111 protein-coding genes, 6 tRNA genes and 3 pseudogenes (1 of these 120 cut by a window edge) are annotated in these 111,151 nt (G+C 69.5%); 68 read left to right on the top strand and 52 right to left on the bottom strand.

What is annotated here, in order from left to right:
- On the bottom strand, window positions 1-445 hold the start of the coding sequence (locus tag Aco03nite_RS41890; RefSeq protein WP_203806656.1) for an MDR family MFS transporter. Its footprint begins 1,022 nt before the window's first position; the window shows 445 of its 1,467 coding nt (coding positions 1-445); its start codon is at window positions 443-445; its stop codon lies beyond the left edge, outside the window.
- 81 nt (window positions 446-526) lie between these two features.
- On the opposite strand from Aco03nite_RS41890, the gene Aco03nite_RS41885 reads away from it, so the two are divergent.
- From Aco03nite_RS41885 to Aco03nite_RS41870, 4 genes are all read left to right on the top strand, one after another.
- Window positions 527-1,108: a TetR family transcriptional regulator gene (locus Aco03nite_RS41885; RefSeq protein ID WP_239145887.1), complete on the top strand. Its 582-nt coding sequence runs from the start codon at window positions 527-529 to the stop codon at window positions 1,106-1,108.
- Between the two features lie 123 nt (window positions 1,109-1,231).
- Window positions 1,232-2,092: an RNA polymerase sigma-70 factor gene (locus tag Aco03nite_RS41880; RefSeq protein WP_203806652.1), complete on the top strand. Its 861-nt coding sequence runs from the start codon at window positions 1,232-1,234 to the stop codon at window positions 2,090-2,092.
- 2 nt (window positions 2,093-2,094) lie between these two features.
- The gene (locus Aco03nite_RS41875; protein ID WP_203806650.1) at window positions 2,095-2,421 is read left to right on the top strand and encodes a sigma-70 family RNA polymerase sigma factor family protein; all 327 of its coding nucleotides are present in this window, start codon (window positions 2,095-2,097) and stop codon (window positions 2,419-2,421) included.
- A 62-nt stretch (window positions 2,422-2,483) separates the two neighbouring features.
- Window positions 2,484-3,227, top strand: coding sequence for an SDR family oxidoreductase (locus Aco03nite_RS41870; RefSeq protein WP_203806648.1), 744 nt, complete (start codon window positions 2,484-2,486; stop codon window positions 3,225-3,227).
- Window positions 3,228-3,541: 314 nt separating this feature from the next.
- On the opposite strand, the gene Aco03nite_RS41865 is transcribed toward Aco03nite_RS41870, so the two are convergent.
- The 4 genes from Aco03nite_RS41865 to Aco03nite_RS41850 form a co-directional block, all read right to left on the bottom strand.
- Complete coding sequence (locus Aco03nite_RS41865) at window positions 3,542-4,426, bottom strand: TolB family protein (protein WP_203806646.1); 885 nt, start codon at window positions 4,424-4,426, stop codon at window positions 3,542-3,544.
- A 230-nt stretch (window positions 4,427-4,656) separates the two neighbouring features.
- Window positions 4,657-5,547, bottom strand: a complete 891-nt coding sequence (locus tag Aco03nite_RS41860; protein ID WP_203806644.1) for a sugar phosphate isomerase/epimerase family protein — start codon at window positions 5,545-5,547, stop codon at window positions 4,657-4,659.
- 130 nt (window positions 5,548-5,677) lie between these two features.
- Complete coding sequence (locus Aco03nite_RS41855) at window positions 5,678-6,598, bottom strand: sugar phosphate isomerase/epimerase family protein (protein WP_203806642.1); 921 nt, start codon at window positions 6,596-6,598, stop codon at window positions 5,678-5,680.
- On the bottom strand, window positions 6,598-7,671 hold the full coding sequence (locus Aco03nite_RS41850; protein ID WP_203806640.1) for a Gfo/Idh/MocA family protein: 1,074 nt from the start codon (window positions 7,669-7,671) through the stop codon (window positions 6,598-6,600). The genes Aco03nite_RS41855 and Aco03nite_RS41850 overlap by 1 nt, the downstream gene beginning before the upstream one ends.
- A 115-nt stretch (window positions 7,672-7,786) precedes the next feature.
- Between Aco03nite_RS41850 and Aco03nite_RS41845 the strand changes: the two genes are divergently transcribed.
- Window positions 7,787-9,028 (top strand): ROK family protein, encoded by a 1,242-nt coding sequence (locus Aco03nite_RS41845; protein WP_203806638.1) that lies wholly within the window; start codon window positions 7,787-7,789, stop codon window positions 9,026-9,028.
- 49 nt (window positions 9,029-9,077) lie between these two features.
- Here the strand turns inward: Aco03nite_RS41845 and Aco03nite_RS41840 are convergent, their stop codons facing one another.
- Window positions 9,078-9,293, bottom strand: coding sequence for a DUF397 domain-containing protein (locus tag Aco03nite_RS41840; protein WP_203806636.1), 216 nt, complete (start codon window positions 9,291-9,293; stop codon window positions 9,078-9,080).
- A gap of 19 nt (window positions 9,294-9,312) precedes the next feature.
- Window positions 9,313-10,149 (bottom strand): helix-turn-helix domain-containing protein, encoded by an 837-nt coding sequence (locus Aco03nite_RS41835; RefSeq protein WP_203806634.1) that lies wholly within the window; start codon window positions 10,147-10,149, stop codon window positions 9,313-9,315.
- Between the two features lie 264 nt (window positions 10,150-10,413).
- Between Aco03nite_RS41835 and Aco03nite_RS41830 the strand changes: the two genes are divergently transcribed.
- Entirely contained in the window at window positions 10,414-10,638 is a 225-nt protein-coding gene (locus Aco03nite_RS41830) for a hypothetical protein (RefSeq protein ID WP_203806632.1), read from the top strand.
- A gap of 41 nt (window positions 10,639-10,679) precedes the next feature.
- On the opposite strand, the gene Aco03nite_RS41825 is transcribed toward Aco03nite_RS41830, so the two are convergent.
- Complete coding sequence (locus Aco03nite_RS41825) at window positions 10,680-11,288, bottom strand: DUF5753 domain-containing protein (RefSeq protein WP_203806630.1); 609 nt, start codon at window positions 11,286-11,288, stop codon at window positions 10,680-10,682.
- 192 nt (window positions 11,289-11,480) lie between these two features.
- Between Aco03nite_RS41825 and Aco03nite_RS41820 the strand changes: the two genes are divergently transcribed.
- From Aco03nite_RS41820 to Aco03nite_RS41810, 3 genes are all read left to right on the top strand, one after another.
- Window positions 11,481-12,047 carry a TetR family transcriptional regulator gene (locus tag Aco03nite_RS41820; RefSeq protein ID WP_203806628.1) on the top strand — a complete coding sequence of 189 codons (567 nt, stop codon included), beginning with the start codon at window positions 11,481-11,483 and terminating at the stop codon, window positions 12,045-12,047.
- On the top strand, window positions 12,044-13,078 hold the full coding sequence (locus tag Aco03nite_RS41815) for an LLM class flavin-dependent oxidoreductase (RefSeq protein ID WP_203806625.1): 1,035 nt from the start codon (window positions 12,044-12,046) through the stop codon (window positions 13,076-13,078). The genes Aco03nite_RS41820 and Aco03nite_RS41815 overlap by 4 nt, the downstream gene beginning before the upstream one ends.
- 210 nt (window positions 13,079-13,288) lie before the next feature.
- Window positions 13,289-13,942, top strand: coding sequence for an RICIN domain-containing protein (locus Aco03nite_RS41810; protein WP_203806623.1), 654 nt, complete (start codon window positions 13,289-13,291; stop codon window positions 13,940-13,942).
- Window positions 13,943-14,085: 143 nt separating this feature from the next.
- Here Aco03nite_RS41810 and Aco03nite_RS41805 read toward each other — a convergent pair whose 3' ends face one another.
- The 9 genes from Aco03nite_RS41805 to Aco03nite_RS41765 form a co-directional block, all read right to left on the bottom strand.
- The gene (locus tag Aco03nite_RS41805; RefSeq protein WP_203806621.1) at window positions 14,086-15,090 is read right to left on the bottom strand and encodes an IS256 family transposase; all 1,005 of its coding nucleotides are present in this window, start codon (window positions 15,088-15,090) and stop codon (window positions 14,086-14,088) included.
- Window positions 15,091-15,293: 203 nt separating this feature from the next.
- Window positions 15,294-15,365 (bottom strand) — tRNA-Val (locus Aco03nite_RS41800).
- Window positions 15,366-15,378: 13 nt separating this feature from the next.
- Window positions 15,379-15,453: transfer RNA gene (locus tag Aco03nite_RS41795), tRNA-Glu, on the bottom strand.
- A 14-nt stretch (window positions 15,454-15,467) separates the two neighbouring features.
- Window positions 15,468-15,541, bottom strand: a tRNA-Val gene (locus Aco03nite_RS41790).
- Between the two features lie 10 nt (window positions 15,542-15,551).
- A tRNA-Ser gene (locus Aco03nite_RS41785) sits at window positions 15,552-15,636 on the bottom strand.
- Between the two features lie 16 nt (window positions 15,637-15,652).
- A tRNA-Gln gene (locus tag Aco03nite_RS41780) sits at window positions 15,653-15,725 on the bottom strand.
- Window positions 15,726-15,735: 10 nt separating this feature from the next.
- Window positions 15,736-15,807, bottom strand: a tRNA-Glu gene (locus Aco03nite_RS41775).
- A 194-nt stretch (window positions 15,808-16,001) separates the two neighbouring features.
- Window positions 16,002-16,430: a GNAT family N-acetyltransferase gene (locus tag Aco03nite_RS41770; protein WP_239145885.1), complete on the bottom strand. Its 429-nt coding sequence runs from the start codon at window positions 16,428-16,430 to the stop codon at window positions 16,002-16,004.
- Entirely contained in the window at window positions 16,406-17,158 is a 753-nt protein-coding gene (locus Aco03nite_RS41765; protein WP_203806619.1) for a phosphotransferase enzyme family protein, read from the bottom strand. Before Aco03nite_RS41765 ends, Aco03nite_RS41770 begins: the two co-directional genes overlap by 25 nt.
- Before the next feature lie 52 nt (window positions 17,159-17,210).
- On the opposite strand from Aco03nite_RS41765, the gene Aco03nite_RS41760 reads away from it, so the two are divergent.
- Window positions 17,211-17,669: a peroxiredoxin gene (locus Aco03nite_RS41760; protein ID WP_203806617.1), complete on the top strand. Its 459-nt coding sequence runs from the start codon at window positions 17,211-17,213 to the stop codon at window positions 17,667-17,669.
- A gap of 24 nt (window positions 17,670-17,693) precedes the next feature.
- Here Aco03nite_RS41760 and Aco03nite_RS41755 read toward each other — a convergent pair whose 3' ends face one another.
- A complete protein-coding gene (locus Aco03nite_RS41755) occupies window positions 17,694-19,748 on the bottom strand; it encodes a beta-galactosidase (RefSeq protein ID WP_203806615.1) in 2,055 nt (684 codons plus the stop codon).
- Window positions 19,749-19,868: 120 nt separating this feature from the next.
- Here Aco03nite_RS41755 and Aco03nite_RS41750 point away from each other — a divergent pair, with 120 nt between their 5' ends.
- Entirely contained in the window at window positions 19,869-20,276 is a 408-nt protein-coding gene (locus tag Aco03nite_RS41750; protein ID WP_203806613.1) for a RidA family protein, read from the top strand.
- Here the strand turns inward: Aco03nite_RS41750 and Aco03nite_RS41745 are convergent.
- Window positions 20,273-20,659: a winged helix-turn-helix transcriptional regulator gene (locus Aco03nite_RS41745; RefSeq protein WP_203806611.1), complete on the bottom strand. Its 387-nt coding sequence runs from the start codon at window positions 20,657-20,659 to the stop codon at window positions 20,273-20,275. The two genes, Aco03nite_RS41750 and Aco03nite_RS41745, sit on opposite strands and share 4 nt — an antisense overlap.
- Window positions 20,660-20,787: 128 nt before the next feature.
- On the opposite strand from Aco03nite_RS41745, the gene Aco03nite_RS41740 reads away from it, so the two are divergent.
- Window positions 20,788-23,001: a rhamnogalacturonan lyase family protein gene (locus Aco03nite_RS41740; protein ID WP_203806609.1), complete on the top strand. Its 2,214-nt coding sequence runs from the start codon at window positions 20,788-20,790 to the stop codon at window positions 22,999-23,001.
- On the opposite strand, the gene Aco03nite_RS41735 is transcribed toward Aco03nite_RS41740, so the two are convergent.
- The gene (locus tag Aco03nite_RS41735; RefSeq protein ID WP_203806607.1) at window positions 22,991-23,743 is read right to left on the bottom strand and encodes an NAD(P)H-binding protein; all 753 of its coding nucleotides are present in this window, start codon (window positions 23,741-23,743) and stop codon (window positions 22,991-22,993) included. The two genes, Aco03nite_RS41740 and Aco03nite_RS41735, sit on opposite strands and share 11 nt — an antisense overlap.
- 77 nt (window positions 23,744-23,820) lie before the next feature.
- On the opposite strand from Aco03nite_RS41735, the gene Aco03nite_RS41730 reads away from it, so the two are divergent.
- The 3 genes from Aco03nite_RS41730 to Aco03nite_RS41720 are packed head-to-tail and all read left to right on the top strand — an operon-like array spanning window position 23,821 to window position 25,704.
- Window positions 23,821-24,207 (top strand): winged helix-turn-helix transcriptional regulator, encoded by a 387-nt coding sequence (locus tag Aco03nite_RS41730; protein WP_307837676.1) that lies wholly within the window; start codon window positions 23,821-23,823, stop codon window positions 24,205-24,207.
- Between the two features lie 40 nt (window positions 24,208-24,247).
- The gene (locus tag Aco03nite_RS41725) at window positions 24,248-24,661 is read left to right on the top strand and encodes a DUF1761 family protein (RefSeq protein WP_203806605.1); all 414 of its coding nucleotides are present in this window, start codon (window positions 24,248-24,250) and stop codon (window positions 24,659-24,661) included.
- On the top strand, window positions 24,661-25,704 hold the full coding sequence (locus tag Aco03nite_RS41720; protein WP_203806603.1) for an aldo/keto reductase: 1,044 nt from the start codon (window positions 24,661-24,663) through the stop codon (window positions 25,702-25,704). The genes Aco03nite_RS41725 and Aco03nite_RS41720 overlap by 1 nt, the downstream gene beginning before the upstream one ends.
- Window positions 25,705-25,780: 76 nt before the next feature.
- On the opposite strand, the gene Aco03nite_RS54600 is transcribed toward Aco03nite_RS41720, so the two are convergent.
- The 3 genes from Aco03nite_RS54600 to Aco03nite_RS41705 form a co-directional block, all read right to left on the bottom strand.
- Window positions 25,781-25,921, bottom strand: a complete 141-nt coding sequence (locus Aco03nite_RS54600; protein WP_307837675.1) for a hypothetical protein — start codon at window positions 25,919-25,921, stop codon at window positions 25,781-25,783.
- 85 nt (window positions 25,922-26,006) lie between these two features.
- Window positions 26,007-26,899 (bottom strand): IS5 family transposase gene (locus Aco03nite_RS41710; RefSeq protein ID WP_373872677.1). Its coding sequence is split into 2 segments (ribosomal slippage): window positions 26,007-26,566 and window positions 26,566-26,899, totalling 894 coding nucleotides; the frame shifts between segments, so codons are not numbered across the junction.
- Window positions 26,900-26,953: 54 nt separating this feature from the next.
- Window positions 26,954-27,376 (bottom strand): YfbO family protein, encoded by a 423-nt coding sequence (locus tag Aco03nite_RS41705; protein WP_203806601.1) that lies wholly within the window; start codon window positions 27,374-27,376, stop codon window positions 26,954-26,956.
- 74 nt (window positions 27,377-27,450) lie between these two features.
- Here Aco03nite_RS41705 and Aco03nite_RS41700 point away from each other — a divergent pair, with 74 nt between their 5' ends.
- Window positions 27,451-28,149, top strand: coding sequence for a class I SAM-dependent methyltransferase (locus Aco03nite_RS41700; RefSeq protein ID WP_203806599.1), 699 nt, complete (start codon window positions 27,451-27,453; stop codon window positions 28,147-28,149).
- Here Aco03nite_RS41700 and Aco03nite_RS41695 read toward each other — a convergent pair.
- From Aco03nite_RS41695 to Aco03nite_RS41685, 3 genes are read right to left on the bottom strand one after another with little or no spacing between them, the layout of a single operon-like run.
- Window positions 28,140-28,739, bottom strand: a complete 600-nt coding sequence (locus Aco03nite_RS41695) for a hypothetical protein (protein ID WP_203806597.1) — start codon at window positions 28,737-28,739, stop codon at window positions 28,140-28,142. The genes Aco03nite_RS41700 and Aco03nite_RS41695 overlap by 10 nt on opposite strands.
- Before the next feature lie 22 nt (window positions 28,740-28,761).
- Complete coding sequence (locus tag Aco03nite_RS41690; RefSeq protein ID WP_203806595.1) at window positions 28,762-29,685, bottom strand: helix-turn-helix domain-containing protein; 924 nt, start codon at window positions 29,683-29,685, stop codon at window positions 28,762-28,764.
- An 18-nt stretch (window positions 29,686-29,703) separates the two neighbouring features.
- A complete protein-coding gene (locus Aco03nite_RS41685; RefSeq protein ID WP_203806593.1) occupies window positions 29,704-30,270 on the bottom strand; it encodes a hypothetical protein in 567 nt (188 codons plus the stop codon).
- 211 nt (window positions 30,271-30,481) lie between these two features.
- Between Aco03nite_RS41685 and Aco03nite_RS41680 the strand changes: the two genes are divergently transcribed.
- A complete protein-coding gene (locus Aco03nite_RS41680; protein ID WP_203806591.1) occupies window positions 30,482-31,126 on the top strand; it encodes a DUF4232 domain-containing protein in 645 nt (214 codons plus the stop codon).
- A gap of 5 nt (window positions 31,127-31,131) precedes the next feature.
- Here Aco03nite_RS41680 and Aco03nite_RS41675 read toward each other — a convergent pair whose 3' ends face one another.
- Window positions 31,132-32,118: a GlxA family transcriptional regulator gene (locus Aco03nite_RS41675; protein WP_203806589.1), complete on the bottom strand. Its 987-nt coding sequence runs from the start codon at window positions 32,116-32,118 to the stop codon at window positions 31,132-31,134.
- Window positions 32,119-32,168: 50 nt separating this feature from the next.
- Between Aco03nite_RS41675 and Aco03nite_RS41670 the strand changes: the two genes are divergently transcribed.
- Genes Aco03nite_RS41670 through Aco03nite_RS41660 form a run of 3 tightly spaced genes read left to right on the top strand, consistent with a single transcriptional unit; the run spans window position 32,169 to window position 34,558 of the window.
- The gene (locus Aco03nite_RS41670) at window positions 32,169-33,137 is read left to right on the top strand and encodes an NADP-dependent oxidoreductase (protein WP_239145884.1); all 969 of its coding nucleotides are present in this window, start codon (window positions 32,169-32,171) and stop codon (window positions 33,135-33,137) included.
- Between the two features lie 36 nt (window positions 33,138-33,173).
- On the top strand, window positions 33,174-33,770 hold the full coding sequence (locus tag Aco03nite_RS41665; RefSeq protein ID WP_203806587.1) for a TetR/AcrR family transcriptional regulator: 597 nt from the start codon (window positions 33,174-33,176) through the stop codon (window positions 33,768-33,770).
- Window positions 33,767-34,558, top strand: coding sequence for an NAD(P)H-dependent oxidoreductase (locus Aco03nite_RS41660; RefSeq protein WP_203806585.1), 792 nt, complete (start codon window positions 33,767-33,769; stop codon window positions 34,556-34,558). Before Aco03nite_RS41665 ends, Aco03nite_RS41660 begins: the two co-directional genes overlap by 4 nt.
- Window position 34,559: 1 nt before the next feature.
- Here Aco03nite_RS41660 and Aco03nite_RS53640 read toward each other — a convergent pair.
- Window positions 34,560-34,673, bottom strand: a pseudogene (locus Aco03nite_RS53640) (NUDIX domain-containing protein); the annotation flags it as partial.
- Window positions 34,674-34,843: 170 nt separating this feature from the next.
- Here Aco03nite_RS53640 and Aco03nite_RS41650 point away from each other — a divergent pair.
- Window positions 34,844-35,338, top strand: a complete 495-nt coding sequence (locus tag Aco03nite_RS41650) for an NUDIX hydrolase (protein ID WP_239145883.1) — start codon at window positions 34,844-34,846, stop codon at window positions 35,336-35,338.
- Here the strand turns inward: Aco03nite_RS41650 and Aco03nite_RS41645 are convergent.
- Window positions 35,335-36,468: a helix-turn-helix domain-containing protein gene (locus tag Aco03nite_RS41645; protein WP_203806583.1), complete on the bottom strand. Its 1,134-nt coding sequence runs from the start codon at window positions 36,466-36,468 to the stop codon at window positions 35,335-35,337. The genes Aco03nite_RS41650 and Aco03nite_RS41645 overlap by 4 nt on opposite strands.
- A 461-nt stretch (window positions 36,469-36,929) precedes the next feature.
- Between Aco03nite_RS41645 and Aco03nite_RS41640 the strand changes: the two genes are divergently transcribed.
- The 5 genes from Aco03nite_RS41640 (at window position 36,930) to Aco03nite_RS41620 (ending at window position 40,172) form a co-directional block, all read left to right on the top strand.
- Entirely contained in the window at window positions 36,930-37,346 is a 417-nt protein-coding gene (locus Aco03nite_RS41640; RefSeq protein ID WP_203806581.1) for a hypothetical protein, read from the top strand.
- 89 nt (window positions 37,347-37,435) lie between these two features.
- A complete protein-coding gene (locus Aco03nite_RS41635; protein ID WP_203806579.1) occupies window positions 37,436-38,335 on the top strand; it encodes a hypothetical protein in 900 nt (299 codons plus the stop codon).
- 114 nt (window positions 38,336-38,449) lie between these two features.
- Window positions 38,450-39,070 carry a YitT family protein gene (locus Aco03nite_RS41630; protein ID WP_203806577.1) on the top strand — a complete coding sequence of 207 codons (621 nt, stop codon included), beginning with the start codon at window positions 38,450-38,452 and terminating at the stop codon, window positions 39,068-39,070.
- Between the two features lie 86 nt (window positions 39,071-39,156).
- Window positions 39,157-39,843 carry an energy-coupling factor ABC transporter permease gene (locus Aco03nite_RS41625; RefSeq protein ID WP_203806575.1) on the top strand — a complete coding sequence of 229 codons (687 nt, stop codon included), beginning with the start codon at window positions 39,157-39,159 and terminating at the stop codon, window positions 39,841-39,843.
- Complete coding sequence (locus Aco03nite_RS41620; protein WP_203806573.1) at window positions 39,840-40,172, top strand: PDGLE domain-containing protein; 333 nt, start codon at window positions 39,840-39,842, stop codon at window positions 40,170-40,172. Before Aco03nite_RS41625 ends, Aco03nite_RS41620 begins: the two co-directional genes overlap by 4 nt.
- A 40-nt stretch (window positions 40,173-40,212) precedes the next feature.
- On the opposite strand, the gene Aco03nite_RS41615 is transcribed toward Aco03nite_RS41620, so the two are convergent.
- The 4 genes from Aco03nite_RS41615 to Aco03nite_RS41600 form a co-directional block, all read right to left on the bottom strand.
- A complete protein-coding gene (locus Aco03nite_RS41615; RefSeq protein ID WP_203806571.1) occupies window positions 40,213-41,040 on the bottom strand; it encodes an aldo/keto reductase in 828 nt (275 codons plus the stop codon).
- Between the two features lie 106 nt (window positions 41,041-41,146).
- Window positions 41,147-42,325: a sigma-70 family RNA polymerase sigma factor gene (locus Aco03nite_RS41610; RefSeq protein WP_203806569.1), complete on the bottom strand. Its 1,179-nt coding sequence runs from the start codon at window positions 42,323-42,325 to the stop codon at window positions 41,147-41,149.
- 121 nt (window positions 42,326-42,446) lie between these two features.
- Window positions 42,447-43,241: a cytochrome c oxidase assembly protein gene (locus Aco03nite_RS41605; protein WP_203806567.1), complete on the bottom strand. Its 795-nt coding sequence runs from the start codon at window positions 43,239-43,241 to the stop codon at window positions 42,447-42,449.
- Between the two features lies 1 nt (window position 43,242).
- Window positions 43,243-43,689: a DUF2243 domain-containing protein gene (locus Aco03nite_RS41600; protein WP_239145882.1), complete on the bottom strand. Its 447-nt coding sequence runs from the start codon at window positions 43,687-43,689 to the stop codon at window positions 43,243-43,245.
- Window positions 43,690-43,770: 81 nt separating this feature from the next.
- On the opposite strand from Aco03nite_RS41600, the gene def reads away from it, so the two are divergent.
- A complete protein-coding gene (gene def, locus Aco03nite_RS41595; protein WP_203806565.1) occupies window positions 43,771-44,274 on the top strand; it encodes a peptide deformylase in 504 nt (167 codons plus the stop codon).
- Window positions 44,275-44,278: 4 nt separating this feature from the next.
- Here the strand turns inward: def and Aco03nite_RS41590 are convergent, their stop codons facing one another.
- Window positions 44,279-44,974 (bottom strand): class I SAM-dependent methyltransferase, encoded by a 696-nt coding sequence (locus Aco03nite_RS41590; protein ID WP_203806563.1) that lies wholly within the window; start codon window positions 44,972-44,974, stop codon window positions 44,279-44,281.
- A 172-nt stretch (window positions 44,975-45,146) separates the two neighbouring features.
- Here Aco03nite_RS41590 and Aco03nite_RS41585 point away from each other — a divergent pair, with 172 nt between their 5' ends.
- Together Aco03nite_RS41585 and Aco03nite_RS41580 are read left to right on the top strand one after the other, a co-directional pair.
- The gene (locus tag Aco03nite_RS41585; protein ID WP_203806561.1) at window positions 45,147-45,707 is read left to right on the top strand and encodes a hypothetical protein; all 561 of its coding nucleotides are present in this window, start codon (window positions 45,147-45,149) and stop codon (window positions 45,705-45,707) included.
- Between the two features lie 6 nt (window positions 45,708-45,713).
- Entirely contained in the window at window positions 45,714-45,887 is a 174-nt protein-coding gene (locus Aco03nite_RS41580) for a hypothetical protein (RefSeq protein ID WP_203806559.1), read from the top strand.
- Here the strand turns inward: Aco03nite_RS41580 and Aco03nite_RS41575 are convergent.
- The 5 genes and pseudogenes from Aco03nite_RS41575 to Aco03nite_RS41555 all read right to left on the bottom strand — a co-directional run bounded on the left by Aco03nite_RS41575 (window position 45,859) and on the right by Aco03nite_RS41555 (window position 48,584).
- Window positions 45,859-46,146 carry a DUF1048 domain-containing protein gene (locus Aco03nite_RS41575; RefSeq protein WP_203806557.1) on the bottom strand — a complete coding sequence of 96 codons (288 nt, stop codon included), beginning with the start codon at window positions 46,144-46,146 and terminating at the stop codon, window positions 45,859-45,861. The genes Aco03nite_RS41580 and Aco03nite_RS41575 overlap by 29 nt on opposite strands.
- Before the next feature lies 1 nt (window position 46,147).
- Window positions 46,148-46,468, bottom strand: a pseudogene (locus tag Aco03nite_RS41570) (DUF1048 domain-containing protein); the annotation flags it as partial.
- 32 nt (window positions 46,469-46,500) lie between these two features.
- Window positions 46,501-46,827: a PadR family transcriptional regulator gene (locus tag Aco03nite_RS41565; protein WP_203806555.1), complete on the bottom strand. Its 327-nt coding sequence runs from the start codon at window positions 46,825-46,827 to the stop codon at window positions 46,501-46,503.
- 87 nt (window positions 46,828-46,914) lie between these two features.
- Entirely contained in the window at window positions 46,915-47,400 is a 486-nt protein-coding gene (locus Aco03nite_RS41560) for an acyl-CoA thioesterase (protein ID WP_203806553.1), read from the bottom strand.
- 110 nt (window positions 47,401-47,510) lie between these two features.
- Window positions 47,511-48,584 carry an alpha/beta hydrolase family protein gene (locus Aco03nite_RS41555; protein WP_203806551.1) on the bottom strand — a complete coding sequence of 358 codons (1,074 nt, stop codon included), beginning with the start codon at window positions 48,582-48,584 and terminating at the stop codon, window positions 47,511-47,513.
- Between the two features lie 117 nt (window positions 48,585-48,701).
- Between Aco03nite_RS41555 and Aco03nite_RS41550 the strand changes: the two genes are divergently transcribed.
- Window positions 48,702-50,894 (top strand): ATP-binding protein, encoded by a 2,193-nt coding sequence (locus tag Aco03nite_RS41550; protein WP_203806549.1) that lies wholly within the window; start codon window positions 48,702-48,704, stop codon window positions 50,892-50,894.
- A 115-nt stretch (window positions 50,895-51,009) separates the two neighbouring features.
- Here Aco03nite_RS41550 and Aco03nite_RS41545 read toward each other — a convergent pair whose 3' ends face one another.
- A complete protein-coding gene (locus Aco03nite_RS41545) occupies window positions 51,010-52,005 on the bottom strand; it encodes a hypothetical protein (protein ID WP_203806547.1) in 996 nt (331 codons plus the stop codon).
- A 641-nt stretch (window positions 52,006-52,646) separates the two neighbouring features.
- Here Aco03nite_RS41545 and Aco03nite_RS41540 point away from each other — a divergent pair.
- Window positions 52,647-53,498, top strand: coding sequence for an alpha/beta fold hydrolase (locus tag Aco03nite_RS41540; protein WP_239145881.1), 852 nt, complete (start codon window positions 52,647-52,649; stop codon window positions 53,496-53,498).
- 274 nt (window positions 53,499-53,772) lie between these two features.
- Window positions 53,773-54,540 carry a hypothetical protein gene (locus Aco03nite_RS41535; protein ID WP_203806543.1) on the top strand — a complete coding sequence of 256 codons (768 nt, stop codon included), beginning with the start codon at window positions 53,773-53,775 and terminating at the stop codon, window positions 54,538-54,540.
- 587 nt (window positions 54,541-55,127) lie between these two features.
- Here the strand turns inward: Aco03nite_RS41535 and Aco03nite_RS41530 are convergent.
- Genes Aco03nite_RS41530 through Aco03nite_RS41520 form a run of 3 tightly spaced genes read right to left on the bottom strand, consistent with a single transcriptional unit; the run spans window position 55,128 to window position 57,895 of the window.
- A complete protein-coding gene (locus tag Aco03nite_RS41530) occupies window positions 55,128-55,892 on the bottom strand; it encodes an ABC transporter ATP-binding protein (protein ID WP_203806541.1) in 765 nt (254 codons plus the stop codon).
- On the bottom strand, window positions 55,889-56,830 hold the full coding sequence (locus Aco03nite_RS41525) for an ABC transporter substrate-binding protein (protein ID WP_203806539.1): 942 nt from the start codon (window positions 56,828-56,830) through the stop codon (window positions 55,889-55,891). Before Aco03nite_RS41525 ends, Aco03nite_RS41530 begins: the two co-directional genes overlap by 4 nt.
- Window positions 56,831-56,839: 9 nt before the next feature.
- The gene (locus tag Aco03nite_RS41520) at window positions 56,840-57,895 is read right to left on the bottom strand and encodes a FecCD family ABC transporter permease (RefSeq protein ID WP_203806537.1); all 1,056 of its coding nucleotides are present in this window, start codon (window positions 57,893-57,895) and stop codon (window positions 56,840-56,842) included.
- A gap of 81 nt (window positions 57,896-57,976) precedes the next feature.
- Here Aco03nite_RS41520 and Aco03nite_RS41515 point away from each other — a divergent pair, with 81 nt between their 5' ends.
- From Aco03nite_RS41515 to Aco03nite_RS41505, 3 genes are read left to right on the top strand one after another with little or no spacing between them, the layout of a single operon-like run.
- Window positions 57,977-59,659 carry an ABC transporter ATP-binding protein gene (locus Aco03nite_RS41515; RefSeq protein WP_203806535.1) on the top strand — a complete coding sequence of 561 codons (1,683 nt, stop codon included), beginning with the start codon at window positions 57,977-57,979 and terminating at the stop codon, window positions 59,657-59,659.
- Window positions 59,656-61,398: an ABC transporter ATP-binding protein gene (locus Aco03nite_RS41510; protein ID WP_203806533.1), complete on the top strand. Its 1,743-nt coding sequence runs from the start codon at window positions 59,656-59,658 to the stop codon at window positions 61,396-61,398. Before Aco03nite_RS41515 ends, Aco03nite_RS41510 begins: the two co-directional genes overlap by 4 nt.
- Before the next feature lie 2 nt (window positions 61,399-61,400).
- Complete coding sequence (locus tag Aco03nite_RS41505) at window positions 61,401-62,354, top strand: phosphotransferase family protein (RefSeq protein ID WP_203806531.1); 954 nt, start codon at window positions 61,401-61,403, stop codon at window positions 62,352-62,354.
- Here the strand turns inward: Aco03nite_RS41505 and Aco03nite_RS41500 are convergent.
- On the bottom strand, window positions 62,333-62,806 hold the full coding sequence (locus Aco03nite_RS41500; RefSeq protein WP_203806529.1) for a hypothetical protein: 474 nt from the start codon (window positions 62,804-62,806) through the stop codon (window positions 62,333-62,335). The two genes, Aco03nite_RS41505 and Aco03nite_RS41500, sit on opposite strands and share 22 nt — an antisense overlap.
- 50 nt (window positions 62,807-62,856) lie before the next feature.
- Window positions 62,857-63,930: a hypothetical protein gene (locus Aco03nite_RS41495; RefSeq protein ID WP_203806527.1), complete on the bottom strand. Its 1,074-nt coding sequence runs from the start codon at window positions 63,928-63,930 to the stop codon at window positions 62,857-62,859.
- A gap of 98 nt (window positions 63,931-64,028) precedes the next feature.
- Here Aco03nite_RS41495 and Aco03nite_RS41490 point away from each other — a divergent pair, with 98 nt between their 5' ends.
- The 3 genes from Aco03nite_RS41490 (at window position 64,029) to Aco03nite_RS41480 (ending at window position 67,566) form a co-directional block, all read left to right on the top strand.
- Window positions 64,029-64,595, top strand: coding sequence for a TetR/AcrR family transcriptional regulator (locus Aco03nite_RS41490; RefSeq protein WP_203806525.1), 567 nt, complete (start codon window positions 64,029-64,031; stop codon window positions 64,593-64,595).
- Window positions 64,596-64,795: 200 nt separating this feature from the next.
- Window positions 64,796-65,974 carry an ROK family transcriptional regulator gene (locus tag Aco03nite_RS41485; RefSeq protein ID WP_239145880.1) on the top strand — a complete coding sequence of 393 codons (1,179 nt, stop codon included), beginning with the start codon at window positions 64,796-64,798 and terminating at the stop codon, window positions 65,972-65,974.
- Between the two features lie 29 nt (window positions 65,975-66,003).
- A complete protein-coding gene (locus Aco03nite_RS41480; protein ID WP_203806742.1) occupies window positions 66,004-67,566 on the top strand; it encodes a sugar ABC transporter ATP-binding protein in 1,563 nt (520 codons plus the stop codon).
- Between the two features lie 14 nt (window positions 67,567-67,580).
- Here Aco03nite_RS41480 and Aco03nite_RS41475 read toward each other — a convergent pair whose 3' ends face one another.
- Window positions 67,581-68,792 (bottom strand): RNA-guided endonuclease InsQ/TnpB family protein, encoded by a 1,212-nt coding sequence (locus tag Aco03nite_RS41475; protein WP_203806523.1) that lies wholly within the window; start codon window positions 68,790-68,792, stop codon window positions 67,581-67,583.
- Between the two features lie 151 nt (window positions 68,793-68,943).
- On the opposite strand from Aco03nite_RS41475, the gene Aco03nite_RS41470 reads away from it, so the two are divergent.
- The 19 genes and pseudogenes from Aco03nite_RS41470 (at window position 68,944) to Aco03nite_RS41380 (ending at window position 93,378) form a co-directional block, all read left to right on the top strand.
- Complete coding sequence (locus Aco03nite_RS41470) at window positions 68,944-70,038, top strand: ABC transporter permease (RefSeq protein WP_373872676.1); 1,095 nt, start codon at window positions 68,944-68,946, stop codon at window positions 70,036-70,038.
- A gap of 84 nt (window positions 70,039-70,122) precedes the next feature.
- Complete coding sequence (locus tag Aco03nite_RS41465; protein WP_203806519.1) at window positions 70,123-71,184, top strand: substrate-binding domain-containing protein; 1,062 nt, start codon at window positions 70,123-70,125, stop codon at window positions 71,182-71,184.
- Between the two features lie 55 nt (window positions 71,185-71,239).
- The gene (locus Aco03nite_RS41460) at window positions 71,240-72,373 is read left to right on the top strand and encodes a Gfo/Idh/MocA family protein (RefSeq protein ID WP_203806740.1); all 1,134 of its coding nucleotides are present in this window, start codon (window positions 71,240-71,242) and stop codon (window positions 72,371-72,373) included.
- A gap of 37 nt (window positions 72,374-72,410) precedes the next feature.
- Window positions 72,411-73,559, top strand: coding sequence for an inositol-3-phosphate synthase (locus Aco03nite_RS41455; RefSeq protein WP_203806517.1), 1,149 nt, complete (start codon window positions 72,411-72,413; stop codon window positions 73,557-73,559).
- On the top strand, window positions 73,556-74,500 hold the full coding sequence (locus Aco03nite_RS41450) for an SCO3242 family prenyltransferase (protein ID WP_307837674.1): 945 nt from the start codon (window positions 73,556-73,558) through the stop codon (window positions 74,498-74,500). Before Aco03nite_RS41455 ends, Aco03nite_RS41450 begins: the two co-directional genes overlap by 4 nt.
- Complete coding sequence (locus Aco03nite_RS41445) at window positions 74,497-75,339, top strand: sugar phosphate isomerase/epimerase family protein (protein ID WP_203806516.1); 843 nt, start codon at window positions 74,497-74,499, stop codon at window positions 75,337-75,339. The genes Aco03nite_RS41450 and Aco03nite_RS41445 overlap by 4 nt, the downstream gene beginning before the upstream one ends.
- Before the next feature lie 13 nt (window positions 75,340-75,352).
- On the top strand, window positions 75,353-75,922 hold the full coding sequence (locus Aco03nite_RS41440) for an EboA domain-containing protein (RefSeq protein ID WP_203806514.1): 570 nt from the start codon (window positions 75,353-75,355) through the stop codon (window positions 75,920-75,922).
- Window positions 75,922-76,773 (top strand): TatD family hydrolase, encoded by an 852-nt coding sequence (locus Aco03nite_RS41435; RefSeq protein WP_203806512.1) that lies wholly within the window; start codon window positions 75,922-75,924, stop codon window positions 76,771-76,773. Before Aco03nite_RS41440 ends, Aco03nite_RS41435 begins: the two co-directional genes overlap by 1 nt.
- On the top strand, window positions 76,773-77,888 hold the full coding sequence (eboE, locus tag Aco03nite_RS41430) for a metabolite traffic protein EboE (protein ID WP_203806510.1): 1,116 nt from the start codon (window positions 76,773-76,775) through the stop codon (window positions 77,886-77,888). Before Aco03nite_RS41435 ends, eboE begins: the two co-directional genes overlap by 1 nt.
- Window positions 77,885-79,246, top strand: a complete 1,362-nt coding sequence (locus Aco03nite_RS41425; RefSeq protein WP_203806507.1) for an alkaline phosphatase family protein — start codon at window positions 77,885-77,887, stop codon at window positions 79,244-79,246. The genes eboE and Aco03nite_RS41425 overlap by 4 nt, the downstream gene beginning before the upstream one ends.
- Window positions 79,243-80,295, top strand: a complete 1,053-nt coding sequence (locus Aco03nite_RS41420) for a polyprenyl synthetase family protein (protein WP_203806505.1) — start codon at window positions 79,243-79,245, stop codon at window positions 80,293-80,295. Before Aco03nite_RS41425 ends, Aco03nite_RS41420 begins: the two co-directional genes overlap by 4 nt.
- 61 nt (window positions 80,296-80,356) lie before the next feature.
- Window positions 80,357-81,607: pseudogene (locus Aco03nite_RS41415) on the top strand (ThuA domain-containing protein); the annotation flags it as partial.
- A gap of 16 nt (window positions 81,608-81,623) precedes the next feature.
- Window positions 81,624-82,631 (top strand): sugar phosphate isomerase/epimerase family protein, encoded by a 1,008-nt coding sequence (locus Aco03nite_RS41410; RefSeq protein ID WP_203806503.1) that lies wholly within the window; start codon window positions 81,624-81,626, stop codon window positions 82,629-82,631.
- Window positions 82,632-82,806: 175 nt separating this feature from the next.
- Window positions 82,807-83,715 carry a sugar phosphate isomerase/epimerase family protein gene (locus tag Aco03nite_RS41405; protein WP_203806501.1) on the top strand — a complete coding sequence of 303 codons (909 nt, stop codon included), beginning with the start codon at window positions 82,807-82,809 and terminating at the stop codon, window positions 83,713-83,715.
- 4 nt (window positions 83,716-83,719) lie between these two features.
- Window positions 83,720-85,777 carry a PQQ-dependent sugar dehydrogenase gene (locus tag Aco03nite_RS41400; RefSeq protein ID WP_203806499.1) on the top strand — a complete coding sequence of 686 codons (2,058 nt, stop codon included), beginning with the start codon at window positions 83,720-83,722 and terminating at the stop codon, window positions 85,775-85,777.
- Between the two features lie 209 nt (window positions 85,778-85,986).
- Window positions 85,987-86,994, top strand: a complete 1,008-nt coding sequence (locus Aco03nite_RS41395; protein ID WP_203806497.1) for a multicopper oxidase domain-containing protein — start codon at window positions 85,987-85,989, stop codon at window positions 86,992-86,994.
- Window positions 86,991-90,893, top strand: a complete 3,903-nt coding sequence (locus tag Aco03nite_RS41390; RefSeq protein WP_203806495.1) for a ThuA domain-containing protein — start codon at window positions 86,991-86,993, stop codon at window positions 90,891-90,893. The genes Aco03nite_RS41395 and Aco03nite_RS41390 overlap by 4 nt, the downstream gene beginning before the upstream one ends.
- Complete coding sequence (locus Aco03nite_RS41385; protein WP_203806493.1) at window positions 90,890-92,371, top strand: OmpL47-type beta-barrel domain-containing protein; 1,482 nt, start codon at window positions 90,890-90,892, stop codon at window positions 92,369-92,371. The genes Aco03nite_RS41390 and Aco03nite_RS41385 overlap by 4 nt, the downstream gene beginning before the upstream one ends.
- 32 nt (window positions 92,372-92,403) lie before the next feature.
- On the top strand, window positions 92,404-93,378 hold the full coding sequence (locus Aco03nite_RS41380) for a hypothetical protein (protein WP_203806491.1): 975 nt from the start codon (window positions 92,404-92,406) through the stop codon (window positions 93,376-93,378).
- Between the two features lie 45 nt (window positions 93,379-93,423).
- Here the strand turns inward: Aco03nite_RS41380 and Aco03nite_RS41375 are convergent, their stop codons facing one another.
- Complete coding sequence (locus tag Aco03nite_RS41375; protein WP_203806489.1) at window positions 93,424-93,735, bottom strand: hypothetical protein; 312 nt, start codon at window positions 93,733-93,735, stop codon at window positions 93,424-93,426.
- A gap of 50 nt (window positions 93,736-93,785) precedes the next feature.
- On the opposite strand from Aco03nite_RS41375, the gene Aco03nite_RS41370 reads away from it, so the two are divergent.
- Window positions 93,786-94,460 (top strand): HEAT repeat domain-containing protein, encoded by a 675-nt coding sequence (locus tag Aco03nite_RS41370; protein ID WP_203806487.1) that lies wholly within the window; start codon window positions 93,786-93,788, stop codon window positions 94,458-94,460.
- An 80-nt stretch (window positions 94,461-94,540) separates the two neighbouring features.
- Window positions 94,541-95,485: a hypothetical protein gene (locus Aco03nite_RS41365; RefSeq protein ID WP_203806485.1), complete on the top strand. Its 945-nt coding sequence runs from the start codon at window positions 94,541-94,543 to the stop codon at window positions 95,483-95,485.
- Between the two features lie 40 nt (window positions 95,486-95,525).
- Here the strand turns inward: Aco03nite_RS41365 and Aco03nite_RS41360 are convergent, their stop codons facing one another.
- From Aco03nite_RS41360 to Aco03nite_RS41350, 3 genes are all read right to left on the bottom strand, one after another.
- Window positions 95,526-95,804 carry a hypothetical protein gene (locus Aco03nite_RS41360; RefSeq protein ID WP_203806483.1) on the bottom strand — a complete coding sequence of 93 codons (279 nt, stop codon included), beginning with the start codon at window positions 95,802-95,804 and terminating at the stop codon, window positions 95,526-95,528.
- A 68-nt stretch (window positions 95,805-95,872) separates the two neighbouring features.
- The gene (locus Aco03nite_RS41355; RefSeq protein ID WP_203806481.1) at window positions 95,873-98,833 is read right to left on the bottom strand and encodes a 3-keto-alpha-glucoside-1,2-lyase-like domain-containing protein; all 2,961 of its coding nucleotides are present in this window, start codon (window positions 98,831-98,833) and stop codon (window positions 95,873-95,875) included.
- A 120-nt stretch (window positions 98,834-98,953) separates the two neighbouring features.
- Window positions 98,954-99,694, bottom strand: a complete 741-nt coding sequence (locus Aco03nite_RS41350) for an MmyB family transcriptional regulator (RefSeq protein ID WP_203806479.1) — start codon at window positions 99,692-99,694, stop codon at window positions 98,954-98,956.
- Window positions 99,695-99,781: 87 nt separating this feature from the next.
- On the opposite strand from Aco03nite_RS41350, the gene Aco03nite_RS41345 reads away from it, so the two are divergent.
- Window positions 99,782-100,762, top strand: a complete 981-nt coding sequence (locus Aco03nite_RS41345; protein ID WP_203806477.1) for an LLM class flavin-dependent oxidoreductase — start codon at window positions 99,782-99,784, stop codon at window positions 100,760-100,762.
- Here the strand turns inward: Aco03nite_RS41345 and Aco03nite_RS41340 are convergent.
- Window positions 100,736-101,311: a TetR/AcrR family transcriptional regulator gene (locus Aco03nite_RS41340; protein ID WP_203806475.1), complete on the bottom strand. Its 576-nt coding sequence runs from the start codon at window positions 101,309-101,311 to the stop codon at window positions 100,736-100,738. The two genes, Aco03nite_RS41345 and Aco03nite_RS41340, sit on opposite strands and share 27 nt — an antisense overlap.
- A gap of 76 nt (window positions 101,312-101,387) precedes the next feature.
- Between Aco03nite_RS41340 and Aco03nite_RS41335 the strand changes: the two genes are divergently transcribed.
- Window positions 101,388-102,074, top strand: a complete 687-nt coding sequence (locus Aco03nite_RS41335; protein ID WP_203806473.1) for an SDR family oxidoreductase — start codon at window positions 101,388-101,390, stop codon at window positions 102,072-102,074.
- Window positions 102,075-102,077: 3 nt separating this feature from the next.
- Here the strand turns inward: Aco03nite_RS41335 and Aco03nite_RS41330 are convergent, their stop codons facing one another.
- On the bottom strand, window positions 102,078-102,929 hold the full coding sequence (locus tag Aco03nite_RS41330; RefSeq protein WP_203806471.1) for a helix-turn-helix domain-containing protein: 852 nt from the start codon (window positions 102,927-102,929) through the stop codon (window positions 102,078-102,080).
- A gap of 103 nt (window positions 102,930-103,032) precedes the next feature.
- Between Aco03nite_RS41330 and Aco03nite_RS41325 the strand changes: the two genes are divergently transcribed.
- The 7 genes from Aco03nite_RS41325 (at window position 103,033) to Aco03nite_RS41295 (ending at window position 110,964) form a co-directional block, all read left to right on the top strand.
- Window positions 103,033-103,938, top strand: a complete 906-nt coding sequence (locus Aco03nite_RS41325) for an MBL fold metallo-hydrolase (RefSeq protein ID WP_239145878.1) — start codon at window positions 103,033-103,035, stop codon at window positions 103,936-103,938.
- On the top strand, window positions 103,935-105,680 hold the full coding sequence (locus tag Aco03nite_RS41320; RefSeq protein ID WP_203806469.1) for a carboxylesterase family protein: 1,746 nt from the start codon (window positions 103,935-103,937) through the stop codon (window positions 105,678-105,680). Before Aco03nite_RS41325 ends, Aco03nite_RS41320 begins: the two co-directional genes overlap by 4 nt.
- A 91-nt stretch (window positions 105,681-105,771) precedes the next feature.
- Window positions 105,772-106,722: an MFS transporter gene (locus Aco03nite_RS41315; protein WP_203806467.1), complete on the top strand. Its 951-nt coding sequence runs from the start codon at window positions 105,772-105,774 to the stop codon at window positions 106,720-106,722.
- 67 nt (window positions 106,723-106,789) lie between these two features.
- On the top strand, window positions 106,790-108,652 hold the full coding sequence (locus tag Aco03nite_RS41310) for a tetratricopeptide repeat protein (RefSeq protein WP_203806465.1): 1,863 nt from the start codon (window positions 106,790-106,792) through the stop codon (window positions 108,650-108,652).
- A gap of 48 nt (window positions 108,653-108,700) precedes the next feature.
- Window positions 108,701-109,429 carry an alpha/beta fold hydrolase gene (locus Aco03nite_RS41305; protein WP_239145877.1) on the top strand — a complete coding sequence of 243 codons (729 nt, stop codon included), beginning with the start codon at window positions 108,701-108,703 and terminating at the stop codon, window positions 109,427-109,429.
- Window positions 109,430-109,594: 165 nt separating this feature from the next.
- Entirely contained in the window at window positions 109,595-109,924 is a 330-nt protein-coding gene (locus Aco03nite_RS54900; RefSeq protein WP_203806463.1) for an ATP-binding protein, read from the top strand.
- Window positions 109,843-110,964 carry an AAA family ATPase gene (locus Aco03nite_RS41295; protein WP_239145876.1) on the top strand — a complete coding sequence of 374 codons (1,122 nt, stop codon included), beginning with the start codon at window positions 109,843-109,845 and terminating at the stop codon, window positions 110,962-110,964. The genes Aco03nite_RS54900 and Aco03nite_RS41295 overlap by 82 nt, the downstream gene beginning before the upstream one ends.
- The last annotated feature ends 187 nt before the right edge of the window (window positions 110,965-111,151 follow it).

Raw genomic sequence — 111,151 nt, 5'->3', positions numbered from 1 at the left:
TGATCCGGCCGCGTGAGCTGGCCGGGACCAGGGTCATCGCGGTGGTCATGACCAGCGGCATCATCACGCCGGTGCCGGCGGCCTGCACGATCCGGCCGAGCAGCAGCAGTTCGAAACCGGGGGCGACGGCGGCGATGGCCGTGCCGAGGCTGAACAGGCCCATCGCGGCGATGAAGATCTGCCGGAGGCTGAAGCGTTCCATGATGAAGCCGGTCGCCGGGATGACGACGGCCATCACCAGCAGGAAGCCGGTGGTCAGCCACTGCGCGGTGGCAGCGGAGATGTTCAGGTCCGCCATCAGCCGGGGCAGTGCCAGCGACATGACCGTCTCGTTGAAGATCACGACGAAGGCGGAGAACACCAGCAGGCCGATGAGGCTGCGGTCGGCACCGCTCAATCGTGCCGGAGCGGTGTACGGCTCGATTTTTTCAGGTGTGGTGGTCAACGTGAGACTCCCCGTTATTGATTGGCAGCACCCACCCTAGTGGCAGTGACTGCCATGTTGGCAAGCGGTAGCATGTTGCCCGTGACTGACACCACCGATCTGCGGGAGCGGCGCCGCCTGGCCACCCGGGCCGACATCGAGACCGCCGCGCTCGACCTGTTCACCCGTCAGGGGTCGGATCGCACCACCGTCGACGAGATCGCCGCGGCCGCCGGGGTGTCCCCACGCACGTTCTTCCGCTACTTCCCGACGAAGGAGGACGCGGCACTCGGCACCAACCGCGCGTTCGACACGGCCATTGCGACCCGGGTCCGCGGCCCGGTCACCCTGCCGGAGATCGTCGACGCGGTCGCGGCGACCCTGGGCGAGTTCGACGGCGCCCCGATCGACCGGCTGCTGCAGGTCCGCTGCCTGCTCAACCACGACGACAACCTGCGCCGCGCCGCGCTGCGGATGGAGGCCGAGCGGTGCTGGGAGGTGCACGGCGACCTGCGCACCCGGGTGATGAACGAGACGGTCAACGTCGCGATGCGCGCCGCCCTCGACGAGTGGGCCACCCACCGGGCCGCCGGGGAGGACGCCGACCTGGTCGAGATCTTCCGAGAGGTGTGCGCGATCCAGAGCCGGATGTTCGACGGCTTCCTGATGAAGAGAGCTTCCTGAAGGAGCCGGCGAAGGGGAGAGGCCGGCAAAGGGAAAGGAGAGAACAAGCCAGGAGTAGAGACCGCGCACCCCTCGTCTCTGTGACAATCGACCGGTTGGAACAGTTGCCGGAAACCGTCCAGGATGGTCGGCGTGACCGAGGATCTGGCGGTATTCGAGCAGGTCCGGGGGCGGTTGTTCGGCATCGCCTACCGGATGTTGGCCAGCGCGAGCGAGGCCGAGGACCTGGTGCAGGAGACGTGGCTGCGCTGGCAGGCCGCCGACCGCGCCGAGGTGCGTAACCCGGGCGCGTTCCTGGCGACCACCACGACCCGGCTGGCGATCAACGCGCTGCAGTCGGCCCCGGCGCGCCGCGAGACCTACATCGGGCCGTGGCTGCCGGAGCCGATCGACACCAGCGCCGACCCCTACCTGGGGGCCGAGCGCGGGGAGGCGCTGCAGTTCGCGGTGCTGCTGCTGATGGAGAAGCTCACCCCCAACGAGCGGGCGGCGTACGTGTTACGCGAGGCCTTCGACTACTCCTACGCCGAGATCGCCGCGATCCTGAGGTCGACCGAACCGGCGGTCCGTCAACTGGTCAGCCGGGCGCGTAAACACATCGACGGCCGCCGCAAGGCCACCGTCGACGCGGACGCGCAGCGGGCTCTGCTGGCGAGCTTCATCGCCGCCGCCCGCTCCGGCGACATGACGGCTCTGGAGCAGTTGTTCACCCCGGACGTCACCAGCATGTCCGACGGCAACGGCGCCCACCAGGTGGCCCGCCGACCGATCGTCGGCCCGGTGCGGGTCGCGCGGTTCTTCGCCACCATCGCGTCCTGGTTCTGGGAGGGTGTCGACGTCGCCCTGGTCACCACGAACGGCGAGACGTCCGCGGTGCTCAGCAAGAACGGCGCCACCTACAGCGTGATCACGGTTCTCGGCACCGCGCAGGGCATCGAGACGATCCTCTGGCAGGTCAACCCCGACAAGATCAACAGCTTCTAGCGGTGGTACGCCTATTCGCGGCCGCCTGCGCCCGGGGCGACGTCGCGGCGGCCGAGGCGCTGCTGCTCCCGACGGCGGCCGCGGTCTGTGACGGCTTCCCGATCCCGGTCGGTTTCGGGCCCGGCGAGGTGGCCCGGCTGGCGATCTTCCTGCTCTCCGGCCAGCCGGACTCCACCCTGACCGTGGAACAGGTCAACGGCACGCCCGGTCTGGTGCTGCGCCGGGGCGGCCGGGTCGTCACGATAGCCGCCGTGACCTGCGCCGACGACCGGATCGCGGCCCTGTGGTTCGTACTGGCGCAGGAGAAGTTGAAGTTCTGGAACGCGTAGCTGTCACAGATCGAGGGGCCGTCCTGTCTTGATTGGTGAAGCAGATACGAGGAGGCAACACCATGAAGGTAGTGGTCATCGGCGGCACCGGCCTGATCGGTTCGAAGCTCGTCGCCCGGCTCGGCGAGCACGGCCACGAGGCGGTCGCCGCCTCACCCGGCACCGGCGTCGACACGCTCACCGGCCAAGGCCTGGCCGAGGCGCTCACCGGCGCGGACGTGGTCGTCGACGTCTCCAACTCGCCGTCGTTCGCCGACGACGCGGTGCTGAAGTTCTTCGAGACGTCCACCCGCAACATCCTGCAGGCCGCGACGGCCGCCGGGGTGGGGCACTACGTGGCGCTGTCGGTGGTCGGCACCGACCGGCTGCAGCAGAGCGGCTATTTCCGGGCCAAGGCCGCCCAGGAGAAACTGATCGCCGCGGGTGGCATCCCGTGGTCGATCGTGCACGCCACCCAGTTCTTCGAGTTCGCGAAGGCGATGGTCGACGCCGCCACCGACGGCGACAAGGTCGGCTTCGCCCCGGTCCTGTTCCAGCCGATCGCCGGCGACGACGTGGCCAAGACGGTCGGCCGCACCGCGGTCGGCGCCCCGCAGAACGGGATCGTCGAGGTGGCCGGCCCGGAGCAGTTCCGGATGGACGAGTTCTTCCGCACCGGTCTGGCCCGGATCGGCGACCCCCGAGAGGTGCTGACCGACCCGTCAGCGAAGTATTTCGGCGCCGACCTGACCGAGCGCACCCTCGTCCCCGCCGACGGCGCTCTCCTCGGCGAGACCACCTACGCGGCGTTCAAAGCCGCCGCCTGACCGCCATGCCGGTCCTGCCGGGCTGCGGCCCCGGCAGGACCGACGCGGGCGCAGGGCGCGGGCGCAGGGCGCGGGCGCAGGGCGCGGGCGCAGGGCGCGGGCGCAGGGCGCGGGCGCGGGGCACCGGCTCGGGCGCGAGGCTCGGGCGCGGGGCATCGGCGCGGGCGCGAGGCGCGGGCTCGGGCATCGGCCTGGCCTGGTCGTCGGCGATCATCACGTTGATCGAGAGCCGCCCGTCAGCGCGTCGGGGTCGAGGAGTGCCCGGCCGGCGGCAGCCGCTTCCGGTTCACCATTCCGAGAAGGGTGACCGCGGTTCACCATTCCGAGAGGGCGTCCGCTGGGGTGAGGTAGTCGACGTAGGCGAAGTGGCGGCCGTCGGGGGACCAGCTGTTGACGTTGATGGTGCCCTGGCCGCCGGTCAGGAAGACGGCGGGCTGGGCTGACTTCCACTCGCCGTCGGTCACCAGGCGTAACTCGACGGGCAGGTCCGCCGGGTGGCCTTCGGTGCCGGGCGGGTAGCTCAGGTACACCGCGTGGTCTCCCACCGGGGACGGGTGCGGGAACCAGTTCACCCGGTCGTCGAAGGTCAGTTGTTCCATTCCGCCGCCGTTCGGGCGGATCCGCGCGATCTGCGCCTCACCGGAGAACCGTTCGGTGTTGAAATAGATCCACGTGCCGTCGGCGGAGTATTCCGGGCCGTCGTCGGGGCCGTCTCCGGTGGTCAGCGGGGTGCTTTTCCCGCCGTCCGCGCCGATGGTCCACAGGGTGCCGCTGTCCCACTGCTCGTTGACGATGCCGACATAGGCCAGCGTCGACCCGTCGGGGCTGATGCCGTGCAGGAAGTGCATGCGGTCGTCGGTGGTGATGCGGGTTACCGGGCCGCCGCTGAGACGCCCGCGATAAAGGTGGCCGTCGTTGGCGGACAGGTAGATCGACGACGAATCCGGTGCGAGCACGTGGTCGTTGTTGAGTTCCGGCAGCCCGATGAACGGGACGGCCCGGGGCGGGGACGATCCGTCGGCGGCCATCGTCCAGAGCAGGCCGTCGCCGTTGAGGACGAGCTGCCCGTCGCGGGTCCAGTTCGGCGCCTCGAACAGGACGGCGCTGCTGGTGTGCACGACGGTCGAGGTGCGTTCCACGATGTCGTACGTCGATACCCGGCACTGTTGCCCGTCGGCGAGTTTCCGTGCATACGCCACGCCAGCGCCTCCTGAGAAGTCGGGAGTGCATCCGCCCCGGAATCGGAGCGGATGCACCAGCAAAGCAGGTCAGTCGAGTTCGGGGAAGTGCCGGCGAACCCGATCGACGACGTTACGGGCCTGCTCCCACGGATCGCCGAGGATTCCCTCCCATTCCACCCCGAAAGGCCCCGCATATCCTGATTCCCGAACGATGCTCAGCGCCCGAATGAGGTCCAGCAGCGGCGGCGCTATCGCCGCAAGCCGTAGAACGGCTGGGCGGTGATCCAGCCGAACGACGCCCGGGTGCTCTCCACCGGGGTCGGCAGGTGCGGCACGTCGACTTCGAGGATCGTCCAGCCGGACCAGTCCTCGGGCAGCGCGGCGAACACGGCGGCGAAGTCGATCGAGCCACGGCCCGGTTCGGTCCACACGTGGTGCCCACCGGTGGCGACCATGTAGTCGGCGCCGGTCGACAGGGCCTTCTCCCGGCCGTTCAGGTTCACGTCTTTGACGTGCAGGGCGATCACCCGGTCGGCGTAGTCGGCGATCACCTTCTCCGGGGTGGCGCCGGCCCAGCGCAGGTGGCCGGTGTCCGGGCCGAAACCGAGCACGCTGCCTCGGGTGCGGTCCAGGACGGCCCGGGTCTCCGACTCGGTCTCGACGAGGGAGCCGACGTGCGGGTGCAGGCCGTACCGTACGCCCAGTTGAGCGGCCGCCTCCGCCGCGGCCGCCATGCCGTCCGCGATGATCGCACTGATTCGCGGGTCCTCCCCGGCACCGACCGCGGGGGTGGCGATGCGCTGCGGGATCAGGTCGTCGGCGATGAACGCGGTGTCGACACCCAGTTCCAGGTGCGCCTCGGCGTGCCGGCGGATCCCGTCGATCGCCGCCTCATGCTGCGCCGGGTCGTGGAACGCGGCGGAGAAGTAGCCCGGCGCGAAACCGATGCCCGCCTGGTCGAACAGCGCCCGGTACTCGGCGGTGCCCATCTCGGCCGGGATCTCGATGGTCATCGACCGGAAGCCGACGGCGTGCGCGTCCCGCAGGGCGGTCCGGATCACGTCGGCGTTCAGGTGGTAGCCCATGTCGCCGAGAATCCACGGCAGCGGGTTGAGTCCGAATCTGTCAATGGTTGCCATGGTGCTGCTTCCTGGCTCAGAACGGTGATCGGCTCAGAACGGTGATCGGCCCAAAACGGTGATCGGCCCAAAACGGTGATCGGTCCGGAACGGTGATCGGTCCGGAACGGTGATCGGTCCGGAATGACGGTCAGGCGACGATCAGGGGGCGCAGGGTGCGGTGGGCGATCTCCAGGCCGGTCTCGACCTTGGCCTCGGTGCCGCCCCAGAGCGGGTCCTCGTGCTCAACGCTGAGGACACCGGCGAAACCGCCCTCGTAGAGCGCGTCGACGACCCGGACCCAGTCGACCTGGCCCAGGCCGGGCACCCGGTAGCGCCACCAGCCGGTGTCCCACGGGTCGTCGCGGACGACGGCCTTGCCCGGCCAGCCGTAGTGGTCGCGCTTGTCCGGGAAGACCTGGATGTCCTTGGCCTGGGCGTGCGCGATCTTGTCGACGTACGGCTGGAGGGCCTTGACCGGGTCGATGCCCATCCACACCAGGTGCGAGGGGTCGTAGTTGAGGTAGAGACCGATACTGAACATCCACTCCCAGAGCTCGGGGGAGTAGGCGAGGTTGCCGGGGTACCCGTCCGGGTGCCAGCCCTCCATCACACAGTTCTCGATCACGATCTTGACGCCGAGTTCACCGGCCCGGTCCACGATCGGCGCGAAGACCTTCTCGGCGATCACCAGATTCTCGCGTACGGACAACGAGGGATCCCGCCCCACGAACGTCCCCACCGTCGGTGTCCCCAGCAGTGCCGCCGCTTCGACGAGCCGCAGCAGATGCCCGTTGACCGCCGTACGCTCAGCGGTGTCGGGGTGAAGGTTGTTGTCGTAGAAGGCCAGCGACGACAGCGTGATCCCGGCCGTGTCGAACTGCTCGCGGACGGCGTCCGCCTTCGCCGGTGTCAGCGTCTCCACGTCGATGTGGGTGGCGGTGAACGGCCGGTCCCCGAGATCGGGCCAGGCCGCGACTTCGAGGGCTTCGTACCCGTGCGCGCCGGCCCAGCCGAGGATGTCGGTGAGCGACCGGTCGGGCAGGCAGGCGGTCAGAAAGCCGAGTTTCATCAGGGGACCTCCACCCAGTTGCTGGTTTTCGCGGCGTCCAGGACCGCGTTGGTGATGGTGGCGGCGCGCAGGCCGTCGGTGAATGTGGGCAGGCCGTCGACGGACTCGCCGCGGATCGCGCGGTACACGTCGCCGGTGAATGCGGTGAAGCAGTCCTGGTAGCCCATCGGGTGGCCGACCGGGATCGGGTTGTACGGGGCCGCGTCCGGGTGCGACGCCTCGGCGCCGCGGGGAATCACCTGGTTACCGGCCCGGGCACCGATCCACAGCGCGTCGGGGTTCTCCTGGTCGAACTGTACCGAGGAGGTCTCGCCCTCGACGGAGAACCAGAGACGGTTCTTGCGGCCGGGAGACACCTGGCTGATCACCGCGGATCCGATGACGCCGGCGTCGGTCTCGAACATCAGGGTGCCGCCGTCCTCGGTCAGCACCGGGCCACCGGGGCGGTCGATGGTGAACAGGCGGGCGGACAGCCGGGTGATGCGCTGGCCGGTGACGAATTCGATCAGGTCGCACCAGTGCACGCCGATGTCGCCGAACGCGCGGGACGCCCCGCTGGTGGCCGGGTCGACACGCCAGTTGGTGTCCTCCGGGCGGGACAGCCAGTCCTGCAGGTACGTGCCGTGGATCAGGCGTATCGCGCCGGTCTCGCCGCTGGTGATCCTGGCCTTGGCGTCACGGACCGTCCCGTAGAACCGGTAGACGAACGGCACGGCGGCGACCAGCCCGGCGGCGTCCGCCTGGTTCTTCAGAAGAAGAGAGGAGGTCGGGTCCATTGCGAGGGGCTTCTCACAGATCACGTGTTTGCCGGCGGTGAGTGCGGCGGCGGCGATCTCGGCGTGCAGGTGGTTGGGGGTGCAGACGTGGATGACGTCGACCGCCGGGTCGTCGAGCAGGTCGTGCCAGTCGGCGGTGCCCCGGTCGGCGGCCAGGCGCTCGGCCGTGGTCCCGGCGGTGGTGCTGTCGTTGGTGGCCACGGCGACCACGTCACCGCCGGCGGCGCGGACCGCGCGGGCGTGGATCGTGCCGATCATGCCGGCGCCGACGATCGCGGAACCTAGTCGTCGTTTCATGGCGCTCCCAGATGTGTTTCGCGGGGGTTAAGTGCCGGTGCGCAAAACTTTAGTTCCAAAAATCCAAAAGTCAATGCTCTGAGAACTCAGGATCGGAGCAGGGGAGAATGTCAAGGTGCCCAGCGACCTGCCCGACGTCTCCGCCCTGCTCGATCTGCGCGTCACCGCGCTCTCCGTGGTCCTTGACCTGGTCCGCAGTGGACGGGCCGCCACCCGCCCGGAGATAGAGCGCCACACCGGGCTCGGCCGCAAACTGATCGCCCAGCGCGTCGACGAACTCCTTGCCGCCGGCCTGCTCTCCGAGGGCTCCTTCGGCCCCTCCACCGGCGGCCGCGCCCCACGGCAGCTCCAGTTCGTCGCCGATGCCGGGCACCTGCTCGTCGCGCACTACGGCGCCACCCGGATGGGCGTCGGCCTGGCCGACCTCACCGGCCGGGTCCTCGACCTGGTCGACCGCGAGCACCCGGTCGCCGACGGCCCCGAACCCGCGCTGGAAGCGGCCTTCGACATCTGGGACAAGCTGCTGCGCCGCCGCACCGGGGAACGCCCCCTCTGGGCCGCCGGCATCGGCGTGCCCGGCCCGGTCGAGTTCTCCACCGCCCGGCTCGTCTCGCCGCCGATCATGCCCGGCTGGCACGGCTTCGGGATCCGGGAGAAGATCCAGCAGCGGTACGGGGTACCGGTCTGGGTCGACAACGACGTCAACGCGATGGCCCTGGGTGAACTACGGGCCGGCGAGGCACAGGGCGCCGGCGACTTCCTCTACGTGAAGATCGGCTCGGGCATCGGGGCCGGCCTGGTGTCCCGGGGCGCCCTGCACCGCGGCGCCCAGGGTGTCGCCGGCGACGTCGGGCACACCGCCACCCGCGAGCCGTGGGGTGTCACCTGCCGCTGCGGCAAGACCGACTGTCTGGAGGCCGTCGCCGGTGGGGCGGCCCTGGTCACCGAGGCCGCCGCCGCGGCCGCCCGGGGCGACAGTGCAGTCCTGGCCGAGCGCGGAAAGCTGACCGTCGAGGACCTGCGCTACGCCGCCGAGCGTGGCGACCGGATCACCATCGAACTGCTCAGCCGCTCCGGCCGCCTGGTCGGCGAGATGCTCGCCAGTGTCGTCAACCTCTTCAACCCGTCCCTGATCATCATCGGCGGGCACGTGGCCGAGGCCGGCGACAGCGTGCTGGCCGCCGTCCGCCAGGCGATCTACGAACAGTCGCTGCCGCTGGCCACCCGCGACCTGCGCATCGTCCGCTCGATGCGCAGCGACATGGTCGGCGTCACCGGTTCGGCCTTCACCGCGATCGACGAGCTGTTCCGCCCGTCCTACCTGGGCGGCTGGATCGACCACGGCTCCCCGGCGTGACGAACGGGCGGCAACCGTCGCCGGTCGCCGCCCGTTCCGCCTGTCTCACTCAGCCCAGGAGATCGTCGAACTCGCCCTTCTTCGCTCCGTCCAGGAAGGCCGCGAATTCGGGCTGCGTGTAAAGAATGATCTCGCCGTCCGGGCGCTTGGAGTTCCGGAAGGCGATCAGGTCGTCGCTTTTCGCGATCTCCACACAGTTACCGCCTCCGCTGCGTGTGGCGATGCGCCAGTGCAGCGAGTTACGGTCGATCTTCGGTTCGGTCATGGTCTGGTCCTTGGCTTTTCTAGGTTAGGGCGCGGATTCGTTCATCGATCAAATTCAGCGATTCTTCCGGGGTGAGCGCGGCGGCGGTCAATGCGGTGAAAGCCTGCCGGACACGCCCGACCACGCGCGGGTCGTCCTCGAACAATTGCCCCAGCTGTCCCTCGCTGTGGACCACCGGCGGCATCAACTCCTCGGCGAAGTTCATGATCGAGAACGGTCCGTTGGTCCCGTCGTTGATCCCGGCCGAGAACGGGAGGACCTGAACGGTCACATTGGGGAGGGCTGCGGCCTTCCTCAGATGGATCAGCTGATCCCGCAGAATCCGCCGGGTTCCGACGCTCCGGTGCAGAACGGATTCGTCGATGACCGGATGGAAGATCAGCGGGTTCTCCCCGGTGAGGATCCGCCCACGCTGGATCCGTGACTCCAGCGTCTCGGTCAGCTGCTCGGCCGACAGATGCGACCGCAGGAGCTGGATCACCTCGGAGGCGTATTCCCGGGTCTGGAGCAGGCCGGGCGCGATCCAGCTCTCGAAAGTGTCGATCGAGAGTGCCGCGGTCTCCAGGTCCAGATAGGTAGCGGTCGGTTCCTCCAGATCGAACCGTTGCCACCAGCCCGGCTGGGAACCCTCGCGGGCGAGCTGGACGAGTCGTTCCGTCGTCGGCGCGTCCAGGCCGTAGAAGCTGCAGAGGGCGCGGACGTTGGCGGCGCCGGAACGCGGTGACGTCCGGGACGCGGTCTCCAGGCGGCTGATGACCGCGGGGGACAGGCCCACATCCTTGGCGACCTGGGCGGCGGTGAGCCCCTTGGCCTCGCGAAACCCTTTCAGGAGCGCGCCGAGCTCACGGTTGCGCACCGTCGGGCTGCTCCGCCTGGCCACTCTGCCACCTCCTGCTGACGCACCCCGATCCTACGTCCAGCAGTGCTGTCAACGGGTGCGGCTGGCAAAACGTAGTCTGCCAACCCTCGTTTTGGCAATTGCCAACTAGACGTGTTGACACTCAGACTGTCCGTAAGGGTGAACGAGCCCTCAATGCGATGGGCACCCCCGGCTGCAACCGGAGGCGCCCATGAATCGCTTGTCCCCCAACCGGTCACACGGAAAGAAAGGACGAAGCTCGTGGAAAGTGTAGTCGTCGCGCTGTCCACAGAACAGCCGCCAGGTCACGGTGCCTCAACCGTTATGATCCTCGGCGCCGCGATCCTGATCATTCTGGCGCTCCGGTCGCTCGCCCGTTCGTTGCGACCATTCGCCGAAGTGCTCAGGGCCGCGGCGGCCATGGGAATGACTGTTCTGTTCGCCGTCGGCGCCCTGATTCTCCTGGTCGTCTCGCAAGTGCGCTGACCATCCTCCCGCGGCGGCGATGACGCCGCCGCGGAAGTCCGTCATCCGCCGTGGGAATCGATCGGCACGGCGAGATCCATCAGTGATCCGAACCGGTCCGCGAACTGTCGTACCGCCTCCGGCCCGGTCCGGATCACGTCGCCTTTCGGATCCTCCAGATAGACCAGGCCCTCCGGTTCCGGATCGTCGAATTCCAGGACGACGAGCGGGCCCTTGATGCCCTCGTGCAGGCCGGCCCGCAACGGCACGATCCGCACGTCCACCCGGGGGTGGCGGGCCGCGTCCCGGAGCCGGTCGATCTGTTCCCGCATGATCGCCGGGCCGGGGCCGGACGCCCCCGCCCAGCGGTGCAGCGCCGATTCGTCGATCAGGAAACGCATCGACGGGCCGTCGGTGGAGTCCAGCAGGGACTGCCGGGCCAGGCGGGCGGCCACGTGCTGGTCCAGGACCTCCGGCGGGGCGAAGAAACCCAGGACGATCTCCGCGTACGCCCGGGTCTGCAGTAGGCCGGGGATGACCATCGGTTCGAAGGTGTCGATGCGGCAGGCGCGTTTCTCGAACTCCACCAGGAGACGGGTCTCGGGGCTGAGCGGGTCGCCGGGATCGAGGGTGATGCCGAGACGCTGCCACAGAGCGGGACGGGGGTCCATCAGACCAACTCCTTCTGGGTATCCGAAGCTGGGGTCGTTGTCCTCGCCGTTGAGTCCGGAAAGGGGAGTGCCAGGTGGCTCTATGCTACCTGGCAGATTGACCGAGCGCTGCTCAGCGCATTGATCGGATTCATTCCCGGATATCGCCGGGGGCTATCGTGCACTCAGTGCACGATGAGTTAGGGTGGCGACGTGCGACAGCGAAGCCCACAGACGTGGCGCCTGATCCGTGACTCGGCGGTCGGGCTGATGGCCGATCGGGGCTTCGACGCGGTGTCCGTCGACGACATCACCGCCGCCGCCGGCATCTCGCGGCGCACCTACTTCAACTACTTCGCCGCCAAGGAGTCGGTGCTGTTCGACCCGGACCCGGACGATCCGCGGCTCTGGGCCGAGCTCACCGCCGCCCGGCCCGCCGGCGAGCCCCTCTGGACCGCCCTGCACCAGCTGATCCTGGCCTACACCGCGGCTGCCGGTGCGGAGATCGTCAGGCAGTGCCGGGTCATCGCCGCCAGCCCGTCGCTCGCGGTCTGCTCCCGCGAGACGTGCGACAGGTTCTGGGACTGCGCCCGCGCCTGGGCCGCCGGCCGGGACACCGCCGCCACCGATCTGCAGCTCGACCTGCTGATCAACACGGCCCGGGCCGCCTTCAGCACGGTCTCCGCCCGCTGGGACGTCGACACCGGCATCCCCGGCCTGCACGCGCTCATCGACGAGGCGTTCACCCTCGTGATCTCTCCCGAATGGAAAAAGCTATGACCCGCGTACCGCTCTCCGTTCTGGAACTGGCCGTCGTCCGCGAGGGCCACACCAGCGGCGACGCCCTGCACGGCGCGATCGGCACCGCCAGGGCCGCCGACGAGCTGGGCTACTCCCGGTTCTGGGTGGCCGAGCACCACAACACCCCGGCCGTCGCGTCCACCGCGCCCGCGGTGCTGATGGCCGCCGCCGCTGCCAACACGACCCGGATCAAGGTCGGCTCGGGCGGCGTGATGCTGCCCAACCACATGCCGTTCGTGGTCGCCGAACAGTTCGCGATCCTCGAAGCGCTCTACCCCGGCCGGGTCGACCTGGGCATCGGGCGGGCGCCCGGCACCGACCAGGTGACCGCGGCGGCTCTGCGCGGGGTCTCGCCCTACCTGACCGTGGAGCAGTTCCCCGAGCACCTGCGGATGCTGATGGGCCTGCTCGGCGACGACCGGCAGGCCACCCGCGCCGGGCGGTTGAAGGCCACGCCCGCCCCGGCGACGTACCCGGAGATCTGGATCCTGGGGTCCTCGACCTATGGCGCGCAGATGGCGGCGGCGCTCGGGCTGCCGTTCTGCTACGCCTACCACTTCCCGACCGCGTCCGGCCTGGAGGAGGCCCTGGACCTGTACCGGACCGGGTTCCAGCCGTCGCCGCGTTTCCCGCGGCCGCACGTGATGGTCAGCGCGTCGGTGATCGCCGCCGAGACCGCGGAGCAGGCACAGTTCCAGGCCGGCCCGTCCCGGGTGATGATGCTGAACCTGCGCACCGGCGGTTTCCAGCCGATGATCTCCCCGGAAGCGGCCGCCGCCCGGTCGTTCTCGGACCTGGACCGGCAGATGATGGAGGCGCTGTCCGGAGCCCAGTACGTCGGCACCGCCGACGAGGTGGTGGCGAGCCTGGACGCCCTGGTGAAGCACACCGAGGCCGACGAGCTGATCCTGGCCGGCATGCTCTACGACCCGGCCACCCAGCAGGACTCCCTGGCCCGCATCGCTTCCGCGTGGGGCCTCTCGCCGGAATCCGTGACTCACGGCGGGTGAGAATGGCATTACCGAGTGATAGTCTTCGATTCACGCGGGCCGTCGAGGTTCGACACGGGGGAAATATCGTGGGCGTTCACTTGAAATTCATTTGATTGATTGTACGCATTTACCAGCGCCTATTGTACGTGTTCGATGTGACCCCTTCTTGTCATCGGTCCCGCAATCCTGGATCCCGTTCGGGATCGGAAGAATCGACTGAGGAGTGGTATGTCCAACACGCGCAGGCGTGCCATCGGGGCGGCCGTCGTGTCCGTTCTCGCGGTGCTCGCCGTCGGACTGTCCGGCCCGGCACAGGCCGCCGAGCCGGTGACGGCCCCGGCGGCCACCGGGGCCCAGCCGGTCGTGCTACCGCCGGGTGCCGACCCGGAGACCTACGTCACCGCAGCCGGGGAGACCGGTGCGCTGGCCGCCCGCCTCGGGCCGTTCCACCTCTGGAACGTCAACAGCGGCCGGTGCATCGCGATCCAGAACGCGAGCACCGCCCAGAACGCGTTCGCGCTCCAGTTCACGTGCGACAACACCGAGCCGCACAACGACGACTGGTATTTCGACGAGGTGACCGCCGGTGGCATCTACTACCACCTGGTCAACCGGCACAGCGGGAAATGTCTCGCCGTGCAGAATGCCGGAACCGCGGACAATGCCCGCATCCTGCAGTTCACCTGTGACAACACCGCGCCGCACAACGACGACTGGTACCTGACGAGCCCGTTCGTCAATTCTTCCGAGGTGCACATCGTCAACCGGCACAGCGGACGATGCCTGACCGTGCAGAACGCGAGCCTGAACAACAACGCGCCGATCCTGCAATTCGGCTGCGAATCGAACGCGCCCTACAACGAGTCGTGGCTCCTCCTCTGACCGCCGCCTGAACCCGGCCGGGCCGGCCCCGCTTCGGCGGGCCCGGCCCACCCCGGCGAAGACCTGCCGCGTCGGGGTCGTGCGGCGAGCAGGCGCGGATCGTTGGGCCTGTAAAGAGAACGGCTGATCTGAGTTGTGGTGGGTCAGTGGATGGCCGGGTCGGGCCGGCCTTCGAAGGCGGTTTGGAAGGCGTTCAGGGGTGCTTTCCAGCGCATGGTCCGGCGGCGGCGGCCGGCGCCGGTCGGGTCGAGGCTCATCAACGCCATGTATACACATTTGAGGGCGGCGGTCTCGTTCGGGAAGTGACCGCGGGCCCGGACGGCCTTGCGGATGCGGGCGTTCACGGACTCGATGGCGTTCGTGGTGCAGATGACCTTGCGGATCTCTACGTCGAAGGCGAGGAACGGCACGCACTCCGACCAGGCGTTCTCCCACAACCTCACGAGCGCCGGACACTTGCCGCCCCAGGTCTCGCTGAACTCGAGGAAGCGTTCGGTGGCGGCGTCCTCGGTCGCCGCGGTGTAGACCGGTTTCAACGCCCGGGCGATCTTCTCGTAGTCCTGACGCGCCGAGTACTTGAACGAGTTCCGCAGAAGGTGAACCACGCAGGTTTGCACGACGGTCTTGGGCCAGACCGTCTCGACCGCGTCAGGCAGGCCCTTGAGCCCGTCGCAGACAAGCATGAGCACGTCCTGCACACCGCGGTTCTGCCACTCGGCCATCCCGTCCATCACCTTGTCGGTGATCGTGGAGATCGTCTGCTTCGAAACTTCGGTGCCATGCACCTCGCTCAGGTGAGCAGCGATCTCCCCATGCGTGAGGCCTTTGGCCGACAACGGCAGGACGAGCTCGTCGACGCCGGTCAGCCGGCGTTGCCGCTTGCGCACGATCTGCGGCTCGAACGAGCCGGCCACATCGCGGGGCACCCGGATCTCGACCGGCCCGACGCCGGTGATCACCGTCTTGGACCGGTGACCGTTACGGGTGTTCTCCCGCTTGTTCGCGGCCTTGTCATGCTTGTCGAACCCGACGTGATCGGTGATCTCGCCTTCGAGCGCGGACTCCAGGATCCGCTTGGTGAGCTGTTGCAACAGCCCACCCTCGCCGGTCAGCTTCAGGTCGTCACCCCGAGCTCGGTCCACCAGCATCACGACGAGCTGATCATCCGAGATATCTGCCGGCGGGATGCCAGCCACTTCCCGGTCAACCTCTTCGGTCGTTTTCCGAGCGTCTCCCTAGATATCGAGATCCGCCGATAAATTTACCGTCCCGGATCGTTTTCCGGAACTGCGGCCGGGGCCTGCCGGTCATCAAGGTGGCGGGGTTGTTGAAAGTGCTCCGGTGGACGACGTGCCCGGTGACGGATTTGAACCGCCGGCCGTCTCGGTGTAGGCGAGATGCTCTGCCGCTGAGCTAACCGGGCTTGGCTTCGTGCGTAGCGCAGGCGGGGTTCGAACCCGCAAGTGTCCGGTTTGAAAGACCGGCGGCTCTACCTTTTCGCCCACTGCGCCCTGTTCAATTGTCGTGTCCGGCGCTGGATTCGAACCAGCGTCCTCCACCGTGTCGGGATGGCGCTCTACCAGGCTGAGCCAGCCGGACGTGAACTGCGCGGATGGGGCGAGAGTCGAACTCGCACGGGTGTTACCCCCAACGGTTTTCGGGACCGCGGCCGGCGCCCATCGGCTGGCCCATCCATTTCTTTTTCCTGCGCTCCGAGACGAGGACTCGAACCTCGAACCTCCCGATCCAGAATCGGGCGTGCTGCCGGTTGCACCATCTCGGAATGTGTTTCGTAGACCCGACCGGGATCGAACCGGCGTCTCCAGCTTGAGAGGCTGACGAGCGTTCCACTGCTCCACGAGTCCATTAAAAAAGCCGCCCACCCGATTTCCGGGAGGCGGCTTCGAAAAGCTGCGGGCGTCAGTCGCCCCTCCCGGACTCGAGCTGCTGTTCGGATTCCTGCACGACTGACGACGACATCGGAGGTCTCCTTTCCTTCAGCTCGGTGCGGCCTGTTGAGACAAACCCTAGTAGCACCCCGCGGACCCCGCCAACCTATTTATCCGGCTTCCCAGATCAGCATCTGCCGGTGGTGGACGAAGCCGTTGCGCAGGTAGAAGTCGACCGCCCGCCGGCCGGAGTGGACGGTCACGTGCAGCAGGCCCCGGCTGCGGGCCTCGGCCAGGATCGCCTCGATCAGGGCTGCGCCGATGCCCCGGCCGCGGTACTCCTCGCGGACCATCACCGACTGCACGTCGCCGTACCAGCGGTCCAGTTTGCCGTTGCCGGGTACCCGTTCGGCGACGTGCAGCCAGGCGTTGCCGACCACCTGACCGTCGAGCTCCGCCACGAAGGGCAGGTGCGACTCGCGGTGAGCGGCCACCCATCCCTCGTACGCGGAAAGGTCGGTGTCTCTCATCTCGGCGAGGACGGGCAGGTCGGAGCGGACCGCGAGCCGCACGGTCAGGCCAGCAATGCCTTGGTCCACAGGTCGGTGTTCCTCTCGGTGTAGTCGGCGTCGGCGCGCCACGCGTCGCCGTGGCCGGTGCGCCAATGGGTGGTCCAGGGCTCGGTGCCGAGGGCGGCCTGGTCGCGCAGGAAGTCGTGCATGGCCCGGGTCCGGGTGGCCAGCATCGGCGCCAGCGCGCGCCGGTCCGTCTCGTCCAGGCCGTAGGCGTCGATCAGCTCCCGCAGCCGTTCGCCGGCGTCGTCCCGGCGTAGTTCCGGGTTCGGGGACATCGGGACAAAACCGTGCACCGCGTACGCGAGATCCCACAACCGTGAGCCCGGCGCCGCCCCGTCCCAGTCGATGAACGCCATGCCCGAGCCGGCGACCAGGTTCCACGGCGCCAGGTCGTGGTGCACGATCTGCTCGTCCCGGTCGGCCGGGATCAGGGCGTTCCACCGCGCGTCCGGCGGCGGGACGAAGCTCGCACACGCGTCGTGCAGATCGCGGATCAACCGCCCGACCGGCACGAGCGAGTCCAACGGATCGGGCCACGGAACCGTACCGGGGATGAACGTCAGCACCTCCCGCCCGGCCGCGTCGAACCCGAGCGGCCGGGGCGCACCCCGGAACCCGGCCGACCACAGGTGGTCGAGCAACGCGTGCACCGCCGGCGTCCAGAAGCCGGCCGGACGGCGCACGGTGTCACCGATCCGGACCACGCCTGCCGACACGTTGCCGCCGGTGAGCGGGATCTCTTCGTAGGACACGTCTCACCATGGCACGGATGCGAAGTCTTTTCACTCCCGTATCGTCGTGCGGGTGAGCATCGGCAAGGGCGACATCGCGCCCGACTTCGAACTTCCCGACCAGGACGGCACCCCGCGCAAGCTGACCGAGCTGCTGGCGGACGGCCCTGTGGTCCTCTTCTTCTACCCCGCCGCGATGACCAAGGGCTGCACCGCGGAAGCCTGCCATTTCCGTGATCTGGCGGCCGAGTTCCGCGACGCCGGGGTGCAGCGGGTCGGCATCAGCAAGGACCCGGTGGCGAAGCAGAAGGAGTTCGCCGACCTGCACAAGTTCGACTACCCGTTGCTGTCCGACCCGGAGATGACGGCCGCGGCGGCGTACGGGGTGAAGCGCAAGCTGGCGCTCGGCCCGCTGAGCACCAAGCGGATGACGTTCGTGATCGGCACCGACCAGAAGATCATCGACGTGATCCACAGCGAGCTGGACATGAACCAGCACGCCGCGGACGCGCTGAAGGCCGCCAAGGGCTGAGCCCCCGGCGGCCCGCAACACACGTCAGAGCACCAGCACCCGCACGTCCCACGGTCCCAGCGCGATCGGCTCGCCGGCCTCGAAAGATGCGTCGGCGAGCACGTCCGAGCAGGCCACCGGGACGGTGAAGGTCTGCTCGTCCCACGACCAGTTGTGCACGAACCGCAGCTGACGGCCGTCCCGGTTGACGGCCGAGGTGACGGTCAGCTCCGGGATCGACGGCGTCCAGGGCCCGGCGGTGCCGGCGAACAGTTCGCGGGCGAACGCCGGGTCGGGAACCGTACCGACGGTGGTGATCCGGCCCGTGCCGTGTTCTTTGGTGGTGACCGCCGCCCACTGCTGGAAGTGCGGGTGCTCGTAGGACGCGAGAACCTCGGCGGTGGTCGGGACGAGACCGTCGATCCAGCGGGTGGCGTGGCCGTAACCGGTCACCGTGATCGGCTCGTCGATGTTGCTGAACTCGTCGTAGACGACACCGGCGGCCTCGTACAGCCGGGCCGGGTGCTGCTCGTTGCGCGCCCGCGCCTCGTGGTCGGCGTACCCGGTGCGCGGCCCGAGGATCAGGTGCCCGCCGGCCTCGGCGTAGGCGAGCAGCCAGTCCAGGTCGGCGTCGGTGGTGATGTAGAGCGCCGCGGCGACCAGCACCGGATGCTCCCGGGCCACGTCCGCCGCCGGCCGGGCGGTCAGATGCGCGGCGTGCCACACCCGGCTCTGCAGTTTCGCGTCGAAAGAGCCACGATAGAAGGCGTCATTGATTTCCGTGTACGTCCGGAGATCAGGTTCGCCGGACCCCGTGGCCAGGGACGGCTGGAACTCCAGGGCCCGTTTGCTCTCGGTCGAGTAGACGAACGCGACGTCGGCCCCCGGCGTCAGCCCGGTCACCGTCGCGCCGGCCCGGTCGAGCTCGGCGCCGATCCGGGCGATCTCCCGGTAGACCCGCCCCGGGCGCCCGCTGTGCGGCAGCACGCCACCCCAGTAGGTCTCGGTGCCGAAGTGCAGGGTGTGCCAGTGCCAGTACTCGATCGCCTCCGCGCCCCGGGAGATCAGGGCCCATGCCACCTGACGCCACTGGCCGTCGTACGCCGGGCGGTTGACGTAGGAATGCCCGATCGCCTGGGCGTCGGTCTCGGTGACCAGGAACGGCTCCTGGCGCGCCGAGAACATCCGGTCCGCGCTCTGGTACAGCGCCCACGTGCCGCGGGTGGTCCAGTCCTGCGGGCGGGCCCGCTCGTCCGGGAGCCGGAGCGCGTCCTGCATGTCGTAGTACGGGTTGCCGGAGGTGACGTCGAGGACCCCGGCCAGGGTCCGGTCGTCGACGGCGGCCCGGTCGAAGGCGATGCAGGTGGTGACGAACTGGTCCGGGCGGGCGTACTCCCGGGCGATGTCGGCCTGCCAGCCGATGTACTCGGTGGCCTGCTGGTTCTGGAAGACCCGCCAGGCCAGGTCGTACTGCGGTTGCGCGTTGCCGTCCGGGCGCCACAGGTCCGACCAGTCCGACAGCCGGTGCGACCAGTAGACCAGGCCCCACTCGCGGTTCAGGGTCTGCACGTCGCCGTACCTGGCGCGCAGCCAGTCCACGAACCGCTGGCACACGCCCTCGTTGTGCAGCAGCACGTTGCCGGGCTCGTTGTCGACCTGGAACCCGATGACCGCGGGGTGCGAGGCGTACCGTTCCAGGATGCGGCGGCTGACCCGCTCGGCGTGGAACCGGAACGCCGGATGGGTGTAGTCGGCCTCCTGCCGCGCACCCCACGCGTTGCGCTGCCCGGTGGCGTGCTCCCCGGCGATCTCCGGGTAGAGCCGGGCCAGCCATGGCGGAACCGCATAGGTCGGCGTGCCGAGGATGACCCCGATGCCACGCTCGTGCGCCCCGTCGAGAACCGGCTGCAGCCAGTCGAGCTCGAACTCACCGTTACGCGGTTCCCAGGTCGACCACACCGATTCGCCGACCCGGATGACCGAGAACTTGGCCTCCGCCATCTGATCAAGATCGGTCTTGAGCCGCTCGGTGGGCTGGTACTCGTGGTAGTACGCCGCACCGAAACGAACCCGGTCCGGACGCTGATACTTGTTGCTCACCAGCGCATTCTCTACCGGATGCGGTTACCTGAAGGTGACCGGGTTCCGAATTAGTGCCTTCTTCACAGGTCAGTTTCGGTCTCTTACGGTTACTGAGTAACCGAGAGAGAGGCACCACCCATGGCCGTAACGCTGATCAACCCGCCCGGACTGCCCGTCGTACCCGTCTACCACCAGGTGTCGGTGGCTACCGGGTCGAAGCTGGTGCACGTCGCCGGGCAGGTCGCCTGGCAGGCGGACGGCACCACGGTCGGTATCGGCGATCTGGCCGCCCAGGTCGAGCAGTGCTACGTGAACGTGGCCGCCGCGCTGGCCGGCGTGGGCGCAAGCTTCGACGACGTGGTGAAGCTGACCGTGCACGTCGTGGACTGGCAGCCGGAGAAGATGGGCGCCCTGGTCGAGGGCATGCAGCGGGCGGCGGCCCGGCTGGGCATCACCGCGTCCCCGCCGGCGTCGCTGTTCGGCATCGTCACCCTGGACGTGCCCGAGCACCTGGTCGAGCTGGAGGTGACGGCGGCCCTGGACTAGGACGGGCCGAAGTCGCGGCGGGCGGCCTCGATGTGCGGCAGGTACTCCTGGGTCCAGCCGCACATCCCGTCCACCACCGTGCGCAGTGCCTGACCGGCTTCGGTCAGCGAGTACTCCACCTTGGGCGGGATCGTCGCGTAGACGGTGCGGGTGATCAGGCCGTTGCGTTCCAGGGTCCGCAGGTTCTGGGTGAGCATCTTGTGGCTGATGCCGCCGATGGCGTCGCGCAGCTCGCTGAAGCGCATCGTGCGCTGCCCGACGAACTCGATGATCAGCAGGGCCCACTTGTTGGCGATGTCGGTGAAGATCTCCCGCGCCAGTGAGTCGGCCCGGGCCAGATCGGCGTCCGGCGGTATCGCGCTGATCTCCTGCCTGGTTCCCACCGGCACACTCTCCAACAGTGACCGGGTAACCGCAAGTTAACCGCTTCACCGCATTGCATCGAGCATCTTTGATGCTTAACCTCGGGGAAACATTGAAAGCGGTTTAACCCCATCCCCCGGGAGCTCACATGCACCGAGCCCTGAAGGCCGCGATCATCCCCGTCACGGTCCTTCTCCTGTCCACCGGCGGCGTCGTCGCGGCCCAGAACGCGAGCGCCGCCACCGTCCGCCACGAAGCCGAGACGGCGCCCGCCACCTGCGACGGCGTGATCGCCACCACCTACTCCGGGTACTCCGGCAGCGGGTTCTGCGACGGCAACAGCGGTGCCGGCACCGCCGCGCAGTTCACCGTCACCGCCGCAACGGCCGGAAACGCCACCCTCACCATCCGGTACGCCAACGGCAACGCCGTCGACCGCACCGCCGCGATCAGCGTGAACGGCACCGTCGTGCAGGCCACGTCCCCGTTCGCCACCACCGGCGGCTGGAACCGCTGGACCAGTGTCACGCTCACCGCCGCGCTGCGGGCCGGCAGCAACACGGTCCGGATCGCCGCGACCAGCGCCGGCGGCCTCGCCAACATCGACTACCTGGACGTGGACGTGGCGAACACCGCCGCCGCCCGCCGGATGGAGACCCTGGGCCGCGGTGTCGTCGCGGTCCGGGCGAGCGCGAGCAGCGTCCTGGTCGCGTGGCGGCTGCTCGGTCTCGACCCGGACGGCATCGGATTCAACGTCTACCGGTCCACGGCCGGCGCCACCGAGGTCAAGCTCAACAGCGCGGTGCTGACCGGCGGCACCAACCTGACCGACACCACCGCCGACCTGACCAAGGTCAACACCTATCGGGTCCGCCCGGTGGTCAACGGCACCGAGCAGGCCCCCAGCAGCGCTTTCACCCTCACCGCCAACCACGCGACCGAGCCTGTCGTACGTCTACCGCTGCGCGCCGGCGGCCCGGTCAAGTTCGCGTGGACCGGGGATCTGGACGGTGACGGCGAGTTCGACTTCGTCATCGACCGCCAGACGTCACCACAGAGCATCGAGGCGTACCGCGGCGACGGTACCTTCCTGTGGACTGTCGACCTGGGCCCGAACAGCACCAACCAGGACAACATCGAGGGCGGCTCGTCGGTGATCGACGTCGGCCACAACGACGGCGTGACCGTCTACGACCTGGACGGCGACGGCCGGGCCGAGGTCGCCCTGCGGATCGCGAACGGTGTCCGTTTCGGAAACGGCGTCACCTTCACCAACGCCGACAACAACCGTCAGTTCATCGCGATCCTGGACGGGCGCACCGGCGCGCTGCGGGCCTCCGCCGCGGTGCCCACCGACTACCTGGCCGACGGTCCGCTGATGGCCCGGTTCGGGGTCGGGCATCTGGACGGCGTCAACCCGAGCCTGGTGGCGTACATGAAGAACCGGGTCGGCAGTGGCGCCTTCAACCTGATGTTCACCGCCTGGCGGTTCACCGGCAGCGCCGTCACCATGCAGTGGAAGTGGCTGCGCGGCAACCAGGACGCACCCGACGGCCACAACACCCGCATCATCGACGTGGACGGTGACGGGCGCGACGAGATCGCCGAGATCGGGTTCGTGCTCAACGGCAACGGCACCCTGCGGTACACCCTCGGCCCGCAGGGCGTGGTGCACGGCGACCGGTTCCACATCGCCAAGATGGACCCGTCCCGCCCCGGGCTGCAGGGGTACGCGGTGCAGCAGGACAACCCGAGCGGGCTGCGCGAGTACTACTACGACGCCGCGTCCGGGCAGATCATCTGGAAGCACGTCGAATCCGGTGTCGGGGACGTCGGCCGTGGCATGGCCGGTGACATCGATCCGCGTACGCCGGGAATGGAGGTGTGGTCCTTCTCCGGCCTTTACAACGCTCCCACGAACCAGCTCGCCGAACCGAACACGTCCCTGCGCCCGTGGCCGCACCTGGGCCTGTGGTGGGACGGCGACACCACGATGGAACTGCTCAACGACGGCAAGTTCGAGAAGTGGAACCCGGCCGCGCCGACCGCCACCGGGAGCGTGCCCCGGCTGCTGGCCAACTGGACGTACGGCGCGGTCAACGCCTACGGCGGCCCCAACCCGCTGCTGGTCGGCGACATCCTCGGGGACTGGCGCGAGGAGGTCGTCTACACCAACGCCGCCGCCAGCGAGCTGATCATTTTCACCACCAACATCCCGTCGAGTACGCGTCTCTACACGCTCACCCACAACCCGGCGTACCGCAACGCGATGACCTTGAAGGGTTATGTCCAGTCCCACCACGTCGACTACTTCCTCGGCGCGAACATGAGCACCCCGCCCCGGCCGAACATCACCTACTGAGGTAGACGCCGGCCCGCACCGCCTGCCCGAGCGCAACAAGCGCCTCGGCCAGGGCGGCCGGTGCGCCGGTGCCGAGCAAATGGTCCCGGTACTCCTGATCGTCCAGGAGCACCGGGATCACCTCTCGTCCCAGCCGCTGCCCGAACAGTTCCGCCACCGCGACCGCGTCCCACGCTCTCGGGCCGTGCACCTCGACCACCCCTCGCGCCTCGCCGAGCAGCGTTGCCGCGGCCACTTCCGCACAGCGGTCCCGGTCGACGTAGGACACGGCGCCGGTACCGTGGTTGCTGACGTACCGGCCGGTGGTGGCCTGTCGCTCGTCGAGCCCTTCGAAGTAGAGGTTGTTGCGCAGCGCCGTCCACGGCACCCCGGTGCCGCGCAGCGCCGCCTCCGAGTCCCGGTGTGCCGCGTTGAGCAGATCCGGCGGCCCGTCACAGCCGACCAGCGACGTGTAGACCAGGTGTTTCACCCCGGCGGCCGCTGCCGCGGTGAAAGCCGCCGCGTGCTGGGCCGCCTTCTTCCGGCCGTCCCGCTCGTCGGTGCTCACCACCAGCACCGCGTCGGCGCCGGCGAACGCCGCCGGTTCGATGCTGTCGAAATCGGCACGGCGCACTTCCCGATCCTGTGGTACGACATCCGGGCGTCGCGTCACGACGATCACGTCGGCCCGGTCCCGCAGTCTCTGGACGACCGCCGCCCCGAGCGCCCCGGCGCCACCTGTCACCGCAATTCGTTTGATCACGCCACCCATCGTCGGCGACCATCCGCAGCGACCGGAAGACGGCACTTCGAACCGCCTCAGGCACACGGGAGTAACCATTGGACCTCGACCTGCTGCTTCCGCCGGGTATGACGGTGACCCCGGCGATGAAGGAACAGTGCCCGCTGCGTGACACCCTGGACCGCATCGGCGATCGCTGGACGGTGATCGTCGTGGTGCTGCTGCTGCCAGGGCCGCGCCGGTTCACCGAGCTGATGCGTGCCGCCGAAGGTGTCAGCCAGCGCATGCTCACCCACACGCTGCGGAATCTGGAACGCGACGGGCTGCTCACCCGGACGGTGCACGCGTGTGTGCCGCCGAAGGTCGAGTACGAGCTGACCGATTCCGGTCGGTCCCTGGCCGGCCCGCTGACCGGGCTGCTGCACTGGTCGGTGCGTCATCAGGAGGCGGTACGGGAGGCCCGTTCCCGATACGACTCCGAGTAGCGGACACACCCTGTCCTCTACCGCTGCGAACCTCGACACCATGTTCGACGTTCTCGGAAACCTCAACTGGCTCGGCATCCTGGCCGGTTTCATCGTCCTGACCCTGCTCGGCGGCCTCTGGTTCGCGGCGCTGTTCCCGGCGGCGTACAACCGCTCCCTGGGCCGTGACGTGGGCGCCAAGTCCCCGACCACCCCGCTGTTCCTGGCCGGGCCGCCGATCACCGGTCTGATCATCACGCTCACCAGCGCGTTCCTGATCGCCGTCCTGGACATCACCGCGTACGGCGACGCCCTGATCTTCGGTCTGATCGTCGGTGTCGGCTATCTGGCCACCAACACCGTCACCATCGCGATCAACCCCAACTTCCCCCACCCTCTGCGGTACGCGGTCATCTCCGGTGGCTACCACGTGCTCGGCAGCCTGCTGGTCAGCACGATCCTGGTCGCCGTCTGATGCGCACCCGCCCGCTCGGCCGCACCGGCATCCAGGTCAGCCCCTACTGTCTCGGCACCATGATGTTCGGCCCGTACGGCAATCCCGACCCCGGCGACTGTGCCCGGATCATCCACCGGGCCCTGGACGCCGGCATCAACTTCATCGACACCGCCGACGTCTACGGCGGCGACGGCGAGACCGAGCGCATCGTCGGCAGAGCCCTGAAAGGGCGTCGTGACGATGTCGTGCTCGCCACCAAGTTCAACGGCCCGATGGGCGACGACCCGAACCGGCGCGGCAACTCGCGCCGCTGGATCGTCGCCGCGTGCGAGGACTCGCTGCGCCGTCTCGGTGTCGACCACATCGACCTCTACCAGGTCCACCATCCCGAACCCGGCACCGACATCGAGGAGACCCTCGCCGCCCTGACCGACCTGATGCGGGCCGGTAAGGTCCGCGCGATCGGGCACTCCAACCTGCCGGCCGCGGAGATCGTCGAGGCCCAGTGGACGTCGGAGCGGCGGGGCCTGGCCCGGTTCCGCACCGAACAGCCGACCTATTCGATCCTGAACCGCGGCATCGAACGCGACGTCCTGCCGGTCTGCGAACGCTACGGCCTCGGCGTCCTGGCCTGGAGCCCGCTGGCGTCCGGCCTGCTGACCGGCCGTTTCCGCCCCGGCGGCGAACAGCCGTCGGCGGGCCGGATGCGCTGGGTTCCCCGGCACATGACCGACCCGCGCAACCACGAGGCGGTCGAACGCCTGGCCCCGATAGCCGACGACGCCGGCCTGTCACTGACCCACCTGGCGCTGGCGTTCGCAGTGAACCATCCCGCCGTCAGCGCGGCGATCATTGGCCCGCGCACCATGGCCCAGCTCGACGACCTGCTCGCCGGTGCCGACGCCGCCCTGGACGACGGCGTCCTCGACCGGATCGACGAGGTCGTGGCGCCTGGGACGAACCCGGGCGCCCTCGACATCGCGTATCAACCGCCCGCTCTGACCCGGCCTGACCTGCGCCGCCGAGTGAGGTTGACGACGTCAACCCCAGGGAGCCGATGATGGGTCCGGGTCTGATCGCCGGCGGGCATGCGGGCCAGGCTGACGGCTATAGTCACGGCCGAGGTGCCGAGGATTACTAGTAGCGAGAACCAGATCGAGATCTCGGGGGCCAGTGGAAGCCGTTGCCGCCGTTGATGAACGAGACGTCGTTGGTGCGCAAAGCCTCCGGGAACAACTTCACGCCGATGAAGGCCAGAACGACGGCCAGGCTGATCAACGCGGCATTTTAGCCATCCCTGGATCAGCGCATCATTTCTTCGGCCGAACAGCGCCGATCGCAGAACGGATCTCCTACAGGAGGACTAGGTTCTGTCTCGCGGATCTTTGTGGTCGGGGACGGCGCGTAGCCAGTCCAGCATTTCGATCAGGTCGAGGGTGGCTTGGTAGTTGGCCCCGTTCTTGTCGTAGCGGGTGGCGACGCCGCGCCAGTGTTTGCGCCGGTTGAAGCCCCGTTCGACCTGGTTGCGGCGGCGGTAGGCGATCGGATCGAAGGCCGGTGGCCGACCGCCGAGCGAGCCACGGCGTTTCCGGTTGGCGATCTGGTCGTTGGGTTCGGGGATCGTCGCGCGGATCCGTCTGGTCCGGAGGGCTTCGCGGTTGGCCCGGGACGAGTACGCCTTGTCGGCGGTCACCGATTCCGGCCGGGTCCGGGGCCGGCCGGCACCGCCGGGCCGAGGCACGCGCACCAGGGCGAGCAGCGGGATCAACTGGCGCGTATCGGCTGCCTGACCCGGGGTGATGAGCGTGGCCAGGGATCGACCGCGGCCGTCGGCCAGGGTGTGGACCTTCGTGGTCAGCCCGCCACGGGACCGGCCGATACTCTCGCGTGCCTGCGTCTCGGTGACGGTCAGCCCCCTTTTACCGCCCCGGCTGCATGCTGGTGGACGCGCACGATCGTGGCATCGGCCTGAGCGTCCCACTCCACGCCGTCATCAAGCTCGGCAAGAGCGACGACCTGAGCTTTCAGCCGGGCCCAGGTGCCGTCCGCCGCCCACCGGGTGAACCGTCGGTGGGCGGTCTTGCACGGACCGTACCGCTCGGGCATGTCACGCCACGGCGAGCCGGTCCGTTTCACCCAGCAGATCCCGTTGACGACCTGCCGATGATCTCGCCACTGCCCACCACGAGCCGCCTGTACCGGCAGTAGAGGGGCCAATACAGCCCACTCGTCATTACTCAGATCACCACGCGCCACATACACCTAACGATCGACGTACATGATCACCACGCATGATCCGCGAGACAGAACCTAATCCCACCAGAGGGTCATGAGTTGATGTCCGCTGGGGACCGGGATGTCGATTGCCGGTGGGGTGCCGTTCCACCAGTCGGATCCCATCTCCGGCTCGGGCTGGAGCCGGGCGGTGCGGCGCAGCACCTCGGTTGCGGAGGCGCTGGTGACGATGTAGACGTGGTTGCTGAAGGGCCATTCGTCGTCGCCCATGACTTCACTGATGCCCACCCGGACGTCCACGACGTCCGGGTGGGCCCGCAGCGCGCGCAGGACGGCGTAGAACTCGGGGATGCCGGGATGGTCGATCAGGTTGCAGCCGATCGATCCGAGGTCGTTGTTGCCCTCGAAGAACAGTTCCAGGCTCACCACCGGTTCCGGGCCGGTGCCCGAATCGTTGCCACCCTGTCGACCTATCTCCGACAACACGTCCGCCAGCATCACCGTCTCCCGTCCCGTAAGTAGGTTCTACCAGGCGGTTTGCGGTGGGAACGGCGTATCGGCAGGCTGGTTCGATGTCTGCGGCTCATGCTTATCACGATCATGCTGGTGACCACTTTGCGGCTCATGCCGCGGATGGGGCGCACAACGCCTACACCGATCGGCCGGCCATGCTGGCGCTTGCCGGGGACGTCGACGGGCTCCGGGTTCTGGATGCCGGGTGTGGGGGCGGGCACTACGCGGCCGAGTTGGTCGCCCGTGGTGCCGACGTCGTCGCTGTCGACGGGAGTGACAGTCTGGTCGCGCATGCTCGGGGGCTGCTCGGGGACACCGCCGAGGTGCGGCGGCACGACCTGGACACGCCACTTGCGTTCGCGGGGGACGCCTCGTTCGACGGGGTGGTGTGTGCGCTGGTGCTGCATCATCTGACCGACCGGGCCGGCTTCCTGGGCGAGGTGCGGCGGGTGCTGCGCCCGGGCGGCTGGTTCCTGCTGTCCACCACACATCCGGTGTCGGACTGGCGGTTCTTCGGTGGGTCGTACTTCGATGAGAGCTGGGTCGAGTTCCCGATCGCGGACGGGATCACCATGCGGTTCCAGCGGATGACCCTGGAAACGGTGGTCACCGAGGTGCTCGCCGCCGGGTTCACACTGGAACGCCTGGTCGAACCGCGGGCGGTCGAGGCGCTCCGGGAGGTGAACCCGGACCGTTACGAACGGCTGACGGAACGGCCCAGTTTTGTGGCGCTGCGCCTGCGCCGGGCTCATTCCTGACGACGGCGCCGGCCGGTCAGCACCTGGTGACCGGCCTCTGACTGGTAGCTGAGGGCCACCACGCCCGGGCCCGCGTACAGCAGCGTGCCGTGTTCCGGGAACGACGCGGGGGACAGCGGCACCCGGGTCAGGCCGGTCAGCAACTCGTCGCGTTCGGCCCGGGTGACCTCCTCGTGGGTGGCGTACGGCGCTGACATAACCGCTTCGACCAGGGCGAACTGGAGCAGCACCCCACTGAGGGGTTCCGGGTCGGGTTCGCCGTCGTCGTACACCTCGGGGTCCTCGTCGTCCGGGTCGATCACCTTGGCCCAGGCGCCCTGGTTCTCGGCGGCGAAGACGACACCACCCTCGTCCTCGTCGTACTCCAACTCGTGCGGCGGGTACACGCTGTTGTGCACCCCGAAGATCACCGGTTTGCGGGTGGCCCGCTCGTAGAAGGCCGTCAGCGCGGCGGGCAGCGGCACCGGGCTGTCGATCTCCGTGGGGTCGGCTGTGGGGACGTCGGCGTACCAGACGTCGAGGAATCCGCGCATCGCCGCGACCTTGTCGTGCGGGACCGCGGCGAGCCAGTCCATTCCAGATCCGATCACCGGACGATCATAGGAACCGATGTCACATCGGCCGGACGTCGGTCGGGGTGGTGCCGTAGCGCTGCCGGAAGGCCCGGCTCAGGTGGGCGCCGTCGCTGAACTGCCAGCGGGCGGCGATCTCCGAGACGGTCAGGTGGGCGGCCGGGTCGGTGAGGTCCCGGTGGGCCCGGTCCAGGCGGCGTCGGCGGATGTACGAGGTCACCGATTCGCCGGTGCCGGCGAACGCGCGTTGCAGGGTGCGGACCGAGACGTGCAGGGCGGCCGCCAGGGTGGCCGGGCCCAGGCCGGCGTCGGTCAGGTGGGATTCGGCCAGGTTCTTCGCCGCCTCGACCAGGGCGGGCGCGGTCAGCGGGTCGGTGCTGTCGGCGGCGCCGCGGACCACGCCGGCGGTCAGTTCGGCCAAGGCCTCGCGGGCCGCCCGGGCACCGGCCGGGCTGAGGTCCGGGGCGGTCCGGCGCAGCAGGTCGGCGTAGCCGGTGAGCAGCCGCATCTCCGCCGAGTCGGCCGGACCGTGCACCACCCGGTCGCCGAGCAGCGGGGCCACGGCGGCACCGGGCAGGGTGAGGGACATGCCGGCCGTGCACGGGCCGTTGGTGAACGACACCGGGCGGTCCAGGCGGCGCACCAGATAGCTGCCGGCCGGGATGTCGTGGGTGCCGACCGTCGCGGATCCCCGGTTGACGAGGATCAGCGAAACGGCGCCGTCCACACCTGAGGGCTTTCCCGCTCGTACGGCGGAAAAGCCCTCATGGGTGTGAATCAGCGCGTCGTCGACGCGGACCTGCTGGAAACGGACCCGCAGATCGGCCATCGTGGCGGGCTCGTAGACCGGGGCCGAACGGTCGCCGAGAAACTTCTGCCATCGGCGCAGGGATCCGGCCAGACCATTCGTGCCGACTTTACGAGTGTCCAGAGCGAATCGGGTGTCCGGAGCGAATGTCGTCACCCGCCCCCTGTACCCAAGTTATTCGATCGGGCCACGGTCCACGAAGCTGTACGTGCCGCGGCTTCCGCCGTCACCGACCTGCTGCAGGTAGAGGGCCGAACCGTCGTTCTTCACCTGCAGGGTGCCGTGCTCCTCGCTGGTGATGCGGTGGGTCGGGCGGCCCTTGTCGTCCTGCTCGCCGGTCGCGGTGATCGAGAACAGGGTGTTCGCGTTCTCGGTGCAGGCGCCGGTGGCGATGCTGGTGGGCTCGTCGCGGGTGTCGGCGGTGGCGCACCAGCGGCCGCCTTCCTCCCGCGGGCGCAGCGCCTCGATCAGGTACTGGTCGCCGGCGGCCGGGACGAGCCGGAACAGCGCGCCGTCGTCGGTGCCGTCCCCGATGGCGATCGGGCCCTCGTACGTCGCGCTCCAGTCCTTGTCGTCCTCGGCGATGTGGATCAGCGCTTTCCGTTCGCCGGTGAAGATGTCCTCGGGGCCGGCCACGGTCGCGGCGACCGGGGTCGGGGTGACCGCCTCGGAGGCGCCGGTGCAGGCCTGCATCGAAAGGGTCAGTCCGGCGAGAGCGGTGAGGGTTGCGGTCACACGCATGGCGAATGTCTCCTTCGGATTCGGTAATGGCTCGTTCGTGGCCTACCCGCCCCCGATCGGGGCACAAACGTTTCTGTCGCGCACGTTCTGACGAGGTGTCGCGCACATTCAAGACGCGATTTCGTAAGGGTGGAAAACGGTTGGCCGAATGCTCACCGGGGCATGGGGCGAGGTGGCACGGGAAAGTCCACACAGGCGAAGGAGTTGCACGATGCGTATCCGGACCATGCGATTCGCTCTGCTCGGCGTGATGACCGCGGGTGTGGTGCTCACCCAGCAGGCCTGCGCGAATGGCACGGCGGTGGAGCCGGTTTCGGCGCCGGCGGCCTCGGAGGCGGCGACCACGGAAGCGGAGCCGGCGGCGACGGGATCCGAGGCGCCGGAGAGCCCCGATCCGGACGAGGGCGCGGTCCCGGCCTGCAAGACCGGCGACCTGGAGGCGAACATCACGCTGCAGCCGGACGGCAAGGGCGACACCCGGATGGGCCTGGTCACGCTGACCAACAAGTCCGACACCGAGTGCGGTGTGCACGGCCACGCCACGATCGCCCTGAAGAACCCGGCCGACGAGGTCGTCAACGTGCCGACCGAGAACGTCAAGGAGCCCGGCGAGTCGATCCGGACCGCGCTGAAGTCCGGTTCCAGCGTCTACCAGGGCATCAAGTGGACCGTCTGCGACAAGGGCGACTCGACCTGCGGCGCGGGCAACACCCTGGTCTTCAGCCTGGACGGCGGCAAGGACGGCAAACCGGCGAAGCTGTCGAACTTCCCGGCGCCGGAGAAGAACGACATCACCATGAAGTCGCTGAAGATCGGCACCATCCAGCCCGACCGTCAGGGTGTCGTGGCCTGGTAAAGCGCTCAGACCGGGGCGCGGAACGTGCGGCGGTAGGCGGTCGGCGGCAGTCCCAGGGTGGTCTGCAGGTGTTTGCGCAGCAGCGTGGCGCTGCCGAAACCGACCGCCGCCGCGACCCGGTCCACCGGCAGGTCACTGGTCTCCAGCAGGTGCCGGGCGTGGTCGACACGCTGCTGGATCAGCCACTGGTTGGGGCTGCTGCCGGTCTCCGCGGCGAACCGGCGGCTGAACGTGCGCACGCTCATGTTGGCGTGTGACGCCAGGTCGATCAAGGTCAACGGCTCGCCGAGCCGGGACAGGGCCCATGCGCGGGTACGCGTGGTCGAGGTGTCCGTGACCTGCGGCACCGAGCGTTCGATGAACTGGGCCTGGCCCCCGTCGCGCCAGGGTGCGATCACGCAGCGCCGGGCGGCCGCGGCGGCGATCGCGGCACCGTGGTCACGCCGGATCAGGTGCAGGCACAGGTCGATCCCGGCGGCCGCTCCGGCACTGGTCAGGATCCGGCCGTTGTCGACGAACAGCACACTCGGGTCCAGGTCGACGTGCGGGAACAACCTGGCGAACTCGTCGGCGAGCGCCCAGTGGGTGGTGGCGCGGAGCCCGTCGAGCAGCCCGGCGGCGGCCAGGATGAACGAGGACGTGCACAGACTGACGATCCGGGTGTCCGGGCCGATCCGGGCCAGGGCGGCGCTGACCGCGGGTGGCAGGGTGCCGGAGCGCAGCATCTGGGTGGTCGGTTCCTGGGTGGCGACGACGACGGTGTCCGCGTTGCTCAGCGCCGTCTCGTCGTGCTGGACGCCGATCGTGTACCCGGAGCCGGTGGTGACCGGGGCGCCACCGATCGAGCAGGTGATCACCTCGTACAGGCGATGGCCGTTGTCGTTTGTCGCCTCGTTGAAGACCCGGGACGGGATGCCGAGATCGAACGGGATCACGTCGTCGAGGGCCAGGACCGCGACCCGATGCGGGTTGGCCGGATTTTTGCGCACCATGTCATCCTAGCCACTCGTTGATCATCCGGAACGCGCCGACGATGGTCCGCATGACTTCTTCCACCATGCGTGCCGTGACCCAGCAGACCTTCGGCGGACCCGAGGTCCTCCAGATTCGCGAGGTGCCCAAGCCCTCGCCACTGCCCACCGAGATCCTGGTCCGGGTGACCGCCGCCGGCATCAACCCGGTCGACTGGAAGACCCGCGAGGGCACCGGGATGGCCGGGGTCCTCGGCGAGCCGCCGTTCATCCTTGGCTGGGACGTCGCCGGCGTCGTCGAGGAGATCGGCTTCGGGGTGACCACGTTCGCCGTCGGCGACGAGGTGTACGGGATGCCGTGGTTCCCGCGCGCCGCCGGTGGTTACGCCGAGTACGTGACCGCGCCGGCCCGGCAGTTCGCCCGCAAGCCCTCGTCGGCCACGTTCGAGCAGGCCGCGGCGGTTCCGCTGGCCGCACTGACGGCCTGGCAGGCGCTGTTCGACACGGCCGCCGTCACCGCCGGTCAGCGGGTGCTGATCACCGCGGCGGCCGGTGGGGTCGGGCACCTGGCGGTCCAGTTCGCCCGCGCCCACGGGGCCGAGGTGATCGCCACCGCCAGCGCCCGCAACGCCGAGTGGCTGACCGGGCTCGGTGCGCACCGGGTGATCGACTACACGAGCGTCCGGTTCGAGGACGAGATCAGCGACGTCGACGTGGTGATCGACCTGGTCGGCGACCACGACGACACCAGCCTGCGGTCCCTTCGTGTGCTCCGGCCCGGCGGTCTGCTGATCGCCGTGCCGTCCGGCGTCTCGCCCGATCTGGCGACCGCGGCGGCGGCCCAGGGCAAGCGGGTCTCGCCGTTCCTGGTCGAGCCGGACGGCCCGGCCCTGACCCGGATCGCCGCCCTGATCGACGCGGGTGAGGTGCACGTCGAGGTCGACCAGGTGGTCCCGCTGGACGCGGTCGCCAAGGCGCACGAGGTCCTGGCCGCCGGCCACACCCGCGGCAAGATCGTGCTGCAGGTCGCCGAGCGGTAGTTACCAGTAGTAAGTTACTTGTGGTAACTTGGCCGGGTGAGTGAGACCGGGAATCAACCGCGCCGCCGGCTGTCCAAAGCCGAACGGCACACCCAGCTGCTGGACGTGGCCCGGGAGCTGATCCGCGACGCGGGCACCGACGAGCTGACCCTCGGGCGGCTCGCCGAGCGGGCCGGGGTGACCAAACCGCTGGTCTACGACCACTTCGGCGACCGGGCCGGGCTACTCACCGAGCTGTACCGGGCGTTCGAGGACCGGCAACGCGACACCCTGCGCACGGCCCTCGACGAGGTGGCGCACGATCTGCCGGCGGTGGCCGGGGTGGTCGCGGCGGCGTACATCGACTGCTGCCTCGCCGAGGGGCGGGAGTTGGCCGATGTCGTCGCCGCGCTCGCCGGATCGTCCGAGCTCAGCCGGGTGCGCCAGGAAGCCGAGGAGGTCTACCTAGCCACCTGCCGCACAGCGCTGGAACCGTTCTGCGGGCCGCTCGACGCGGCGGCGCTGCACGCGTTCGTCGGCGCCGGCGACGCCCTGGCCCGCAACGTGCTCGCCGGCCGGATCGCCGCCGACCGCGCCCGCCGGGTGCTCGCCCGGGTCATCACCGCCATCACGACAGAGGGGACAACGTCATGACGATCGCGCATCCGCCGCGGCCCGGCGCCGCCCACTGGGTCTACGCGCATCCACGCTCCGGCTCCTTCAACGACCGGCTGTTCCGGGCCGGGGTCGAGGAGCTGTCACAGCGCTACCGGGTGGCGACATCCGATCTGAACGCGCAAGGCTTCGATCCGGTGCTCGGCGAGGGTGATCTCGGAGACCTGGCCGGGACGGCCGGCAACCTCGCCGAACAGGCCGGGACGGCCTACACCAAAGGTCAACTGCCTGCTGATGTACGCCGTGAGCAGGCCGAGTTGGCCGCCGCCGAACTCCTCGTGCTGCAGTTCCCACTGTGGTGGTACGGGCCGCCGGCGATCCTGAAGGGCTGGTTCGACCGGGTGCTGACCAGCGGTTTCGCCTACGGTGACATGGACCCGGACCTGGGCGTGCCCCGCCGTTACGGCGACGGCGGCCTGACCGGTCGCCGCGCACTGGTCGTGGTGACGGCGGGGGAGGACGCCCGCTCGATCGGCCCCCGCGGCATCAGCGGCGACCTGGAGTCCCTGTTGTTCCCGCTGACCCACGGCACCCTGTGGTACGTGGGCATCGAAACCCTGGACCTGCATGTGATCCACGACGCCGACGGCCTGGACGCCGCAGCCGTCGACCACGAGGTGCACCGCCTGAAGTCCCGCCTACGCACCATCGACGACGAGAAGCCCCGCCAGTTCCGCCGCCTACGCGACGGCGACTACCAGGGCACCCGCTCCCTACGAGCAGACCTGCTTCCGGGCCGCACCGACCTGGGCATCCACCTCGCCTGACCGGCCGACGGCCGGTCTCCTCCTCGACCTCACGGGCCGCGCAGGACAGCGGTTCCTCACCGTGGTCGAGGTAGCCGCCGGGCAGTTCCCAGACCCAGCGGTCGAGAACGAAGCGGTCGGTTTCGGCTTCGCGCTCATCAGCGCACCGTAGCCAAGGGCAGGACCTTCGGGTCCGAGGCGGCCCGATAGGTTTTTGTGGAGTGCGACTCGTGGGAGGCCGAGGTGAACGAACCGTCACCTGCTTGGCAGGTGCATGGTGAGCGGAGCATCTACGAGAACCGGTGGGTGAGGCTGTCCCGTGTCGATGTCGAGCCGCCGGGTGTCGAGCGGTTCGAACATCACGTCGTCCGGCTGAACAGTGCGGCGATCGCCGCGGTCGTCGACGGCCGGGATCGGGTGCTCATGCTGCGCCAGTACCGCTTCGTTCCGGGCAAGTGGGCCTGGGAACTGCCCGGAGGCCTGCTGGACCCGGGCGAAGACCCGGCGGCCACCGCAGCCCGGGAAGTAGAGGAGGAGACCGGATGGCGGCCGCACGCCCTCCGACGGGTGCTCACCTATCAGCCCATCGTCGGCATGGTCGATTCACCGCATGTGCTCTTCGTAGGCCGAGGCGCCGACCTGGTCGGTGAGCCGGAGGGCGGCGAAGAGGCCGGCGAAGTCACCTGGATCCCGCTGGCCGACGTCCGTGACCTGATCACCAAGGGCGAGATCATCAGCTCCGGGACACTACTGACGTTGCTGCACATCCTGGCCTTCGGCATCGACCCGGAAGAGTCTTAAACCATCCGCATCAGCCGTTCCACTCGGCGTCGATGCCGCACCGAGCCGGTCCGGCCGGCCAGCCGTCGTGCTGCGAGAAGGCACGAGCGGGCGTCGTCGGCCTCCTCCCGGACGAGGTGAGCCTGAGCCAGGTGGCAGAACACCCCGGCCCTCGCCCGGACGAAGGTCGGATCCATCGTTCTGAGCACTTCATACAGGTCGCCGACGGCTTCGTCGTCCCCGAGGAGAGCCATCGTGTTGCCACGCCACCGATCGAGATGACTGCGGTTCAGGAAGATGCTGACCATCTCCGGATCCCGGTCGTCGCTGTCCGGCGGCAGTTCGGCCAATGCGCGATCCAGGGCTCGCCGACAGTCCTCCGGGAGACCGGCCAGGGCGCACAATTCGCCTTCCACCGCGTTCAGCCAGGCGGCGAGTCGGCTCGATACTCGACTGCTGCTCGCTCGCCGGGCTTCCCGCACCAGCGAGACAGCCAGATCATGCCGTCCCGCCTCGACGAGAACGTAAGCCTGCTCCGCCATCGCGTGCGCCAGATAGGCGATCTCATCGGCATCCCTGGCTGCGGTTTTCGCCAGCTCGTAGTGACGCCAGGCCCGGTCTGCCGCACCGACGTCCAGCGCCTGCCAGGCGGCCAGGGTCGCGGCCCCGGCCAAAGCGATCGCCACGGGCCTACGCGCGTCCGGCAGCACAGCGAAGGTCAGGACGTCCTGCAAAGCAGCCAGGTGGGAGCCCATCTGGTCGACCAGTGACGCCGCTCCGGCCTGCCTATCCATGGTGCGCAGCAGTTCAGTCTGGGCGAGGAGGGTGCCGACCATCTCGCGCCCGATGCTGCGTGCGGAGTCGATCTGTTCAAGGAGTTGGACGTAGCCGTCCGAATCAAGGGGCACCGGGCCGGGTGCGTCGCCGACCAGTTCGCCGTCGGTGACTCCGAGGACAGCGCGAAGGATGGCCGCGTACGAGTCGGACAGCGCTCTTCTCCCGTTCTCCCATTCCGACACGTAGACGAGCAGGCTCGGTGTGGAGGCGATTTCGAGACCTCGGTGTCGTGCGTATTCTTCGATTCCCGCCACGAGACGGCGCTGGGACCATCCGCGTGCGTTGCGCGCTTCCCGTAAGCCGGTCGAGTACATCCCACCCTCCTGACCTCATCGGACTCTCGATGCTCAGGATGCCGGGCATTCCGCCTTCGGCCCAGGGGTTAACTCCGGTTTGTTAATAGCTATTGGCTTTCGTGGCATTCCGGAAGCGGCTTGCCTGGTTGATGCCCGAACCATCGTGATAGGTGGAAGTCGTCGGGCTCTGGGAGGCGATTCATGTCCGGGAACACGTACTACGCGATATCGGCCGAGCAGCTTCGTACGGCTCAGACCGTCCTCGATGATCACGTGACGTCGAGTGCGACGGGGCGATGTCTGTCTTGCGGCTCGTTGGGGCCGTGCCGGCAGCGGGAGAACGCTGTCGTGGTCTTCTCGCGGACGCTTCGGTTGCCTGCCCGCCGGCCTGGTGCGACTCGGCCCGGGCTGGTCGGGGCCGTCTGTGTGAGCACGCCGGGTCTGCTGTCCGGCGCTGTGGGCAGGAAAGGACCTCGGCGATGAACGGGCTGTGGAGTGGGACGGCCATGATGTTGGAGGCTGTCGTCGTCGAGGCCCTGGAACGGCGGGAGTGGGCACGGGCGGATCAGGCGCGGCTGCGCTGGGCGTCGTGTCTTCACCGGCAGGGCCGCTGTGATGACGCCGTGCAGGTGCTGCAACAGGGATGGGACGCGGCAGGCATCGGAGAGCGTGACGGTCTCGTGGTGGCGGCGATGCTGGGTATCCGGCTGTTGCGGCGGTGTCAGCGTGAGGACGAAGCCGGGGCACTGTGGGTGGCGATCCAAGCCGGTACCACGCGACGGATGCGGGGAAGGGCTCTCCACCATCTGTTGAGCCCGGCGAACTCCGAGCTGCACGAGATCGGCGACCGCACACACGGCCGGGTCTGCGCCTATCGTCACCGGGCCGGCGCATGACAGTCACAGTGCCGGCGGGAGCCGGGACCGAACAGGAGTGCCGTCAAACAGCCCGGCGGCGGTCGGGGAGTTCCTCGTACGCTGCGGGAATGGGTTTGTGGGTTTCCCGGGTGCTGGTTCGGTGGCGGCGGTGGGTTCTGGGGGTTGCGGCTGCTGTTGCGGTGGGTGGGGTGGGGGTTGCCTCTGGTGGGCGGGAGGAACCGCGCGGGATGCTGGCGGTGGCGCTCGGGGCTGCGGTCGTCTCGTTCGTGGTCGGGGCGGTGGTGGTTGTTGCTCTGCGGTGGCGAGGGAGTGCCGGGTTCGAGATCGGGCCTAGGGAATTCCGTACCCGCAGGCATGCGGTTCCGGTTTTTCTCGGGCTTTTTGTCCTGGGTGGGTGGGCTGCCTTCGCGGCGGTCTGTGGCTGGTCCTGGGTTCAGGGGGAGCGGGATGGCGTCCTGCTCGCCCTCACCGTGATCTTCACCGGTGGCCTGGTGTTCGTCGCGCCGATCGCCTGGCGTGGGACCGGCTTCACGGTGAACGCCGACGGCATCCACGCCGACCGCCGGATCGGGCGGCCGGTGACGATTCCGTGGGCGGATCTCGCGCTGGGGCCGATCGCTCACGCCGACCAGCGGATGGACCTGAACGTCGCCGGCAAGGGCCGCCTCCGGGTGTGGTTCGAGGATCTGCCGCCGGGGTTCGCCGCGGCCGTGGTGCGGCACTACGCCGAGGGTGACCGGGCCGGGATCGGCACCGAGGCGGAGCATCAGCGGCTCGCCGAGATGTTCGATCTGAAGGTCCGGCCGGACGGGCCGCCGCCGTCGCGGGCCCGGATCGTGGCGCTCGCGGTCGGTGCGACGGTGCTCTTCGGGACGGGTGTGTTCATTCAGGCGCTGGAGGCGGGTTTTGTCCTGCAGATCGCCGGCGCGCTCATCGTGCTGTTCGGTTTCGGGATGGCCGGTGATGCCTTCCAGGGCGCCCGGGCCCGAAAGTTACTTGCAGGTTAAAGAAAACAGCACGCGCTGGGCAGATCCCGCCTTGATCGACAGGCAGCTGTGCAGAGTGTTCAGCACATCGACCCTCGTTTGCACAGACCGACCCGTGATGTGAACCTATCGGCCATGATCAACACCCTGGAGAAGCCGGCGGCGGTACGGCACACCCGAGCCGAGGACGCCGTCAGCATCGTCACCGGGGCGTTCGTCGCGTCGCTCGGCCTGTTCCTGCTGAAGTCCGGCGGTATCGCCACGGGCGGCACCGCCGGGCTCGGCCTGCTCATCGAACGTGCCGCCGGCTGGCCGCTGGCCGTGGTTTTCGTGCTGGTGAACGTGCCGTTCGTGCTGCTCGCGATCACCCGCCGGGGCTGGTCGTTCACGCTGCGGTCGGCGATCGGCGTCGGGCTGGTGTCGGCGTTCTCGCTGCTGCATCCGGCGATGATGCCGCTGGTCCAGATGGCCCCGCTGTACGCCACGATCACCGGTAATCTGGCCACCGCCATCGGCATCCTGATCATTTTCCGCCACGGTGGCAGCCTCGGTGGGTTCGGTGTGGTCGCCCTGATCGCCCAGGACCGGTTCGGCTGGCGGGCCGGCTGGGTGCAGCTCGGCCTGGACGCGGTCGTGGTCCTGTTGTCGCTGCTGGTGCTGCCGGTCGGCGCGGCGCTGCTGTCCGCGGCCGGGGCGGTCGTGCTCAACCTGGTGCTGGCGATGAACCACCGGCCGGGCCGCTATGTGGGCGCGTAGTTGCAAGAGCTTGGCAACAACGTAGGTCTGTCAATATGCTTCGGCTGAGACCGGTTCCCTGAGCCGGTCGTACAGAGGAGATATCGATGGAAGCTGTGGCGATGCACATCGCCAACGGGATCATCAACGGTCCCGTGTCGGCGATATTCATGGTGATCGCGGTGGCCGGCCTCGCCGTCTGCGTGTGGCGGGCCAAAGCGGACCTCGACGACCGGCTGGCCCCGATGGCCGGGCTGGTCGCGGCGTTCATCTTCGCGGTGCAGATGCTCAACTTCGGCGTGTTGCCCGGCGTCTCCGGCCACCTGCTCGGCGGCACCCTCGCGGTGATCCTGGTCGGCCCATGGGTCGGCGCGCTGTGCGTGTCCACCGTCCTGATCGTGCAGGCGCTTGTCTTCGGCGACGGCGGCCTGACCGCGCTCGGCCTCAACATCACCAACATGGCCCTGATCGGGGCGGCCGCGGCGTACGTGCTGGTCGCTCTGCTGTTGCGCGTCCTGCCGAAGAACGCGTCGGGTCTCGGCGCCACCGCCTTCATCGCGTCGGTCATCGGTGTCGTCCTGGCGTCGCAGGGCTTCGTCCTCGAGTACGCGCTGGGCGGCACCACCGACCTGTCGCTGGCCGGGGTCGCCGCCACCCTCGGCGGGGTGCACGTCCTGATCGGAGTCGGTGAGGGCCTGATCGCCGCGACCACCGTGGTCACCGTCGCGAAGGTGCGGCCCGACCTGGTGTACGCGCTCCGGGCGTTCCGCAAACCGTTGGAGGTGGCCGCATGAGCAAGCGCGTTTTCATCGTCGCCGGCCTGCTCGTGGCCCTGCTGCTCGCCGGGGTAGCAAGCAGTTTCGCCTCCGGCAGCCCGGACGGACTGGACTACGCGGCCCGTGAGGGCTGCACCTTCAACGCCGACGACGAGATCACCGGCGGCACGTGCATGGCCCAGCAGGCGAAGGACCACGAGTTCGCCGACGGCCCGCTCGCCGACTACGCGTTCAAGGGCATCGACAACGAGTACCTGGCGACCGGCCTGTCCGGCGTGATCGGCGTGCTGATCACGTTCGCGATCGGCGGCGGCCTGTTCTGGCTGTTGCGGCGCCGACCGTCCTGAAAATGGGCGCCCCGGGTTTCCGGGGCGCCCATTCAGAACATCAGTGGCCGAACTTGTCCGAGTCCTCCACCACGGACTCGCCCTGGTCCAGCGCGGACAGCGCCGACATCTGCTCCCCGGTCAGCTCGAACCCGAACACGTCCAGGTTCTCCCGCAGGCGCTTCGGGTCGGCCGACTTCGGAATCGGCAGCAGCCCCAGCTGCAGGTGCCAGCGCAGCACCACCTGCGCCGGGGTACGCCCGGTCTGCGCGGCGATCTCGGCGACCTCCGGCAGGCCCAGCACCGCCACACCCTGCCCGCCGATCGGCGACCAGCTCTCGGTGAGGATGCCGTGCTCGGCGTGGAACGCGCGGGCCTCGGCCCGGGTGGACGCCGGGCTGAGCTGGATCTGGTTGACGTCCGGGGCCACCCCGGTCGCGTCGATGATCCGCTTCAGGTGGGTGGGCTTGAAGTTGCTGGTGCCGATGGCCTTGACGGTGCCGGCCTCGAGCAGCTGGACCAGGCCCTCCCAGGCCTGCACGTACCTGTCGTGACCCGGGTTGGGCCAGTGGATCAGCAGCAGGTCCAGGTGGTCCAGGCCCAGCTTGTCGAGGCTGCGCTCGGCGGCCTCGGCGACCTGCTCCTTCCCGTGCGACTCCTTGTTGAACTTCGTGGTGACGAAGATGTCGTTGCGCGGCACCCCGGACGCGATCAGGCCCCGGCCGACACCGACCTCGTTCCCGTACGCGAACGCGGTGTCGATCAGCCGGTAACCGGCCTGCAGCGCATCGGCGACCACCCGCTCGGCGTCCGCGTCGTTCAGCGGCCACGTGCCGGCGCCGATCCGCGGGATCTCGGCACCGTGCAGCAGCTTGATCGTCTCGGTCATCTGATTCCTTCCGTGGATACTCCGGCTCCGCTGCCGGAGAGGAAACGGATCTCCCGCGTTGCAGGGTAGGGGTAGGCCGGCCGGCGTGGCCGCGCCGGTCGATCCGCTACGACGTGAACGATGCCGGACCGCTGTCGTCCGCCAGCATCGGGGTGAGCCCGCAGACCGTGGCGATCCGGTGGATCACCGGGCTCAGACCGGTCGCGGTCACCGTGACACCGCGGGCCCTGCCCGACTCGTAGACCGCCCGCAGCACACGGACCCCGGCCGCGTCCAGCAGCGGCACCTCGCCCAGCTGCAGGACGACCCGCAGACCGGCCGGCTGCCCGCAGACCACGTCCAGCAGGGCCGTCCGCAGCCTTCCGGCGTTGTCGCGGTCCACCTCGCCGCGGATCCGGACCTCGATCCGCCCGCCGGCCGAAGGTGTCACCGTGATCGCGAAGGTGTCACCCTCCCGGCCGGACCTTCCCGGCACGGGCGGCACCCGGTCGGTCAGCAGACCCTCCCGGAGCCAGGCCACCGTACGCGCCAGCAGACGGGAGACCTGCATCTGCGAGATGCCGAACTCGGCCGCGATGTCGGACTGGGAGCGGCCTCCGTAGAAGCTCGCGACCACCAGGCGCCGGTCCCGTTCCGGCAGGGCCGCGATCAGGCCGGCGAGCGTCACGCTGTCGGCGACCTTCTCCAGCGCGCTGTCCGTAGCACCGAGCAGGTCACCGAAGGAGGCGTCGCCGTCACCGACGGGAGTGTCGAGCGACAGCGAACGGTGACCGGCCGCGGTCACCCGGGCCCGGTCCACACCGGCGGCGGTGAGGCCGGCCCGCCGTGCCGTCTCGGTGTCGGTGGGCTGCCGCCCGAGTTCGCCGGTCAGGTCCGTCTCGTGCCGGATGACGGCCCTGGACTGTTCCTGCATCGGGCGGGGCACGTGCACGGCCCAGGTGCGGTCGCGCAGGTGCCGTTTGAGTTCGCCGACGATGCACATGACGGCGTACGCGGTGAACGAGCCCCGTTCCGGGTGGTAGCGGTCCACCACCTTCACCAGTCCCAGGCGGGCCACCTGTTCCAGATCGGCCAGCGGTTCCGTGCCACCCCGGTACCGGCGGGCCAGACGGTCGGCCATCGGTAGCGCCGCGCTGATCATCTGCTCGCGCAGGCGCCCCGCCCGTACGTCGCCGGCGGCGTCCCGTTCGTGTGCGTAGTGCTCAGCGACCGCGTCGAGATCCTCCCGTGGGGCGCGCGACGGGCGTGTGCCGGTGGGTCCGGAGACCCGTGGCGTAGGCAGCATGTGGTTCTCCCTCGTCCCGGCCCGTTCCCACCCTCTGCCCCCGGGGAACCAGGTGAAACCGCATCCGCCGATCGGGAACGTGACGCCTGCCGCACGAGGAGGCTTCGGCCCGGCGGCAGAGTCAGCGCCCGGGTCGGGCCGGCGACGGAGGCGGCCCCGCCACGCTTCCGCTGACCCGGTCGCGGCGGCCGGCGGCGTGGTACCACTGGGCGCAGAAGACCACCACGAGCAGCAGATCGGCCAGGTCGCCGCGGTAGTACATCAGCTCCGCGCCCGCTTGTGCCCCGGCCTGCGGGACACCGGCCGGGGGATGCGTCCACAGGTGTTTGGCGAGGATGTCGTGCAGGGCCAGCGAGGCGATCAGGACCACGCCCCGGGTGGCCCGCCCGGGGCGGTGCGGCGCCGGGTCGACACCGATCATCGCGGCGGTGAACAGGTAGCCCGACAGCAGGACGTGGGCGTGGATCAGCAGTGCCACCGCGGGATCGGCGGTCGAGTAGCGGTACAGATCGGTGGTGTACAGCAGCCACAGGCCGCCGGTGTTCAGCACGGCGGCGGTCACCGGGTGCGCGACGAACCGGGCTGGGTGGCAGCGCAGCAGCCGTGCCATCCGCCGGGCGGCCGCCACCGGCAGCGCCCGCAGCGTCAGCGTGACCGGTGCCGCCAGTACCAGGGCCACCGGCGCGACCATGCCCAGCAGCACGTGGCTGATCATGTGGTCGCGGAAGCCGTGACCGGGCCGGGACACCGCGGCGGCGGCGATGACGAGACCGGCCACCCACAGGATGGTATGTCGTACCGGCCAGCCGGTGCCGCGACGGCCCGCCGCAACGGCGAGCGTCAGATAACCGGCGGCGGCCGTGAACACCACAGCGGCCGTCAGCCAGCCGGGTCCCGGGTCGTGGTGCCCTCCCATGTCAGCTTTCGCCGGATCGTGGCCGTCCGCGCCGGGCCGCGGCCAGCAGCACGAGCCCTGCGGCCAGCAGCAGGACGGCGACGATGTTCCAGGCCCAGTCGTACGGGGCCGGTGACACGTCGTACCGGATCTGATGGATTCTCATGACCTTGTGCTGGACCGTGCCGTCGTAGAGCTGGAAGCCACCGGCGCCGGCGAGCAGGGCACCCCACCAGAGCCGTGGCCGGAACGTCTGCCGCCGCCGCAGATCCGCGTAGAGGAACAGTGCGCCCACGGTGGCGACCATGCTCACCGCGTGCAGGATCCCGTCCGAGACCAATCCGATCGCCGGGGTCGACCGATCGTAGAAGTGGTGCCAGTGCAGCAGCTGGTGGAAGACGGTCTCGTCGACGAAGGCGGCGAGACCGACCCCGAGGAAGGCACCGGAGACCACGTTCCGGCGGGTCACAGCGCGCCCGCGGCAGTGAGGGGAGGCATCCCGTGCGCCTACCCCGGGCAGGTGCCGGCAAACGGAGGATATCGTCGCCTGATGGCTGCGCGACCGATCACGTACTACGGCAATCCCGTCCTGCACCGCCGCTGTGCGGACGTCACCGTCTTCGACGCCGGCCTGGCCGCGCTGATCGCCGACATGTTCGACTCGATGTACGAGGCGAACGGTGTCGGGCTCGCCGCCAACCAGATCGGCGTCGACCAGCAGATCTTCGTCTACGACTGCCCCGACGACGAGGGCGTGCGGCACAAGGGGCACATCGTCAACCCGGTGCTGCGGGCCGAGGCCGCGGCGGTCGGCGAGGTCACCGTCTCCGAGGGCTGCCTGTCGGTGCCCGGCCCGCGCGCCGATCTGCCCCGCGCCGCCCTGGCCACGGTGACCGGATTCGATCAGGACGGCAACCCCTTGACCATTTCCGGTACGGGGTATTTCGCGCGCTGTCTGCAGCACGAGCACGATCACCTGAACGGCACGCTCTACGTCGACCGGCTGCCCGCGCAGCAGCGCGAGGAGCTGCTGCGCGAGGCCGGCCTGCGCTGACGGGTCAGACCCGGGCGGTGATCAGGAACTGCATCTGCACCTCGTGGCCGGGGGAGACGCCGTGCCGCTGGTCCAGGTCGTAGATCGTGGTCAGCGGGCGGGCCGACACGTCCTTGAGGCCGGCGTCGGCCAGGGTCAGGACCGTCTCGTCGATCGACTTGGCGGCGGCCAGCGGCAGTTGCGCGCGGACCTCCTCGTCGTACGAGCCGGTGAACAGCTCCGAGGCCTCGTCCAGGCCGTTCGGGAACCAGGTGCTGTCGACCATCACGACCAGGCCACCGGGGCGCAGCAGCGTGGTCCAGTTGGCGACCGCCTCGGCCGGGTTCCGCAGGGTCCACATCACGTAGCGGCCGACGATCGCGTCGAAGCTGGCGGGCGGGAAGTCCGGGGCGACGGCGTCACCGAGCCGGAAGTCCGGGGCGTTCGCCACCGATGCGGCGTGCTTGCGGGCCTGGTCGAGCATGCCCGCGGACAGGTCGACGGCGCTCACCCGGTGCCCGAGCCCGGCCAGCGTGAACGCGACCTGGCCGGAGCCGGTGCCGACGTCCAGCACGTCCAGGGGGCCGTCGGGCAGCGCTTTCGCCCAGATCTCGGACCAGGCCCGGTTGTCGTCGTCGAGCCGTTCGGGGCGGTGCTGGTCGGCGTCGTAGGCCGGCGCCCGTACGGTCCAGTAGTCGTTGATCCGGTCTTGTGCGCTCATGCGGGGGGTTCCTCGTCGCTCGGGTCCTTCTTTGTTGCAAAGTCTGGGCAGCAACGTACCAGCAAGATCAATCGGTGCCGGACAGCGCGTGTTCGTTCACCGACCGTCAATCTTTGCGAGCCGATGAACCGCGAGGTGGGACATCAAGATCAAAGCGATTAGCATGCGTCCCGTGACCACACCGGAAGACATCCTCGCCACCACCGCCTGGGGGGACCTGGAGCACGCCTACGGTTCCGCGGAGGACCTGCCCGAGCTGTTGAAGCCACTCCTGAACGGGGAGACGGCCGATTTCGCCGCGGCCATGCACACCCTGAACTGGAACCTCACCCACCAGGGCACGCTCTACTCGGCCACCCTGCCGGCCGCCCGCTACGTCGTGTCGGTCCTGACCGACCCGCGGACCCGGGCCGGTAAGGCCGCCATGCTGAGCTGGCTCGACGCGGTCGCCGGCAGCGCCATCGAGTTCGAGGAGTTCGACCACGAGCCGGACGCCGACGCCTGCCGGGAGGCGATCCCCACCTTCTATCCGGCGGTCGCCGCCAACTTCGAACACCCCAATCCGATCGTACGGGTGGCAGCCCGCCGCGCCGCGCTGACCATGCTCTACCGCCCGGCCCTGGAGCCGGAACGCGCCGCCGCGGCCCCGCACCTGCTGGCCGAGATCGAACTGCTGACCGACTCCGAGCAGGGTGTGGTCCGCGACGCCGTCCAGCAGTGGGGCGCCGCCTGACGTGCGGTGCCGGGTGACGGCGAGCCGGGTGACCTGCCGGCGGTGGCCGGGACCGGTGCCGGCCGGCAGGACGGCGAGCCGCTGGTGGGGTGGCCCGCCGTGGTGGCGGTGCCGGGCCGGCTGACCCGGACCCTGCTGCGCCGGGTCTCCGTCACCGACCTGCTGCGCCGGGTGTGGTGAGGGAGTTCGCGATGACGTCGTCGCAGAACGCGGCGACGTCCGGGCCGATCAGCTGCATGACGCTCTTGCCGCCGGCGACGCCCTCCTCGAAGAACTCGGCGATCCCGGGGAGGATCTCGGGCAGCTCGGCCGGGCCGACCTTGAACAGGTACTTCTGGATCTCCCGGTAGACGATCCGGTAGTCCGGCGGGAGCGCCTCGATCCGGGCCACGTGGGCCCGCCACTGCCGTTTGCCCTCGATGATGTCGCGGATGCCCATGTCAGCTCTCCAGCCTGGCCAGTTTGCGGGCGACCGTGCGGTTGAGCTGGTCCCGCCACCGGTCGCGGTAGGTGCGGGCGCCGGTGCCGCCGGTCAGCGCCGTGCAGAAGCCCGGAATGTCGTCGCCGAGGACCTCGTGAGCGCTCTGGCCCTCCGCGGCGGCCTCCTCCAGCAGCGCCATCGCGCCGTCGAGGATCGGCAGGAGGTTACGGCCGGTGAAGTCGCCGTGCGGCAGCAGGTTCGCGCTGATCTCCCGCCACGCCGCCCGGTGATCGTCCGGAAGCGCCTCGGCCCGGGTCTGAAGGGCCGTCCACTCCCGGGTGAGGTCGCTGCCGGTGACGGTTTCCTAGAAGCTCATCGTCCACCCTCCTTGAGCCGGTCGATGCGGGACGAGACGTACTGCCATTTCGCCCAGAACGTCGCCAGCTCGGCCCGCCCGGCGTCGTTGAGCGAGTAGAACTTGCGGGGCGGCCCGACCTCGGACGGGCGCTTGGTGACCTGGACGAGCTTGTTGCGCTCCAGCCGCAGCAGGATCGTGTAGACCGTGCCGTCGATGACGTCGGTGAACCCGAGGTCGTTGAGCCGCCGGGTGATGGCCCACCCGTAGGTCTCCTCAGCGTTGATGATCTCCAGCACGCACCCCTCGAGGGTGCCCTTGAGCATCTCCGTCAGATCTTCCATCCCGGCCCCTTCCGGCGGTACCCGGTACCACCGGGTACCGGTATACGGTAACACCGAATACCGGTACCCGGTACCACTGAATACCGATCAGGCCTCCAGGGCCTTGCGGAGGGCCAGGCGGTGGGCGCGGCGGATCTCGGCCTGCTGGAAGGCGGTCCGGTCGTCGTCGGTCTCCGGGAGCAGCATCGGCACCGGGCGGGGGTGGCCCTCGTCGTCGACGGCGACCATCACCAGATGTGACGTCGCCACCGTCTCCGGGGGTACCGCGCGGTCCCAGCGGTCGGCGGTCACCCGCACCGCCACCTCCATCGAGCTGCGGCCGGCCCAGGTGATCCGGGCGTCCACGTGCACCACGTCACCGACCCGGACGGCGCGCAGGAACAGCGTCTCGTCCATGGCCGCGGTCACCGCGGGACCGTCGGAGTGACGGGACGCGACCACTCCGGCCGCCGAGTCGATCAGGTTCAGGATGCGGCCGCCGTGGATCGTACCCAGCAAATTGGTCTGGTGTTGATCCATGATCTGCGACAGCGTGAGCTGGGAGGCCGACGGGGGCCGTCCGGGCGTGGTCATGCGGGTCCGTTCCGGAGGAGCAGCGGTTGTTGATCAACACTGTAGATCTCCGGCGGACCCCGGCCCGGCGAGCGTGAGAGACGACTCAGCGCCCCACACGGCCGATGGTGTCAGGGTTGCTGGAACAGCACCTCGGGATTTGCCGGTGTCGGGCCGTCGAGTACCGCCTGGTGGTGACCGCGGAGGTGCTGGTCGAAGAAGGCCGTCACGTACTCGCGGACCAGGTGCACGGTCCGGTCGGCCGGGAGCGGGGTGACGCCGCTGGGGATGCCGGCCTGCTCGGCGATCACCGGGGTGTCGCAGAAGCTGAGGTGACCGGTGCCGGTGACCGAGAGCCACCGCTTCCAGCCGTCCAGCCGGGCCCAGGTGGTGTCCCAGGACGTGTCACGCCCGCCGGGCGCGTGCTCGGTGGTGCCGAGCATCAGGAACGGCCGGCCGTTCAGCCCGGTCTCCGGGAGCGGCTCGAAGAAGGTGCCGTCCATGTTGACCCCGGCCCGCACCCGCGGGTCGGCCATCATCGCCGAGGCGGTGCCGCTGCCACCGATCGAGTGCCCGGCCATGCCGATCCGGGTCCGGTCGATCAGCCGCGCCCACCGCCCTTTCGCCAGCTCGTCCAGCACGAACGAGACGTCCCGGCCGCGGTTCCGGGAGACGGCCGGGAAGGGGATCTCGCCCTCCTCCAGCACCTCGCAGGCGGTGCACTCCAGGGTCCGGCCGCCGGGGAACGCGGTGCCCGACGACTCGTAGGCGTGATCGATCGACGCCACCACGAACCCGTTGCTGGCGAGCTCCTCGGCCAGGTGGGTCTGGGTGTGCCGGTGCAGGGTGAAGCCGGGGGAGAGGACCACCAGCGGATACCGTCCGGCGCGCGGCGGGGCGGACTCGCGCGCCGACGAGCGGGTGCCGCTCAGCGTCGCCGCGTCCACGTACTCACCGACCCCGCGATCGTCGATGAACAGCTGTGCCTCGACCGGGGTGAGGTACCGGGCCGGGCGCCCGGCCGAGGTCTTGGCCGGGTAGTACATCGAGACCATCAGTTCGCGGGCCGTCCCGGGCACCCAGGGATCCTCCCGCCCCCGGTCGGTGAGGTGCAGCACCTCACGGCCCACCGGCAGATCCCCGGTCGGTGCGGGCAGGACGATCAGCGCGGCCGCCGTCACGGCGGTGACCAATATCGACGTCATGCCCGCCAGCCAACCGGAACACCCCGTCGCGGCGCATCAGTCCGGAGTGGAATCCGGGGAGAAATCCAGCATCACCACTACGGGTCCGCTCGGTACGCTTCCCCGGGGGGTGTGATCATGCGGCGGGATCGGGTGACCGTACTGCTGATCATGTGGTCCGGGCTCCTCAGCGCCCTGCTCGCGGTCGCGATCAACGTCGCGACCGGCGGCGATCTGCCCGGGCCGCTGCAACGGTTCGCCTGGCTGGCCTGGCCGATCACCGGCCTGCTGGCCGCCCTGATCACCGTGATCGCCGTCTGGCAGCAGCGCCGCACCCCGGAACCGAGGGACGAAACCGTTCCGGCCCAGCTGCCCGCGCCGCGCCCGCTGCTGGGGCGGGCCGCCGAGATCCGCACCATCGTGGCCGCCGCGCGTGCCAGGACCGGACCGGTACTGATCGCCGGAGTGCCCGGCACCGGGAAGACCGCCCTGGCGCTGCGCGCCGCCCATGATCTGCGCGCCAGGTTCCCCGACGGCCAGCTGCATGCCGACCTGCGAGGTTCGGACCCTTTTCCGGTACGTCCGGAGATGGTGCTCGTCCGCTTCCTGCGAGCCCTCGGCGACCCGGATCCGCAGGGCAGCGTGGACGAGTTGGCGGCCCGGTTCCGTACCGAACTGGCCGGCCGCCGGGTGCTGGTGTTCCTCGATGACGCCGGTACTGATGCCCAGGTCACCCCGCTGCTGCCCGGTGCCTCCGGCGGGTTCGCGCTGGTGACCAGCCGCCGTCAATTGAGCGCACACGGTGGTCGGACGATCCGCCTGGGCGAGTTACCCGCCGCCGATGGGCGGGCTCTGCTGGCCCACGCCGCCGGCCCTGAGCGGATCGCCGCCGACCCCGCCGGAGCTGATCGCATCGTCGCGGCGTGCGCGGGTCTGCCCCTGGCCGTGCAGTTGGCCGGTGCCCGGCTGCGGGCCCGTCCCGACTGGTCACCGGGCGCACTGGCCGACCGTCTCGACGACGAGCAGCGCCGTCTGGGTGAGCTTGCTCAGGGGGAGAGGGCGGTCCGGGGAACCTTTCGGAGCGCGTACGACAGTTTGAATTCCGCGCAGCGGCTGGTTTTCCGCCGGATCGGCGCCCATCCCGGCAAGGTGCTGGGGTTGGGCGCGGCGACCGCTCTCGCCGGCCCTTCTCTCCTCCACCAGGACACTTCCGCGGCGCTGGAGCGGCTGGCTGACGCGATGCTGGTGGAGACCCCGGCCCCGGACCGTTTCCGATTGCACGACCTGCTGCGTCTGTACGCCCGGGAGTTGTTCACCGCCGAGGAGACGGCCGAGGACCGGGACACGTGTGTCGACCGGCTGCTCGCCTGGACTACCGTAAACGTGGGCTCGGCGAACTGGCGTGCCGACGAACTCGACAACGCCCTGGCCACCGTCGACCTGGCCGTCCGCACCGGCCGGCACGAGGCCGCCTGGGATCTGGTCGAAGCCGTCCACCGGCAGCTGACCGTGTCCGGTGATCACGTCTACCGGTTGCCACTGTGGCAGTCCGCCCTGACCGCGGCTTCGGGCGACAACCTCCGGCAGGCGAGGGCCCTGCGCTGGATAGCCCACTCGTACCGGATGGACGATGATCTGGAGTCGTCCCGAACCTTCTCCGAACAGGGTGTGGCCCTGGCCCAAGGCGACCCGAGTGAGGAGGCCCATGCCATCCGCAACCTGGGCGAGACGCTGCGCAGCCTGGGCCGTTTCGATCCGGCCCGGGAGGCGCTGACCAGGGCGCTCGAGGGTTTCCAGGCGCTGGGCGACGCGGGCGAGGAGGTGGAGGTGAGGGCATCACTGGGCGGCCTCTACAACGACGTCCGCCGCCCGGCCGAGGCCTTGGCAGTCCTGGAGCCGGCGCTGCCGTTGCTGTCGCCCGAGGAACGCCCGATCCACGCGTGGATCCACCTGGCTTTCGCGGTCTCCTACCAGTTGTCCGGCCGGGAACCCGAGGCGACAGCCGAATGCGAGCTGGCCATCACGATAGGCGAACGGCTGGGAGACGCCTTCGTCCTGGGATACTGCCACCAGGAGCGGGGTTGGCAGGCGTTCGCCCAAGGCGACCACGACCGGGCCACCCACCATTTCCGCCAGATGCGCACCCTGCTGGAGAAGGCACGCTCCGGCACCGGAGTGGCCTCAGCCGACGAGGCGCTGGGCACGATCGCGCAGGCCCGGGGCCGCCACCGAGAGGCAACCCGCCACTTCAACGAGGCAATAGCCCACTTCGAACGCCTGGGCGACACCACCAGAGCCACCCAGGCCAGATCCCGCCGCGCAGCTCCCTGACCCGAACACCTCTCCACGGCCGCACCCGGACGCCGGTCCAGTTTCCAGCAGTGCCTGGTGAGTGATCGCTGGGTTCAGGCTTCGTTGTCTGCGCGCGCTGAACGAGCGTCCGATTCTAGGACTTGAGGAAAGATTCCACGGTGTTCGGTCCAGCCCATTGGGAAATCGGCGTATAACCGAGGATCGTTCCGCCCGTGCTGAGCCAGCCGATGCCGAGTACGTGAGCTGAGCTGAGAGAGACGGCGTCCAGTTCAGACGACGACTTTGATTCAGAGGCCGGTAGCACGTATTCCGCGCCGTTGTGGGCAGGACTGTTCGAGGTGAACTCGTCGCCGACACTGAGTTTCCCGCCGGTCCATTTGATGCTGTGCTCTTTGCCGGCCACCGTTACCGCCCGGCCGTCGTTGTCGAAGCCGACACAGTAAAGGTGCCAATGGGCCGGCACCTCAGGAATGGCCTTCTGGTCGACCCGGTAGATGTCCGCAGCGAACGATGAGTTCATGACCAGTACGAGGCTGTCGGGTGCGTTGGCGAGGTCAACGACGTCGGAGCCCTCGTTGCGGATCCCGACTCGGACATCAACGAGGGTGGCATCGATGTCTTCCTTGTTCTCGGCCCGGCTGATCCACGAGTTGTAGTGCTGGACGGTTATCCGGATCGGCCCGTTACGCCACCTGGCGTAGTACTCGCTGAGCGATGCCGGCGCGGGTGACGGTGACATCGACGGTGAGGGAGCAGCAGTGGCCGGTTGCGAGGTCGGCCGAGTGCCTTCGTCGCGGTTGTCGTCGGATTTCTTGTCGTTGGTAGTCGTTGCCGCTGCGATCGCAAACAGGGTGAGTGCTCCGATCACGCTGAAGGCGAGCAGGGCTTGCCGGCGAGGCTGGGTGGATCGTGTGACCGGTCCGGCCGCAGTGCTGGTGCTGGACGGCACTGCCGCATCCTTCCCCAGAAGCAGCCGGCCGAAGGCGACACTGATTGCCAGAAAGACCGCTCCGGCGATGGAGAAGGCGCCCAGACTGCCGATCTGCTCGGCGATCAGGTTGGAGGCGATGGCAAGCAGAACGTCGATGATAGCCAGAGCCACAAATCCACGGCGCCGATCGTCCTCCAAAGTGGCACCAGCCCTTCTCTAGGGACTTCGATTGTGTTTGCTGAGATGGGCGATCGCCACCACGGTTCAGTTGGTCCTGACAGTCGAAAGGGCCAGGGTTTCCGGCACATTTCATGATAAATATTCGTTTATGCTGGACGCCGGTTTCTTGTTTTGCGAAAGATGGCGTTCCCAGACCGTAGGCGACATTGGCATCCATCTTCGGCTGCGCTTGGGTCAGCCGCTTGACGTTCAAGTCAGCGCCTAGGACTGCCGATCATCAGAGCACAAGGCTGCGACATGGCCGTACCTCAAGAACCCGATCGTGGGAGGCACTGATGGGTTTGTCAAGCCGGGAATGCCCTGACTGTGGTCGCGGTGTCCGCGAACCGTTCGAGAAGACGGTCACGGGACGTGAAGTCTGCCCAGACTGCGCGCACGCCCTATTTACGGGCTCCGCCGCGGGTGCGGTCACCGGGGATTTCGGATCCGGCTACGGGGTCTGGGCGATGCTCATGCGCAAGATCAGACGCTCCGGTTGAGCGAGTCTGCAAAGCCATGAGGCATCGACGTAGAGCCGGGGTCTGCTCGGATGAATGATCGAACATTGTCGCTACTTGGCTGTCCGTCGTTGTGGGGGTGCAGAGAGTAACGTCCATGTCGTGGAGGGGTTTTCCCGCGACGGCATGCGGTTCGGCGTGTTGGATGAAGGGCCGGTGGGGGCGGAGATTGTCGTGCTTCTGCACGGGCTTCCGCAGAGTGCGCGATCGTGGGTCGGGGTTACCCGGCCGCTGGTTGCGGCTGGCTACCGGGTTATTGCGCCTGATCAACGCGGTTACGATCCGCGGGCTCGGCCTCGGGCTCGGTGGGCCTATCGGCTCGGGGAACTTGTGGCTGACGTTGTGGCTCTTGTTGATGCTGCCGGGGCTGAGCGGATTCATCTGGTCGGCCATGACTGGGGTGGCGGGGTGGCGTGGATGGTCGCCGCCATGAGGCCGGAGCGTCTGCATACTTTGACCGCTGTTTCTGCGCCGCATCCTCGGGCGGTGGTGGCGGCCTTGGTGAGCAGTCGGCAGTTCTGGCAGGCTTGGCATGTCGGGTTTTTTCAGGTGCCCTGGCTTCCTGAGGCTGCCGTTCGGGCTCGGGGTGGCCGGCTTGCGGTGGCGATGCTCGAGCGGTCCGGTCTCGGCGCCGACCTGGCGCGGGAGTATGCCGATCGGCTCATCGGCGATCCGGGCGGCCTGGCCGGCGCGTTGCGGTGGTACCGCGCCATGCCGCTCGACACCTTCGTCGGGCTCAGGGCCGGGGCGGTCCACGTCCCGACCACCTATGTCTGGAGTACCGGCGACATCGCCATCGGGCGGCGAGCCGCGGAGCTGACCAGCCGGTGGGTGACGGGGCCGTTCGACTTCAAGGTGCTCGACGGCGTTTCGCACTGGATTCCCGAACAGGCGCCGCACGAACTCGCCTCGTACATTGTGGAGCGGATCAGAAGTACCTCGCCAACGACCTGAGGAAACGTTGTCTACGTATGTCGAGTTTGTTGATCATCCGCACCATCCGTCGGCAGACGTGCGGATCTGCCGCAGTTCGTAAGTTCTCGCAAACTCACGAAGATCATCTTTTTGCAAAAGGCTCAGTGGCGGAGAAATTTAGGATCAACGTAGTCCGAGGTCATACGCGAATCGATCTTGCGTCCTGGCTTGATAGTTGACTCCATCGATATCCTTGGGCGGTGCTGGTGTCGGGCCGCCGTGGAGTCTGTCAGTGACTGGATTAGGAGTTTTGGTGAGATTGACCAGATCCGTAATGGGGGTTCCGCAGAACTGGCAACTAGCGATTGCTACTTGGTGCATTGCCACGATTCTTGGATTGCTCGGTATCGCGGTGTCGGTATCAAACAGTAATCAAGTACTGGTGCTCAGGTTGGCTAGCATCGCCCTCGGCCTCACTGCGGTAATTTTTCTGATATCAGCATTCTGTCGTGCACTGGTTCTGGTGCGCCGCATGCCGCTAGGGGGTCGGCAACTGCCTGGCCTCCAGGTTGGAGTTCATGGTTCACGGTGGGCGTCGAGTAGTCGGGACATAGCTGATGCTCACCAGTTTCTGGAATCCTTCCTGCCGTACGATCCGCCTTCGCTGGCGCTGATGAAGACGCTTCACCGTCATAACTCCCTGACCACGCGTTTGATTGAAAGGAAAGTTGGCGCCCGTCGCGAGTTGGTCGGAATGCTTGTGGTGGCTCCCCTCAAGAAGGGGGCGGTGAAGGATTTTCGCGATAGTAAAATCATCGACGTTTCGGATATTGGTATCGTAAAATGCATACCCAAATCATGGCTGCGCCCGTATGGTATGTACATTGGAGGAGTCGCCGGGAAGGGGCCGGCAGCGAGAGCTTGGGTACTGAGCTTCATCGAACTTCTTGCTCAACAAACTGGAGTGCAACACGTCTTCGCTCGGCCGGCGAGTCCCGACGGGCTTCGGGTACTGAAGGCATCAGGCTTTTCCCAACTCCCGCATCCCAGCCCTTTCTGGCATATTGAACTTCCGGTGTAGGGCGATGCGGTACTCCATTCTCTACTGTTCGGTCATACGGCCGTCGTCGCCTACCTCTTCTCAAGGTCAAGGTGGAAAACGCTGGGCTGCGCTGGCCGCGTTCATGGTGCCCACAACGCCGAAGGTGAGGTTGGGCCGAGGCTCTACCGACACGCGACGCAGTAGCTGGCCGTAGAGCCAATCCACGTCCAGTCCGGTCGCTGCGGTTCGCCCCTTGGCCTCGCAGTCAAAGCGGGCCGTGCTCGGGCTATCGCGGAGGGGCGACCGCACTCGTGAAATCCGAGAGTGTGGTCGTTCGGCAGTAGTGCTGCAGATCTCCACCTCGGTGACCACCGCATCCGGCCCGGAACCCGCGGGGAAATCGCGACCAAAAGCCCACCACACGCGGCAGCCACGAGACTCGCCGTTGCGTTTGGGGACCATTCGTCCGTACAAAAGTGGGTTCTAAAAGACCGCAACGGGCGATGCTTTCAGCCGTGCAAGGTATTGGGGCGGCGGTGGCCAACGGAGGGATCAAGCCTGACCATCCGGAGTGGGCTACCGCCGCCCCAGCCCCGTCCCCCTCAAGGTCATCAAACCCACCCGCATCACCCCTCGTCGTTGGGGTGGAAGAGCAGGTGGAGGTGGCCGTCGAGTTCGATGCGGTGGATGCCGATGCCGTAGACCGGTTCCAGGATCTTGGGTTCCAGGACTTCGGATACGGTTCCGGCGGCTACCACTCCGCCGTCGCCGAGGAGGATCAGGTCGTCGCAGTAGCGGGCTGCCAGGTTCAGGTCGTGCAGGACCACGATGGAGCAGGTGCCCAGGCCGTGTACCAGGCGCAGGATCTCGTGCTGGTAGCGGATGTCCAGGTGGTTGGTGGGCTCGTCCAGCAGCAGGTGGGTGGCCTCCTGGGCGAGCGCCCTGGCGATCAGGACCCGCTGGCGTTCGCCGCCGGACAGGCCGGCGAACGAGCGGGCGGCCAGGTGGGCGGCGCCTACGCGGGTCAGGCAGCGGGCCGCCACCTCGTGGTCCTTGGCGCCGGCCCGCTGGAAGGTGGACAGGTGTGGGCCTCGGCCCAGCAGCACCATCTCGGCGACGGTCAGGGCGGTGTCGCCGGTGGTCTCCTGGACCACCACGGCCATCCGGCGGGCTGATTCACGCGGCGCGAGGGACGGCAGCGGGTCGCCGTCGATCGTGACCTGGCCGGTGGGGCTGCGCAGGGCGCCGTAGAGCAGGCGCAGCAGGGTGGTCTTGCCGCTGCCGTTCGGGCCGATCAGGCCGAGCAGCCGGCCGGGGCGGGCGGTGACGCCCACCCCGTCGATCACGGGGTTGGCGCCGTAACGCCAGGACACCCCTTCGGCTTCGATCACGGGAAACGCTGCACGATCTTCTCGAGGCCGTCGATGGACAGCGGGGTGGGCGGTTCGGTGAAGTTGAACAGCTGGGTCATCACGTTGCCGTTCTGGACTGCTTTGAGCTTGTCGGCGCCGGGCAGTGCGGTGATCGCCTGCTCGACGGCCTTGGCGTCGCCGTCGGGGTAGAGCAGGATCAGCACGTCGGGGTTGCGGCCGAGCAGCTCCTCCAGGGTGACCTCGAAGACCCGCTCGGGGCTGTCGCCGAAGACGTTGGTGAAACCGGCCGCCTCCAGCTGCGGGTGGGCCATGCTGGTCGAGCCGTAGGCGTAGGTGACGCCGCCACCGACGGTCGGGTAGAGGACGGCCGCCGTGCGCTGGGTCGCCGGTTTGGTGATCTTGTCGAGGCGGGCCTTGAGGGCGGTGACGGCGGTGGCCGCCTCGGTCTCCCGCCCGAAGACCTTTCCGTAGCTCTCCATCTGCTTGAAGATGTCCTCGAACGTCGGGACGGCTGTCGCGTTCTTGCACATCGCCGGTTCTTCGAGCAGCGGGATGCCGACGCTGGCGAGCGAGTCGCGGGACAGGTTGTCGACCTCGCCGAGCACCAGGTCGGGGGTCTGGGCGATCACGACCTCCTTGGAGATCTGCAGGTGGCCGCTGGTGTCGTGTTCGTCGGTGAGCAGCGGGATCCTGTCGATCTCGGCCTGGGTGGCGGCGTCGTAGTAGTCCTTCGGGTACTGCCCGGCGCGGGCGACGACCTTGTCCATGACGCCGAGGGAGTGCAGGTACGGCACGGCGGCGCTCTTGAGCATCACGATCCGTTCGGGCGCCTTCTCGAAGGTGACGTCGACGCCGCAGTTGCTGATCGTGAGGCCGCCGGACTTCTCGGAGGCCGCGGGGGTGGTGCTGCACGCCGCCAGGGTCAGGAGGAGCAGGGGGATGAGGGCCTTTTTCATGGTGGCCTTTCAGGAGGAGTGCAGTCGGCGGATCAGGATCAGGAGGAACGGTGCGCCCAGCAGGGAGGTGATGATGCCGATCGGGATCTCCTGCGGGGCGAGCAGCACGCGGGCGATGACGTCGGCCCAGACCAGCAGGATCGCGCCGAGCAGGGCGGAGATCGGGACGACGCGGACGTGGGGGGCGCCGACGATGCGGCGGGCCAGGTGCGGGACGACCAGGCCGACGAAGCCGATGCTGCCGGCGGCGGAGACCAGGACGCCGACGCAGAGCGAGACGAGGATCAGCAGGCGCATCCGGAAGCGGTCGGGGGAGACGCCGAGGGTGTGTGCGGTCTCGTCGCCGACGGCCAGGACGTCGAGGCGGCGGCCGAGGATCGTCAGGTAGGCGATGGTGCCGAGGATCACGACGGCGGCGACCGCGAGGAGGGCGTCCCACTGGGCCAGGCCGAGGGAGCCGAGCAGCCAGAACATCACTGAGCGGGAGCCTTCGGCGCTGTTGGAGGCGAAGATCAGGAAGCTGGTGGTGGCGTAGAGGGCGTAGCCGACGGCGACGCCGGCCAGCAGCAGCCGCATGGAGGTGATCCGGCCGCCGGTGCGGGCGATCGCGAAGACCAGCAGCGATGCGGCGAGGGCGCCGAGGAAGGCGCTGGTGGAGAGCGCGTACTGGCCGAAGCCGGCGCCCGCGCCGAAGAGCAGGGCGGCGGCGGCTCCGCTGGAGGCGCCGGAGTTGATGCCCAGCAGGTACGGGTCGGCGAGCACGTTGCGGACCATGGCCTGCAGGGCGACGCCGCAGACGGCGAGCCCGGCTCCGACCAGCAGTCCGAGGACCACCCTGGGGAGCCGGACCTGCCAGACGATGGCCTGCTCGGGTGGGGTCCATGTCACGTCGCCGATGCCGAGCCCCTGGTGCAGGATGATGCGGGCGACCGTGACCGGGTCGATGCCGATCGCGCCCGTGCCGACGGCGACCAGTGCGGTCACCACCAGTCCCGTGGTCAGGGCCACCAGCCAGAGGGCCGTCCGGCGTCGTCGTGTCTCGACGCCGAGCAGATCCGTTGCCACCCGCAGCTCCTAGGTTGTTGCAAAGTATGTGCAGCAACGTACCATCATGATCAATGTTGATCGAAGGGGCTGTGTGACGGCATGTTCAACCGAAGACTCCTCGGTCTGGCCGCCCCGCGCCGTGCCGGGATCGCCGCACTGGTCCTGATCGGACTGGCGATCACCGCCACCTACGCGGGCCAGGGGCTGCTCATCGCCCAGGTCCTCGGCGGCGGGCTGTCCGTCGCCGCGGTGGCCGGGATCATCGCCCTGCAGGCGGCCCGCGCCGGACTGCTCTGGGCCCGCGAGGTCGCCGCCACCACGGTCGCCGCCCGGATCAAGGACGCCCTGCGTGACCGGCTGCTGGCGAAACTGTTCGCCCTCGGCCCCGGCTGGACCACCGGCACCCGCACCGGCCGGGTCCAGTCCACCGTGGTCGACGGCGTCGAGTCGATGGAGGGCTACTTCGCGAACTTCCTGCCCCAGCTGATCTCGTCGCTGATCGGCGCGACCGTGCTGATCACGTACGTCTGGGTGCTCGATCCGGTCGTCGGGGCCACCGTCGCGGCCTGCGCGGTCCTGGTCGGCGCCGCCCCGCGGATCTCCCGGCGGCTGATGAGCGCGCCCCTGGCGACGTGGTTCACCGGCTACCGGGCGCTCTACGCCGACACCCTCGACGCGCTGCAGGGCATGGTCACGCTCAAGGGCATCAACGCGCACCGCCGCCGCGGCGAGCAGATGGCCGCCCAGTCCGCCGAGTTCGCCGTCACCTCCACCCGGCTGACCGCCGCGGTCGCCTCCTACGAGGTCGTCGTCGGTCTCGCCGCCGGAGCCGGCACCGGCCTGGCCGTCGGCGTCGGCGCGCTGCGCACCGCGAACGGCCTGCTCGACATCGGCACCCTGCTGATCATCCTGCTGCTGTCGCGGGAGTGTTTCCGGCCGCTGACCGACCTGAGCCGGGCGTTCCACGGCGCCTACCCGGGCCTGGCGGCCGCCGACGGCGTCTTCGAGCTGCTGGACTCACCGCAGGCGATCCGGTCCGGGTCGTCGCCGATCATTTCCGGGCCTGCTGAGGTACGCCTGGACAAGGTCACCTTCGCGTACGTCCCCGGCACCCCCGCCCTGACCGACGTCACGTTCACCGCGGCGGCCGGCCGCACCACCGCCATCGTCGGCCACTCCGGCGCCGGCAAGAGCACGGTCATCGCCCTGCTGCTGCGGTCCTTCGACCCGTCCACCGGCCGGGTCCTGATCAACGACGTCGACATCGCGCGGATGAACCTGGACGAGATGCGCGCCCTGGTGTCGGTGGTCTCCCAGGACACCTACCTGTTCCACGGCACCGTCCGGGACAACCTGCTGCTCGCCCGGCCCGGCGCCGACCACACCGACGTCGAACGGGCCGCCCGGGACGCCGCCGCCCACGACTTCATCACCGCACTACCGGAAGGCTACGACACCATGATCGGCGAACGCGGCACCCGGCTGTCCGGCGGCGAACGCCAGCGCATCGCGATCGCCCGCGCCCTGCTCAAGGACGCGCCGATCCTGGTCCTCGACGAGGCCACGTCGGCGATCGACTCCGCCAACGAGGCGACCATCCAGCAGGCCCTCGCCCGGCTCGCCGAGCACCGGACCACCCTGGTCATCGCCCACCGCCTGTCCACCGTCCGCGACGCCGAACACATCGTGGTCCTCGACGACGGGCGGGTGGCCGAACAGGGGCCGCCGGATCGGCTACTGGCCGCCGAAGGCGCCTACCACCGGATGGCCGGTGCGGCATGACCGAGACCTTCACCCGGCTGCGCACCATGCTGTTCCTGCTGCGCGCCCACCGGCTGCTGCTCGCCGCCGCGATCGGCTCCGGCGCCCTCAACCAGGTCCTGACGATCGCCGGGGCGGCCGTCGGCGCGTACCTGGTCGGCCTGGTCGCCACCGGCGCCGGCACCGACCGGCTGATGCCGTGGTTCTGGCTGCTGGTGGTGCTGATCCCGCTGCGGGCGATCACCCCGTGGCTGGACAACACGCTGTCGCACACGATGGCGTTCCGGGCGCTCGCCGACACCCGCACCCGCGTGCACGCCGCCTTCGAACGTCTCGCCCCGGCCGGTCTGGCCGGGCGGCGCAGCGGGGACCTCGGCACCGCGATGGTCGCCGACGTGGAAGCGCTCGAGGTGTTCTTCGCCCATACGCTCAGCCCGCTGGTCGTCGCGGTCGTCGTGCCGTTCAGCACGCTCGTCGCACTCGGGCTGGTTCACCCCGTACTGCCGCTGGTGGTCCTTCCGATTCTGATCGCCGTCGCCTCGGTCCCGATGTGGCTGGCCCGCCGCGCCCGCAACCAGGGCGACGGGGTCAAGGGTGCCGTCGCGGAGGTGGCGGCCGAAACCGTCGACGCGGTTCAGGGATTGCGGGAACTCGCTGTCTTCGGCGCCACCGGGCGGCAGCGGGACCGGATCGCCTCAGCCGTCGGGCGGCTTCGTGGGGTGCAGCGTTCGCACGCCGGCCGTGGCGGAGTGGAGAAGGCGGCCATCGATACGCTGGTCACCGCCGGGGTGGTCGCCGTGCTCGCCACCACCGCCGTGCTGACCGCCGACGGGCGGATGGATGCGGCACTGTTTCCGGTGGCGGTGGTGCTCGCCGCGTTCTCGTTCACGCCGGTCACCGTGGTCGCCGAAGTCGCCAAGGACCTCAACCTGGCCGCCGCGGCCGCCGCCCGGGTCGCCGCGCTGCTGGCTCTGCCGTCTCCGGTGCCGTTCGTCGACGGCCCGGCTCCCGCTCTCGCCGGCACCGGCGTCGCTTTCCGCGACGTCGCCTTCCGCTACGGCGAGGGCCTGCCACTCGCGGTTTCCGGGCTCGACTTCGACATTCCTTCCGGTACGAGTGTGGCGCTCGTCGGGCATTCGGGCGCCGGGAAGTCGACCACCGCACATCTGCTGCTCCGGTTCCAGGACCCGGTGCAGGGGGTGGTGTCGATCGGTGGGGTGGATCTGCGGGATCTTCCGCTGGAACGGTTGCGGGAACTCGTCGCGTTCGTGCCCCAGGATCCGTACCTCTTCCACGGCAGCATCGCCGCGAACCTGCGCCTGGCCCGACCGGCGGCGACCGATGCCGATCTGGAGCGGGCGGCCCGTGCCGCGGGCGCGCACGACTTCGTGACCGGGCTGCCGGACGGCTACGACACCACCGTCGGGGAGCGTGGCACCCGGCTGTCCGGTGGCCAGCGTCAGCGGATCGCCCTGGCCCGGGCGCTGCTCACCGACGCGCCGGTGCTGGTCCTGGACGAGCCGGTGTCGAACCTGGACGCCGAGACCGAACGGGTGCTGGCCGACGCGATGTCCGGCATCATCGCCGGCCGCACCACCCTGATCATCGCCCACCGCCTGTCCACCATCCGCACCGCGGACCGGGTGGTGGTCCTGTCCGGCGGCCAGGTGGCCGAATCCGGCACCCACGACGCCCTGCTGGCCGCGGACGGCGCCTACGCCCGGCTGGTGGACGCCCAGCTGAGTGCCCGGGCCGGGTAGTCGTGACCCGGCCGGACGACATCGACGCGGCTGCTGTCGGCGCGCTCCTGGGGCGGATCTTCGGCCGTTCCGTGCCGGTGACCTGGCGGCGGACCCCGGACGGCGTCTCGACGCCGGTCTACCGGATCGAGCGCGGGCCGGAGGTCTTCTATCTGCGGGTCGCCGAGGGCGCCGGCGAGAACCTCGAAACGGATGCCGTCCTGCACCGGCGTCTGCGGGCGCTCGGCGTCCAGGTCGCCGACGTCGTCCATGTGGAGCCCTTCGACGCGGGCATCGGGCGTTCGGTGATGGTCACCACCGAAGTCCCCGGCGTGCCGGTGGGGGAGATCGCCGATCCGGTGCTCGCGGCCTCGGTCGTCGAACGGGCCGGTGCCGATCTCGCCGTCATCAACCGGATCCCGGTCGACGGGTTCGGCTTCGTTCGCCGGGACGGTTCCGACTGGCCCCTGCACGCTGAGTATCCGCGGTACGACGAGTTTCTGGTGTCGTACCTTCCGCAGCCGTGGCCCGGGCCGCTGGGTTCGCTGTTCGACCGGGCCGAGATCGGCGTCTTCGAAGACCTCGTCTCGCACGAGCGCGCCGCCCGGCGGACGGCGGCGGTGCTGTCGCACGGCGACTTCGACCTGACGCAGATCTTCTGCGCCGCCGGCCGCTACACCGGCCTGATCGACTTCGGCGAGATCCGGGGCACCGACCCCCTGTTCGACCTCGGCCACTTCCACCTGTGGAACCAGGAATCCAGTCCGGCTCTGCTACGCGGCTACCAGCGGGTCCAGCCCCTGCCTCCCGGCTACGAGGACGACATCCGCCACGGCGCGATCCTGCTCGCGCTGCGCCAACTCTGCCGCTGGCTCGGACCCCCGCTGAGCCGCCCCCTCGCACACCCCGCCATCACCCACCGCACCCACCGCATCCGGCAACTGATGGGAGGCGTCTACAGCGCGAGAGGGCGGTAGGCGAGTGCGGCGTCCACCAGTTGTTCGGCGGTGGGATCGGGGCCGAGGTCGGTGGGCGGGTCGAAGATCAGTGACGCGGCGTGCGGCATGGTGAGGTTGGTTTCGAACAGCAGCGTGTACCAGTCGGCGTCCGGGTCGTCGCTCTGCGGGCCGAGGCCGGCCATGATGCGGCAGGCGATCTCGATCAGCTCCTCCCTGGTGATGTCCGGGACACGTGGGTGGACCGGGCGGGCCACCAGGTGGGCAAAGGTCCAGGCGCTACCCCAGTTGTCGTACGTGTGGAAGTCGTGCGCGGTCAGTTCCGTCCCGGTGTCGGCGTTGAACGCGGCGATCGCGTCCTGGTAGGGCTCCCCACGGTCCATCAGCCCGGCGATGTGCTCGACCGTGGCGGCGATCCCGGCGATCCGTTCCGGGTCGACGGGCGGCGGCAGCAACTCGCGGCGCAGAACCATGCCCGGCATTCTGCCCTATCGGTTTGACCCGATCGCGAGGCCGATTCTGATCACTCCTTGAAACTGTAGTAGACGTAATAGCCGGGGCGGCCACGCTCGTAGATCGTGTGCAGCCACGGCTGCCGGACCTCGGGCAGGCGGGCCAGGGTGGTGAGGAAGATCTGGCCGTCCGGGGGCAGACGCCTGTCCGGGAGCTGCTCCGGCAGGGCGTCGGGCAGGAGCGGCACCGACCGCAGGGCCGGCTTGGGGACGCGGTCCAGGGCCAGGTGCCGCCACGCCTCCCAGGCCAGCGGGATCGGCCTGGACGAGGACGAGGACGAGGCGGGCGCCGGCCACCACTGGCCGGTCTGCGGATGGACCGGGACCAGGATCAGGTCGCCGTCGGCGGGCGGTAGACCGGGTCCGGCCAGGACGAGGGTGCGCTCCGGGGCAGCCGGGCCACCGACCAGGAGACGGTCCAGGACGGGCCGGAGGATCTCGGCTACCTGCCGGTCCGGGTACCGGATCGGGCCGCCGCCGGAACCGGCCAGCAGGTGGGCCAGGGCCACCGCGACGGTGGCCGTCCACACCGGGTGCCACCCGCCGTCCGGTTCGGTCGGTGGGATGCCGGGGCACTGATCGACAAGGTCGGCCCAGTCGAGCAGCGGGTGCGGGCCACGACCGGATTCGATCACCTGTGTGGCCGATGGGTCGAGCCACACCGCCTGTGGATAGCCGCAGTCGTCGACGCGGCTGGCCACCAGGCTCCCGCAGCCGGTGCAGAGCATGTTGGGTTCGCTGCCGGACAGGCCGCAGCAGCCGTATTCGCCGGCTCGGGCCGGGTCGAGGGTGGTGTCGCGGACGTCGCCGGGTGCGAGCAGCACCCGGCCGGCCGGTCCGTCCGAGACGCGGAGCCTCGGCGCGTACCAGCCCAGACTCTCGGCTTCGCCGGGATCGAGTTCCGCCCACTTGCGGAATGGTGGACCGGACGGCAGCGGATCCACCGCGAACGTGCCGGGTTCCAGGGCCGGGGCGAGCGAGCCCGGCCCGTTGGTGGACTGCTGCGACGCGTGGGCGGGCAGAACCACCTCCGATACCGGGACCGTCAATGCGGTCCCGCAGGTACGGCAACCGAAAACCGTCATACACACTCCGTCCGTCCGGGAAACACTGCCTGCATGATTCCGGACGCCTGCCGTGTACGCCGAGCGGGTACCACCGCGGGCCGTGGGATGATCGGCGGATGAGCACCCCGCGCCGCCGATCGGACGTCGAACGTAATGAAGGCGCGCTGCTGGAGGCTGCCGCGGCCGTGTTCGCCGCCTCGGGGGTGAACGCTCCGGTGCGGGAGGTCGCGGCGGCCGCCGGAGTCGGGGTGGGCACCCTCTACCGGCACTTCCCGAGCCGTTCCGACCTGGTCGTCGCGGTCTACCGGCATCAGATCGAGTCGCTGGCCGAGACGGGTGACGCCGGGGCGGACCCGTTCACCGCCATTCTGGGCTGGATCCACCGGTTCGTCGACTTCCTCGACACCAAGCACGGGCTCGCCCGGGTCTGGACCGGGGACGACGCCGGGTTCACCGCCCTGCACACCCTGTTCGTCGACCGTCTCGTCCCGGTGCTGACCGCGATGCTGGACGAGGCCCGTGCCGCCGGTCAGGTGGTCGCCCCGATCACGGCGTACCAGCTGATCCGTGCCGTCGGAGACCTCGTGGCCTGGGCTCCGGAAGACCCCGATTATGACGTACGCCAGATGGTGACCCTGCTCGTCAGCGGCCTGCGCCAGCTCCAGCCCGACCGGACGGTGTGACGCCTCCGGGACTCCACTGACGACGAGACCGGCCCGTTCGCTGTTGCGGACGGGCCGGTTTTGGCTACGGCGTGACCCTCTTTCGCAGAATCAAGCAAAAGTTGATGCTGATCCATGTGAAGCTATGGACACCTCCATCGATGACTTCTACTGTGTGTCGCACGTAACAAGGCCGTCACATTCTGTCGAGGAGGCTCTGCGTGCGTACGTCCGTTGATCCGCCCTACCTGCGCCTTCTGCAGATGCTGCGGGACGAGGGGCCCATCTCCCGGGCCGAACTCGCGGACCGACTCGAACTCACCCGGCCCCGGCTGCTCGCCGAGGTGGAACGCCTGGTCGCCGCCGAATACGTCGCCGAAGCCGGGATGGCCGCCTCCCGCGGCGGGCGCCGCTCCACACTCGTCGAACTGCACCCGCGACTGCGGTTCGCCGCCGTCGACCTGGGCGCCAGTTCGATCGACGTCGAGGTCACCAACGGGCGTCTGGAACCGGTCGCCGCCTACACCGAGGCCGCCGACATCCGCTCCGGGCCCAAGCACATCCTGCACCGGGTCAGCGAACTGCTGGCCAAGGCGCGGATCGACGGCGCCTACGACCGGCTCGACGGCATCGGCATCGGCGTGCCCGGCCCGGTCAGCTTCCGCGACGGGGTTCCGGTCTCGCCGCCGATCATGCCGGGCTGGGACCGATTTCCGGTCCGCGAGTTGGTGACCCGCGAGCACGGATGCCCGACCGTGGTCGACAACGACGTGAACATCATGGCGATCGGTGAACGGCACGGGGGAGTGGCGCACAGCGTCGACGACTTCCTGTTCATCAAGATCGGCACCGGGATCGGCTGCGGCATCCACCTCAACGGTGACGTCTACCGGGGCACCGACGGCTGCGCCGGGGACATCGGCCACATCCAGGTCGACCCGAACGGCCCGGTCTGCTCGTGCGGCAACACCGGCTGCCTGGAAGCCCTGTTCAGCGGGGTCGGCCTGGCCCGCGACGCGACGGCCGCCGCCCGCTCCGGGACCTCGCCCGCCCTCGCCGAACGCCTCACCGCCGGTCCGCTCACCGCCCGGGACGTCGCCGACGGCGCGGCCGAGGGGGACGTCACCTGCATCCAGTTGATCCGCGACGGCGGCCACCGGATCGGATCGGTGCTCGCCTCGCTGGTCAGCTTCTCCAACCCGTCGATGATCGTGATCGGGGGCGGGCTGGCCCAGCTCGGGCACCTGCTGCTGGCCGAGATCCGCAGCGCGGTCTACCGCCGCTCCCTGCCGCTGGCCACCGGAAACCTGCCGGTCGTCCTCTCCGAGTTGGGCAGCCGGGCCGGCGTCACCGGCGCGGCGGTCCTGGCCAGCCACGTCGCCTTCGAGCAGGCGTCATGAAAAATCCTGAAAAATCGGACAAGGGAGTGATGGGCCCGGACCACGGCGGCGAGAGGGCGGTCGGCGAGGGGCGCGGTGACAAAGCGGTCGTGCTCCGGTTGACCGATGTGGTCAAAACCTTTCCCGGCGTACGGGCACTCGACGGCGTCCAACTGGAGGTGCGCGCGGGCGAGGTCCACTGTCTGCTGGGCCAGAACGGGGCCGGCAAGTCCACCCTGATCAAGGTCCTGTCCGGCGTGCACCGCCCCGACGAGGGCAGCGTCGCATGGCTCGGTGAGCAGGTCGGGTTCGCCAACCCGCAGGCCGCGATGAAAGCCGGCATCGCCACCATCTACCAGGAGCTCGACCTGGTCGAGGACCTGACCGTCGCCGAGAACGTGTTCCTCGGCCACGAACCCCGGCGGGCCGGTTTCGTTCGCCGCGGGCACGCCGCCGCCCGCACCCGGGAGATCCTCGGCCGGCTCGGGCACGGCGAGATCCCGCCCCGCCGCCCGGTGCACAAACTGCAGGCCGCCGCCAAGCAGATCGTCAGCATGGCCCGCGCCCTGTCGCACGACGCCCGCCTGCTGATCATGGACGAGCCGAGCGCGGTGCTCGCCCACGACGAGGTGGAGAACCTGTTCCGGATCATCCGGGAACTCAAAGCCCAGGGCATCGCGGTCATCTACATCTCGCACCGCCTGGAGGAGATCCGCCAGATCGGCGACCGGGTGACGGTGCTCAAGGACGGCCGGACCACCGCGGCGAACCTGCCCGCCGACACTCCGACGGCCGAGCTGGTCAGCCGGATGACCGGCCGGACCATCGAATACGTCTTCCCGCCCCGGGTCGAGGCCGCCGAGCAGGCGGATCTCCTGACGGTCACGAACCTGACCCGCAAAGGCGAGTTCGAGGACGTCACGCTCGGTGTCGGCAGCGGCGAGATCGTCGGCATCGCCGGACTGGTCGGCTCCGGCCGCTCCGAACTCCTGGAGACCATCTACGGAGCGCGGCGCCCCGACTCCGGAACGGTCGAGCTGGCCGGCCGGAAACTCACACCCGGGAACGTCGGATCCGCCGTACGCGCGGGCATGGGAATGGCTCCGGAGGAGCGGAAAAGTCAGGCGCTGCTGCTCGGCGAACCGATCCACCGCAACATGACACTCGCGACGTTCACCAGACTGGCCCGGTTCGGTTTCACCAGCGCCCGCCGGGAACGCGCTGAATCCGAACGCATCGCCGAGTCCCTGGAACTGCGGCCGCGCGACGTCAGCCGCCCGGTCCGCACCCTGTCCGGCGGCAACCAGCAGAAAGTCGTCGTCGGCAGGTGGCTGCTCGGGCACACCCGGTTGTTGCTGCTCGACGAACCGACCCGGGGGGTGGACGTCGGCGCCCGCGCCGAGCTGTACCGGGTGATCCGTGATCTGGCCGCCGACGGCGTCGGTGTGCTGCTGGTCTCCAGCGAGGTGCCCGAGGTGCTGGGGCTGGCCGACCGGGTGGTGGTGATGCGGGAGGGCCGGGTGGTCCGCACCGCGCCCGCCACCGAACTCGACGAAGACACCGTTCTCGATCTCGTGATGGCGGGATCGCTCATGGAGGGAACCGCGGTTTGACATCCTTCCAGTCCTCAAGGACCAGGAGTTCCGACGGTCGCCCGCCGAGTTTCCTGTTTCACCGCCAGCCGCCCCGAACGGAGGTTTCCCCGTTGAGGTCTTATGCCAGCTCCACAGGCAGACACCGCCAGTCCGGCGGCCAGAATGTTGCGAGCTGCGTTGACGTCGCGGTCGTGGGTGGTGCCGCATCCGGGGCACGTCCACATCCGTACGTTCAACGGCATCTCGGCCATGAGGTGCCCGCAGTGCGAGCAGAGTTTCGAGGACGGGTACCAGCGGTCAATTACGACCAACTTCCGCCCGTACCAGGCACACTTGTAGGAGAGAAGTTCCCGGAACAGGGACCAGGCCGCATCACTGATAGCTCGGGCCAGTTTCCGGTTCTTGACCATGTTGCGCACGGTCAAATCCTCGATCACGAGTGTTTGGTTCTCACACACGAGTCGAGTGGTCAGTTGGTGCAAATAGTCCCCGCGCCGGTCAGCGATGCGGGTATGGATGCGGGCGACCTTGAGTTTGGCTTTTTTCCGATTGCGCGAACCCTCGGACTTACGGGCCAGGTCTCTTTGGGCGCGGGCCAGCTTTCTGCGGTCAGTACGTTCGTGACGGGGGTTGGGGATCTTTTCCCCGGTCGACAGGGTGATCAGGCTGTCGAGGCCGGCGTCCATCCCGACAGCCCCTTCGACGGCCGGATGCGTGGTGATTGCGTCCTCACACAGCAGGGACACGAACCAGCGGCCGGCGCTGTCACGCGACACCGTTACGGTCGAGGGCGATTGTCCTGTCGGCAAAGGCCGGGACCAGATGATGGCAAGAGGTTCGGTCATCTTGGCCAAGGTGAGTTCGCCGTCGCGCCATCGGAAGGCGGAGGCGGTGAATTCGGCCGAGGCACGAGACCGGCGCTTGGATTTGAATCGAGGATAGCGGGATCGATTGTCCCAGTACGCCGTGAACGCGGCCTGGAGGTGTCGCAGACATTGTTGGAGCGGGACGGACGAGACCTCGTTGAGGAAGGCGAGTTCCTCGGTCTTTTTCCAGGCAGTCAGCATGGCGGACGTGGCGTTGTAGTTCACTCGGTCGTGTCGCTCGCGCCAGGCTCGACTCCGAGCTTCCAAAGCCAGATTGTAGACCTTGCGAACGCATCCGAACGTCCGATTGAGCAGGGATTCCTGCTGGGACGTCGGATAGAAGCGAAACCGGTAGGCCCGTTTCACGGTTGCAGACACACCACATTGGATAGCACATCCCATTGATCCCGAGCATGTGGGGCCTATCGATGCCCTCTCCACCCTGGCAGCGAACAGGCCTGCCCCTGACTTGATCCGCAGACGGCCCGTTTCCTCTTCGGCCTGAAACCGGAGAATCCACGGAAGGAATGTGATGACACTCGGTGAAGGCACGGGCGCCACCCGGTCGCCATCGGTGGAGCCGGCTCGGATCGGCGCCGTCAAGCACCCGGATGCGACTGTTCCCCGGGGCCGACGGATCTGGGGCGGGGAGAGCAGCGAGAACACGATCCGTAACCTGGTGCTGCTCGGGGTGCTGGTCGCGCTGATCGTGATCGGCGCGGTCACGCAGCCTGAGTTGTACAGCGACTCCACCTGGGTGTGGAACAACGTTCTGTCGATCCTGCAGCTCGCGTCGGTGATCGGCGTGGTCACGGTCGGGATGACGTTCGTGATCATCGGCGGTGGCATCGATCTGTCGGTCGGTGCGATCGTCGCCCTGGCCGGGGTGTGGGCCACCACGGTCGCCACCCAGAGTTTCGGTCCCGGGGGCATGATCTTCACCGCGGTCACCGTCGGTGTGGGCGTGGGACTCGTCAACGGGCTGCTCATCTCGTACGGCAAGCTGGTGCCCTTCATCGCGACCCTCGCGATGCTGGTGGCGGCCCGCGGCCTGGCGGCGGAGATCTCCGGCAAGCAGACGCAGATCTCCGAGAGCACCCTGATCAACGGGATCGCCAGCACCAAACTGCTCGGCATCCCGCTGCTGGTCTACATCCTCGCGGTGGTCGCCGCGATCGGCTGGGTGCTGCTCAACCGCACCACGTTCGGCCGGCGGACGGTCGCGGTCGGCGGCAACCCCGAGGCCGCGCGCCTGGCCGGGATCAACGTCAAACGCCACACCATGCTGCTGTACGCGTTGAGCGGGCTCTGCTGCGGCATCGCGGCGATCATGCTCACCGCGCAGGCCACCTCGGCCCAGGCGGCCATGGCCAACCTCTACGAACTCGACGCCATCGCCGCGGCGATCATCGGCGGCACCCTGCTCAGCGGCGGGCGCGGCACCATCGTCGGCTCGCTGCTCGGCGTGATCATCTTCGCCACCATCACCAACCTGTTCGCCATCAACGGCCTCTCCACCGAGGCCCAGAACATGGTCAAGGGCGGCATCATCATCGCCGCCGTCCTGGTTCAGCAGTTCCGGTTCAACGCCGTCACGCAGTTCCTGAGCCGCAACAAGAGCTGAGCACCGAACGGCCGTCGTGTGGCGGTCGCTCGGTTCCGTGCACCCTTCTTCCGCTCCATCCATACCGATATATCGGGAGAAACCATGACGCAGAGCAGTCGCGACCTGTCGCGGCGCCGCATCCTGTTCGGCGGGGCCGCACTCGGCGCGGGAACCCTCCTCACCGCGTGCACCAGCAACGAGGCCAAGACCAACGACGCCCAGATCAAGACGGCCGAGACCGGTGCCGCCGGCGGCAACGCCGCACCGGGCACCAAGGTCGTGATCGGCTTCTCCGCGCCGGCCGCCGACCACGGCTGGCTGGGCGCGATCATCAGCAACGCGAAGGCGCAGGCCGAGGCGTACCCGGACGTCGAACTGAAAGCCGTCGAGTCGGGCGCCGACGCCGCCACCCAGCGGGCCGCGCTGGCCACCCTGCTCGGGCAGAAACCCAACGTCATCGTGCTGCTGCCGCACGACGGCAAGGAACTCAACTCGTTCGGTCTGGAGGCGATGACCGCCGGCATCCCGGTGATCAACCTGGACCGGGCCTTCCCGGACCGCCGTGCCTATCGCACCCAGATCCTCGGCGACAACTACGGCATGGGTGTGGCCGCCGCCGACTACATCATCGCCCAGATGAAGGCCAAGGGTGTCTCCGCGCCGATCATCGGTGAGATCCCCGGCATCGACTCGCTGGAACTGACCCAGAACCGGTCGAAGGGCTTCTCCGACACCCTCGGCGCGGCCGGATTCAAGGTGCAGCGGCGGGTGCCGGCCGAGTTCACCGTGGACACCGGTCAGCGGGCCGCCAGCCAGCTGCTGCAGGCCGTGCCCAAACTGGACGCCCTCTGGAACCACGACGACGACCAGGGTGTCGGCGTGCTCGCCGCGATCAGCCAGGCCAACCGCAGCGAATTCATCATGGTCGGCGGCGCCGGGTCCAAGAAGGCGATGGAGGACATCCAGGGCGACAAGACGCCGCTCAAGGCCACGGTCACCTACAGCCCGTCGATGGCCTCGTCGGCGATCTCGCTGGCCCGGCTGATCGGCCAGGGCAAGGGCCTGGCCGACCTGGTCGAACTCCAGGTGCCCAAGGAGATCGTCCTGGCCTCGGAGACCATCACCAAGGAGAACGCGAGCCAGTACCTCAAGCTCGGCTTCTGATCGCACTGGGGGGAGACCCATCTTGTCCACGCAGACCACGGACCTGCGCATCGGCATGGTCGGCTACGCGTTCATGGGAGCCGCGCACTCACAGGCGTGGCGTACCGTCAACCGCGTCTTCGACCTGCCGCTGCGGGCCCGGATGACGGCCGTCGCCGGCCGGGATCCGGGCAAGGTCGCCGCGGCGGCGGCCCAGCTCGGCTGGCAGGAACACACCACCGACTGGCGCTCGCTGATCGCCCGGGACGACATCGACCTGATCGACGTCTGCACGCCGGGTGACAGCCATGCCGAGATCGCGATCGCGGCCCTGGCCGCCGGCAAGCACGTCCTGTGCGAGAAACCCCTCGCGAACACCATCGACGAGGCACGCGCCATGGCCACCGCCGCGGTCCGGGCCGAAGCCGGCGGTGTCCGGTCGATGTGCGGTTTCAACTACCGGCGGGTGCCGGCCGTCGCCCTGATGCGACAGCTGATCGCGGACGGGCGCGTCGGCGAGATCCGGCACGTCCGCGCGGTGTACCTGCAGGACTGGATCACCGATCCGCAGTTCCCGCTGGTCTGGCGGCTGCAGAAGGACAAGGCGGGCTCCGGCGCACTGGGTGACATCGGGGCGCACATCATCGATCTCACCCAGTACGTCACCGGGCAGCGCATCGCCGGGGTGAGTGCGCTGACCGAGACGTTCGTCAAACAGCGGCCGCTGACCGCCGGTGGGTCCGGGGACGTCACCGTCGACGACGCGGCGCTGTTCGTGGCGCGGCTCGACGGCGGGGCGGTCGCCACCTACGAGGCCACCCGGTTCGCCACCGGGCGCAAGAACGGTCTCCGGGTGGAGATCAACGGGTCGCTGGGGTCGGTGGTGTTCGACTTCGAGCGGATGAACGAGCTGGAGTTCTACGACGCCGCGTTGCCGTCGGACGAGCAGGGCTTCAGCCGGATCCTGGTGACCGAGCCGGATCATCCGTACATCGCGGCGTGGTGGCCGCCCGGGCACCTGATCGGTTACGAGCACTCGTTCACCCACCAGGCCCGGGACCTGCTCGAAGCGATCGGCACCGGGGTCTCCCCGACACCGTCGTTCACCGACGCCCTGCAGGTGCAGCTCGTTCTGGACGCCGTCGAACGATCGGCGGCACTGGGCTCCTGGGCCGAGGTGGAACCGGCCCTGACCGAGGTAGCCGCCTGACTGTCGTCCCTGTTGCTTTCGCGGGTTCGGAGGATCCATGTCCCTGGGAATCTGGCTGGTCGGTGGGCGCGGCAGCGTCGCCGTGACCAGCATGATCGGAGCATTCGCACTGCGTGCCGGGCTGGCGCCGGCCACCGGTTGTGTCACCGAGTTGCCGGAGTTCCGGGATGCCGGGCTCGCCGGATTCGGGGATCTGGTGTTCGGCGGGCACGACCCGGCGCCGGTGCCGCTGGCCAAGAAAGCCGAACAACTCGGGGACGCCGGGGTGGTGCCGGCCGCCCTGGTCCGGGCCGTGCACGACGACCTGGCCGCCGCCGACGCCGAGATCCGGCCGGTGCCGGACGGCCCGGACCAGGCCACCGTCGCGGCCCGGTTGGTCGCCGACCTGGTGGACTTCCGGGAACGGCACGCCCTGGACCGGGTGGTGGTGATCAACGTGTCGTCCACCGAGGCCGCCCCGGAACCGCACCCGGCCCACGACACGCTCGCCGCCCTGGAGCAGGCACTGGAGTCCGGGGCGACGGTGCTGCCGCCGAGTGCGCTCTACGCGTATGCGGCCTTCACCGCCGGATGCGCGTTCGTCGACTTCACCCCGTCGGCCGGGGCCCGGCTGCCCGCCCTCGCCGAGCTGGCGCTCCGGGAAGGGTTGCCGCACGCCGGGCACGACGGCAAGACCGGGGAGACGCTGCTGAAGTCTGTGCTGGCGCCGATGTTCGCGCACCGCAATCTGCAGGTTCGCACCTGGTCGGGGATGAACCTGCTCGGCGGCGGTGACGGGGCGACCCTGACCGATCCGGGAGCCAACGCCGCCAAGAGCGCCAGCAAACAGCGGGTCCTCGAGGAGACGCTCGGGTACCAGCCGCAGGGTGTGGTCCGGATCGACTTCGTGGAGGACCTCGGCGACTTCAAGACCGCCTGGGACCTGATCAGCTTCCAGGGCTTCCTCGGCACCGGCATGCGCCTGGAGTTCACCTGGCACGGCTGCGACTCGGCCCTGGCCGCCCCGCTGATCCTGGACCTGGCCCGGCTGACCGGAGCCGCCCACGCCGCCGGCCACCAGGGCCCGCTGACCGACCTGGCGTTCTTCTTCAAGGACCCACTGGGCGACGGCCCACACGGCCTGGCCGACCAGTGGCAGACCCTGACCGCTTTCGTAGCCACCCTCAGCCCCCGGTCACACCCGTGACCACCCAGGCCGACCGGGCCGAACCCCGACTCGGGGCGGTGAGTTCGGCCGGGCGGCGGACCGGGTGGCGGGATCTGGTCGAGCTGGTGCGGGCTCCGGCCGCGCTTTCGGTGCCGGGGGACATCGTGGCCGGGGCGGCTGCGGCCGGGGTGTTGCGGCCACGCACCGCGGCGACGGCTGCGGCTTCGGTCTGTCTCTATTGGGCGGGGATGGCCGCCAACGATCTCGCCGACCGGCACGTGGACGCGGTGGAACGACCCCATCGGCCGATCCCGTCCGGCCGGGTGTCGCCGGCCACCGCTGCCGGGGTCGCGGCCGGGCTGACCGCGGCCGGGCTGACCATCGCGGTCGCGGCCGGTGGGCGACGGCAGATCCCGCTGGCGTTGTCGTTGGCCGGGGCGATCTGGGCATATGACATGGGTGCGAAGAACACCGTGGCGGGCCCAGCGGTGATGGCCGCCTGCCGAGGCTTGAATGTGATGCTCGGCACAAACGGTCGCTGGCGAGCCGGAGTGCCGTCCGCGCTGGTGGTGGCCGCACATACCTACACGGTTACCGTTTTGTCCCAGCGGGAGGTGGAAGGCGCCGAGCCCGCCTTGCCGCGTCGCACCCTGGCTGCCACCGCCGCGGTGGCCGCCGCCGCTACCGCGGCTCGGCCCGGCCGGCGGGGACGGGGGTTGTTCTCCCAGCCCTCGGTGCGGATGGTCGGCTCGGGTGCTCTGGCCGCCTGGTACCTGGCCCGCTATGGCGCGGCGCAGCGGCGCGCGGTCGACGAACCCACCGCGAACCGGATCCAGGACGCGGTCACCGCGGGCATCACCACACTTCCGGTGCTGCAGGGCGCGCTGACCGCCAGATCCGGTGCCGGGATCGCCGGCCTGGCCACCGCGGTCCTCGCGCCGGCGGCGGCCCGACTGGCCAGAAAGGTGAGCGCGACATGACGGGGCTGCGGTTCGGATACGGGACCAACGGGTTCAGCAACCATCGGCTCGGGGATGCTCTGGCGGTGCTGGCTGACCTCGGGTATGACGGGGTGGCGCTGACTCTGGATCACGGGCATCTGAACCCGTACCGCAGGAATGTCGGTCGTCGGGTTGATGCTCTTGGCAAGCGGCTCGCGCGGCTCGGGTTGTCGGTGGTGATCGAGACCGGGGCCCGGTTCCTGCTCGACCCGTGGCACAAACACGCGCCGACGCTGCTGCACGACGACCGGGCCACACGTATCGACTTCCTGCGGCGGGCCGTCACCATCGGGGCCGATCTGGGCGCGCAGGCGGTCTCGTTCTGGGCCGGGGTGAAACCTTTCGACGTCGACGACACCACCGCCTGGCAGCGCCTGGTCGACGGGTGCGCCGACGTGGTGACCACCGCCGACGAGCACGGGGTGACGCTGGGTTTCGAGCCGGAACCGGGGATGCTGGTGCAGGACATTGCCGACTGGCGGCGGCTGCACGCGGCGCTCGGTGGACCGGCCGGGTTCGGGATCACCCTCGACATCGGGCACTGCCGCTGCCTGGAGGACCTGCCGGTGCCCGACTGCGTGACCGCGGTCGCGGATCACCTGGTCAACGTGCAGATCGACGACATGCGGCGGGGTGTGCACGAGCACCTGGAGTTCGGCACCGGCGAGATCGACTTCCCGCCCGTGCTGGCCGCCCTGGAGCAGGCCGGGTACCACGGTCTGGTCGCCGTCGAACTACCACGGCATTCGCACGCCGCGCCGAAGGTGGCGGCCGACTCCCTGCGATTCCTGAAGAACGCCGCGCGTCGAGAAGGCTGAGGGGAGAAACGTCATGGATCTACGTTCCGCGATCGAGACCGGCCACGCCTGGCTCGACGACGGCGTGGCCCGGGTGGCCGCCGGCCCGCCGGCGATCACCCGGCTGTTCGCCGCCGCCGGACGGCACTGCGGCCGGGCCGAACTGGCCGCCGCACCCGGCTGGACCGGTGACCAGGCGGCTCGCGCCCTGTTGCTGCTGGCCCTGCCGACAACAGATTTGCCCCGGTACGCCGACGAGTTGTACCGGCACGGCGACCCCGCCGAGAAGCTGGCCGTGCTGAAGGCGCTGCCGCTGCTGCCGATCGGCGCCGAGGCGGTTCCGCTGCTGCACGACGCGATCCGCACCAACGACACCCGGCTGGTCGCGGCGGCTCTCGGCCCGTACGCCCGGCACCTGGATCAGGCCGCGTGGCGGCAGGCGGTCCTGAAGTGCGTGTTCATGGGCGTACCGCTGAAGGTGGTCGATCGTCTGACCGACCGGGCCGACGCCGAGCTGGCCACGATGACCGCCGGGTTGCGTGACGAGCGTGCCGCCGCCGGACGGTCGTTCCCGGACGAGGCCCTCTCGCTACTGGAGGTTTGATGCGCATCTTCGACCCGCACATCCACATGACGTCCCGGACCACCGACGACTACCAGCGGATGGCCGACGCCGGGGTGAAGGCGATCGTCGAACCGGCGTTCTGGCTGGGCCAGCCCCGGACCAGTGCCGGCTCGTTCGCCGACTACTTCGACTCGCTGGTCGGCTGGGAGCCGTTCCGGGCCGCCCAGTTCGGGATCCGGCACCACGCCACCATCGCGCTCAACCCGAAGGAAGCCAACGACCCGCGCTGCCGGGAGGCCCTCGCCCTGGTGCCGCGCTACCTGGACAAGGACTCGGTGGTGGCGGTCGGTGAGGTCGGCTACGACGCGATGACACCGGAGGAGGACGAGGTCTTCGCCGCCCAGATGGCGATGGCCGTCGAGTTCGAGCTGCCGGCGCTGGTGCACACCCCGCACCGGGACAAGGCGCGCGGTGTGGACCGTACCCTCGCGGTGGTCAAGGAGTCCGGAATCGCCTTGGACCGGGTGGTGGTGGACCACCTCAACGAGGTCACCGTCGGGGCCGTGCACGACGCGGGCTGCTGGATGGGTTTCTCCATCTACCCGGACACCAAGATGTCCCCGGACCGGATGGTGGAGATCCTGCGCGGGCACGGCCTGGACCGGATCCTGGTGAACTCGGCCGCCGACTGGGGTCGCTCCGACCCGCTGCTGACGTTGCGGACCGGCGAGGCGATGCTGGCCGCCGGGTTCACCGACGACGATGTCGACAAGGTGCTGTGGCGTAATCCGGTGGAGTTCTACGGCCAGTCCGGGCGGCTGGATCTGGCCGACCCCGGCGAACAGGACGCCACGTTCGAGGGCAGCTCGATCCTGCGGGGTGGCAGCTGATGCGGATCACGCACCGCAGCGGACGGGCGCTGCACCTGAGCTACTGCACCAACGTGCACCCGGCCGAGGACCTGCCCGGCATCGTGACACAGCTCGACGCGTTCGCCCGGCCGGTCCGTGAGCGGCTCGGCGCCGACGTGCTCGGTCTCGGCCTGTGGCTGGCCGCCCCGGCCGCCGCCGAACTGGCCGCCGATCCGCGGGCGCGGCGCCGGTTGCGTGCCGAACTCGACGCGCGCGGCCTGGAGGTGGTGACCCTCAACGGGTTCCCGTACGCCGCGTTCCAGGCCCCGGTCGTCAAACACGCCGTCTACCACCCGGACTGGACCACCGAGGCCCGCCTGAAGTACACCCTGGACCTGGCCCGGGTGCTGGACGATCTGCTGCCCGACGACGCCGTCCGCGGCTCGATCTCGACGTTGCCGCTGGCCTGGCGCGACCCGTGGCAGCCGGAGCAGCGCGACGCCGCCGCCCGCAATCTGGAGCGGCTCGCCGCCGGTCTCACCCCTTTTCCGCGGGTACGGGTGGGCTTCGAACCGGAGCCCGGTTGCATCGTCGAGACCACCACCCAGGCCACCGACCTCCTACAGGCCGTCGACACCGACCGTCTCGGGATCTGCCTGGACCTGGCGCACCTGGCCTGTGCCTGGGAGGAGCCGGCCGAGGCCCTGCAACGCCTCGAGAATGCCGGGATCCCGGTGGTGAAGGTGCAGGTCAGTGCCGCTCTGGAGGTCACCGACCCGGTGGTGGCCGGTGGTGTGCTGCGGCAGTACGCCGAGCCGCGTTTCCTGCACCAGACCCGCTCGGCGTCCGGCCCGGCCGCCGACGACCTGGACCAGGCTCTGGCCGCTGGCCTGCCCGGCCCGTGGCGGATCCACTTCCACGTCCCGCTGCACGTGGCCCCCGCACCACCGCTGACCAGCACCACCCCGGTCCTGGAGGCGGCGCTGCGGAACCTGATGGCCGCCGACGAGCCGTGGTGCGACCACCTGGACGTGGAGACGTACACGTGGGACGTGCTTCCGGCGGGCCGACGCCCGGCCGGCCCGGCGGAACTGGCCGACGGCATCGCCGGCGAGCTGGCCTACACCCGTGACCTGCTGGAGAAGCTGTCATGAGCAAGCTGGTCGTCCTGGACGTGGTCGGGTTGACGCCGCGGCTGCTGGAGCACATGCCCAGGTTGCGGGCGGTCGCCGACGGCGGGTTCCGGGGGCGGCTCGAGCCGGTGCTGCCCGCGGTCACCTGCTCGGTGCAGGCGACGCTGCTGACCGGAGAGACCCCGGCCGGGCACGGGATCGTCGGGAACGGCTGGTATTTCCGGGATCTCGGCGAGGTGCTGCTCTGGCGGCAGCACAACGCCCTGGTCGGCGGGGAGAAGGTCTGGCAGGCCGCCCGCAAACGGAAACCCGGCTACACGGTGGCCAACATCTGCTGGTGGTACGCGATGGGCGCGGACGTCGACTGGACGGTCACGCCCCGGCCGGTCTATCACGCCGACGGCCGCAAGGAGCCGGACTGCTACACCGATCCGCCGGAGCTGCACGACGACCTGACCGCGGCGCTCGGGACGTTTCCGCTGTTCTCGTACTGGGGGCCGGGCGCGGGTCTGGCGTCCTCGAAGTGGATCTGTGCCGCCGCACAGCGGGTGATGGCCGCCCACGACCCCGACCTCACCCTGGTCTACGTCCCGCACCTGGACTACGACCTGCAGCGGTACGGCCCGTCCGACCCGCGTGCGGCAGCAGCCGCCGCCGAGCTGGACCTGGTCCTGGAGCCGCTGCTGACAGCCGCCGCCGGCCGGGACGCGACGGTGGTGGTGCTGTCCGAGTACGGCATCACCGACGTCCGGCAGCCGGTCGACGTGAACCGGGCCCTGCGCACCGAGGGCCTGCTGCGGGTGCACACCCAGGAGGGCATGGAGTACCTGGACCCGTGGACGTCACGGGCGTTCGCGGTCGCCGACCACCAGATCGCGCACGTCTACGTCCGTGACCCGGCCGACCTGCCCCGGGTCGAGAAGCTGCTGCAAGGGCTGCCGGGGGTGGCCGAGGTGCTGCCCGGGCTCGGTCACGAGCGGTCCGGTGACCTGGTCCTGGTCGCCGAGCCGGAGGCCTGGTTCACCTACTACTACTGGCTCGACGACGCCCGCGCCCCGGACTTCGCCCGGCTGGTCGACATCCACCGCAAGCCCGGTTACGACCCGGCCGAGCTGTTCTTCGACCCGGCCGATCCGGGGGCGGCGAAACGGCGGGCCGGGATCGCGCTGGCCCGCAAGAAGCTCGGCATGCGGTACCTGATGAGCGTGGTCGGCCTGGACGCGGGCGCCCGGGCGGTCCGCGGCTCGCACGGCCGGCTGCCCGCCGACGACGCCGACGCCCCGGTGCTGCTGTGCTCACGCCCGCTGCCCGGACCGGACCGGATCGCCGCGACCGACGTGAAGGAGCTGCTCCTGACACTGGCCGGGAGCGACACGTGACCCAGCTGGCGGTGGATCTGCGGGAGCGTTTCGACGCCCGGCTCACCGCCTTCCTGGACCGTCAGGGGCCGGGCTGGCCGGACGGCGCCCCGCACGGGCTGCTGAACACGCTGCACCGGTTCGTGCTGGCCGGCGGGAAACGGCTGCGGCCGACGTTCTGCTACTGGGGGTGGCGCAGCGCGGACGGCCCGGACGACGAGGCGGTGGTGACCGCGGCGGCGGCGCTGGAGCTGTTCCACGCGTTCGCGCTGATCCACGACGACATCATGGACGGCAGTGAGCGGCGCCGGGGTGAGCCGTCGGTGCACCAGTTCTTCGCCGAGCGGCACGCCCGGTCGGCGTGGCGTGGCGACGCGGCCCGCTACGGGCGGAACACCGCGCTGCTCGGCGGGGACCTGTGCGCGGCGTGGGCGGACCAGATGTTCCACGGCTGCGGGCTGACCGCCGAGCAGGTGCACCGGGGGTATCCGGTGTTCGCCGGGATGCGTACCGAGGTGATCGCCGGTCAGTACCTGGATCTGGTGTCCAGCGTCGGTGACGGTTCGGTGGCCGGTGCGCTGACGGTGATCCGGATGAAGTCGGCGCGGTACACGGTGACCCGGCCGTTGCAGATCGGTGCGGCCCTGGCCGGGGCGGCCGATCCGCTGCTGGCGTCGTTCGTGCAGTTCGGGGATCCGCTCGGGGACGCGTTCCAGCTGCGCGACGATGTGCTCGGGGTGTTCGGCGATCCGGCGGTGACCGGCAAACCGGTGCTGGACGACCTGCGTGAGGGCAAGCGCACGGTGATGATGGCGTACGCCCGGGACCGGGCCGACCGGGCGCAGCTGGCCCGGATCCGGGAGCTGTTCGGCCGCCCGGACCTGGACGAGGCGGGCGCGGCCGAGTTGCGGCGGATCATCGTGGACACCGGCGCGCGGGAGGCCACCGAGCGCCTGATCGAGACCCGGCTGAGCACCGCCCTGGCCGCGCTGACCAGGGCGTCGTTGCCGGCCGAGGCGGACACCGCGTTGCGGTTGCTCGCCGACGAGGTAGTCAACCGGCAGAGCTGAGGAGATCACCGTGCGAAGACTGTTCCGTCCCCTGCTCGGTGCGGCCACCGCCGTGCTGTCGATGCTGGCCTGCACCGTGCCGGCCACCCCAGCCGCGGCCGCCGGCTACGACGTGCTGGTCTTCTCCAAGACGGCGGGTTTCCGGCACGACTCGATCGGCACCGGGGTGCAGGCGATCCGTGACCTGGGTGCGGCGAACGGGTTCTCGGTCACGGCGACCGAGGACTCGGCCGCGTTCACCAGGGCGAACCTGGACCGGTACGAGGCGGTGGTGTTCCTGAACACCACCGGTGACGTGCTGAACCGGGCCCAGCAGCTGGCGTTCGAGTCCTACATCCGGTCCGGCGGCGGTTACGCCGGTATCCACGCGGCCGCCGACACCGAGTACGACTGGCCGTTCTACGGCCGGCTGGTCGGCGCGTGGTTCGCGTCGCATCCGGCGATCCAGCCGGCCCGGGTGCTGGTGGAGGACCGGGCGCATCCGGCGACCGCGCATCTGCCGCGGGTCTGGGACCGCGCCGACGAGTGGTACGACTACCGCACCAACGCCCGGGAGACGGCGCACGTGCTGGCGACGCTGGACGAGGGCTCGTACTCCGGTGGGAAGATGGGAGCCGACCACCCGCACGCCTGGTGCAAGACGGTGTCCGCGGGCCGGTCGTTCTACACCGGTGGCGGGCACACCCGGGAGGCGTACGCCGATCCGGTGTTCCTGGGTCATCTGCTCGGTGGCATCCGGTACGCGGCCGGTCAGGTGCGTGCCGACTGCCGCCCGGAGACCGGTTACACCCCGCTCTACAACGGCTCGACCGACGGCTGGTCGCAGGCCGGGCCGGGCAGCTTCACCAGCCAGGACGCCACCCTGACCTCGGTCGGTGGGATGGGTCTGCTCTGGTACTCGGGCAAGGAGTACCGCAACTATTCGCTGAAGCTGGACTGGAGGATGGCCGGGGACGACAACTCCGGGGTGTTCGTCGGGTTCCCGCCGTCGGACGACCCGTGGTCGGCCGTCGACCACGGCTACGAGATCCAGATCGACGCCACCGACGCGCCGGACCGGACCACCGGGGCCGTCTACAGCTTCCAGGGCGCGAACGCCGAGGCCCGGGACGCGGCGCTGAACCCGCCGGGTCAGTGGAACACCTACGAGCTGCGGGTCGAGGGCCGGCGGCTGCGGATCTTCCTGAACGGCGTGCTGATCAACGATTTCGTGAACACCGATCCGGCGCGGGATCTGGCCGGGCACATCGGGCTGCAGAATCACGGCGCCGACGACGAGGTGTCGTTCCGTAACGTGCGGATCAAGGAACTGAGCTGAGGAGTACACGATGACCCGACCCATCACCCTGTTCACCGGTCAGTGGGCGGACCTGCCGTTCGAGGAGGTCTGCCGGCTGGCGTCCGGCTGGGGTTACGACGGCCTGGAGATCGCCTGCTGGGGTGATCACTTCGAGGTCGACAAGGCCCTGGCCGACGACGGTTACGTGGATCGCAAGCTGGCGACCCTGGAGAAGCACAACCTGCGGGTGTACGCGATCTCGAACCACCTGGTCGGGCAGGCCGTCTGTGACCACCCGATCGACGAGCGGCACCAGGACATCCTGCCCGCGCGGATCTGGGGCGACGGCGAGCCGGAGGGGGTCCGGCAGCGGGCCGCCGACGAGATCAAGGACACCGCCCGGGCCGCGGCGAAGCTGGGGGTGCGTACCGTCGTCGGGTTCACCGGGTCGTCGATCTGGCACACCCTGGCCATGTTCCCGCCGGTGCCGGCGTCGATGATCGAGCGGGGCTACCAGGACTTCGCCGACCGGTGGAACCCGATCCTGGACGTGTTCGCCGAGGTGGGGGTGCGGTTCGCGCACGAGGTGCACCCGAGCGAGATCGCCTACGACTACTGGACGGCCAAGCGGACCCTGGAGGCGATCGGGCACCGGCCGGAGTTCGGCCTGAACTGGGATCCGTCGCACTTCGTCTGGCAGGACCTGGACCCGGTGAACTTCATCCTCGACTTCGCCGACCGGATCTACCACGTGGACTGCAAGGACGCGAAGGTGCGCACCGGGGACGGCCGCCGGGGCCGGCTGGCCTCGCACCTGCCGTGGGCGGATCTGCGCCGGGGGTGGGACTTCGTCTCCACCGGGCACGGTGACGTGCCGTGGGAGGACTGTTTCCGGGCGCTGAACGCGATCGGCTACGACGGCCCGCTGTCGATCGAGTGGGAGGACGCGGGCATGGACCGGCTCGTCGGCGCTCCGGAGGCGCTGAAGTTCGTGCGCGGGCTGGCGTTCGACGCGCCGTCGGCGGCCTTCGACGCGGCTTTCTCGTCCAAGGACTGAGCGCTTTCCTCAGATCATGCGGAAGTTAGATTGTTTCATTTATATGTTTGACTAGTGACGAACGTAAATTAGAGGTAACGTCCGGAACGAACGTCGATCTGCACGAAAGTTGCCGGCCGCGGGGACGACCCGCAGGTCATCCGTGTTCATCACCGAAACCGGAGGCACATCGACCATGCCCGAAATCAGCCGACGTCATCTCTTCGGCGCCGCTGCCGCCGTCGGGGCCACCACCGCCCTGGGCTCGACCGCTCCGGCGGCGGCCGGGGGAGGCTCGCACGGCGCTGGCGGCCGTGTTCCCCGCGACCAGATCAGCGTGCAGCTCTACACGCTGCGCAACCAGCTCGGCATCAACCTGGAGACCACCTTCACCGAACTCGCCGCGATCGGTTACCGCCGCGTCGAGCACGCCGGCTTCGTCGGCCGGACCGCCGCCCAGTTCCGGGCCGCCCTGAACAACGCCGGGCTCAAGGCCACCTCCGGGCACGCCGGCATCCCGCAGCCGTGGAACGCCGAGACCTGGAAACGGACCCTGGACGACGCCGCGATCGTCGGCAACAAGTACATCGTCCACCCCTACTTCGGCACCGGCGCGAACGGGCCGATCCGCGACGCCGCCGTGTACCAGGCGTTCGCCGCCGACCTGAACAAGGCCGGTGAACTCGCTCGCCGGGCCGGGCTCAGCTTCGGGTACCACAACCACCACAACGAGTTCCTGCGCCAGAGCGGCACCAGCCGGACCGGGTTCGACATCCTGACCGGCGAGACCGACGAGCGGCTCGTGCACCTGGAGGTGGACCTGTACTGGGCCTGGCGCGGCGCCGCCGACCCGATCGACCTGATCGAGAAGAACCGCCGCCGGATCAAGCAGGTGCACGTCAAGGACATGGACGTGAACAGCGCCTTCGCCGACCCGGGCACCGGCCTGATCGACTTCGAGCGGATCTTCCGGCGGGCCAAGGAGGCCGGCCTGATCGAGTACATCGTGGAACGTGACGACGCGGGCAGCCCGCCGCGTACCCCCGCGCAGGCCCTGGACACCGCCCGGGTCGGCTACCAGTACCTGTCCGGACTGAGGTTCTGAAGACATGCGAAAACTGTTCTCCGCGGGCGCCGCGGCCCTGCTCGTGCTCGCCGCGCCCCATCCGGTTCAGGCCGCCCCGGCGCCGGTCCCACCGGACAGCGACTTCCAGAAGGTCACCCTCAACGACTTCCCGGGCGAGCCGATGGCCCTGGCCGTGCTGCCCGACGGGCGGGTGCTGCACACCGCCCGCAAGGGTCAGGTCCGCATCCACGAGCCCAGCACCGGCCGTAACGTGCTCGCCGCGACGATCCCGGTCTACCTGCACGACGAGGAAGGGGTCCAGGGCATCGCCGTCGACCCCGACTTCAAGACCAACAACTGGGTGTACGTCTACTACAGCCCGGTCCTGAACACGCCGCTGGACGATCCCGCCACCCCGGGGGTCAACGAGGGCGACGCGCCGGAGAACGGCACCCCGGCCGACTTCGCCCCGTTCAAGGGCCACCTGCAGCTGTCCCGGTTCAAGCTGCGGGGTAACACCCTGGCCCTGGGCACCGAGCAGAAGATCATCCAGATCCCGGTCGACCGCGGTCTCTGCTGCCACGTCGGCGGCAAGATCGACTTCGACGGGGACGGGAACCTGTACCTGTCCACCGGTGACGACACCAACCCGTTCGCTTCCGGCGGGTACACCCCGATCGACGAGAGCCCGGGCCGCAACCCGGCGTTCGACGCCCAGCGCAGCTCGGCCAACACCAACGACCTGCGCGGCAAACTGCTGCGGATCACGGTCCGGCCGAACGGCACCTACACGGTCCCGAGCGGCAACCTGTTCAAGAAGGGAACCGCGAAGACCCGCCCGGAGATCTACGCGATGGGTCTGCGCAACCCGTTCCGCTTCGACGTCGACGACCGTACCGGCGTGGTCTACCTGGCCGACTACTCGCCGGACGCGAAGACCCCGAACCCGGAACGCGGCCCGGTCGGGCACGGGCGCTGGATGGCGATCGACAAGCCCGCCAACTACGGCTGGCCGTACTGCGTGTCGCCGACCCTGGCGTACAACGACTACGACTTCGCCACCGGCACCTCCGGCGCGCCGTTCGACTGCAAGAAGCCGGTGAACGACTCACCCAACAACACCGGCCTGCGCAAGCTGCCGCCGGTGGAGAAGGCCGAGGTCATCTACAACTTCGGGGCCAGCGCCGAGTTCCCGGAGCTGGGCGAGGGCGGCGTCGGCCCGATGGGCGGCCCGGCCTACCAGTACGACAAGCGCAGCAGGTCGGCGACCAAGTGGCCGGCCGCCTTCGACGGCAAGCCGCTGTTCTACGAGTGGACCCGCGACTACGTCAAGGCGTTCAGCCTGGACCGCCGCAACCAGGTCACCAGAATCGAATCGGTGCTGCCGTCGATCGTCTTCGACAATCCGATGGACCTGGAATTCGGCCCGGACGGCTCGCTGTACGTTCTGGAATACGGCGACGGCTACTTCGCCGAGAATCCCGAGGCGCAGTTGGCCCGGGTCGATTACGCGCCGAAGAACAAGACGCCGATCGTTCGCGTCGACGCCACGCCGACCGTCGGTTCCGCGCCGTTCACCGTCAATTTCTCCAGCGCCGGAACTGTCGACCCGGACGGTGACGCCATTCGGTACGCGTGGGACTTCGACGCCGACGGCCGGGTCGACTCCCGGCAGCCGAACCCGTCGTTCACGTACACCGAGAACGGCGACTACCGGGCCACCCTGAAGGTCACCGACTCCACCGGCCGGTCCGCGTCCGCGGAGTTCCTGCTGCACGTCGGCCCGGTGGCGCCCACCGTGTCGTTCGTGACGCCGACCGCCGACCAGCCGTTCGCGTTCGGCGACACGGTGAACTTCGAGGTCAGTGTGGTCGACGACGCGCCGGTGAACTGCGCGAACGTCACGGTGTCCTACATCCTCGGGCACGACCAGCACGGTCACCCGCTGTCCACCGCGACCGGCTGCACCGGCTCGATCACCACGTTCGTCGACCCGGGCCACGAGGGCTCCGGCAACCTGACCGCGGTCTTCGTCGCCGAGTACACCGACGCACAGGGCCAGTCCGGATCCGCCGAGGTGGTACTGACCCCGGCTGAATGACCGGTTCCACAACGGCAGGCCCGGCATTCGTGCCGGGTCTGCCGTCGTGCCTTTTTCGGCGGCAAATCTTTAGTGGTTCCGGAACCAAAGTTTGTTCCGCCAGATATTTACTTCGCCTGATATAAGTCATATGTTTGCCTCATCACCAAGCCGGTTTCGCGAGGACGATTCGTCATGCCCGCACCCGGCTTCCTCGATGGAGGAGACGTATGGACGACACCGCCCCGGGAACCGGCAGATTCCCACGGCGCTCCCTGCTCGCCGTCGGCGCACTCGGCGCCGCTGTCCCGGCCATCAGCGCGGTCGCACTCACGGACACCCCGGCCAGCGCCGGACTCGCCGTCGTCAAGAAGATCACGATCTACGCCGAGGCACTGCCCGGCGGCCAATACGGATACGGCCTGGAACGCGGCAAGGCGACCGTCCCCGGACCGATGCTGGAGATCTACGAGGGCGACACCCTGGAGATCACCCTGGTCAACACCACCGATAAACGCCTGTCCATCCACGCGCACGGCGTCGACTACAGCACCGAGTCCGACGGCGCCCCGCTGCACGGCTCCTACAACGAGCCGGGCGAGACACGCACCTACCAGTGGCGCTCCCGGGAGATGTTCGCCGCACCCGGGCGCCGCTTCATGCCCGGCAGCGCCGGCTACTGGCACTACCACGACCACGCGATGGGCACCGACCACGGCACCGGCGGCGTGATCAAGGGCCTCTACGGCGGCCTGATCGTGCGCCGTCGCGGCGACGTGCTCCCGGACAAGCAGTTCACCGTGGTCTTCCAGGGCATGACGATCAACAACAAGTCGGCGCCGAACACACCGATGTTCGAGGCCAACCTCGGCCAGCGGGTGGAGTTCCTGGCCATCGGCCACGGCGACCTCTTCCACACCTTCCACCTGCACGCCCACCGCTGGGTCGACAACCGCACCGGAATGCTGGAGAGCATCAGCGACCCCAGCCCCACGATCGACAACAAGGACCTCAACCCGGGCAGCTCGTTCGGGTTCCAGGTCATCGCCGGTGAGGGCGTCGGCCCCGGCGCCTGGATGTACCACTGCCACGTGCAGAACCACTCCGACGGCGGGATGGCCGGGATCTTCCTGGTCCGCAACGCCGACGGCAGCATGCCGGCCGGCGCCGCCGAGGCCATCCAGCGCTTCCAGGGCCACGCCCACACCACCGCAACACACGAGGGGGTGCACAAATGATCAGACGACGGATACGGGCCGGGCTCGCCGCCCTGTCCACACTGGCCGTGGTGGCCGGGGGGACACCCGCCATCACCAGCACGGCAGCGGTCGCGGCACCGGCCGCCGCGGCGCCGATCTCGGTGGTGGTCTTCCACGGGACCGCCGCCGGGCAGAAGGACCCGGTCGCGGTCGCCGCACAGACCATCCAGCAACTCGGGCAGGCGGCCGGGATCACCGTCACGGTCACCAGCGACCCGGCCCTGTTCACGGCGGCCCAGCTGAACCGGCACCGGGCGGTGGTGTTCCTGTCCGCGGAAGGCGTCACCCTCACCCGCGACCAGGAGAGCGCGCTCACCGCGTACATGAAAGCCGGTGGTGGTTTTGTCGGCATCGGCGACGCGGCCAAGGCGCAACTCGACTCGACCTGGTTCACCGGTCTGATCGGCACCCGCCCGGCCGGCACCATCCCGCTCTCCGAACCGGTCACCACGGTCACCGTCAGCGGCGAGAACCCGCCGAACGAGACCAAGGACAAACTCACCGACAACGACGCCAACACCAAGTGGCTGGTACGCACCCCGACCGGCTGGATCACCTACCAGCTGGCCGCCGCCAAGACGATCACCGGGTACGCGCTGACCTCGGCCAACGACTCGGCCGGCCGCGACCCGAAGGACTGGACGCTGCAGAGCTCGCCGGACGGGCAGGCCTGGAGCGACGTCGACAAGCGCGCCGGGCAGACCTTCACCGACCGGTTCCAGACCCGGCGTTTCGACCTGGCCACCCCGGCCACCGCCGCGTACTTCCGGCTGAACGTCACCGCCAACTCCGGTGAGCCGCTGACCCAGCTCGCCGACCTGCGGCTGTTCACCGGCGCGAGCACCCCGCCGGCCGACCCCGCCGTCAACCAGTCGGTGGTGAACGTCCTGGACAGCCGGCACCCGGCCACCAAGGGCCTGCCGGCCACCATCAGCCGCTCGGACCGCTGGTACAACTGGGATCCCAACCCGATCGGCGCCGTGCACACCCTCGCCCAGGTCGAGGAACGCCACTACACCCCGGGGGCCAGCGCCAACGGCGCCTTCCACCCGATCTCCTGGTGCCGTGACTACCAGGGCGGGCGCTCCTTCTACACCGGCATGGGTCACACCGCCGGCAGCTACGCCGAAGAGGGCTTCCGCAAACACCTGACCGGGGCGCTGTCCTGGGCCGCCGGCCTGGTGCGCGGCGACTGCCAGGCGACCATCGCCGCCAACTACAAGACCGAGCGGCTGACCGCGGCCAACAAGACCGGTCAGCTCGACCAGGTCGGTGAACCGCACGGCCTGACCATCGCCGCCGACGGCACCGTGTTCTACGTCGGCAAGGCCGCCTGCCCGAGCGGGCCGGTGGTCAGCTGGGACGACCCGAAGGTCGGCCTGGGCTGCGGCACCATCCACTCCTGGGATCCGCGCAGCAAAGAGGTCAAACTGCTGACCACGCTGCCGGTGATGGGCAACCGGGGCAGCGGCACCGAGCTGGTGAAGAACGAGGAGGGCCTGCTCGGCATCGCCCCGGACCCGAAGTTCGCCACCAACGGCTGGCTCTACGTCTACTGGATGCCGCACGCCTCCATCGACCGGACCAAACGCACCGGTGAGCGGACCGTCAGCCGGTTCACCTACGACCACGCCACCCGCAGCATCGACCAGGACACCCGCAAGGACCTGCTGAAGTTCCCGGTGCAGATCCACAGCTGCTGCCACGCCGGCGGCGGCATGGCCTTCGACAAGGCCGGCAACCTCTACATCGGCTCCGGTGACAACAACTCCTCCGAGGGCTCGTCGGGCTACTCCGGCAACAACTGGACCCAGGAGTACGCCGGGATCTCGTTCCAGGACGCCCGCCGCACCTCCGGCAACACCAACGACCTGGCCGGCAAGATCCTGCGGATCCACCCGGAAGCCGACGGCACGTACTCCATCCCGAACGGCAACCTGTTCCCGGCCGGCACCGACAAGACCCGCCCGGAGATCTACGTGATGGGCGTGCGCAACATCGCCCGCCTGCAGGTCGACCCGGAACACGACTGGCTCACCGCCGGCTGGGTCGGGCCGGACGCCGCCGCACCGAGCCCCACGCTCGGCCCGGCCAAGTACGAGACCGCCACCATCATCACCTCGGCCGGTAACCAGGGCTGGCCGTACTGCATGGGCAACCGGCAGCCGTACCGCGACCGCAGCAACACCGACGCCACCCAGCTCACCGGCTGGTACGACTGCAACAACCTGAAGAACAACTCGCCGCGCAACACCGGCCTGACCGACATCCCGGCGGCCCGCGACAACATGATCTGGTACTCGCCCGACGGCGGTGGCCCGGTCTTCCCGCCCCGTGCCGACGGTTCCGGCATCCCCACGTACACCGCGGCCGACGCCACCTACACCCAGCCCTACCTGCGCGGCGGCGGCCAGGCGGTCATGTCCGGCCCGACGTACCACCGCGACCTGGTCGACCCGGCGAGCACCGTGGCCTGGCCGGCGTACTGGGACGAGAAGTGGTTCATCGGCGACCAGAGCAACGCCGCGAACCGGGTGGCCGTCACCGTCGACCCGGCCGGTGTGCCCGAGCAGAAGCCGCCGCTGTTCGGCGAGTCGCTGCGCGCCATCCTGCCCGGCGGCAACGCCGACAACCGGCTGATGAGCTGGATGGACGCCAAGTTCGGCCCGGACGGCGCGCTCTACCTGCTCGACTACGGCGGCGGCTTCTTCAGCCTGCACGCCGCGCAGAAACTGCTCCGGGTGGTCTACACCGGCGGCGCTCCGACTCCGGTTCCGGCCGCCTCCTCGGTGGAGGTCCAGAACAAGGCGCTGACGTACGCGTTCAACGGCTCCCGCTCCGGTGGAGTCAGCCACCAGTGGGAGTTCGGTGACGGCACCGGCTCGACCGAGGCCGACCCGCGTCACACGTACACCAAGGCCGGCTCGTTCACCGCGAAGCTGACCGTCACCTACGCCGACGGCGAGAAGGTCACCACCACGACCACCGTCACCGCCGGATGTTCAGTTCCGGACACCCGGAGCACGGTGTGGATCGGTGACACGGACACCGGGGTCACCAGCGTGGCGACCGGCGGTGGTTGCACCCTCAACGACCTGATCGACGACGAGGGCCAGTGGTCCAGCCGCGACCAGTTCGTCCGGCACGTCACCACCATCGCCAAGGCGTGGCTCGACGACCGGCAGGCCGGTGTCCTGACCAGGGCCGCCGCCTCCGCACCGCTCGGCGCCTACGAGCCGCTGTTCGACGGCACCCCGGCCTCCTTCAGCGGCTGGGAGCAGGCACCGACCGGATCGTTCTCGATCCAGGCCGACGGGGCACTGCGCTCGGCCGGCGGGCTCGGCATGCTCTGGCACACCAAGGAGCTCGGCGACTTCTCGCTGCGCCTGCAGTTCAAGGACGTCGCCCCGGGCACCGGACGCGCCAACACCGGCGTCTTCGCCCGGTTCCCGGACCCGCGGACCCCGCTGGACCAGCGGCCGCCGGACAGCTGCGGCACGGCCGGCAACGCCCGCACCTCACAGGCCTGGGTCGCGATCTATTGCGGACACGAGATCCAGATCTACGACGGGGAGACCGGCGAGACCCAGAAGACCGGATCGATCTACAACTTCGACCCGATCACCCTCGCCGACGCGCGGCCCACCCCCAAGAACCAGTGGAACAACTACGAGGTACGCGTGACCGGACAGCACTACACCATCATCCGTAACGGCGTGGTCATCAACGAGTTCGACAACACGCCCGGCAAGCAGTCGTCCCGGGCCGGGGATCCGCCGACCGACCTGCGGCAGTTCCTGCGCGGGCACATCGGCCTGCAGAACCACGGCGACAGCGACACCGCCGAGTTCCGCAACATCCGGGTGCGTGCGCTATGAGTTCGGCCTCCTGGAAGAGGCGGGTGATGGCCCTGGTGGCCGGGCTGGTGGTCGCGATGACCCCGCTGCTCGTGCCCTCGGCGTCGGCCGCGCAGACCCTGACCTGGACCGCCGACGGCGACATCACCCGCTACAAGTCCGCGCCCACCACGGCCACCGCCGGTGAGACCACGATCGTGTGGGAGAACAGCGAGGCCACCGGCAACACCCTCGGCATGCCGCACACCCTCACCTTCGACACCACCACCGAGGGCTACAACCACGACGTCGACCTGAACGTGCTGGCCAGCCCGTTCGACGCCACCGACGGCAGGCACACCGCCACCGTCACGCTGACCCCGGGAAAATACCGCTACTTCTGTACGATCCCCGGCCACAGCACCATGGTCGGTGAACTCGTCGTGACCTCGGGCGACAACGAGGACACCACCGCGCCGGCCGTCTCCGGCGCGGTCACCGGCACCCGTGACGCGGCCGGCGCCTACGTCGGGTCGGCCACCGTCACGGTCACCGCCACGGACGCCGGAACCGGGGTCGCCGGAGTCGAGTACCAGGTCGACGACACCAGCTGGCAGGCGTACGGCAATCCGGTCGTGGTTTCCGCAGTCGGGGATCACTCGGTGCAGTTCCGGGCCACGGACCGGGCCGGGAACGTGTCGGCGGTCGGCTCGGTGTCCTTCACCGTCGTCGAGGCGACCGACGAGGACACCACACCGCCGGTCACCGACGCGACGGTGGCGCTCGTCCCGGGCCGGGCCACCGTCACGGTGACCGCCACCGACGCGGATTCGGGTGTCGCCACGATCGAGTACCAGCTCGACGGCGGGGCGTGGACCGTCTACACGGCCCCGGTCGTGGTGACCGCGGCCGGCCCGCACATGCTGCACTACCGGGCCACCGACGTGGCCGGGAACATCGCGGCCGAGAAGATGGCGAGCTTCACCGTCGTCGAGCCGCCCGCGCCGGACACCACCCCGCCGGTCACGAACGCGACAGTGGCCTCCGGGACCGACCGGGCCACCGTCACCGTGACGGCCACCGATGCCGACTCGGGCGTGGCGAAGATCGAGTACCAGCTCGACGCGGGAGCGTGGACCGCCTACACCGCGCCGGTCGTGGTGACGGCCGTCGGCGACCACACCCTCGGGTACCGGGCCGCCGACAAGGCCGGCAACGTCGCGGCGGTGAAGACGGTGACCTTCACCGTCGCCGGATCGGGCACCGACCAGTGCCCCGGCTCCGACACCCGCGCCACCGTGATCATCGACGGGGACGACACCGGTGTCGTCAACGCCGACACCGGCAACGGCTGCACCATCAACGACCTGATCGCCGAACGAGCCGTCTACCGCACCCACGCCGCCTTCGTCCGGCACGTGGAGACCGTGACCGCCGGCCTGGTCGCCGCCGGCACCCTCACCAGCCGCCAGGCCGGAACCATCGTCCGCACCGCCGCCCGATCGGGCATCGGCGCATGAGCCCGTTTTCTTTCCGCCGAGGGAGATTTTCGATGAGACATCCCGTCGCCAAACTGGCCTCCGTCACCGCTCTTGTCGTCGCCGCGTCCGCCCTGGCGGGCCTTCCCGCCGCGCACGCCGCCCTGGTCACCCACTGTGTCGGCACCGGGGGAGCGGTCACCGTCCCTAACGACCTGCTCGTTCCGGCCGGGGAGTCCTGCACACTCACCGGGACGATCATCACCGGGAACGTCAGCGTCCTCGCCGGGGCCAACCTGGTCACCGACGGGGTGCGGATCGCCGGGGACCTGCAGATCCTCGGCGACGGCTACCTCGACTCCAAGGGCACCACGGTCAACGGGTCGGTGGAACTCGCGGCCGGCGGCTACGGCGTCTACCTGCGCGAATCCACGACCGGATCGGTGGCCGTACGACCGCAGGGATCCGCTCCCGGGGAAAGTTTCCTGTTCGTCGAGGCAAGTAACGTCAGCGGAACCGTCAACGCGCAGGCCGGTCAGGTGCGCCTGGACCGGGGCAGCGAGGTGTCCGAGTCGGTGAGCACCAACAACACGCACTACACCGACGTGCACGACTCGTTCGTCGACGGCGCCCTGTCGGTGCTGAACAGCCAGACCGGCAGCGTCATCTGCGGCAGCGCGGTCCGGGGCAAGGCCACCTTCGCCGGGAACCTCGGCGGGGTCCAGTTGGGCCCGAACGGTCGCCTGGACAGTTGCGCGTCCGGCGGCTACTTCGGCCGCGAGGTCGGCATCAGCAACACCACGGGCGCGGCCACCGTCGACGACAACATCATCGACGGCGCCCTGAACCTGGCCGGCAACACCCCGGCCGCCCAGGTGGCCACCAACAACCGCATCCGCGGCGGCGTCAACGGCCCGGTCGGCGCGGCGGCGTCGGCACAGCGCCGCGCGGCACCGGAGCCCCGCGACGAGGCCGTCGACGAGAAAGCCGGCGACCGGCGTACCGCCGCGGTGAAAGAGGCCATAGCCGCGGGCCCCGCCGACCTGTAGTGCCGAAGCCGCGCCCGGACCCACTCCGGGCGCGGCCCCGTCACCCTAGGTCCGGCCAGCCGGCGGCGGGTTTCCCGAGATCGCCTCCGGCTCCCGATGCCGGCCCTCGGACCGCTCGACGTCGGCCCAGGCCCGGATCGCCTCGTCCTCGACCGGGAAGTACAGACAGGTGTCGAGCGTCCAATGATCGACATCGCTCACCGGTTTCCCGCGGAACGGCAGGGTCATCCGCTCTCCACCGGGCACGACCAGGTCAACCGACCCGATGTCGTCCCGGGCGATCGCCGCGACGGCCCGCAGAGCCCGGCCGACCGCGTGCGTGGGCAGATAGAGGTCATATCCGTAATCGATCCCCATGGTGTGACGATGTCACGCGAATTGGTCGGTGTGTCGGGCAGGATGGCCAGGTGACCTTCGACGAAGTGTTACGGGACGATGCCGCCGGTGACGAGGATCGGCGCTGGGAGTTGATCGCCGAGTTGCACGTTCACGGCGAGCCGGAGGATCTCGACCGTGCCGGGCGGTTGTCCGTGGATCCCGTCGCTGCTCGCCGTGCTCTGGCCGCTGACGTGGTCGGTCAACTCGGGGTCGGCGGGCCGCTCGGTGCGGACTCGCTGGATCTGTTGCTCGTGATGGCGCGGGACGAGAGTGATCCCGGTGTGATCTCCTCGATCGCTTCCGGGTTCGGGCACATCGGTGACGGGCGCAGCCTTGCGCCTCTGATCGGATGGCACACCCATCCGGATGCCGGGGTGCGGTACAGCGTCGTGTTCGGCCTGCTCCGGCAGCCTCTCCCGGCGGCCTTCGATGCTCTCGTCGCGCTCTCCGGGGATCCGGACGCCCGGGTGCGGGACTGGGCTACGTTCGGTCTCGCGCGCAACACCGACGAGGATTTCCCGCAGTTGCGCGACGCGCTCGCCGCCCGGCTCGACGACGAGGACGTCAACACCCGCGTCGAGGCCGTGTACGGCCTGGCCGTCCGTGGTGACGAGCGGGCGGAGCGGCCGCTGCGCGAGCTTCTGGAGTCGCCGCCGGATTCCGCCGACGTCGGTCTGCTGGCCACTATTCGGCAGGAGCCCTGACCAGGCGATTGTTGACTTTGCATAAAGCCAGCTCGGACCCTATGTAGAGAAACTCGCTAGGGTGGGTTATGGTTTGCCGCATGCAGACGACCCCTGTGAACGAGAAGTCCCCTCGTACCAACCGGCGCCGTGTCTGGGCCGCCTCCGCGACCGCGGCGGCCGTCGTCGCGGTGACGGTGGGCATCGTGGCGCTCAACCCGGGCCGGACGCTCGACGCCCAGCCCGCCGCGGCGGGAGCCACCGACGCCGGGCAGGCGCTGCGGGACTCGGTGGCCGCGCTGCGGGCCGGCAACTACACCTTCACCCGCAGCGGCGCCGGCTTCATCGCCGACGTCCAGCAGGGCACGGCCGCGCTGCCCGGCGGCGCGTCGATCCGGCACACCGAGACCTACGCCGTGGCCCGCATCGGCGCCGAGACGCGCCTGCAGTACCTGCTCCACGTGCAGCCGGAAACGCGCGAGCAGTATCTGGAGTACTGGAAGAAGCACGCCACGCCGGCACAGCAGAAGAAGGCCGGTGCCATCTACGACCTGCTCGACGGCAGGAACTGGGTGCGTGCCGACGAGACGAAGCTGACGGCCGCCGCCGAGGTGGACGAGCAGAGCGGCCTGGACGTGATGGCGCAGCTGCCGACGGCGAAGCAGCCCGACGCCACCGGGGCCGGCGTCCTGGTCGCCGCGGTGACCACCGCCGAGCGCTCCGGTAACGTGATCACCGGAACGCTGGATGCCACCGGCCAGGACCCGTTCCTGCAGCGCGCGTTCAACGACCCGGCGTACCTGTACGGCCCGGCCGCGAAGGCGATGCCGTTCCGCGCGACCCTGGACGATCAGGGGCGGCTCACCGAGTTCACCGTCACGATGCCGTCGGAGATCACCTCGCAGCCGGCCGAGCCGTTCGAGCCGACTCCGCCGCTGGTCATCAAGGTTTCCGGCTACGGCGAGACGAAGGCCCCCAGTCTTCCCGCCGACGCCGGCGAACTACCCGCCGAGGCTTACGACATGCTGTCCAACGACACCGACTGACATCCAGCCCCGGCCGGGCGTCGCCGACCCGGCCCTGGGTTCAGTGCGAGCTGCCTCCACCTCCGCCGCTGCCCGAGTCGAACGTGGAGGTGTCGCCGTAGATGGCGTTCTCGATGATGCCGCCGGAATGACGGTCCGGCACACCGTGGCCCCGGTCGAGGGCGTCGCGGTTGGGGCGCGGGGACTTACGGCGGATCGCGGCCATGGCGGCCTGAGCCTTCTCCTGTGTGGTCAACGGCCGGCGGCGCCGTCGCTGGAGGACGACAGCCGTGGCGACCACCGCGAGCACGATGCCGATGATCAATAGATACCACTGCATGCCGTGACTGTAGGACTACGCGGCCAGGCGCCCCGGCGGAAGTTCCGCCGGGGCGCCGGTGAGCGACGTCAGGCCGGTTCGATCCAGATGTTGCGGTACTGGACCTTGTTGCCGTGGTCCTGCAGGCGGATCGCTCCCGTCGACGGACCCTCCGGGATGTTGCCTCCGGTGCCCCTCGGGATCTCGATGTTGTCGTGGATCTTGCGACCGTTCCAGATCACCGTGATGCGGGCGTTCGACGTCTTCGCTCCGGCCGCGTCGTAGCGGGCGGCCCGGTAGGTGATGTCGTACGTCTGCCAGGTCTCCGGGGCGGTGGCCGCGTTCACGTCCGGCGCCTTCACCGTGTAGATCGCGCCTGCCTCGTTGTCGGCCGGGGTGGTGTCGCCGTACGAGTCCAGGATCTGCAGTTCGTAGCGTTCCTGCTGGTAGACGCCACTGTTACCGCGGTTCTGGCCGGTCACGTCGTCCGGCAGCAGCGGCACCTTGAACTCCACGTGCAGCTTGTAGTCCCCGTACGCCTCCTTGGTCCGCAGGTCTCCGCAACAGACCTCGGCGGCATTTCCGCCGACCAGGGGCCACTCGGGGCGCCGGCCGTCGGTGTGCTGCCAGTTGTCCAGGTTCCGGCCGTCGAACAGGGTGACCCGCTTGCCGGGCTCCCGGACGCTGACCAGGTCCAGGTTGACGTGCCCGGTGTCCAGGGCGTCCACCCGGTACGTGACGGTGTTCATACCCTTGCGCAGGCTCACCTTCTCGGTGGCGGTCGCCCACTCCTCCCAGGTGACCGTGGTCGGCAGGGACACCTGCTTCACCTTGCGGTTGTTGACGTGCAGGCTGACCGTTTTCGTGCCGCTGAACGGGTCGGGGCCGTTGGAGTAGCGCAGCCCGACCGCGTACTCCCCGGCCTTGTCCACCGTCACATGCATGGTGGTGGAGGCGTTGAGCTTGCCGAATCCGGCGGTGAAACCGACCCCGGAGTAACCGCGGTGATCCTTCGCCAGCGTGGCGCCGCCCTCCCGGTAACCCTCCTCGGCCTCGTAGAACACCTGCTGCATCGGCTTTCCGGGCAGCTCGTTCATGGTGTACCAGGCCTCGGTGCTCCACAGCGTCTCACCGTCGGCGGCCGCGAACGGTCGCGGCGAGCGCAGGTGCACGACCCGGTCGCGGCGCAGCCCGGGAACGGTCAGCGTGACGGTCTTGCGGTCGGCCGAAACTTTAGCCGCGGTCACCGACAGTTTCTCCAGGTCCACCTGCGGCCCGCCGTACTGCTCGGTCGCGGCGTACCGCCACTGCTCGATCTGGTACGAGGTCGCCAGTTTCGCCACGGTGGCGTCGCCCAGCGGCTCGGTGTACTCGATCTTGAATCCGTCCGCGGTGGCCTTCATCGTCTTCATGTCGAAGACGCTGGTGCCGTTCGGCGTGAGTTTCTGCAGGCCGTGCCGCAGTTTGCCCTCCTGGCCCCAGTTGCCGTCGGCGCCCAGCCCACCGACGTAGATCGCACCGTCCGGCCCGAGCGACACCCGGTTGATGCCCGCCTCCAGACCCTGCGTGTGCCGGAAGACCGCGCCCTGTTCGGCGCCGTTCACGGTCTCCAGCGCGGCGCGCTGCAGCCCGCCATAGGTCACGTCACCGATCAACACCTGGCCTTTGTACGGGCCGGACTCCAGGAAGACGGGGGTGCTGGGGGAGTTGCCGATCTGGTTCTGGGGCAGCCACAGCACCGGCCGGGTCACCGGTTGGGCGTCGTACGGACCATCGGGGTTGGTGTAGTGGTTGTAGAAGCCCTTGTCCTTGATCTTGATCAGCTTCGACGAGGGCAGCCAGCCACCCTGGTTGTCGGTCACGTAGATCGAGTCGCCGGGGCCCCAGCCGATGCCGTTCGGGGTGCGCAGACCGCCCGCGACCGTGGTGACCTCGCCGCTCTTGCGGTTGACCACGATGTGCGTGCCACGCCCGGGAGCCGGCTGCGGGTCGGTGGTCGCCCCGCCCAGATTGATCGACACCGACAGGTTCAGGTAGAAGTTGCCGCCCTTGTAGAGCAACCCGAACGCGAACTCGTGAAAGTTTCCACCGAACGGCCAGACCGCCACCGTGCGCCGGGTGTCCAGCACCTGATCGCCGTTGGTGTCCTTCAGCTCGGTCAGCTCGTGTTTCTGCGACACGTAGACCATGCCGTCGACCACGGCCACGCCCATCGGTTCCTTCAAACCCGAGGCGATCTCCTTGTACGTCACCCGGGCCGGACCGGTCTGCCCGGTCACGTTCTCGACCAGGAAGACCTTGCCGTCCACCTCGTCCGAGCCGCCCCACGTGGTGATCACCATCTTCTTGTCCGGCCGCCACGCGATGCCGGTGACCTGCGGCTCGAAGCCCGGCGGGCGCAGGTCGGTGAGGGTGTACCCGGGGTTCACCGCGGTCAGCGGCAGCCCGTCACCCGGGGTGTCGGTGCCGGAGACGCACTCCTTGCGCCCCGGCGCGGTCACCCGGACCACACCCTTGTCGGTGGTCAGCGCACCGGCCGGAACGATCGTGAAGTCGTCGGCGCCCGGGGCCCGCCAGGCCAGCCGCAGCTCCTGGCCGCCACCGGCTTCGAAGTGCTCGACACGCAGCGGGTGCAGGCCCGCCGTCAGGTCGATCGTGCCCTCCTTGGGCTCGGCGCCGTGCAGCCCGTCGTGGTCGATGACCAGCTTGTCGCCGATCCACAGTTTCGACCCGTCGTCACTGGTCAGCCGGAACCGGTAGGCACCGGCCGCCGGGGCGTTCAGGTTGGCGAGCGCGTGCGTGACGAAGTTGTCCTGCAGGCCGAACTGTTCCTCGGTGGACCAGTCGATGGCCGACATCAGTTTGTCGACGTTGGGGGTCTGGCCGGGTTTGAGCTCACAGACCCGGCTGAGCGGAACCCCGATGTCGTACGTCCGGAGTGTCACCCCCGGTTCCTGCTCGGGCGGATCCTCGGCGGCGGAGGCCGGCGTCGGCGTCCCGGCGACGACGGTGGCGGCTATCAGCAGGGCGAACCTGGACACACGTCTCATCTGCGCTCCCGTTACGGAGGTGATTCACGACTGTGAACATCCTGAACCACTTCCATCGAAGCGTCCATATCTTTCGATGCCCAGGATCAAACTTTTAGCCGTACGGATCAAAAGAAGGGCTCAGCCTGCCGCAGCGACGTGCAGCGCCTCCGCAGTGAAGGAGTCGGCCGGCAGAAAAGCCTCGAGCTTCAGCTCGGTGAGCGTGATGTCCGTAGCGGTAGCGAACGTCATCACGGTCGTCATCAGCCGTAGCCGCCCGAACGTCGAGTCCAGGTGCAGCGGTACCGCGAACCCCAACCGCCCGGACGACGGTTCCAGCTCGGGGACGTATCCCCGCAACTCGTCGCGAAGCTCCTCCGCACGGTCGAGGCGGCCCAGGATGTGCCGGCCCCATTCGGCGAGATTGCGAATGCGCGGCGCGATCCCGTCCGGGTGCAGTGCCAGGCGGTACATGTTCCGGCCGGGACCGATCAGATCGGCCGAGGCGCCTTGCGTGATCACGTCGAAAGCGTCGTTCGCCCCGATCATGGCACCGGTCCGGTCGACGATCAGGGCCGGGTACGGCCGGTGCCCGTCGAGAACATGGCCGAGCGCGGCGCGTACCGGCGCCAGGGCCGCATCGTCCAGCGGTGTCTGCGGATACGCCGGCGCGTACCCGGCGGCCAGTAGCCACTCGTTGCGCTCACGCAGCGACAGGTTCAGCGTCTCGGCCAGGCGCAGGACCATGCCACGGCCCGGAACGGACCGGCCCGACTCGATGAAGCTCAGATGCCGCTGCGTGGTGCCGGCCCGCGAGGCCATCTCCAGTTGGCTGATGCGCCGCTCGATGCGCCGTTCGCGCAGCACCCGGGAGAAATCCATGGGCTTGTTTGTAGCGGCACCCGTGTCTCCGGGCCATTCCCGGCAGGGAATTGCGGCCGGTGTCGCCCGGTGGCGAGCATCGTCGCCGTGGACATCGGTGTACTTCTTCCCACCGGCAAGGCCCAGTGGGGCCCCGGCGACGACCCGCGTGACCTGATCACCTTCGGTCAGACGGCGGAACGGCTCGGCTTCTCCTCGTTGTTCGTCAACGACTCCCTGATCAGCCCTCGGATCGAGGCGCTGACGATGCTGGCCGCCCTGGCCGCGAGCACCTCCACCGCGACCCTGGGCACCGGTGCGCTGCTCCCGTTCCTGCGCCGCCCGGTGCAGACGGCGCAGTCGCTGGCGTCGATCGACCTGCTCAGCGGCGGGCGGTTGGCGGTGGCGGTCGGCGCCGGCTTTCCCGGCCGGTTCGGGCGGCCGTTCTACACCCTGTCCGAGGTCCCGTGGCCGCGGCGCTTCGCCCGGTTGGACGAGACCGTCGCACTGTGGCGCGAGCTGTGGGCCGGCGCTGCCAACTTCCACGGCGAGTTCTTCCGGTACGACGACATGCCGCCCGCGACCCGCCCGTTCCGTGCCGGGGGCCCGCCGATCTGGCTCGGGGGCGCCACGCCTGCCGCACTGGCCCGTACCGGGCGACGGTACGACGGATGGCTGCCCTACCCGCCCGACCCGGCCGATTACGCCGCGGGTCTGCTCGCGATCGGAAAGGCCGCGGCCGATGCCGGTCGCGCGGCTGACGCGATCACACCCGCGCTCTTCCTGACCGTGCTGATCGACGACGACGAGGACAGCGCCTTCGAGGGCATGGAGCGATACGTCTGTGCCACGTACGGCATGCCGCTCGCCGAGTTCCGGAAGGTCCAGGCGGTTGTCGCCGGATCGCTCGATCATGTCCGGGCGGCCGTCGGCCGGTACATCGACGCCGGGGCCCGTCACCTCGTCGTCCGTCTCGGGGCGCTCGACCTGCGATCCCAGTACGAGCAGTCGGAACGACTCGCGAGTCTGATTCCGGCGTGGCGGCGTGTGGGCGGGGCGCCGTCAGTCGGCCAGCAGGATCTGGCGTAGGACGCGGGTCAGGTGGTGGGTCAGCTCGTCGGCCGGCATGCGGGCCAGTGGGCCGGTGGGGGCGATGTAGCGGACCACGGTGATGCCGATCAGTTGGGCGCCGAGCATCGCCACGCGGGCCGGGACGTCGGGGACCGTGTCGCCCAGGACCTGGCTGTACGCCTCCAGGCTGTTGGTGGCCATCGCCTCCAGCAGGCCGGCCGTCACGCTCTGGTCCGCGGCGATGCTGCGCAGCAGCACGACCAGCGGATCGCCGGCGGCGTTGCGTTCCATCCGCTCGACGAACGCGGCCGCCACCCGCTCCGGCAGCGTCTCGCGGTCGCCGGGGATCGTCCGGTCCAGCTCCCGATGGCCCGGCACCGCGGCCAGGAACAGCTGCTCCTTGGTGCCGAACTGCCGGAGCACCAGCCCGTGTGTCACCCCGGCCCGGCCGGCGATGTCGCGCACCGTGGCACCGGCGAAGCCTTTCTCGCCGAAGCTCTCCCGGGCTGCGTCGAGGATGGCGAGGCGGTGTCCCTCAGGGTCGCGGCGGTGTGGTCGGCGGCTCACCCCCCTAAATTACCACGTGGTCATTAAGGCGGTTACAGTCGTGATGACCACGTGGTCAATAAGTGGAGGAGACATCATGAGCACGTCAGTCGTCATCGGCGGGACCGCCGGCCTGGGCCGCTTCGTCGCCGGTCGGCACGCCGGCCGCGGCGACACGGTGGTCATCGCCGGCCGCGACGCTGCCAAAGCCGGCGAGGTCGCCCGGGAGATGGGCCCGACCGTCACCGGCATCGCCGTCGACCTCGCCCGGCCGCACACCATCGCCGAGTCGCTGCGGACCGTCGAGCGGGTCGACCGCCTGGTGATCACCGCTGCCTTCCAGAAGCCCAGCACGCTGACAGATTTCGACATCGACGAGGCCGTGATCGCGGTGACCACCAAACTTGTCGGCTACACCGAGGCGATCCGGGTGCTGCGGGACCGGTTCGGCCCGTCCGCCTCGGTGGTGGTCTTCGGCGGGCTGGCCAAGGAGCGCCCCTACCCGGGTTCCACCGTCATCACCACGTTCAACAGCGCGATCACCGGCCTGATCAAGACCCTGGCCCTGGAGCTCGCCCCGCACCGGATCAACGCCCTGCACCCGGCCCTGGTGGGGGACAGCCCTCGCTGGGCGGGCGCCGACCTCGGCCACATGACGGCCCGCACCCCGATCGGCCGGCTCATCACCATGGACGAGGTCGCGGACGCCGTCGACTTCCTGCTGGACAACGGCGCGATGAATGCCCACGACCTCTTCGTCGACGGTGGCGTCCTGGCCCAGTGAGCGCTACGCCAGGTAGAGGTAGAGCACGGCCAGGGCGGCGGCGGAGGGTGAACCGGGCTCGGCGGTGACGGTGATCAGGGACTGCTGGTGCTCCTGGGGCACGGTCAAGGTCTGCTGGGTGACGGTGAGATCGCCGACGATCGGGTGGCTGAGGGTGTAGGTGTCCCGGCCGCACGGGTCGACCAGGTGTTCGGCCCACATCCGGGCGAAATCGGCGCTCTCGATGGCCAGTTCCCCGACCAGGGCGGCCAGGGCGGTGTCGCCGGGATTGCGGCCGGTCGTCATCCGCAGGTTGCCGACGACGGCGCGGGCCTTGACCGGCCAGTTCCGGTAGAGGGCGCGGGTGTGCGCGTCGAGGAAGACCATCCGTGACATGTTGGGGCGGGTGCCCGGGTCGTCCGGGGCGGTGAAGGCGAGGTGCCCGGCGAACAGCGCGTGCCCGGCCCGGTTCCAGGCGAGCACGTCGTTGCGCCGGCCGGTGACCAGCGCCGGCACCTCGGTCATCGTGGCCAGCAGGGTGCGGAGCCCGGTGTCGGCGTGTTCCCGCGGCGGGGTCGCGGGGTGTACCCGGCGGGGCACGGTCGCGGACAGGACGTGCAGGTGCTCGCGTTCGGCGGCGGTGAGCTGCATGGCCCCGGCGATCGCGTCGAGGACCTCGGCCGAGGCGTTGAGCGACTGTCCCTGCTCCAGGCGGGTGTAGTAGCCGGCGCTGACTCCGGCGAGCATGGCGAGTTCCTCACGGCGCAGGCCGGGCACCCGGCGGCGCTCGCCGTACCGGGGCAGCCCGACGTCGTCGGGGCTGACTCGCGCCCGCTTGGCCTGCAGGAACTCGCCGAGCGGCGAACGCGCTTCCATGACGGCAAGTATGCGCGGGACGCCCGGTCCGCTGCCTGCACCTGACAGGGGTAGGAAACAGCGGGTCTGGATGGGACGGCCGGCTTTTCCCAGGATCGACGGCATGACGGACATCAACACCATTCAGCTGGGTGACGTGTCGATCACCCGGGTCTGGGAGTACTACGGCACGGTCGAGATGACACCTGACGTGTTCCTTCCCGACAACTCGGCACGGGTCTGGGCCGACAACGCCGGATGGTTGCAGCCGACCTTCCTCGACCCGGCCACGAACATCGTCAACTCGGCGATCCAGACCTGGCTGCTGCGCAGCGAGGGCCGGACGATCCTGATCGACACCGGGGTGGGTAACCACAAGGAGCGGCCGTACGCCCCGGTGTGGTCCCACCGCGAGACGGACTTCCTCGGCAACCTGGCCCGCGCCGGGGTCCGCCCGGAGGACGTCGACATCGTCGTCAACACCCACCTGCACATCGACCACGTCGGCTGGAACACCCACCTGCACGACCGCGAGTGGGTGCCGACGTTCCCGAACGCCACCTACCTGATGCCGCGGGCCGACTTCGACTTCTGGAACCCGGCGAACGACAGTCCCACGGTGCTGGGGCGCGGTAACCAGAACGTGTTCGAGGACAGCGTGGTACCCGTACACCAGGCGGGTCAGACCTTGCTCTGGGAAGGTGTGCACCGCATCGACGGCAACCTGCTGCTGGAGGCGGCGCCGGGGCACACCCCGGGGTCGAGCGTGCTGACCCTGACGTCCGGCACCGACCGGGCGCTGTTCGTCGGCGACCTCATGCACAGCCCGGTGCAGGTCCTGGAACCGGATGCCAACAGCTGTTTCTGCGAGGACCCGGCCGCCGCTGCCGCCACCCGCCGCCGCCTGCTGGGCTGGGCCGCCGACCACAACGCGCTGGTCGTGCCGGCCCACTTCCCCGGCGCGGGCGCGCTGGAGGTCACCCGCGACGGCGACCGGTTCGGCATCAAGGACTGGGCGGCGTTCCGATGAGCATCGTCACCACCGCACAGGGCGACGTCCGCGGGTACGGGGCGGCCTTCCTGAACATCCCGTACGCCGCCGCGCCCACCGGCGCCACCCGCTTCGCGGCGCCGGAACCCCACGAACCCTGGGACGGGGTACGCGACGCCACCGCGTTCGGGCCGAACGCGCCGCAGGCCGAGCGCCGGCTCGGTGACGTCGACATGTCGCACTACTTCGGCGACGGCTGGCACCGGGGCGAGGACTACCTGACCGTCAACGTCTGGACACCCGACACGGCCGGTCACGGCGCGCCGGTGATGGTGTTCGTGCACGGCGGCGGGTTCGTCGCCGGCTCCAACCGGGCGTCCGCCTACGACGGCACGCAGTTCGCCCACGACGGCGTCGTGCTGGTCACCGTCAACTACCGCCTCGGGATCGCCGGTTTCCTGGACCTCCCGGGTGCTCCCGCCAACCGGGGGCTGCTCGACGTGGTGGCCGCGTTGCGCTGGGTGCGGGAGAACATCGCCGCCTTCGGCGGCGACCCGGAGAACGTGACCCTTTTCGGGCAGTCCGCCGGAGCCACCGTCGTCGGCGGTGTGCTCGCCACCCCGCAGGCGGCCGGACTGTTCCACCGGGCGATCGTGCAGAGCGGTTCCGGGCTGGGCGCGTTCAGCCCGGAACAGGGGGCCCGGGTCACCGCGGCCGCGGCCGCGAAACTGGGCATCGAGGCGACCGTGGCGGCGTTCGCGGCGATCCCCGACGAGCAGCTGGTCGAGGCCGCCGCCGGGCTGGCCGGGATCGATCTGCGCACGGCGGCCGACACCGATCCGCTGCTCGGGCTCAGCCCGTTCAGCCTGGTGCTGGCGGCACAACCGGCGGACACGCTCGCCGTCGACGTGGATCTGCTCGCCGGCACCAACACCGAGGAGGGCAACCTCTACCTGATCCCGGTCGGCAGGTACGACAGCTCCACCAGCGCCGACGTGCTAGACACGGCGGCCGCCGCCCATCGGGAGCCGGAACGCCTGGTCGCGGCGTACCGGGCACACCGCCCGGAGGCGACCGAGGCGGAACTGCGCTCGGCGATCCTCGGTGACGGCCTCTTCGGCGCGGGCACCTGGGCACTGGCGGGGGCACACGCCCGGCAGACCCGGACGGCGACCTTCCTGTACGAGTTCGGCCGGCGTGCCCCGCGGCTCGGCGCGACCCACACGATCGAGCTGCCGCACGTCTTCGGCCCGGGGCCGATGCACGACGCCTGGATCCGTTTCGCCCGGACCGGGGATCCCGGCTGGCCGGCGTACGACACGGACCGCCGGACGACGATGCGGATCGGCCGCACCTGGCAGCCGGCCGACGACCCGCGCGGACCCGAACGCCGGGCGTGGCGGCGGCGCACACCCGTGTTCACCACCGCGGCCCCGGTCCCGGCGGCGCCACTGTCGCAGGGCATCCGCAAGGGCAACATCCTGCAGGTGTCGGGTCAGCTGCCGTTCGATCCGGTGACCGGGCAGATCAGCGGGAATACCGTCACCGAACAGACCACGCGTGCGCTGCGCAACGTCCTCGCGGTCCTGGCCGCCGGTGGCGCGAGTCTCACGGACGTGGTGATGCTGCGCGTCTACCTCACCCATCCCGGTCATCTGATCGAGATGAACGAGGCCTACGCCGAGCTGGCCGGCACCCCGTACCCGGCTCGGACGACCGTCTACATGCAGCTGCCGCCGGGTGTGCTGGTCGAGGTCGACGCGCTGGCAGTGCTGGACTGACCGATGGTGTTGCTCGCGCCGTTCCTGGCGGTGTTCGACTTCTTCGCCGTCAGCACGGTCGCGCCACAGATGTGGCACGGGCGCGGCGCTGGTGCTGGCCGCCTTCTCCACCACGTACGCCGCCGGTCTCGTGACCGGCGGCGTGCTCGGCGACCGGTACGGCACCCGCCGGCTGTTCCGGGCCGGCGCCGCCGGATACCTGGTGGGCTGTGTGGTCTGCGCGCTCGCACCGGGCCCGGCGGTTCTCGTCGGCGGCCGGGCCCTGCAGGGGCTCGCGGCGGCGGCGATGGTGCCGCAGGCGTTCGCGCTGACCGCGATCGCCGGGCCGGCGGCGTACCACCGGCTCGCGGCGGTGCTCGGTGCCGCGAGCGTGACGGGTCAGCTGGCCGCCGTGGTGTCGGGCGGCTCGTGGCGGGTCCTGTTCGTGATCCAGGCCGCCGCGACGGTGGTCATGCTAGTGCGGCCCGGCCGGTTTCCGCCCGCCGCGGGTGGGCGCGGCGACGTGGCCGGGCTGGTGCTGGGGATCCTGGTGCCGCTGTCGGTGCTGGGGCCGCTCGTCGTCGTGCGGCTGACCGGCGGCCCGGCCTGGATCCTGCTGGGCACGGTGGCGGTGGCGCCGCTCGGGTGGGCGTATCGACGGCGCGGCCGGGCGGTGTTCGCCGGACGTGCGGCCGTGCTGGCGGCGTCGGGCACGGGTGTGGCGTACGCGTGCCAGGCCGTCCTGTTGCTGTTGACCGCACTGCGCCCGGACGTGCACCCGCTGGTCCCGGTCGGGTACGGTGCCGCCTTCGCGCTCTTCTCCGTGCTGCGCCGGCCGGTGGTGCTCGCCGCGGTGGCCGTACCGGCGCTGATCCTGACCGTGGCCGCCGGGTATCCCGGTGGGCTGCTCGTCGTCTGCGGCGCCGCAATGGGCGTCGTCCTGCCGCGGTTGACCGCGACGGCCCTCACCGGATCGGTTCCGGGAGCCGCCGCGGGGACTCTGGCCACCATCCCGCAGTTCGCCGCGGCCGCCGCGCTCACCGTCAGCGCCGGGGTGCTCTGAGCCGTCAGCGCCGGGGTGCCCTGAGCCCGGTATCGGGACCGGAGAAGGCGGACCTACGCTGGGGTGGGTGAGGATCGACGAGCCGCTCTCCGTGGCCGAGCTGAGTGTGCTCCTGCCCGGCCACGACCGGGATCTGGTGCACGCGATCTGGCTGGTCACCGGTGGCCGTCGCGGGCCGGCGCTGCGGTTGGCCGGAGAGTTCGTGCCCGGTGCCGGTGATCCGGTGGCGGAGCTGGCGTTGAGCGTGCCGTCCCGCTCCGGTTTCCTCATCCCGGACGTGGCGCTGGTCCGGTTGCTGGAGACGGCGGCCGAGCGATCCCTTCCGGTCGCCGTCCGCGCCCGCGTGCTCATCCGGCTGGCCCGCGAACTGCTCGGCGACCCGGCCGCCGTCGAGCGCCGCCGCACCCTGGTGGACGAGGCGGTGGCCCTGGCCCGCGCCGACGGTGACGGCCGGGCCCTGGCCCGGGCACTCGACGGCCGGCTGCACGCGCTCTGGGATCCGGCGGGGGCCACCGACCGGCTGGACACGGCCGCCGAGATCATCGGCCTGGCCTGCCGGGCCGGGGATCCGGAGACCGAGCTGAGCGGCATGCTGTGGCGGTTCACCGCACTGACCGAGCTGGGTGACCTGGAAGCGGCGGAGACCGCACTGGTCACCTACGGCCGTGCCGGTGAGCTGCTCGGCGACGTACCGGCGAAGGTGATCGTGTTGTCCCGGCAGGCCGTGTTCGAGGCGGCCCGGGGCCGTCTGGCGGCGGCCGACTCGCTGACCGACCAGGCCGAGGAGGCCGGGCATCGCGCGGGGATCTCCGACACGAACCGGTTGACCGCCGGCCTGCGGGGCCAGCTCGCGTTGCTGCGCGGGCAGCCCGGCCCGCCGATCGAGCCGCTGCGGGAGATGGCCCGCACCGTGCCCGGCCAGTTCTTCGGCGCCACCGTGGCCCGGGTGCTGCTGGCGGCGGGCCGCGACGACGAGGCGCTGCTGGAACTGGACCGGGTGCTGCCCGCGGTGCTCGCCGGGACCGGTCCGCGCTGGCTGGGCGCGGTCGCCGATCTCGCGGTGGTCGCCGCGCACGGCGGCACGGAACAAACGGCCCATCTGCTGTACGCGGCCCTGGTCCCGTACCGGGGACGGCTGGTGGTCGGGGGTTTCGCGAGCACCGTCACCGGCACCGTCGACGCCCTGCTCGGTCGCCTCGCGCACCGGCTCGGCCGACGGGACGAGGCCCTCGGCCACTTCGACCGGGCGGTGGCGCAGGAGGAACGGCTGGGCACTCTCGCCTGGCTCGCCGCCACTCTCGCCGCCCGCGGCCGTCCCGGGGACACCGAACGTGCCCGGTCGCTCGCCGGGCGGCTGGGCATCACGATCGGCGAGCCCGGCGGGGACGAGTGGCGGCTGCTGCGCGCCGGCGCCGGCGACGACTGGACGCTGGAGACCGGTGACACGACCGTACGCCTGCGCGACGTCCGGGGCCTGCACTTCCTGCGTACGCTGCTGGCCGCGCCGGGCCGGGAGATCGCCGCCCTGGACCTGGTCGCCGGAGGCGCCGGACTACGGACCGCACCCGCCGAACCGCTGCTGGACTCCACCGCGCGGGACACCTACCGCCGCCGGTTGTCCGAGCTGGACGCGCGTCTGGACGAGGCCGACCGCACCGGTGACGTGACCGTGGCCGGCACGGTGACCCGGGAGCGGAGCGCGCTCGTCGCCCAGTTGCGGGCCGCGGCCGGTGGCGCGGGCCGGCCCCGGCGGCACGGCGCGGAAGCCGAACGGGCCCGGGTCAACGCCACCCGGGCCCTGAGCACGGTGCTCGGACGCCTGGACACCGCCGCTCCGATCGTGGCGCTGCACCTGCGTGCGTCACTGCGCACCGGCGCGGTCCTGCGATACCAGCCGGCACCGGGCGGTCCGGCCCGCTGGCGGGTGTGACCGGCCCGACGAACGATTCGTTCCACCGGAGGGAACGCATTCCGGTATGTGACCGACATTCTCCTGCTGCACGGCCTGACCTACGACCACCGCACCTGGGGCCCGGTGCGCGACGCGCTGGCGCCGGGCCATCGGGTGCTCGCCCCTGACCTGCCCGGCCACGGCAGCGCGCCGCACTGGCCGGCGTACCCGCTCGCGGACGTCATCGACCACCTGCACACCCTGGTGGAGACGGCCGGCCTGGTGGATCCGGTGGTGGCCGGGCACTCGCTGGGCGCGGTGATCGCGACCGGGTACGCGGCCGTCCACCCGGCCTCCCGCGTGGTGAACCTGGATCAGGTGCTGACGATCGGCCCGTTCGGCGACGCGGTCCGGGCGGCCGAGCCGGTCCTGCGCGGCCCGCACTGGCGCACCGTCTGGGACCGGATGCTGGCCGGGATGGGCCTCGACACGTTGCCGGAGCACGCCCGCACCCTGGTCGACACCGCCACCGATCCGCGCCCGGAACTGCTGCTCGGCTACTGGGACGAGATTCTGCAGCGGCCGGCCGCGGACATCGAGGCCGACAACGCCGCCCGGCTCACGGCACTCACCGCCGACGGTATCGGCTACCACTGGGTGAGCGGCCGTCCGCCGTCGGAGAAGCAGATCGCCTGGTTACGGACCTGGGCGCCGCGGGCCGAGGTCACGGTCGTAGCGGGCGGCCACTTCCCGCATCTGGCCGACCCGGCTCGCGTCGCCCAGATCATCGCGGGAGTCACCCCGTCGTCGGAATGACCCTGCTCCGCCCCACGTCGACGCGAATACGGGCGTATTCCCCCGAGCGCCGCCGGACGACAAGAGGACGCGGTACGCAAGCGGCGCCGCCGGCCTCGATACGCTGGCAGCGATCGGGTCGCGATCTTCAGGCGCGGAGCCCGGCGGCAGGCGAGGAGATACCAGGTGTATGTCAAAGAGATCCGGCTGGAGAACGTACGTGGCTTCCACGGGGCTCGGAACGTCTCCCTCGATCTCACTCGCCCTGATGGTTCCTTCGCCGGATGGACCGTTCTCGCCGGCCGTAACGGCTCCGGGAAGACCTCGCTTCTGCGTGCTGTCGCTCTGGCCATCGGCGGCCCTGGTGTAGCACGGAACCTGGTCTCCGACTTCGCGAGTTGGGTGTCCGTCGGGAAAATGGGGCAATCGCTGCGGTGCAGCTCAGCTACGACGCGGATGTCGACCGCTTCGGAGCTGGCGGACGTCCACCTCACGGGCCTTTCTGGGCGGGCATGAGCTGGGATCTTCCCGGTGATGATCTCTTCGGTCCACACGACGTCCGGCAACCCGCGATTGCCGAATACACTCTCCGCCGCGGCGGGAAGACCGCACCGCGGCGAGGGCCGTGGTACGACAATCCGGTCGGCTGGTTCTGCGCGGGCTACGGCCCGTTTCGGCGCCTTGCCGGTGGATCCGGCGATGCCCAGCGCCTGATGCTCAGTCGCGGTCCAGCCGCTCGCATGGCCAGCCTTTTCCACGAGGACGCCTCACTCGCCGAAGGAGTGAGCTGGCTCATCGAGCAACATCTGCGGTCCTTGGAAAGACGTGCCGGCGCCGATCAACTCAAGGCTGCCGCGCTCGCCGTTCTCGGTGACGGCCTTCTTCCTGACGGATACGCGATCCAGGATGTCGATTCCGATGGGTTGTGGGTAGAACGAGACGAGCACCGATTCCCGCTTCGGGAGATGAGTGACGGCTACCGCACTGTCGCCGCACTGGTCGTTGACGTGCTGAAGCAGGTCTACGAGGCATACGGCAACCTTGACGTCGTCCAGACGGACGGGGTCACTACAGTCATCGCACCCGGTGTGGTCATCATCGACGAGGTTGACGCACACCTTCACGTATCGTGGCAGAAACGTATCGGCGGCTGGTTGAAGCAGCATTTTACGCGGACTCAATTCATTGTCACCACTCATAGCCCTTACATCTGCCAAGCCGCGGATGAACGAGGCCTGATCCGTCTGCCCGGCCCTGACGAGAACATGCCGCCTCAGATCGTCGAGCAGGATCTGTACGAGCGAATCGTCTACGGTAGCGGCGACGACGCCGTCATGTCGGAACTGTTCGGCCTCGACACCCCGTACTCCGAGCGGGCGGTGAGGTTACGCCGGGAGTTGGTCGACCTCGAGGCGAGTGTCATCACCGGCCGCGCAGCGAAACCTGATGTGCAGCGATATGAACAGCTTCGGGACCTGCTCACCAGCTCACCCGTAGCGCGGATCGACGAGATCGCGGCTCGCCTGGTATCGGATGTGGAGCACCCGCAACCGTGATCCCGATTCGCCGGCAGCCGCTGTCAGCCGATCTGGGTGACCGTATGACAGCCCTGACCAGTCAGATTCGTGCTGCAGCCGAAGTTGATCGGTCAAAGGGTGCGACACGGTCGGGCTTTTGGCTATGCCGTCCTTGGTTTCAGTGTTCTCCCGTTGCTCCACTTTGTCTGTTTCTGGTTGTTGCGTA

This window comes from Actinoplanes couchii (genome assembly GCF_016862075.1).
Classification (GTDB): Bacteria; Actinomycetota; Actinomycetes; order Mycobacteriales; family Micromonosporaceae; genus Actinoplanes; species Actinoplanes couchii.
The sequence above is the reverse complement of the archived record's forward strand: the minus strand, read 5'-3'. Positions and strand labels throughout refer to the sequence as shown.

Excerpts from the sequence above, each read along its gene's own strand:
- Aco03nite_RS41685 (WP_203806593.1), bottom strand. The coding sequence starts at position 30,270 with ATGCGTGTGACCGCAACCCTCACCGCTCTCGCCGGACTGACCCTTTCG.
- Aco03nite_RS41680 (WP_203806591.1), top strand. The coding sequence starts at position 30,482 with ATGCGTATCCGGACCATGCGATTCGCTCTGCTCGGCGTGATGACCGCG.
- Aco03nite_RS41445 (WP_203806516.1), top strand. The coding sequence starts at position 74,497 with ATGACGGGGCTGCGGTTCGGATACGGGACCAACGGGTTCAGCAACCAT.
- Aco03nite_RS41825 (WP_203806630.1), bottom strand. The coding sequence starts at position 11,288 with ATGGACCCCCGTCCCGCTCTGTGGCAGCGTCTCGGCATCACCCTCGAT.
- Aco03nite_RS41385 (WP_203806493.1), top strand. The coding sequence starts at position 90,890 with ATGAGTTCGGCCTCCTGGAAGAGGCGGGTGATGGCCCTGGTGGCCGGG.
- Aco03nite_RS41670 (WP_239145884.1), top strand. The coding sequence starts at position 32,169 with ATGACTTCTTCCACCATGCGTGCCGTGACCCAGCAGACCTTCGGCGGA.
- Aco03nite_RS41605 (WP_203806567.1), bottom strand. The coding sequence starts at position 43,241 with ATGGGAGGGCACCACGACCCGGGACCCGGCTGGCTGACGGCCGCTGTG.
- Aco03nite_RS41350 (WP_203806479.1), bottom strand. The coding sequence starts at position 99,694 with ATGGATTTCTCCCGGGTGCTGCGCGAACGGCGCATCGAGCGGCGCATC.
- Aco03nite_RS41810 (WP_203806623.1), top strand. The coding sequence starts at position 13,289 with ATGTCCAACACGCGCAGGCGTGCCATCGGGGCGGCCGTCGTGTCCGTT.
- Aco03nite_RS41560 (WP_203806553.1), bottom strand. The coding sequence starts at position 47,400 with ATGACCACGCCCGGACGGCCCCCGTCGGCCTCCCAGCTCACGCTGTCG.
- Aco03nite_RS41740 (WP_203806609.1), top strand. The coding sequence starts at position 20,788 with ATGCACCGAGCCCTGAAGGCCGCGATCATCCCCGTCACGGTCCTTCTC.
- Aco03nite_RS41335 (WP_203806473.1), top strand. The coding sequence starts at position 101,388 with ATGAGCACGTCAGTCGTCATCGGCGGGACCGCCGGCCTGGGCCGCTTC.
- Aco03nite_RS41440 (WP_203806514.1), top strand. The coding sequence starts at position 75,353 with ATGGATCTACGTTCCGCGATCGAGACCGGCCACGCCTGGCTCGACGAC.
- Aco03nite_RS41555 (WP_203806551.1), bottom strand. The coding sequence starts at position 48,584 with ATGACGTCGATATTGGTCACCGCCGTGACGGCGGCCGCGCTGATCGTC.
- Aco03nite_RS41880 (WP_203806652.1), top strand. The coding sequence starts at position 1,232 with ATGGTCGGCGTGACCGAGGATCTGGCGGTATTCGAGCAGGTCCGGGGG.
- Aco03nite_RS41495 (WP_203806527.1), bottom strand. The coding sequence starts at position 63,930 with ATGACGGTTTTCGGTTGCCGTACCTGCGGGACCGCATTGACGGTCCCG.
- Aco03nite_RS41550 (WP_203806549.1), top strand. The coding sequence starts at position 48,702 with ATGCGGCGGGATCGGGTGACCGTACTGCTGATCATGTGGTCCGGGCTC.
- Aco03nite_RS41500 (WP_203806529.1), bottom strand. The coding sequence starts at position 62,806 with ATGGTTCTGCGCCGCGAGTTGCTGCCGCCGCCCGTCGACCCGGAACGG.
- Aco03nite_RS41855 (WP_203806642.1), bottom strand. The coding sequence starts at position 6,598 with ATGAAACTCGGCTTTCTGACCGCCTGCCTGCCCGACCGGTCGCTCACC.
- Aco03nite_RS41630 (WP_203806577.1), top strand. The coding sequence starts at position 38,450 with ATGATCAACACCCTGGAGAAGCCGGCGGCGGTACGGCACACCCGAGCC.
- Aco03nite_RS41805 (WP_203806621.1), bottom strand. The coding sequence starts at position 15,090 with ATGCTGGTGGACCGAGCTCGGGGTGACGACCTGAAGCTGACCGGCGAG.
- Aco03nite_RS41725 (WP_203806605.1), top strand. The coding sequence starts at position 24,248 with ATGTTCGACGTTCTCGGAAACCTCAACTGGCTCGGCATCCTGGCCGGT.
- Aco03nite_RS41320 (WP_203806469.1), top strand. The coding sequence starts at position 103,935 with ATGAGCATCGTCACCACCGCACAGGGCGACGTCCGCGGGTACGGGGCG.
- Aco03nite_RS41480 (WP_203806742.1), top strand. The coding sequence starts at position 66,004 with ATGGGCCCGGACCACGGCGGCGAGAGGGCGGTCGGCGAGGGGCGCGGT.
- Aco03nite_RS41720 (WP_203806603.1), top strand. The coding sequence starts at position 24,661 with ATGCGCACCCGCCCGCTCGGCCGCACCGGCATCCAGGTCAGCCCCTAC.
- Aco03nite_RS41610 (WP_203806569.1), bottom strand. The coding sequence starts at position 42,325 with ATGCTGCCTACGCCACGGGTCTCCGGACCCACCGGCACACGCCCGTCG.
- Aco03nite_RS41590 (WP_203806563.1), bottom strand. The coding sequence starts at position 44,974 with ATGAGCGCACAAGACCGGATCAACGACTACTGGACCGTACGGGCGCCG.
- Aco03nite_RS41515 (WP_203806535.1), top strand. The coding sequence starts at position 57,977 with ATGTTCAACCGAAGACTCCTCGGTCTGGCCGCCCCGCGCCGTGCCGGG.
- Aco03nite_RS41565 (WP_203806555.1), bottom strand. The coding sequence starts at position 46,827 with ATGGAAGATCTGACGGAGATGCTCAAGGGCACCCTCGAGGGGTGCGTG.
- Aco03nite_RS41635 (WP_203806579.1), top strand. The coding sequence starts at position 37,436 with ATGGGTTTGTGGGTTTCCCGGGTGCTGGTTCGGTGGCGGCGGTGGGTT.
- Aco03nite_RS41510 (WP_203806533.1), top strand. The coding sequence starts at position 59,656 with ATGACCGAGACCTTCACCCGGCTGCGCACCATGCTGTTCCTGCTGCGC.
- Aco03nite_RS41410 (WP_203806503.1), top strand. The coding sequence starts at position 81,624 with ATGACCCGACCCATCACCCTGTTCACCGGTCAGTGGGCGGACCTGCCG.
- eboE (WP_203806510.1), top strand. The coding sequence starts at position 76,773 with ATGCGGATCACGCACCGCAGCGGACGGGCGCTGCACCTGAGCTACTGC.
- Aco03nite_RS41425 (WP_203806507.1), top strand. The coding sequence starts at position 77,885 with ATGAGCAAGCTGGTCGTCCTGGACGTGGTCGGGTTGACGCCGCGGCTG.
- Aco03nite_RS41375 (WP_203806489.1), bottom strand. The coding sequence starts at position 93,735 with ATGGGGATCGATTACGGATATGACCTCTATCTGCCCACGCACGCGGTC.
- Aco03nite_RS41330 (WP_203806471.1), bottom strand. The coding sequence starts at position 102,929 with ATGGAAGCGCGTTCGCCGCTCGGCGAGTTCCTGCAGGCCAAGCGGGCG.
- Aco03nite_RS41405 (WP_203806501.1), top strand. The coding sequence starts at position 82,807 with ATGCCCGAAATCAGCCGACGTCATCTCTTCGGCGCCGCTGCCGCCGTC.
- Aco03nite_RS41365 (WP_203806485.1), top strand. The coding sequence starts at position 94,541 with ATGCAGACGACCCCTGTGAACGAGAAGTCCCCTCGTACCAACCGGCGC.
- Aco03nite_RS41435 (WP_203806512.1), top strand. The coding sequence starts at position 75,922 with ATGCGCATCTTCGACCCGCACATCCACATGACGTCCCGGACCACCGAC.
- Aco03nite_RS41390 (WP_203806495.1), top strand. The coding sequence starts at position 86,991 with ATGATCAGACGACGGATACGGGCCGGGCTCGCCGCCCTGTCCACACTG.
- Aco03nite_RS41325 (WP_239145878.1), top strand. The coding sequence starts at position 103,033 with ATGACGGACATCAACACCATTCAGCTGGGTGACGTGTCGATCACCCGG.
- Aco03nite_RS41525 (WP_203806539.1), bottom strand. The coding sequence starts at position 56,830 with ATGAAAAAGGCCCTCATCCCCCTGCTCCTCCTGACCCTGGCGGCGTGC.
- Aco03nite_RS41360 (WP_203806483.1), bottom strand. The coding sequence starts at position 95,804 with ATGCAGTGGTATCTATTGATCATCGGCATCGTGCTCGCGGTGGTCGCC.
- Aco03nite_RS41615 (WP_203806571.1), bottom strand. The coding sequence starts at position 41,040 with ATGACCGAGACGATCAAGCTGCTGCACGGTGCCGAGATCCCGCGGATC.
- Aco03nite_RS41870 (WP_203806648.1), top strand. The coding sequence starts at position 2,484 with ATGAAGGTAGTGGTCATCGGCGGCACCGGCCTGATCGGTTCGAAGCTC.
- Aco03nite_RS41400 (WP_203806499.1), top strand. The coding sequence starts at position 83,720 with ATGCGAAAACTGTTCTCCGCGGGCGCCGCGGCCCTGCTCGTGCTCGCC.
- Aco03nite_RS41660 (WP_203806585.1), top strand. The coding sequence starts at position 33,767 with ATGACGATCGCGCATCCGCCGCGGCCCGGCGCCGCCCACTGGGTCTAC.
- Aco03nite_RS41700 (WP_203806599.1), top strand. The coding sequence starts at position 27,451 with ATGTCTGCGGCTCATGCTTATCACGATCATGCTGGTGACCACTTTGCG.
- Aco03nite_RS41490 (WP_203806525.1), top strand. The coding sequence starts at position 64,029 with ATGAGCACCCCGCGCCGCCGATCGGACGTCGAACGTAATGAAGGCGCG.
- Aco03nite_RS41620 (WP_203806573.1), top strand. The coding sequence starts at position 39,840 with ATGAGCAAGCGCGTTTTCATCGTCGCCGGCCTGCTCGTGGCCCTGCTG.
- Aco03nite_RS41815 (WP_203806625.1), top strand. The coding sequence starts at position 12,044 with ATGACCCGCGTACCGCTCTCCGTTCTGGAACTGGCCGTCGTCCGCGAG.
- Aco03nite_RS41860 (WP_203806644.1), bottom strand. The coding sequence starts at position 5,547 with ATGGCAACCATTGACAGATTCGGACTCAACCCGCTGCCGTGGATTCTC.
- Aco03nite_RS41840 (WP_203806636.1), bottom strand. The coding sequence starts at position 9,293 with ATGACCGAACCGAAGATCGACCGTAACTCGCTGCACTGGCGCATCGCC.
- Aco03nite_RS41575 (WP_203806557.1), bottom strand. The coding sequence starts at position 46,146 with ATGGGCATCCGCGACATCATCGAGGGCAAACGGCAGTGGCGGGCCCAC.
- Aco03nite_RS41395 (WP_203806497.1), top strand. The coding sequence starts at position 85,987 with ATGGACGACACCGCCCCGGGAACCGGCAGATTCCCACGGCGCTCCCTG.
- Aco03nite_RS41380 (WP_203806491.1), top strand. The coding sequence starts at position 92,404 with ATGAGACATCCCGTCGCCAAACTGGCCTCCGTCACCGCTCTTGTCGTC.
- Aco03nite_RS41455 (WP_203806517.1), top strand. The coding sequence starts at position 72,411 with ATGTCCCTGGGAATCTGGCTGGTCGGTGGGCGCGGCAGCGTCGCCGTG.
- Aco03nite_RS41640 (WP_203806581.1), top strand. The coding sequence starts at position 36,930 with ATGAACGGGCTGTGGAGTGGGACGGCCATGATGTTGGAGGCTGTCGTC.
- Aco03nite_RS41675 (WP_203806589.1), bottom strand. The coding sequence starts at position 32,118 with ATGGTGCGCAAAAATCCGGCCAACCCGCATCGGGTCGCGGTCCTGGCC.
- Aco03nite_RS41460 (WP_203806740.1), top strand. The coding sequence starts at position 71,240 with ATGGTCGGCTACGCGTTCATGGGAGCCGCGCACTCACAGGCGTGGCGT.
- Aco03nite_RS41645 (WP_203806583.1), bottom strand. The coding sequence starts at position 36,468 with ATGTACTCGACCGGCTTACGGGAAGCGCGCAACGCACGCGGATGGTCC.
- Aco03nite_RS41705 (WP_203806601.1), bottom strand. The coding sequence starts at position 27,376 with ATGCTGGCGGACGTGTTGTCGGAGATAGGTCGACAGGGTGGCAACGAT.
- Aco03nite_RS41355 (WP_203806481.1), bottom strand. The coding sequence starts at position 98,833 with ATGAGACGTGTGTCCAGGTTCGCCCTGCTGATAGCCGCCACCGTCGTC.
- Aco03nite_RS41625 (WP_203806575.1), top strand. The coding sequence starts at position 39,157 with ATGGAAGCTGTGGCGATGCACATCGCCAACGGGATCATCAACGGTCCC.
- Aco03nite_RS41850 (WP_203806640.1), bottom strand. The coding sequence starts at position 7,671 with ATGAAACGACGACTAGGTTCCGCGATCGTCGGCGCCGGCATGATCGGC.
- def (WP_203806565.1), top strand. The coding sequence starts at position 43,771 with ATGGCTGCGCGACCGATCACGTACTACGGCAATCCCGTCCTGCACCGC.
- Aco03nite_RS41465 (WP_203806519.1), top strand. The coding sequence starts at position 70,123 with ATGACGCAGAGCAGTCGCGACCTGTCGCGGCGCCGCATCCTGTTCGGC.
- Aco03nite_RS41750 (WP_203806613.1), top strand. The coding sequence starts at position 19,869 with ATGGCCGTAACGCTGATCAACCCGCCCGGACTGCCCGTCGTACCCGTC.